Origin of the sequence: Escherichia sp. AM3, assembly GCF_032029835.1 — a bacterium.
In the GTDB taxonomy this organism is placed as follows: Bacteria; Pseudomonadota; Gammaproteobacteria; order Enterobacterales; family Enterobacteriaceae; genus Escherichia; species Escherichia coli.
In genome coordinates, this window is sequence record NZ_JAVUPQ010000007.1 from 1 (window position 1) to 113,575 (window position 113,575).

Consider the following 113,575-nt stretch of genomic DNA (forward strand, 5'->3'; position numbering starts at 1 on the left):
CTGATAGAAACAGAAGCCACTGGAGCACCTCAAAAACACCATCATACACTAAATCAGTAAGTTGGCAGCATCACCTGGCACTATTATGCTTGTTAATTGTTATTTATTTACTCCAGGAAATTGTAGGCGTATATATTAAAAAATAAAATATTACACTTTAGGAAGTAATTATGAGGTAAATCTCAATATATTTATTGGGAAAATAAATACATTAAAGGAAGGTATGCCGATTTTGAATGACACCCTTTTCCCATCTCAGAAAAAGGGCACTATCTTACTTCACCCGCGCCATATAATACGCATCGACATATTCACCATTACGCAATGCGTACTTCTTACCAGTCCCTTCAATTTCAAAGCCGTATTTTTTATAGACCTTAATTGCCGGGGCGTTATCGACAAACACGGTTAGTTCAATGCGATCTACCCGCAACCAGTTGTCGCACATTTCAATCATCTCTCGCATAAGGGCGCTGGCGACGCCGCGATTCTTCCAATGGGAGTCGACACAGATACCAAAATCGGCAACATGACTGCGGCGTGGGCGCTGTTGCACGTCAATGGTGAGATGGCCCACGACGTCTCCATCAATACAGGCGACGAGTTGCTTGATGCCGGGACGATCGGCGAGTCGCTCCTGCCACATATAATCGGAAGGATGAGGCACTTGTAGCGTGTTGTAATACACCTCCGGCTGGGCGTGAATCTGCCTGATGGCCTCGTAATCGCGCGTTTCAGCATGGCGTATCACTATCTCACTCATTCCTTTGTCCTCTTTGGGGTAAATGTCCCTTTCAACATCATTGACTTTCGAATGCGAGTCAAATGCATTTTTTTGCAAAAAGTGTTGGACAAGTGCGAATGAGAATGATTATTATTGTCTCGCGATCAGGAAGACCCTCGCGGAGAACCTGAAAGCACGACATTGCTCACATTGCTTCCAGTATTACTTAGCCAGCCGGGTGCTGGCTTTTTTTTTGATCTTTCGTTCTCAATTTATCCACGGGAGTGCTTGTGTTCGTTATGCGCACTCCAGTAGGAACCACGTCCGCTTTGCGCTAAGGTGTAAATAACCACCTTAAAAAGGACGAAATCATGGTCATCAACTGCGCCTTTATTGGCTTCGGCAAAAGCACCACCCGTTACCATCTGCCGTATGTACTTAACCGCAAGGATAGCTGGCATGTCGCGCATATTTTTCGTCGCCATGCGAAGCCGGAAGAACAGGCTCCCATTTATTCCCATATCCATTTCACCAGCGATCTCGACGAAGTACTAAACGATCCCGATGTTAAGCTGGTTGTTGTCTGCACCCACGCGGACAGCCATTTCGAGTACGCGAAACGCGCGCTGGAAGCCGGGAAAAATGTGCTGGTCGAAAAACCGTTCACCCCGACGCTTGCCCAGGCGAAGGAGCTGTTTGCGTTGGCGAAAAGCAAAGGGCTGACCGTCACGCCGTATCAGAATCGTCGCTTTGACTCCTGCTTCCTGACAGCGAAAAAAGCGATTGAAAGTGGCAAGTTGGGAGAGATTGTTGAAGTGGAAAGCCATTTTGACTATTACCGCCCGGTCGCAGAAACCAAACCTGGGTTGCCGCAGGATGGCGCGTTCTATGGCCTTGGTGTGCATACGATGGACCAGATTATTTCTCTGTTCGGTCGCCCGGATCACGTCGCTTATGACATCCGCAGCCTGCGCAATAAAGCCAATCCTGACGATACTTTCGAAGCGCAACTGTTTTATGGCGATCTAAAAGCCATCGTCAAAACCAGCCATCTGGTGAAAATCGATTATCCGAAATTTATCGTTCACGGTAAGAAAGGTTCGTTTATTAAATATGGTATCGACCAGCAGGAAACCAGCCTGAAGGCTAATATTATGCCGGGCGAACCGGGATTCTCAGCGGATGATTCGGTCGGTGTGCTGGAGTATGTCAATGACGAGGGCGTGACGGTCAGAGAAGAGATTAAGCCGGAGATGGGCGATTACGGGCGCGTTTATGATGCGTTGTATCAAACCATCACCCACGGTGCGCCAAATTACGTCAAGGAATCTGAAGTTCTTACGAATCTGGAAATCCTTGAACGCGGATTCGAGCAAGCCTCTCCCTCCACAGTGACTCTCGCGAAGTAAGTTTGATGGCCCCTCGAATAGTTCAATTTTTTTGAACAGAGGGGTCAATTTTCACCCTCTATCATCCCAGGCAGATCGGGTCCACACTAAGCCCATCGAAATCATTCAGGGGGCGAATACAAATGATCTACTTACGCAAAGCAAATGAACGTGGTCATGCAAATCATGGCTGGCTGGACTCCTGGCATACTTTCTCTTTTGCCAACTATTACGATCCGAACTTTATGGGCTTCTCCGCGCTGCGCGTGATTAACGACGACGTGATTGAAGCAGGGCAGGGCTTCGGCACTCACCCACATAAAGATATGGAAATTTTGACCTACGTGCTGGAAGGTACTGTTGAGCACCAGGACAGCATGGGCAATAAAGAGCAGGTTCCGGCGGGTGAGTTCCAGATTATGAGTGCTGGTACGGGTATTCGTCACTCAGAGTACAACCCAAGCAGCACCGAGCGTCTGCATCTGTATCAGATCTGGATCATGCCTGAAGAAAACGGTATTACGCCGCGTTATGAACAGCGTCGCTTCGATGCCGTACAGGGCAAACAGCTGGTGCTCTCGCCGGATGCGCGAGATGGTTCATTGAAAGTGCATCAGGATATGGAACTGTACCGCTGGGCGTTGCTGAAAGATGAGCAGTCGGTGCATCAGATTGCCGCTGAACGCCGCGTCTGGATCCAGGTGGTGAAAGGCAATGTCACCATTAACGGCGTGAAAGCCTCGACCAGCGATGGTCTGGCAATCTGGGATGAGCAGGCAATCTCCATCCATGCGGATAGCGACAGCGAAGTGTTACTGTTCGATCTGCCGCCGGTTTAAAACTCAACGGCATCTTTGAAGCCTGCCTTTTTGCAGGCTTCCTCGCTCGCTCCGGTCGCGTGCTGATGTACGCTTCCGGGGTTTTGCCGCGTCGTTAGCACAATGCGATGCAATTGATTTAGTGTATATCTAATAATTGTAAACAAGCACTGTTTTCCCCGGGAAGGTTCTGATGTGTCCGTGTTAAACTAAGAGAATCTATCTCTTTTGTACCTTCAGGACGATGAAAAAGAAAAGACCCGTACTTCAGGATGTGGCTGACCGTGTAGGCGTGACCAAAATGACGGTCAGCCGTTTTTTACGCAACCCGGAGCAGGTTTCCGTCGCTCTACGCGGCAAGATTGCCGCGGCTCTTGATGAACTGGGCTATATTCCCAATCGTGCGCCCGATATCCTCTCTAACGCCACCAGCCGGGCGATTGGCGTCCTGTTACCTTCTCTCACCAACCAGGTTTTCGCGGAAGTATTACGCGGAATCGAAAGCGTCACCGACGCGCACGGTTATCAGACCATGCTGGCGCACTACGGTTATAAACCGGAAATGGAGCAAGAACGCCTCGAATCCATGCTCTCCTGGAATATCGACGGCCTGATCCTCACCGAACGTACCCACACGCCGCGCACCTTAAAGATGATTGAAGTGGCGGGTATTCCCGTGGTGGAACTGATGGACAGCAAGTCGCCATGCCTTGATATCGCCGTCGGTTTTGATAACTTTGAAGCAGCACGCCAGATGACCACTGCCATTATTGCTCGCGGGCATCGCCACATTGCCTATCTCGGCGCACGTCTCGACGAACGTACTATCATCAAACAGAAGGGATACGAACAGGCGATGCTGGATGCAGGCCTGGTGCCATATAGCGTGATGGTTGAGCAATCTTCTTCTTACTCTTCCGGTATTGAACTGATTCGCCAGGCGCGGCGGGAATATCCGCAGCTGGATGGCGTGTTCTGTACGAATGATGACCTGGCGGTCGGCGCGGCGTTTGAATGTCAGCGTCTGGGGTTAAAAGTTCCTGACGATATGGCGATTGCCGGTTTCCACGGTCATGACATTGGTCAGGTGATGGAGCCACGACTTGCGAGCGTGCTGACGCCGCGTGAGCGGATGGGCAGTATTGGCGCTGAACGCCTGCTGGCGCGTATTCGTGGCGAATCTGTGACACCGAAAATGTTAGATTTAGGTTTCACCTTGTCACCGGGCGGATCTATTTAAGCCCACAAATTTGAAGTAGCTCACACTTATACACTTAAGGCATGGATGGATATTGCTTCTGATATTGTCCGGCTGGACAATGTTACCGATAACAGTTACCCGTAACATTTTTAATTCTTGTATTGTGGGGGCACCACTTTGAGCACGACTAACCATGATCACCACATTTACGTCTTGATGGGCGTATCGGGCAGCGGCAAATCTGCGGTCGCCAGTGAAGTGGCGCATCAACTTCATGCCGCGTTTCTTGATGGCGATTTCCTCCATCCACGGCGCAATATCGAAAAAATGGCGTCTGGCGAACCACTGAATGACGACGATCGCAAACCGTGGTTGCAGGCGCTGAACGACGCCGCGTTTGCTATGCAGCGCACTAATAAAGTGTCGCTGATCGTCTGTTCTGCATTGAAAAAACACTATCGCGACTTGCTGCGTGAAGGTAATCCGAATCTCTCTTTCATCTATTTGAAAGGCGATTTTGATGTGATTGAAAGCCGCCTGAAAGCGCGCAAAGGCCATTTCTTTAAAACCCAAATGTTGGTGACGCAGTTTGAAACGCTGCAGGAGCCGGGTGCGGACGAAACCGATGTACTGGTGGTGGATATCGATCAACCGCTGGAAGGTGTTGTGGCAAGCACCATTGAGGTTATTAAAAAAGGCAAATAAGTAGTGACTACATTAACGCTTGTTTTAACAGCAGTAGGGTCTGTTTTACTGCTGCTGTTTTTAGTCATGAAGGCGCGTATGCACGCTTTCCTGGCTTTAATGGTGGTGTCCATGGGGGCTGGCCTTTTTTCCGGTATGCCGCTCGATAAAATCGCAGCGACGATGGAAAAAGGGATGGGAGGCACCCTCGGCTTCCTGGCGGTGGTTGTCGCCCTGGGAGCTATGTTTGGCAAGATCTTACATGAAACCGGCGCAGTCGATCAGATTGCCGTCAAAATGCTCAAATCCTTCGGTCACAGCCGCGCGCATTATGCCATCGGCCTTGCGGGGCTGGTCTGTGCGCTACCGCTGTTCTTTGAAGTGGCGATTGTTCTGCTGATTAGCGTTGCTTTCTCAATGGCGCGCCACACCGGTACGAACCTGGTGAAGCTGGTAATCCCATTATTCGCAGGCGTGGCGGCAGCGGCGGCGTTCCTGGTGCCAGGGCCAGCGCCAATGCTGCTGGCATCGCAGATGAACGCCGATTTTGGCTGGATGATCCTGATTGGCCTGTGTGCGGCAATTCCGGGAATGATTATTGCCGGGCCGCTGTGGGGTAATTTCATCAGCCGTTACGTGGAGTTGCATATTCCTGACGACATCAGCGAACCGCATCTCGGCGAAGGCAAAATGCCGTCCTTCGGATTCAGCCTGTCGCTGATCCTGTTGCCGCTGGTGCTGGTGGGGCTGAAAACCATTGCCGCGCGTTTTGTGCCAGAAGGCTCTACCGCTTACGAATGGTTCGAGTTTATTGGTCATCCGTTTACCGCGATTCTGGTTGCTTGTCTGGTGGCGATTTATGGCCTGGCGATGCGTCAGGGCATGCCAAAAGACAAAGTGATGGAGATTTGCGGTCACGCGCTGCAACCGGCGGGGATCATTCTGCTGGTGATTGGTGCGGGCGGCGTGTTCAAACAGGTGCTGGTTGACTCTGGCGTAGGTCCGGCACTGGGCGAAGCGTTAACCGGCATGGGCCTGCCGATTGCTATCACCTGCTTCGTGCTGGCCGCTGCAGTGCGCATCATTCAGGGGTCTGCCACCGTAGCCTGTTTAACGGCGGTGGGACTGGTGATGCCAGTCATTGAACAACTGAACTACTCTGGTGCGCAAATGGCGGCACTGTCGATTTGTATCGCTGGTGGTTCGATTGTTGTCAGCCACGTTAACGACGCTGGTTTCTGGTTGTTCGGTAAATTTACCGGCGCGACCGAAGCCGAAACGCTGAAAACCTGGACCATGATGGAAACCATTCTCGGCACTGTCGGTGCCATCGTTGGGATGATTGCGTTCCAGCTGTTGAGTTAAGTTTGTTCGCCCGGTAGTTGTGACGCTACCGGGTTCTTTTCGAAAAACTCTCCTCGTTACCCCTTCATCCACATTCGAATGCCGTCGAGGAACATCTGGGTTGCCATCATCACCAGAATCAATCCCATCAGGCGTTCAAGTGCGTTCACCCCTTTCTCGCCCAGCAGACGTAAAAATAGCGAAGACTGTAGCAGGATGACAAAGGTGCCGCCCCAGGCCAGCAGCAGAGCAATCACCAGATGCCCCATCTGATTCGGGTACTGATGAGACAACAACATCAGCGTGGCGAGAATAGTCGGCCCGGCGACTAACGGAATTGCCAACGGCACGATAAATGGCTCTTCACCTGCAGGAAGCCCGCTGCTATTTCCTGAAGCGCTGGGGAAAATCATCTTAATGGCGATCAGAAACAGAATGATGCCGCCAGAAATGGAGACGGTTTCTGCTCGCAGGCTGAGAAATGCCAGAATTTTCTCACCCGCAAACAGGAACACCAGCATCACCAGGAGAGCAATAAGCAACTCTCGCACCATGATTGCCCGCCGTCTTTTCGGTTCAGTATGTTTCAGTACGGACATGAAAATAGGTAGGTTTCCGAGCGGATCCATAATCAGGATCAATAAAACTGCTGCAGAAATGATTTCATTCATAACTCAAATTCCCTGATAATTGCCGCGGACTTTCTGCGTGCTAACAAAGCAGGATAAGTCGCATTACTGATGGCTTCGCTATCATTGATTAATTTCACTTGCGACTTTGGCTGCTTTTTGTATGGTGAAAGATGTGCCAAGAGGAGACCGGCACATTTATACAGCACACATCTTTGCAGGAAAAAACGCTTATGAAAAATGTTGGTTTTATCGGCTGGCGCGGTATGGTCGGCTCCGTTCTCATGCAACGCATGGTTGAAGAGCGCGACTTCGACGCCATTCGCCCTGTCTTCTTTTCTACTTCTCAGCTTGGCCAGGCTGCGCCGTCTTTTGGCGGAACCACTGGCACACTTCAGGATGCCTTTGATCTGGAGGCGCTAAAGGCCCTCGATATCATTGTGACCTGTCAGGGCGGCGATTATACCAACGAAATCTATCCAAAGCTTCGTGAAAGCGGATGGCAAGGTTACTGGATTGACGCAGCATCGTCTCTGCGCATGAAAGATGACGCCATCATCATTCTTGACCCCGTCAATCAGGACGTCATTACCGACGGATTAAATAATGGCATCAGGACTTTTGTTGGCGGTAACTGTACCGTAAGCCTGATGTTGATGTCGTTGGGTGGTTTATTCGCCAATGATCTTGTTGATTGGGTGTCCGTTGCAACCTACCAGGCCGCTTCCGGCGGTGGTGCGCGACATATGCGTGAGTTATTAACCCAGATGGGCCATCTGTATGGCCATGTGGCAGATGAACTCGCGACCCCGTCCTCTGCTATTCTCGATATCGAACGCAAAGTCACAACCTTAACCCGTAGCGGTGAGCTGCCGGTGGATAACTTTGGCGTGCCGCTGGCGGGTAGCCTGATTCCGTGGATCGACAAACAGCTCGATAACGGTCAGAGCCGCGAAGAGTGGAAAGGGCAGGCGGAAACCAACAAGATCCTCAACACATCTTCCGTAATTCCGGTAGATGGTTTATGTGTGCGTGTCGGGGCATTGCGCTGCCACAGCCAGGCATTCACTATTAAATTGAAAAAAGATGTGTCTATTCCGACCGTGGAAGAACTGCTGGCTGCGCACAATCCGTGGGCGAAAGTCGTTCCGAACGATCGGGAAATCACTATGCGTGAGCTAACCCCAGCTGCCGTTACCGGCACGCTGACCACGCCGGTAGGCCGCCTGCGTAAGCTGAATATGGGACCAGAGTTCCTGTCAGCCTTTACAGTGGGCGACCAGCTGCTGTGGGGGGCCGCGGAGCCGCTGCGTCGGATGCTTCGTCAACTGGCGTAATCTTTATTCATTAAATCTGGGGCGCGATGCCGCCCCTGTTAGTGCGTAATACAGGAGTAAGCGCAGATGTTTCATGATTTACCGGGAGTTAAATAGAGCATTGGCTATTCTTTAAGGGTGGCTGAATACATGAGTATTCACAGCCTTACCTGAAGTGAGGACGACGCAGAGAGGATGCACAGAGTGCTGCGCCGTTCAGGTCAAAAAAATGTCACAACCAGAAGTCAAAAATCCAATTGGATGGGGTGACACAATAAAACAGGAAGACAAGCATGTCCGATCGTATCGATAGAGACGTGATTAACGCGCTAATTGCAGGCCATTTTGCGGATCCTTTTTCCGTACTGGGAATGCATAAAACCACCGCGGGACTGGAAGTCCGTGCCCTTTTACCCGACGCTACCGATGTGTGGGTGATTGAACCGAAAACCGGGCGCAAACTCGCAAAACTGGAGTGTCTCGACTCACGGGGATTCTTTAGCGGCGTCATTCCGCGACGTAAGAATTTTTTCCGCTATCAGTTGGCTGTTGTCTGGCATGGTCAGCAAAACCTGATTGATGATCCTTACCGTTTTGGTCCGCTAATCCAGGAAATGGATGCCTGGCTATTATCTGAAGGTACTCACCTGCGCCCGTATGAAACCTTAGGCGCGCATGCAGATACTATGGATGGCGTCACAGGTACGCGTTTCTCTGTCTGGGCTCCAAACGCCCGTCGGGTCTCGGTGGTTGGGCAATTCAACTACTGGGACGGTCGCCGTCACCCGATGCGCCTGCGTAAAGAGAGCGGCATCTGGGAACTGTTTATCCCTGGGGCGCATAACGGTCAGCTCTATAAATACGAGATGATTGATACCAATGGCAACTTGCGTCTGAAGTCCGACCCTTATGCCTTCGAAGCGCAAATGCGCCCGGAAACCGCGTCTCTTATTTGCGGGCTGCCGGAAAAGGTTGTACAGACTGAAGAGCGCAAAAAAGCGAATCAGTTTGATGCGCCAATCTCTATTTATGAAGTTCACCTGGGTTCCTGGCGTCGCCACACCGACAACAATTTCTGGTTGAGCTACCGCGAGCTGGCCGATCAACTGGTGCCTTATGCTAAATGGATGGGCTTTACCCACCTCGAACTACTGCCCATTAACGAGCATCCCTTCGATGGCAGTTGGGGTTATCAGCCAACCGGCCTGTATGCACCAACCCGCCGTTTTGGTACTCGCGACGACTTCCGTTATTTCATTGATGCCGCACACGCAGCTGGTCTGAACGTGATTCTCGACTGGGTGCCAGGCCACTTCCCGACCGATGACTTTGCGCTTGCCGAATTTGATGGCACGAACTTGTATGAACACAGCGATCCGCGTGAAGGCTATCATCAGGACTGGAACACGCTGATCTACAACTATGGTCGCCGTGAAGTCAGTAACTTCCTCGTCGGTAACGCGCTTTACTGGATTGAACGTTTTGGTATTGATGCGCTGCGCGTCGATGCGGTGGCGTCAATGATTTATCGCGACTACAGCCGTAAAGAGGGGGAGTGGATCCCGAACGAATTTGGCGGGCGCGAGAATCTTGAAGCGATTGAATTCTTGCGTAATACCAACCGTATTCTTGGTGAGCAGGTTTCCGGTGCGGTGACAATGGCTGAGGAGTCTACCGATTTCCCTGGCGTTTCTCGTCCGCAGGATATGGGCGGTCTGGGCTTCTGGTACAAGTGGAACCTCGGCTGGATGCATGACACCCTGGACTACATGAAGCTCGACCCGGTTTATCGTCAGTATCATCACGATAAACTGACCTTCGGGATTCTCTACAACTACACTGAAAACTTCGTCCTGCCGTTGTCGCATGATGAAGTGGTCCACGGTAAAAAATCGATTCTCGACCGCATGCCGGGCGACGCATGGCAGAAATTCGCGAACCTGCGCGCCTACTATGGCTGGATGTGGGCATTCCCGGGCAAGAAACTACTGTTCATGGGTAACGAATTTGCCCAGGGCCGCGAGTGGAACCATGACGCCAGCCTCGACTGGCATCTGTTGGAAGGCGGCGATAACTGGCACCACGGTGTCCAGCGTCTGGTGCGCGATCTGAACCTCACCTACCGCCACCATAAAGCAATGCATGAACTGGATTTTGACCCGTACGGCTTTGAATGGCTGGTGGTGGATGACAAAGAACGCTCGGTGCTGATCTTTGTGCGTCGCGATAAAGAGGGTAACGAAATCATCGTTGCCAGTAACTTTACGCCGGTACCGCGTCATGATTATCGCTTCGGCATTAATCAGCCGGGCAAATGGCGTGAAATCCTCAATACCGATTCCATGCACTATCACGGCAGTAATGCAGGCAATGGCGGCACGGTACACAGCGATGAGATTGCCAGCCACGGTCGTCAGCATTCACTAAGCCTGACGCTACCACCGCTGGCCACTATCTGGCTGGTTCGGGAGGCAGAATGACACAACTCGCCATTGGCAAACCCGCTCCCCTCGGCGCGCATTACGACGGTCAGGGCGTCAACTTCACACTTTTCTCCGTTCATGCCGAGCGGGTAGAACTGTGTGTCTTTGACGCCAATGGCCAGGAACATCGCTATGACTTGCCAGGGCACAGTGGCGACATTTGGCACGGTTATCTGCCGGATGCGCGCCCGGGTTTGCGTTATGGTTATCGCGTTCATGGCCCCTGGCAACCCGCCGAGGGGCATCGCTTTAACCCGGCGAAGTTGTTGATTGATCCTTGCGCGCGGCAAATTGACGGGGAGTTTAAAGATAACCCGCTGCTGCACGCCGGTCATAATGAACCTGACTATCGCGACAACGCCGCCATTGCGCCGAAATGCGTAGTGGTGGTTGATCACTATGACTGGGAAGATGATGCCCCGCCGCGCACGCCGTGGGGCAGCACCATCATTTATGAAGCCCATGTCAAAGGATTAACGTACTTGCACCCGGAGATCCCGGTCGAGATCCGTGGCACTTATAAAGCCCTCGGGCATCCGGTGATGATCAACTATTTGAAACAATTGGGCATTACCGCGCTGGAACTGCTGCCAGTGGCGCAGTTTGCCAGTGAACCACGTCTGCAACGCATGGGGCTAAGTAACTACTGGGGTTACAACCCGGTGGCGATGTTTGCGCTGCATCCGGCGTATGCCTGCTCGCCAGAAACGGCGCTGGATGAGTTTCGCGATGCAATCAAAGCACTGCATAAAGCGGGTATCGAAGTCATTCTTGATATCGTGCTCAACCATAGTGCGGAACTGGACCTCGACGGCCCGTTATTCTCGCTGCGTGGGATCGATAACCGTAGCTATTATTGGATAAGAGAAGACGGCGATTATCACAACTGGACCGGTTGCGGCAACACGCTCAATTTGAGTCATCCGGCGGTGGTGGATTATGCCAGCGCCTGCCTGCGTTATTGGGTAGAAACCTGCCACGTCGATGGTTTCCGCTTTGATCTGGCGGCAGTCATGGGCCGTACGCCAGAGTTCCGTCAGGATGCGCCGTTGTTTACCGCTATCCAGAACTGCCCGGTGCTCTCGCAGGTGAAGTTAATTGCTGAACCGTGGGATATCGCTCCTGGTGGTTATCAGGTGGGAAATTTCCCGCCGCTGTTTGCCGAGTGGAACGATCATTTCCGCGATGCTGCCCGTCGTTTCTGGCTGCATTATGATTTGCCTCTGGGGGCGTTTGCCGGGCGTTTTGCTGCCTCCAGCGATGTTTTTAAACGTAATGGTCGTCTGCCGAGTGCCGCGATTAATCTCGTCACCGCACATGACGGTTTTACGCTTCGCGACTGCGTTTGCTTCAACCATAAACACAATGAAGCAAACGGAGAAGAAAATCGCGACGGGACCAACAACAATTACAGTAACAATCATGGTAAAGAAGGGTTAGGCGGTACTCTTGATCTGGTTGAACGGCGGCGCGACAGCATTCATGCCCTGTTAACAACGTTGTTGCTCTCCCAGGGCACGCCGATGTTACTGGCCGGTGACGAACATGGTCACAGCCAGCATGGCAATAACAATGCCTACTGTCAGGATAACCAATTAACCTGGTTGGACTGGTCGCAGGCAAGCAGTGGTTTAACCGCATTTACCGCCGCGTTAATCCATCTGCGCAAGCGTATTCCCGCTTTGGTGGAGAATCGCTGGTGGGAAGAAGGCGACGGCAATGTCCGTTGGCTAAATCGATATGCTCAACCTTTAAGCACGGATGAGTGGCAAAACGGGCCGAAACAGCTGCAAATTCTGCTCTCGGATCGCTTTTTGATCGCAATTAACGCCACGCTTGAGGTAACAGAGATTGTTTTACCTGCTGGGGAGTGGCACGCCATTCCCCCATTCGCTGGAGAGGATAACCCAGTGATTACGGCTGTCTGGCAGGGACCTGCACACGGATTGTGTGTGTTCCAGAGATGATAAAAAAGGAGTTAGTCATGGTTAGTTTAGAGAAGAACGATCACTTAATGTTGGCGCGCCAGCTGCCATTGAAATCTGTTGCCCTGATACTGGCGGGAGGACGTGGTACCCGCCTGAAGGATTTAACCAATAAGCGAGCAAAACCGGCCGTACACTTCGGCGGTAAGTTCCGCATTATCGACTTTGCGCTGTCTAACTGCATCAACTCCGGGATCCGTCGTATGGGCGTGATCACCCAGTACCAGTCCCACACTCTGGTGCAGCACATTCAGCGCGGCTGGTCATTCTTTAATGAAGAAATGAACGAGTTTGTCGATCTGCTGCCAGCGCAGCAGAGAATGAAAGGGGAAAACTGGTATCGCGGCACCGCAGATGCGGTCACCCAAAACCTCGATATTATCCGCCGTTATAAAGCGGAATACGTGGTGATCCTGGCGGGCGACCATATCTACAAGCAAGATTACTCGCGTATGCTTATCGATCACGTCGAAAAAGGCGCACGTTGCACCGTTGCTTGTATGCCAGTACCGATTGAAGAAGCCTCCGCATTTGGCGTTATGGCGGTTGATGAGAACGATAAAATTATCGAATTCGTTGAAAAACCTGCTAACCCACCGTCAATGCCGAACGATCCGAGCAAATCTCTGGCGAGTATGGGTATCTACGTCTTTGACGCCGACTATCTGTATGAACTGCTGGAAGAAGACGATCGTGATGAGAACTCCAGCCACGACTTTGGCAAAGATTTGATTCCCAAGATCACCGAAGCCGGTCTGGCCTATGCGCACCCGTTCCCGCTCTCTTGCGTACAATCCGACCCGGATGCCGAGCCGTACTGGCGCGATGTGGGTACGCTGGAAGCTTACTGGAAAGCGAACCTCGATCTGGCCTCTGTGGTGCCGGAACTGGATATGTACGATCGCAATTGGCCAATTCGCACCTACAATGAATCATTACCGCCAGCGAAATTCGTGCAGGATCGCTCCGGTAGCCACGGGATGACCCTTAACTCACTGGTATCCGGCGGCTGTGTGATCTCCGGTTCGGTGGTGGTGCAGTCCGTTCTGTTCTCGCGCGTTCGCGTGAATTCATTCTGCAACATTGATTCCGCCGTATTGTTACCGGAAGTATGGGTAGGTCGCTCGTGCCGTCTGCGCCGCTGCGTCATCGATCGTGCTTGTGTTATTCCGGAAGGCATGGTGATTGGTGAAAACGCAGAGGAAGATGCACGTCGTTTCTATCGTTCAGAAGAAGGCATCGTGCTGGTAACGCGCGAAATGCTACGGAAGTTAGGGCATAAACAGGAGCGATAATGCAGGTTTTACATGTATGTTCAGAGATGTTCCCGCTGCTTAAAACCGGCGGTCTGGCTGATGTTATTGGGGCATTACCCGCAGCACAAATCGCAGACGGCGTTGACGCTCGCGTACTGTTGCCTGCATTTCCCGATATTCGCCGTGGCGTGACCGATGCGCAAGTAGTATCCCGTCGTGATACCTTCGCCGGACATATCACGCTGTTGTTCGGTCATTACAACGGGGTTGGCATATACCTGATTGACGCGCCGCATCTCTATGATCGTCCGGGAAGCCCGTATCACGATACCAACTTATTTGCCTATACCGACAACGTATTGCGTTTTGCGCTGCTGGGGTGGGTTGGGGCAGAAATGGCCAGCGGGCTTGACCCATTCTGGCGTCCTGATGTGGTGCATGCGCACGACTGGCATGCAGGCCTTGCGCCTGCGTATCTGGCGGCGCGCGGGCGTCCGGCGAAGTCGGTGTTTACTGTGCACAACTTGGCCTATCAAGGCATGTTTTATGCACATCACATGAATGACATCCAATTGCCATGGTCATTCTTTAATATTCATGGGCTGGAATTCAACGGACAAATCTCTTTCCTGAAGGCCGGTCTGTACTATGCCGATCACATTACGGCGGTCAGTCCAACCTACGCTCGCGAGATCACCGAACCGCAGTTTGCCTACGGTATGGAAGGTCTGTTGCAACAGCGTCACCGTGAAGGGCGTCTTTCCGGCGTACTGAACGGCGTGGACGAGAAAATCTGGAGTCCTGAGACGGACTTACTGTTGGCCTCGCGTTACACCCGCGATACGTTGGAAGATAAAGCGGAAAATAAGCGCCAGTTACAAATCGCAATGGGGCTTAAGGTTGACGATAAAGTGCCGCTTTTTGCAGTGGTGAGCCGTCTGACCAGCCAGAAAGGTCTCGACCTGGTGCTGGAAGCCTTACCGGGCCTTCTGGAGCAGGGCGGGCAGCTGGCGCTACTCGGCGCGGGCGATCCGGTGCTGCAGGAAGGTTTCCTTGCGGCGGCAGCGGAATACCCCGGTCAGGTGGGCGTTCAGATTGGCTATCACGAAGCATTTTCGCATCGCATTATGGGCGGCGCGGACGTCATTCTGGTGCCCAGCCGTTTTGAACCGTGCGGCTTAACGCAACTTTATGGATTGAAGTACGGTACGCTGCCGTTAGTGCGGCGCACCGGTGGGCTTGCTGATACGGTTTCTGACTGTTCTCTTGAGAACCTTGCAGATGGCGTCGCCAGTGGGTTTGTCTTTGAAGATAGTAATGCCTGGTCGCTGTTACGGGCTATTCGGCGTGCTTTTGTACTGTGGTCCCGTCCTTCACTGTGGCGGTTTGTGCAACGTCAGGCTATGGCAATGGATTTTAGCTGGCAGGTCGCGGCGAAGTCGTACCGTGAGCTTTACTATCGCTTGAAATAGTTTTCAGGAAACGCCTATATGAATGCTCCGTTTACATATTCATCGCCCACGCTTAGCGTAGAAGCTCTTAAGCACTCTATCGCTTACAAGCTGATGTTTACGATTGGAAAGGACCCGGTCGTCGCCAATAAACATGAATGGCTGAACGCAACGTTATTTGCTGTGCGCGATCGTCTCGTGGAGCGCTGGTTACGTTCAAACCGTGCCCAGTTGTCGCAAGAAACTCGTCAGGTTTACTACCTGTCGATGGAGTTTTTGATTGGCCGTACGCTCTCCAACGCCATGTTGTCGCTAGGAATTTACGAAGATGTACAGGGCGCACTGGAAGCGATGGGGTTAAATCTCGAAGAGCTGATTGATGAAGAAAATGATCCGGGCCTCGGTAACGGTGGCCTGGGACGTCTGGCGGCTTGCTTCCTTGATTCTCTGGCGACGTTAGGGTTGCCGGGGCGCGGTTACGGCATCCGCTATGACTACGGTATGTTCAAGCAGAACATCGTTAACGGTAGCCAGAAAGAGTCGCCAGACTACTGGCTGGAATACGGTAACCCGTGGGAATTCAAACGCCACAACACGCGCTATAAAGTCCGTTTTGGTGGTCGCATTCAGCAGGAAGGTAAAAAAACGCGCTGGATTGAAACCGAAGAGATTCTGGGAGTCGCTTACGATCAGATAACCCCTGGTTACGATACCGACGCGACCAACACGTTGCGTTTGTGGAGTGCGCAAGCCAGTAGCGAAATTAACCTCGGTAAATTCAACCAGGGTGACTACTTCGCGGCAGTGGAAGATAAAAACCACTCCGAGAACGTATCTCGCGTACTGTATCCGGATGACTCCACCTACTCCGGGCGTGAGCTGCGCCTGCGTCAGGAATACTTCCTGGTTTCCTCGACCATTCAGGACATTTTAAGCCGCCATTATCAGTTGCATAAAACCTACGATAACCTGGCGGATAAAATCGCGATTCATCTCAATGATACCCATCCGGTACTGTCGATTCCTGAGATGATGCGTCTGCTGATCGATGAGCACCAATTTAGCTGGGACGACGCGTTTGAGGTGTGTTGTCAGGTCTTCTCCTACACTAACCACACGCTGATGAGCGAGGCGCTGGAAACCTGGCCGGTTGATATGCTGGGTAAAATTCTGCCGCGTCACCTGCAGATCATCTTTGAAATCAACGACTATTTCCTGAAAACCTTGCAGGAACAGTATCCGAACGATACCGATCTGCTGGGACGGGCGTCGATCATTGATGAATCCAACGGTCGTCGTGTGCGTATGGCCTGGCTGGCGGTTGTTGTGAGCCACAAAGTTAACGGTGTATCGGAACTGCACTCTAATCTGATGGTGCAATCGTTGTTTGCCGACTTTGCGAAAATCTTCCCGGGTCGTTTCACCAACGTCACCAACGGTGTGACGCCGCGTCGCTGGCTAGCGGTAGCGAACCCATCGCTTTCAGCCGTGCTGGACGAACACCTGGGCCGTAACTGGCGCACCGACCTTAGCCTGCTTAATGAGCTGCAACAACACTGTGATTTCCCAATGGTTAATCACGCTGTGCATCAGGCGAAGCTGGAGAACAAAAAGCGTCTGGCAGAGTATATCGCCCAGCAGCTGAATGTGGTGGTGAATCCAAAGGCGTTGTTCGATGTACAAATCAAACGTATTCACGAATACAAACGTCAATTGATGAATGTGTTGCATGTGATTACCCGCTATAACCGCATCAAGGCCGACCCGGATGCGAAGTGGGTACCGCGCGTGAATATTTTTGGCGGTAAGGCGGCTTCGGCCTATTACATGGCGAAGCACATTATTCATTTGATCAATGACGTAGCGAAAGTGATCAACAACGATCCGCAGATTGGCGACAAGCTGAAAGTCGTGTTCATCCCGAACTACAGCGTTAGCCTGGCGCAGTTGATCATTCCGGCGGCCGATCTGTCTGAACAGATTTCGCTGGCGGGGACGGAAGCTTCCGGCACCAGTAACATGAAGTTTGCGCTTAACGGTGCGCTGACTATCGGTACGTTGGACGGTGCGAATGTCGAGATGCTGGATCATGTCGGTGCTGACAATATCTTTATTTTTGGTAACACAGCGGAAGAAGTGGAAGAACTGCGTCGTCAGGGCTACAAACCGCGTGAATACTACGAGAAAGATGAGGAGCTGCATCAGGTGCTGACGCAAATCGGCAGCGGTGTATTCAGTCCGGAAGATCCGGGTCGCTATCGCGATCTGGTTGATTCGCTGATCAACTTCGGCGATCACTACCAGGTACTGGCGGATTATCGCAGCTATGTCGATTGTCAGGATAAAGTCGATGAACTCTACGAGCTTCAGGAAGAGTGGACCGCAAAAGCGATGCTGAACATTGCCAATATGGGCTACTTCTCTTCTGACCGTACTATCAAAGAGTACGCCGATCATATCTGGCATATTGATCCGGTGAGATTGTAATTTCACTAATAAATAGAACGGGGCCAAAGGGTCCCGTTTTTTTCGCCATCATTTCGGAAAAGTGTCCAGAAGGGGCAAGGGGACTCGGGGAGTATAATTTCGCCATTCAGAAAGAATGGAAAGAATAATGCAAAACAGAAAATGGATTTTGACCTCGCTGGTAATGACTTTTTTCGGCATCCCCATTCTGGCGCAGTTTTTGGCGGCGGTTATTGCCATGCTGGGTGTCGGACTTGCCGGTATTATTGAAGTTTGTAATATCTTTATCACGCCAACAATTTACCTTCTGCTCAACGTCTTTATGCTGACGCTGGGGGCGATAATAATATTTTTCTCTGGTCGCGTGTGGGCCGGTGATAGCGCGCCAGAAAACAGAGAAATAGCCGTCTGGCGGCAATGCTTTTTTCTCTTACCCGCGCTATTAACCCTGGTTGGCTGGATAATCACGCTACATCTGGCAGATTATCAATTTCGCCAGATGGGAGCTGGTTGGTTGGCAAACCTTATGCTTCCCTGGTTGGGCGTTTTTTTAGTCTCATTAGTGGGTGGTGAGTACTGGTGGATGGTCATTATTCCCGTTGGGGCGCATATCAGTTTTTCGCTGGGATACGCCTGGCCGACCAGATATCCTTTATCCGGCACGTCCGGACTACGTTGCCGTAACTTACTCCTGTTTCTACTTCTCTTACTTGGTATTGTCGCCGGGTATCATGCCCATTTATATAAGCAGCAAAATCCTGGTGTCGGTGTACGCGAAAATATTGATATCTGGGCCTGGCGACCCGATAAACTCAATAATCGACTGACGCCGCTGCGTGGCAAACCGCAAATTCAGTTTAGGCAAAACTGGCCGCGAATCGATGGCGCCACGGCTGCGTACCCAATTTATGCTTCTGCATTTTATGCATTAAGTGTAATACCAGAGGATTTTCACGTTTGGGATTATCTGGAAAACTCTCGTACGCCAGAAGCATATAACAAAATCGTTAAGGGCGATGCTGATATTATTTTCGTGGCGCAACCTTCCGGTGGGCAAAAAAAACGTGCAAAGGAATCTGGTGTCACTTTGCTGTACACCCCCTTTGCCCGTGAAGCATTCGTTTTCATCGTCAATGCGGATAATCCGGTTAATTCCCTGACTGAACAACAGGTGCGTGACATTTTCAGTGGTGCAATTACCAATTGGCGTGCTGTTGGCGGTAACGATCAGGAGATCCAGACCTGGCAGCGCCCGGAAGACTCTGGCAGCCAGACAGTGATGCAATCACAGGTCATGAAAAATGTCCGCATGATCTCGCCGCAGGAAACGAAAGTGGCAAGCGTGATGGAGGGAATGATTAAAGTCGTTGCCGAATACCGTAATACAAACAACGCAATAGGCTATACCTTCCGCTATTACGCGACGCAAATGAATGCTGATAAAAATATAAAATTGCTAGCGATTAACGGTATTACACCGACGGCGGAAAACATTCGCAACGGCAAATATGCGTACATCGTCGATGCATTTATGGTGACGAGAGAAAATACAACGTCAGAAACACAAAAACTGGTCGAATGGTTTTTAACGCCGCAGGGGCAGAGTCTGGTAGAAGATGTGGGATATGTGCCGCTGTATCCAACAATGGAATAACGCTCGAGAGAAAGGAATCAGCGAGATGAATAAATTCACCGGTGTTTTACTATTAGGCACGGCGTTACTGGCGGGATGTGTCGACCGGGAAGGGTACTATAACAGCGTTAGGGAAGAAGAGAGCCATGGACTGACGTCTCTGCGGGGGCAACCTGCATTACGTTACAGCGATGATTGGTCAAGATGGCCGAGAGTGTACGGCGCTACAGCCTTATACCCGCTGTATGCCTCCGCGTATTATAAATTAGTACCCGAGCCAAAAGATAAGGATCGAACCTCGCTGGCCTGGCAGGCGTATGGTTTGCAGCAAACCCGAACAGCTGAAGCCTACGATAGTCTGATTAAAGGTTCCGCGACGGTTATTTTTGTTGCACAACCGTCGGAAGGACAGAAAAAACGTGCAGAAGAAGCGGGTGTTAAACTGAAATATACCGCTTTCGCCCGCGAAGCCTTTGTCTTTATCGTTGATATTAATAACCCGGTAAATTCTCTCTCTGAGCACCAGGTTAAAGATATTTTTAGCGGCAAAACTAGCCGCTGGAATAAAGTAGGTGGTAGTGACGAACATATAAAAGTCTGGCAGCGCCCTGAAGATTCTGGAAGCCAAACGATTATGAAGGGGTTGGTTATGCAAGACACCCCAATGCTGCCAGCTAAAAAATCCACTGTGATTGATCTTATGGGCGGTTTAATTACTGAAGTTGCCGACTATCAAAACACGCCATCTTCCATTGGGTACACCTTCCACTATTACGTCACTCGTATGAATGACAATATGCTCAAAATGCGCAAGCAGATTAAACTTTTGGCTATAAATGGCGTTGCGCCTACCGAGGAAAATATCCGCAACGGCACTTATCCATACATTGTGGATGCCTATATGGTGACGCGTGAAAATCCCACGCCGGAAACGCAGAAATTTGTTGACTGGTTTATAAGTCAGCAGGGGCAACAGTTGGTAGAGGATGTGGGGTATGTGCCGCTGTATGAAGCATCCCCCGAATCATCAGGACAATAATGATGAATATAATCAGACTTTATATTTATCCGTTATTTCTCGGCTTTGTTATTGTGCCGTTGTTGGTGTGGCCGATGGTGGTTGCGCTGGCTGCTTGTATTATCACGCTGAGTTTTCTGGGGGAAATGCTGTTCTCAATCCCGCTCATGATCAGGCGTATTTCACTTCTGCAATTACAACTTTGGTTATCGGCTGAATATGCGCTTTTCTTCTGTGTAATGTGTTGCGTTGGTTGGCAATTTACTCGTAGAACTCAATCTGAATTGAAAAGCAGGCTCCATTGTTGGTTGGTATTCGCACCGGTCTATTTATGGTTGATCCTCTGGAATATCATTTTTTACATCGCGCCAGCGAAAATTGCGTTGCTGGAAAGTATCCGCAATTTCTTTCTGCTTGTTGTCTGGCTACCCCTGAATTTTTCGCCATTTTGGCCTCAGCCGTGGACGGATTTTATCGGTCCAATAAGCGCACAGCTTGGTTTTGCGTTGGGATATTATTGCCAGTGGTGCAGCAAAAATAGATGCCAGATACGGAAGTTGAGTGAGTGGGGAACGTGCTTAAGTTTTGTTACGTTGGGTATGATGGCGTGGGCTTTGCGGTAATTCCCTGAATCAAAAAGTAGGTCAGATTGTTGACAACGTGGCGCTTTGTTCATGCCTGATGCGGCGCGAACGCCTTATCAGGCCTACAAAATCATGCAAATTCAATATATTGTATAAACAACGTAGGCCAGATAAGCGTAGCGCATCTGGCAGTTTTTTGGTTTGTCATCAGTCTCAGGTCAGATTGAAATCTGACCTGGCCACCTTACATTAAATCACGACGCCAGCGACAGCTTCTGCTGCGTATACTCCACCAGCCACTGACTCACACGAGATTGTTGATCCGCATTTAGCCACATGCCTTGTTTTGTGCGACGCCACAGGGCGTCGTCGGCGCGGCGGACCCATTCGTGATCCACCAGGTATTTCAGCTCCGCTTCGTAGAACTCATGACCGAAATCTTCCCCGAGATCGCTTACCGTTCCCGCATTGCCGAGCAGCAGCTCGCTGTTGCTGCCGTAAGTGCGAGCGTAATGACGCGCCAGCGATTCAGTCAGGAACGGATAGCGGCGGCGCAGGCGAGCGGCATAATCGTCGCGGTCGCCTTCAATGGCGCCACCCGGTAGCACACTCTCTTTCGTCCATGCCGGGCCAATACCCTGATAATACGGCGTTAGTTTTTCCAGCGCATGTTCCGCCAGTTTTCGGTAGGTGGTCAGCTTACCGCCGAATACCGACAGCAGCGGTGCTTTGCCATTTTCATCATGAATATCAAGGGTGTAATCACGGGTAATAGCCTGCGGCGAGTCGGACTCATCATCACACAGCGGACGCACACCGGAGTAGGTCCAGACGATATCGTCACGGCTTAACTGCTTTTTAAAGTGCGTGTTATACACATTCAGCAGGTAATTGATTTCACTCTCTTCAATCTTCACCGCTTTCGGATCGCCTTTGTACTCGACATCGGTAGTGCCGATGATGGAAAACTCGTCCATCCACGGGATCACGAACACAATACGTTTATCTTCGTTTTGCAGAATGTAGGCTTGCTTCTGGGTATGCACGCGCGGCACCACAATATGGCTGCCTTTGATCAGGCGAATGCCATAAGGCGAAGGCAGATGCATCCCGTCGTCGAAGAACTGTTTCACCCACGGGCCGGTGGCGTTAACCAAGCCGCGCGCTTGCCAGCTATATTTTTTGCCGGTATCGATATCTTCCGCTTCCACAATCCACAGGCCGTTTTCGCGGCGAGCAGAGGTGGCGCGAGTCCGAGTAAGCACTTCGCCGCCTTTACGCACCACCATCTGGGCGTTGGCGAGTACCAGACGGGCGTCGTCTACCCAACAGTCAGAATATTCGAATCCGCGCTTAATTTCCGGTTTTAACACTGAATTTGCGCCAAAACGCAAACCAGTTGATCCCGGCAAGCTGGTGCGTTTACCCAGATGATCGTACATAAACAGACCAATGCGAATCATCCACGCCGGGCGCAGATGCGGACGATGTGGCAGGCGAAAACGCATCGGGAAGGCGATATGCGGGGCCATTTTCAGCAGCACTTCACGTTCAGCCAGCGCCTCGCTGACCAGGCGGAATTCATAGTGCTCAAGGTAGCGCAGGCCACCGTGAATGAGTTTTGAACTGGCGGAAGAGGTCGCGCAAGCGAGATCCTGCGCCTCCAGCATCAGCACGGATAAACCGCGTCCAGCGGCGTCTGCCGCGATACCAGCACCATTGATGCCGCCCCCTATCACAATCAGATCTTTGGTTTCCATGCTGCCCTCATTCACTTTCGTTAAAGCTCATAAATGTTCGTTATCGAACATATTAGCAAAGAATCGCGCTTTAGGTAACATTGAAAAAACATTTTAGAGTGATATGTATAACATTATGGCGTTTATCTGCCGCTTCGACGTAAACTGTGCGGTAAATTTGCCCACTTGTTTGTAAAGAAAGAGAGACGCATGGATCAGTTCGAATGTATTAACGTTGCCGACGCGCACCAGAAGTTGCAGGAAAAAGAGGCGGTGCTGGTCGATATTCGCGATCCACAGAGTTTCGCAATGGGACATGCGGTGCAGGCTTTCCATTTAACCAACGACACGCTGGGCGCTTTTATGCGTGATAACGACTTTGACACTCCGGTGATGGTGATGTGTTATCACGGCAATAGCAGCAAAGGCGCGGCGCAGTATCTGCTGCAACAGGGCTACGATGTGGTCTATAGCATTGACGGCGGCTTTGAAGCCTGGCAACGTCAGTTTCCCGCAGAGGTGGCGTACGGCGCGTAACGCTTTATACTGTCCCCTTTTGTGTGGAATAAGCGACAGCAACGATGTTGATGATTACCTCTTTTGCTAACCCCCGCGTGGCGCAGGCGTTTGTTGATTACATGGCGACGCAGGGTGTTATCCTCACGATTCAACAACATAACCAAAGCGATGTCTGGCTGGCGGATGAGTCCCAGGCCGAGCGCGTACGGGCGGAGCTGGCGCGTTTTCTCGAAAACCCGGCAGATCCGCGTTATCTGGCGGCGAGCTGGCAGGCAGGCCATACCGGCAGTGGCCTGCATTATCGCCGTTATCCTTTCTTTGCCGCCTTGCGTGAACGCGCAGGTCCGGTAACCTGGGTGATGATGATCGCTTGCGTGGTGGTGTTTATTGCCATGCAAATTCTCGGCGATCAGGAAGTGATGTTATGGCTGGCCTGGCCATTCGATCCAACACTGAAATTTGAGTTCTGGCGTTACTTCACCCACGCGTTAATGCACTTCTCGCTGATGCATATCCTCTTTAACCTGCTCTGGTGGTGGTATCTCGGCGGTGCGGTGGAAAAACGCCTCGGTAGCGGTAAGCTAATTGTCATTACGCTTATCAGCGCCCTGTTAAGCGGCTATGTGCAGCAAAAATTCAGCGGGCCGTGGTTTGGCGGGCTTTCTGGCGTGGTGTATGCGCTGATGGGCTACGTCTGGCTACGTGGCGAACGCGATCCGCAAAGTGGCATTTACCTGCAACGTGGGTTAATTATCTTTGCGCTGATCTGGATTGTCGCCGGATGGTTTGATTTGTTTGGGATGTCGATGGCGAACGGAGCACACATCGCCGGGTTAGCCGTGGGTTTAGCGATGGCTTTTGTTGATTCGCTCAATGCGCGAAAACGAAAATAATTCCAGGGATTTATAAATGAAACAAACACAACGTCACAACGGTATTATCGAACTGGTTAAACAGCAGGGTTATGTCAGTACCGAAGAGCTGGTAGAGCATTTCTCCGTCAGCCCGCAGACTATTCGCCGCGACCTCAATGAGCTGGCGGAGCAAAACCTGATCCTGCGCCATCATGGCGGTGCGGCGCTGCCTTCCAGTTCGGTTAACACGCCGTGGCACGATCGCAAGGCCACCCAGACCGAAGAAAAAGAGCGCATCGCCCGCAAAGTGGCGGAGCAAATCCCCAATGGCTCGACGCTGTTTATCGATATCGGCACCACGCCGGAAGCGGTAGCGCACGCACTGCTCAATCACAGCAATTTGCGCATTGTCACCAACAATCTCAACGTTGCTAACACGTTGATGGTAAAAGAAGATTTTCGCATCATTCTCGCCGGTGGCGAATTACGCAGCCGCGATGGCGGGATCATTGGCGAAGCGACGCTCGATTTTATCTCCCAGTTCCGCCTTGATTTCGGCATTCTGGGGATAAGCGGCATCGATAGCGACGGCTCGCTGCTGGAGTTCGATTACCACGAAGTTCGCACCAAACGCGCCATTATTGAGAACTCGCGCCACGTTATGCTGGTTGTCGATCACTCGAAATTTGGCCGTAACGCGATGGTCAATATGGGCAGCATCAGCATGGTAGATGCCGTCTACACCGACGCCCAGCCGCCAGTAAGCGTGATGCAGGTGCTGACGGACCACCATATTCAACTGGAGCTGTGCTGATCCTGCAATGCTTCCCAGGTCAGACCAAAACGCGCCAGGTATTTGCGTAGCCGATCCGCGTCATTGACGCTGGCTTTGCCCTGGCGCGAAACATCAAAAAGCTGTCGTCCGGCAGCAGAAAGCGACTTTGCCTGGCGGCAGATAGCGATAACGTGTTCCAGTTGCATACGGTCGAAGAGATCGATGTTTTCTGCCTCTGCGCCCAGCAGTTGCGTAAGCGCGGAGGGACGGCTCTCCTGCCAGTTATAGCGCAGACGGTTTATCTCATCTTCAACCACGTCCAGAGTGATGCGTCCGCTAGTGGCAAAGGTTGCCATCCGCGTGACGCTGGCAGAAAGCTCGCGAAAGTTACCGCGCCATGTCGCCTGAGGAGATGTTGCAAAGGCCAGCCAGGCACGCCGCGCTTCGGTGTTAAAACGCACGCTGTCGCCGGTGAGTGAGGCGTGGCGCTCCACTTCATAATCCAGGTTAGGTTCAATATCTTCCTGGCGCTGGCGTAGCCCCGGCAGGGTGAAGGTCCAGAGATTGATCCGCGCGTACAGATCTTCGCGGAATTTGCCTTCGGCAACCAGCTGGCGCAAATCGCGCACCGTTCCGGCGATAAGCTGAAAATCACTGCTCACCTGGCGATCGCTGCCAAACGGGTAAAAGGTTTTCTCTTCAATGGCTTTTAGCAGCATTGCTTGTTCGTCTGCGCCCAGTTCGCCAATCTCATCAAGAAACAACATTCCGCCGTTGGCGCTGCGTAATAAACCTTCACGAGATTCCCGCGCCCCGGTAAACGCGCCTTTTACATGACCAAACAGCGTCGACATGGCGGTATCGCCGCGCAGGGTGGCGCAGTTCACTTCCACAAACGCGCCGCTAAACTGATGCCGCGCCTGTTTTAACTCGAAGATGCGTCGCGCCAGAAATGACTTGCCCGCGCCGGTTGGACCGTTAAGCAGAATCGGCGCGCGGGATTTGATCGCCACTTTTTCGATCTGCTCAATCATGCGGTTGAAGTGGGGGTTACGCGTGGCAATGCCGGACTTAAGAAAATCAAGCGTTTGCTGGCGTTCCTCGGCAAAGCGGCTGGCGATGGCGTTATAACGGCTTAAATCGAGATCGATAATCGTCACTTCACCTGCGCCGCGCGGCTGTTCTTTTTTGCGCGGAGGTGAAGATTGTATCAGCCGGGCGGGCAGGTAACGCGCTTCCGCCAGCAGAAACCAGCAAATCTGCGCGACGTGGGTGCCGGTGGTAATGTGAATTAAATAGTCTTCTTTTTCTGGCTGAAACTCGTAACCACGGGCGAAATCATGCAGGCAAGCGTAAACCTCTTCGAAATCCCACGGGTTATGCAGTTCAATCTCAACGCTCACCACTTCTGTTTCTGGCGAAACGCTGGCGATATCGCGTTTAAGCGTTTCAAATAGCGAGCGCGAGCGGGCGTCATGCAATAATTCCAGTCGATCGATGACCAACGATTCTTGCTGGCATAAACAGAGTGTCGGAAGCCATTTCGACCAGCGCTGACTGCCGCGCCCGGCATAATCCAGCACGGTACCGACAAAGCCAAAAGCCACTGTTTTACGCATCTTAGATATCCTTATAAAAGACGATATTTCATTATCGGTGAATTGGTTTTGTGGAAAATCTCCGTTTACGGACGTAAAGATTTAACCTATTTAAAAACAATGAATTAAAAAATTAATCTGCTTATTTAATTTTCTGGCACGACGGTTGCAATTATCACGACAGCAAACAACGAAAAGAGAAAAACAAAATGAATTACGAATTACTGACCACTGAAAATGCCCCGGTAAAAATGTGGACCAAAGGCGTGCCGGTAGAAGCCGATGCGCGTCAGCAACTTATTAATACGGCGAAGATGCCGTTTATTTTCAAACACATTGCGGTAATGCCTGATGTACACCTGGGTAAAGGTTCCACCATTGGTAGCGTGATCCCGACCAAAGGGGCGATTATTCCGGCGGCGGTGGGCGTGGATATTGGCTGTGGAATGAACGCGCTGCGTACCGCGTTAACGGCGGCAGACCTGCCTGAAAACCTGGCAGAGCTGCGTCAGGCGATTGAAACGGCCGTGCCGCACGGGCGTACCACTGGCCGTTGTAAACGTGATAAAGGCGCATGGGAAAACCCGCCTGTTAACGTCGATGCGAAATGGGCTGAGCTTGAAGCCGGTTATCAGTGGTTAACGCAAAAATATCCCCGTTTCCTGAATACCAATAACTATAAACACCTGGGAACGCTGGGAACCGGTAACCACTTTATTGAAATCTGCCTTGATGAGTCGGAGCAGGTGTGGATTATGCTGCACTCCGGTTCACGCGGAATTGGTAACGCCATCGGGACTTACTTTATCGATCTGGCACAAAAAGAGATGCAGGAAACGCTTGAGACGTTGCCGTCGCGTGATCTGGCGTACTTTATGGAAGGTACGGAATACTTTGATGATTACCTGAAAGCCGTGGCCTGGGCGCAGCTTTTTGCCAGCCTTAACCGCGATGCGATGATGGAAAACGTGGTAACGGCATTGCAGAGCATTACGCAGAAAACGGTCAGACAGCCACAAACGCTGGCGATGGAAGAGATCAACTGTCACCACAACTATGTGCAAAAAGAACAGCACTTTGGTGAAGAGATCTACGTGACGCGTAAAGGCGCGGTGTCTGCGCGTGCTGGTCAATATGGAATTATTCCCGGTTCGATGGGAGCGAAAAGCTTTATCGTCCGTGGGTTGGGAAATGAAGAGTCGTTCTGTTCGTGCAGCCACGGTGCCGGGCGGGTAATGAGCCGTACTAAAGCGAAAAAACTGTTCAGCGTGGAAGATCAAATTCGTGCCACCGCGCATGTGGAATGCCGTAAAGATGCCGAAGTGATCGACGAAATCCCGATGGCGTATAAAGATATTGATGCGGTGATGGCGGCACAAAGCGATCTGGTGGAAGTTATCTACACCCTGCGTCAGGTGGTGTGCGTAAAAGGATAAATGATGAAAAGGATGATTGCGCTGGATGGCGCACAGGGCGAAGGCGGCGGACAGATCCTGCGCTCGGCGCTGAGCCTGTCGATGATAACCGGCCAGCCATTTACCATCACTGGCATTCGAGCCGGACGGGCGAAACCGGGGCTGCTGCGCCAGCATCTGACCGCGGTAAAAGCGGCTGCGGAAATTTGTAGGGCAACGGTGGAAGGTGCGGAGCTGGGATCGCAGCGTCTGCTCTTCCGGCCTGGCACCGTGCGGGGCGGCGATTACCGCTTTGCTATCGGTAGCGCCGGAAGTTGTACGCTGGTGCTGCAAACTGTGCTGCCCGCGCTGTGGTTTGCCGATGGACCTTCGCGTGTTGAAGTGAGCGGCGGTACCGATAACCCGTCGGCGCCACCTGCGGATTTTATCCGCCGGGTGCTGGAGCCGCTGCTGGCGAAAATGGGAATTCATCAGCAAACCACGCTGTTACGCCACGGTTTTTACCCTGCCGGAGGCGGTGTGGTGGCAACGGAAGTCTCGCCCGTGGCATCGTTTAACACCTTGCAACTTGGCGAGCGCGGGAACATTGTGCAGATGCGTGGAGAAGTTCTATTAGCTGGTGTGCCGCGCCATGTTGCTGAGCGTGAAATCGCTACACTGGCGGGGAGTTTTTCCCTGCATGAACAGAATATTCATAACCTGCCGCGCGACCAGGGGCCGGGTAATACCGTCTCGCTTGAAGTCGAAAGTGAAAATATCACCGAACGCTTTTTTGTCGTCGGTGAAAAGCGCGTCAGTGCCGAGGTGGTTGCGGCACAGTTGGTGAAAGAGGTGAAACGCTACCTGGCAAGCACGGCGGCGGTGGGGGAATATCTTGCTGACCAACTGGTGCTACCGATGGCGCTGGCGGGCGCGGGGGAATTTACGGTCGCCCATCCCTCATGCCATCTGCTGACCAATATCGCGGTGGTGGAGCGTTTCTTGCCGGTGCGGTTTAGTTTGATAGAAACAGATGGCGTAACGCGGGTGAGCATTGAATGATGCAGAGATGTAAGCCGGATCTGGCGCGTTATCCGGCTAAACTTACACGCCGTACCCCATCATCTTCAGCAATTGCTGGGCGTGTTGTACCGCATCCTGGCGATGGGCCACGCCGAGTTTCTGATACAGATTGCGGATATGCGTTTTGATGGTGGTTGCCGCGACTTCCAGTTCTCCGGCAATTTGCTCATTGCTGTAACCAGAGTAGATCAGCCCCAGTACCTGCCATTCACGTTGCGTCAGCGGGCTGGTGCGGATCAGTTCAGGTACTTCAGGATGATTTAGCAGACGTTCAACGAAATTCTCATCGAAATGGGCGAATTTATGCCGATGATGTTGATTGATTTCTCGCAGAATACGCTGCGCGCGATGCTGTTCCAGTTCCGGCAGCGTATTAAGCTGAATCAGCTGACGCAGTTGTTGCGCCATCGCTTCGCCTTCGATGACAAAATGGCTGATAAATCCGGTGCGATTCGCCAGTTTTAATGCGTCCAGCAACACGCGCTGGGCGTCACTTTTACGTCCGGCCTGCCAGTACAGTTGATTAAGCAGCAACAGGTTACGGTTGAGATCGCTCATCAACCGCAGACTCCGGGCATTTTCATTGAGTTCTTCGAGAACAATTTCCGCAGGTTCAAACTCGCCCAGCAAGATTTGTGCACGGGCAATGTTGCGCCATTGACCTTGCAGGAAGTGGTTGTTCGCAAACTCCGGTTTAGCCGTATGACGCAACCAGTTGGCAGCGGCGGCTTTATCACCGGTCATTTGCCAGTAAATCACCCGGACTTTGTTGGCGTTAGAGATCCAGTCGCTGTGATATTTGCCATTCCCCAGCAGATTTTCCAGACGGTTCAGCTGGCTACGGGCGTTATCTAAATCACCACGGGCCAGCGAGCATTGAATCAACATTGCCAGGCACTGAAGCTGTTGCTGTGGCTGATAAGACGACAAGACTTCAATCCCGCTACGCGCCGACGCTTCGGCTTCATCCAGCCGCGCCCAGGCCCATAACAGTTGTGCTCGGATGCGCACCAGAAACTCATGCATTGGCAGCTGTTCCAGATGCTGCTCGTTGATCAGCTGGAATGCTTTTTCCTGCGTTTCCCACGCGGTTTGCAGGAACCCTTGGGCAAACAGAATTTCACTTTGCTGGATTAAACTCCACAAAGCGTAGTGCCAGACATCGTGCTGGCGTGCCATCTGTTCGGTTTGCTGCATTAGCGCCAGTGAGCGGGTCAATTCGCCTTTGCAGTGCAGCACTTCACCCAGCACCGAGGTTGCCACAATGCGGCTATAGAACCAGCCCGGCGGCAGCTCTTCCAGTGCCAGTTTTGCCAGCCGTTCCGCTTCATCCGGATTACCATCGTTAATCGCCACCTGGGCGCGCAGAGCGTTAAATTCTGCGTGCATGGTGTCTTCTCTGATGTACTTGATTTCATGTTCAGCACGGGCTAGCAGGGTGTTAACTTCGCCGTAGCGATGTTGGCTTTGCATCAGCCACGCCTGCAATAACACCAACTGCGGATTTTCCAGCAAGCTGTCCCACGGCAGGGCCTTAAGCGACTCTTCCAGCAGCGACAGTTCGCTATGGTTGAACAGACTCCAGGCGTGATTAAGCAGAATATCGCGCAGCATCAGCGCATCGCCTGCCGCCAGCGCATGATGAATCGCTTCGCTGGGAAATCCCTGGGCCATCCAGCTTTCTGCGGCGGCACGGTGGATTTCCGGCAGCTCCGCCGCCAGTTCCCACTGGCAGCGCTGGCGCAGGAAGTTACCAAACAGCGGGTGATAGCAGAACCACTCGCCGGTATCATCCATCCGCTGTAAAAACAGCCCCTGACGCTCAATCTCTTCGAGGCGCATTTGCCCGTTTTCTTCGCCGGTCACACGGGTGATGAGTGCATCGTTCATTGAGCGCAAAATGGCGCTTTTCAACAGAAAATGGCGCGTTGCGAGATCGACGTTATCCAAAACCTCATCGACCAGATAATCCGAAAGATGGCTGGCATTGATTCCCGCCAGGCGGCGTGCCGACTTATGGGCTGAGTGGGTATTCTGCCGGGCGGAGAGGGCGATTAGCTGTAGTGCCGTCGCCCAACCGGAAACGTCATCGCAAATCCGACTGCTTTCTGCGGCTTCAATCGGCGATGACAGACGGCAATCAAAAAACTGCTTCGCTTCCTGATGGGTAAATGCCAGTTGCTGACTGCCAATTTCCAGCAGTTGATCACGAACACGCAGATTGGCAATGCCCAGTTGCGGAAGGTTGCGTGACAACACCACCAGGGTGAGATTTTCTGGTTGATGGCGAATAAAGAAGCGCATTGACTCGTGGATCACTGGATTAGTGATCAGATGATAGTCATCGATGACCAGATAAAGTGGGCTATGCCATTCCGCCAGCTCAATGAAAAGCTGGGCGAAGAGTGACGTCAGGCTGGCATATTGCCGTTTTTGCGCCATCGTCTCACATATCGCACAGTGACCGTTGGTTGCCTGCTGCACGGCGGCAATGAGATAGCTGGCGAAACGCTCTTGCTGGTTATCACCTTCATCCAGCGAGTACCAGCCGATATCGTTTTTGCCTGCCGCCCACTGGGAAATGAGGGTGGTCTTTCCGTAGCCCGCAGGACTCGTGATCAGCGCCAGCCGGAAGTTGTTCGCGCCGGAAAGTTTAGCCAGCAGGCGCTCACGAACCACGGTATGGTCGAGTCGAACCGGACGACTGAGTTTTGACGGAATCAGCATAGTTAATCACTTCACTGTGGAAAATGAGGAAATATTATTTTTTTTGCGCTTCGTAATTAATGGTTATAAGGTCGGCCAGAAACCTTTCTAATGCAAGCGATGACGTTTTTTTATGTGTCTGAATTTGCACTGTGTCACAATTCCAAATCTTTATTAACAACTCACCTAAAACGACGCTGATCCAGCGTGAATACTGGTTTCCCTTATGTTCATCAGATTCATTTAAGCAAGGGTTTCTTCTTCATTCCTGATGAAAGTGCCATCTAAAAAGATGATCTTAATAAATCTATTAAGAATGAGATGGAGCACACTGGATATTTTACTTATGAAACTGTTTCACTCCTTTACTTAATTTATAGAGTTACCTTCCGCTTTTTGAAAATACGCAACGGCCATTTTTTGCACTTAGATACAGATTTTCTGCGCTGTATTGCATTGATTTGCTGCTAATCCTGTGGTTTGCACTAGCTTTAAGTGGTTGAGATCACATTTCCTTGCTCATCCCCGCAACTCCTCCCTGCCTAATCCCCCGCAGGATGAGGAAGGTCAACATCGAGCCTGGCAAACTAGCGATAACGTTGTGTTGAAAATCTAAGAAAAGTGGAACTCCTATGTCACAACCTATTTTTAACGATAAGCAATTTCAGGAAGCGCTTTCACGTCAGTGGCAGCGTTATGGCTTAAATTCTGCGGCTGAAATGACTCCTCGCCAGTGGTGGCTGGCAGTGAGTGAAGCACTGGCCGAAATGCTGCGTGCTCAGCCATTCGCCAAACCGGTGGCGAATCAGCGACATGTTAACTACATCTCAATGGAGTTTTTGATTGGTCGTCTGACGGGCAACAACCTGTTGAATCTCGGCTGGTATCAGGATGTACAGGATTCGTTGAAGGCTTATGACATCAATCTGACTGACCTGCTGGAAGAAGAGATCGACCCGGCGCTGGGTAACGGTGGTCTGGGACGTCTGGCGGCGTGCTTCCTCGACTCAATGGCAACTGTCGGTCAGTCTGCGACGGGTTACGGTCTGAACTATCAATATGGTTTGTTCCGCCAGTCTTTTGTCGATGGCAAACAGGTTGAAGCGCCGGATGACTGGCATCGCAGTAACTACCCGTGGTTCCGCCACAACGAAGCACTGGATGTGCAGGTAGGGATTGGCGGTAAAGTGACGAAAGACGGACGCTGGGAGCCGGAGTTTACCATTACCGGTCAAGCGTGGGATCTCCCCGTTGTCGGCTATCGTAATGGCGTGGCGCAGCCGCTGCGTCTGTGGCAGGCGACGCACGCGCATCCGTTTGATCTGACTAAATTTAACGACGGTGATTTCCTGCGTGCCGAACAGCAGGGCATCAATGCGGAAAAACTGACCAAAGTTCTCTATCCAAACGACAACCATACTGCCGGTAAAAAGCTGCGCTTGATGCAGCAGTACTTCCAGTGTGCCTGTTCGGTAGCGGATATTTTGCGTCGCCATCATCTGGCGGGGCGTAAACTGCACGAACTGGCGGATTACGAAGTTATTCAGCTGAACGATACCCACCCAACTATCGCGATTCCAGAACTGCTGCGCGTGCTGATCGATGAGCACCAGATGAGCTGGGATGACGCCTGGGCCATTACCAGCAAAACTTTCGCTTACACCAACCATACCCTGATGCCAGAAGCGCTGGAACGCTGGGATGTGAAACTGGTGAAAGGCTTACTGCCGCGCCACATGCAGATTATTAACGAAATTAATACTCGCTTTAAAACGCTGGTGGAGAAAACCTGGCCGGGCGATGAAAAAGTGTGGGCCAAACTGGCGGTGGTGCACGACAAACAAGTGCATATGGCGAACCTGTGTGTGGTTGGCGGTTTCGCGGTGAACGGTGTTGCGGCGCTGCACTCGGATCTGGTGGTGAAAGATCTGTTCCCGGAATATCACCAGCTATGGCCGAACAAATTCCATAACGTCACCAACGGTATTACCCCACGTCGCTGGATCAAACAGTGCAACCCGGCACTGGCGGCTCTGTTGGATAAATCACTGAAAAAAGAGTGGGCTAACGATCTCGATCAGCTGATCAATCTGGAAAAATTCGCTGATGATGCGAAATTCCGTCAGCAATATCGCGAGATCAAGCAGGCGAATAAAGTCCGTCTGGCGGAGTTTGTGAAAGTTCGTACCGGTATTGAGATCAATCCACAGGCGATTTTCGATATTCAGATCAAACGTCTGCATGAGTACAAACGCCAGCACCTGAATCTGCTGCATATTCTGGCGTTGTACAAAGAAATTCGTGAAAACCCGCAGGCTGATCGCGTACCGCGCGTCTTCCTCTTCGGCGCGAAAGCAGCACCGGGCTACTACCTGGCGAAGAATATTATCTTTGCGATCAACAAAGTGGCTGACGTGATCAACAACGATCCGCTGGTTGGCGATAAGTTGAAGGTGGTGTTCCTGCCGGATTATTGCGTTTCGGCGGCGGAAAAACTGATCCCGGCGGCGGATATCTCCGAACAAATTTCGACTGCAGGTAAAGAAGCTTCCGGTACCGGCAATATGAAACTGGCGCTCAATGGTGCGCTTACTGTCGGTACGCTGGATGGTGCGAACGTTGAAATCGCCGAGAAAGTCGGTGAAGAAAATATCTTTATTTTTGGTCATACCGTGGAACAAGTGAAGGCAATTCTGGCCAAAGGCTACGACCCGGTGAAATGGCGGAAGAAAGATAAGGTGCTGGACGCAGTATTGAAAGAGCTGGAAAGCGGTAAATACAGCGACGGCGATAAGCATGCCTTCGACCAGATGCTGCACAGTATCGGCAAACAAGGCGGCGATCCGTATCTGGTGATGGCGGATTTCGCAGCCTATGTTGAGGCACAAAAGCAGGTGGATGTGCTGTACCGCGACCAGGAGGCCTGGACTCGCGCGGCGATCCTCAATACCGCCCGCTGCGGTATGTTTAGCTCGGATCGCTCTATTCGCGATTATCAGGCTCGTATCTGGCAGGCAAAACGCTAAGGAAGCTCGATGGAAAGCAAACGTCTGGATAATGCCGCGCTGGCGGCGGGGATTAGCCCCAATTACATCAATGCCCACGGTAAACCGCAGTCGATTAGCGCCGAAACCAAACGGCGTTTGCTTGACGCGATGCATCAACGTACCGCCACGAAAGTGGCGGTAACGCCAGTCCCGAATGTCATGGTTTATACCAGCGGCAAAAAAATGCCGATGGTGGTGGAGGGCAGCGGCGAATATAGCTGGCTGCTGACCACCGAAGAAGGAACACAGTACAAAGGCCATGTAACGGGGGGCAAAGCGTTCAATCTACCGACGAAGCTGCCGGAAGGTTATCACACGCTGACACTCACCCAGGACGACCAGCGCGCGCATTGCCGGGTGATTGTCGCCCCGAAGCGCTGTTACGAACCGCAGGCGTTGCTGAATAAACAAAAGCTGTGGGGTGCCTGCGTCCAGCTTTATACGCTGCGATCGGAAAAAAACTGGGGTATTGGGGATTTTGGCGATCTCAAAGCGATGCTGGTGGATGTGGCAAAACGTGGCGGGTCGTTCATCGGCCTGAACCCGATTCATGCGCTCTATCCGGCAAATCCGGAGAGTGCCAGCCCATACAGCCCGTCTTCTCGCCGTTGGCTGAATGTGATTTATATCGACGTTAACGCCGTTGAAGATTTCCATCTTAGCGAAGAGGCTCAGGCCTGGTGGCAGTTGCCGACCACGCAACAGACGCTGCAACAGGCGCGCGATGCCGACTGGGTCGATTACTCCACGGTTACCGCCCTAAAAATGACAGCATTACGAATGGCGTGGAAAGGTTTCGCGCAACGTGATGATGAGCAGATGGCCGCGTTTCGCCAGTTTGTTGCAGATCAAGGCGACAGCCTGTTCTGGCAGGCAGCCTTTGATGCGCTACATGCCCAGCAAGTGAAAGAGGACGAAATGCGCTGGGGCTGGCCTGCATGGCCAGAGATGTATCAGAACGTGGATTCACCAGAAGTGCGTCAGTTCTGCGAAGAACATCGTGATGACGTTGATTTTTATCTCTGGTTGCAGTGGCTGGCTTACAGCCAGTTTGCCGCCTGCTGGGAGATAAGCCAGGGCTATGAAATGCCGATTGGCTTGTATCGTGATCTGGCGGTTGGCGTAGCGGAAGGTGGGGCGGAAACCTGGTGTGACCGTGAACTGTATTGCCTGAAAGCGTCGGTTGGCGCGCCGCCGGATATCCTCGGCCCGTTGGGGCAGAACTGGGGATTACCGCCAATGGACCCGCATATTATTACCGCGCGTGCCTATGAACCGTTTATCGAGCTGTTGCGTGCCAATATGCAAAACTGCGGCGCATTACGAATTGACCATGTGATGTCGATGCTGCGTTTGTGGTGGATACCGTATGGCGAGACGGCAGATCAGGGCGCGTATGTTCACTATCCGGTGGATGATCTGCTTTCGATTCTGGCACTCGAAAGTAAACGTCATCGCTGTATGGTGATTGGTGAAGATCTCGGTACCGTACCGGTAGAGATTGTCGGTAAGCTGCGCAGCAGCGGTGTGTACTCCTACAAAGTGCTCTATTTCGAAAACGACCACGAGAAGACGTTCCGTGCACCGAAAGCGTATCCGGAGCAGTCGATGGCGGTTGCGGCGACACATGACCTGCCTACGCTACGCGGCTACTGGGAGAGCGGGGATCTAACGCTGGGCAAAACCCTGGGGCTGTATCCGGATGAAGTGGTACTGCGCGGTCTGTATCAGGATCGCGAACTGGCGAAGCAAGGGCTGCTGGATGCACTGCATAAATATGGTTGTCTGCCAAAACGTGCCGGGCATAAGGCATCGTTGATGTCGATGACGCCGACGCTTAATCGTGGTTTGCAGCGCTACATTGCCGACAGTAACAGTGCTCTGTTAGGACTACAGCCGGAAGACTGGCTGGATATGGCCGAACCGGTGAATATTCCTGGCACCAGTTACCAGTATAAAAACTGGCGGCGCAAGCTCTCCGCAACGCTTGAGACGATGTTTGCCGATGATGGCGTGAACAAGTTGCTGAAGGATTTGGACAGACGGCGCAGAGCTGCAGCGAAGAAGAAGTAGAGTGCGGTTGATGCCGGATGCGATGCATCCGGCAGTCAGTGTTATCAAATCACCATATTCAGCAGCAGACAGCCTACCAGACCGCACACCGAGATAATGGTTTCCAGCATCGACCAGGATTTGATGGTCTCGCCGATAGTCAGGTTAAAGTACTCTTTGAACAGCCAGAAGCCCGGATCGTTCACATGAGAGAAAATCACACTACCGGAACCAACCGCAATAACCATCAGCTCCGGGCTAACACCCGTCGTTGCAATCAGCGGTGCCGCGATACCACCCGCAGTGATTGCCGCAACGGTTGCGGAACCCAGCGCGATACGCAGTACGGCAGCAATCGACCAGGCCATCAGCAGCGGAGAAATGTTGGTTTCGTGCATCATGGAAGCAATGTATTTGTCCACGCCGCTGTCTACCAGCACCTGCTTGAACGCACCGCCACCACCGATGATCAACAGCATCATCGCAATGATTTTGATGGAAGAAACCAGCGTGTCGTTAATCTGATCCATTGAACGACCACGGTTTAGACCAAAGGTGAACATCGCAATCAGCACGGCAATCAGCGTTGCCATTACCGGGTCACCGAGGAACTCCGCTACCGGCAGGAAAGCGTGACCTTTCGGCAGGATCATTTCGGCAATCGCACGCATCGCCATCAGTACTACCGGCACCAGAGAGGTCCAGACGCTGACGCCAAAGCTCGGCATCTCTTCTTCGCTGAAGGTTTTCGCGCTGTACAGACCTTCCGGAATTGGCTTATCGATACCTTTCAACACGCGAGCGTAAACCGGACCGGCGAGAATCACGGTCGGGATTGCCAGAATAGTACCGTACAGCAGGGTTTTACCCATATCGGCATTGAAAATGGTGGCAATCGCAGTCGGACCCGGATGCGGTGGCAGGAAGCCGTGGGTCACAGACAGTGCAGCTGCCATTGGTACACCAACATACAGCAGTGGAATATTCGCAGAAGCCGCGATGGTAAACACCAGCGGCAGCATCAGCACAAAGCCCACTTCATAGAACAGGGCAAAACCAACGGTAAAACCGGTCAGTACCACCGCCCACTGGATGTGTTTTTTACCAAATTTGGCAATCAGCGTGGTGGCGATACGTTGTGCGCCACCGCAGTCTGCCAGCATTTTGCCCAGCATTGCGCCAAAACCCATGATCAGGGCAAGGCTACCGAGCGTCCCGCCGACACCGGCTTTGATGGAGCCAATAACTTTATCCAGCGGCATTCCTTGCATTAATCCAACAGCAAGCGCCACGAGGACGAGAGCGATGAAGCCGTTCATTTTGAAGCGGATCATCAGGAGCAACAACAAGATTACACCGATAGCAACAATGACTAATGGCATGATTTACCTGGCCTTTCATTTGTTATGGGTAACGTCAATTTTCTGACGACAAACTCTAATTATCCCAATCGGGAACAGAGATATTGCGGCACCACGACTGATACCCACTAAAACTAATTATTGTAGTCAGATGTCAGGAGTATGTTTGGTACCCATGTGAATGATACGGGTAACATCTGGCGTTTGAGAATCACCAGAGCGGGGTAAATTTAAATTATGAGAGGTTGGTCATATTATCGCGGGGAAACGAAGGGAGGGATTTGCCAAAGCAATGCTGCGCCAACGTCTGGCACATGTTCAATGTAGGCCCGAAATGACGCTTTAGCGTCGCATCGGGCAATCTACAAAAGAGGGGATAACTTAGTAGTAGGAGTGTTCGCCGCGCTGGTGTTCGGTGAGATCGCGCACACCTTTCAGCTCCGGGAATTCGTTTAGCAGCTGCTTCTCGATCCCTTCTTTCAGCGTCACATCCACCATGGAACAACCGTTACAGCCGCCGCCAAATTGCAGAATGGCGTAACCGTCTTCGGTGATTTCCATCAGCGAAACGCGACCACCGTGACCAGCAAGCTGTGGGTTGATCTGCGACTGCAGCATATACTCCACGCGCTCCATCAGCGGTGCATCGTCTGCCACTTTACGCATTTTGGCGTTAGGCGCTTTCAGCGTTAACTGAGAACCCAACTGGTCGGTAACAAAGTCGATCTCTGCATCTTCCAGGTATGGTGCGCTTAACTCATCAACATACGCGGTCAGCAGGTCAAATTTCAGGGCAGTGTCGGTGGCTTCCACGGCATCCGGCGGACAATAAGAAACACCACATTCAGCGTTAGGCGTGCCAGGGTTAATCACAAATACGCGGATTTGTGTCCCTTCTTCCTGATTTGCCAGCAGTTTGGCAAAGTGCGCTTGTGCAGCATCGGAAATACGGATCATAGTAATGGCCTAATAGTTGACTATTTTAGTTGGTTATAATACGCCCATCATCGAGGCTCTACAAGGTTCGACAAAGGCACCAGACCTGGACAGTCGCCGCACCATTGCGTAAAAGCAACTGCGCAATCTCTGCGACGGTACTTCCGGTGGTAACGACATCATCCACAATCACCATATGGCGACCTTGCACGGGCAATTCAAGACGAAAGGCATTTTTCAGGTTGCGCTTGCGCAGCCGGGCACTGAGAAAATGCTGGGTCGCAGTGGCCCGTGTACGTGTGACGGCTTCGCTATCCCATTGGCAGTGCAACCAGCGTGATAACGGCTGACACAGCAAATCGCTCTGATTAAATCCCCGACGCCAGTGACGCCGCTGCCATAACGGAACGCTGATGATGCGATCCGGCAATTGCAACCCGGTGGTGCGACGAGCGTGCAAGACTTCCAATAGTAACAGACGTGACAGGGCGCTGGCGATTTCACTGCGCCGGGAAAATTTAAGCTGGTGGATGAGCAGACTTAACGGCGGCGCATAGTCGGCAACTGTGACCAGTCTTTGCCAGGGCGGCGGTTTTTGCAGGCAGCGACCGCAGGGAAGATGGGAGTGTGTGGCGGGTAATCCACATTGTGGGCATAACGTTTTATCTGTGCGGGTGGCGCGTGAACAGACCGAACAAATCCCCCAATGACCTAACGCCAGTGGCATTCGGCATAGCCAGCATAATCCCGGTACTGTTAGCATATGTTCATCCTTGTAAGTCAAAAGAGAACAATAGCGGATGAATAACATCTGGTGGCAGACCAAAGGTCAGGGGAATGTTCATCTTGTGCTGCTGCACGGATGGGGACTGAATGCCGAAGTGTGGCGTTGCATTGACGAGGAACTTAGCTCGCATTTTACGCTGCACCTTGTTGACCTGCCCGGCTTCGGGCGTAGCCGGGGATTTGGTGCGCTGTCACTTGCTGATATGGCCGAAGCCGTGCTGCAACAGGCACCTGATAAAGCCATTTGGTTAGGCTGGAGTCTGGGCGGGCTGGTGGCAAGCCAGATTGCGTTAACCCATCCCGAGCGTGTTCAGGCGCTGGTCACCGTGGCGTCGTCACCTTGTTTTAGTGCTCGTGACGAGTGGCCGGGGATAAAACCGGACGTGCTGGCGGGATTTCAGCAGCAACTCAGTGATGATTTTCAGCGTACAGTGGAGCGGTTCCTGGCGTTACAAACCATGGGGACTGAAACGGCGCGCCAGGATGCGCGGGCGTTGAAGAAAACCGTTCTGGCGTTACCGATGCCGGAGGTTGACGTGCTTAATGGCGGGCTGGAAATCCTGAAAACGGTCGATCTCCGTCAGCCGCTGCAAAACGTGTCCATGCCGTTTTTGCGATTGTATGGCTATCTCGACGGTCTGGTGCCGCGCAAAGTGGTGCCGATGCTGGATAAACTTTGGCCTCACAGCGAATCATATATCTTCGCCAAAGCGGCCCATGCGCCGTTTATTTCGCATCCGGTCGAGTTTTGTCACCTGCTGGTGGCGTTGAAGCAGAGGGTGTAGGCAACTTTTGAAATGGCGAGACAGAAATTTACTGGCTCGCCGCAGCCAACTCTTCTTCTGACACCCCGGTAAAGCGCATGATGTCTGTAAGAGGGACTCCGGATTCAAGCATTATTTTGGCTATATGCAGGGCTTTGGATTGTTCCCCCTCCTGCCGCAATCTTTCCGCAATAGTCATTAAACTCTCCTTGTGTTTCGGTGAACGTTCGGCAACGCCGTCGATAAAATCGTTAAAACGTACAGCGTCGCCAGTTTGCAGTATGTAATTAAACAGCCCTTTGATTTGTCTGTCATTAGCGTATCCACTACTTAATAAGCAGGCCATTTGCTCTACCAGCCCCATCAGATCGCGTTGACGAATATGTTTTTGAATTAACTCCAGCAGCGCCATACGTCGGTGCTGCATGATTTCATCATCAGGCATGACGGTGACATCAATCAGCGGAAATGCGGAGGCATAAAGTTGCCTTGCCAGTTTGGGATCGGCGAAACAATCCAGCCAACACAGCGAATAGGGATAGGGGCTTTCAATACCGTGGTAAAACAACAATGGCACCACCATCGGCAACGTTTTGTATCCAGCATCAAGGTGATTTTGCATTGCGGCAATAGCGTAACGCATCATGCGAAATGCGATCAGTTTGTTTGAGGTGCTTTGATGTTCAATCAGACAATAGATGTATCCTGGTCCTTGTTCCGTTTTCACCGACCACAGCACATCGGAATAGCTTTCACGCAGATCGTCATCAATAAAGCTGCTCGACTCCAGCTTGAGGGTTTTCATATCACAGAGCGCGTGAATGGGTGCCGGTAAATGAAACGCAAGAAAATCGCGTGCCGTCTCCGGTTGGCGTAAAAAGAGTTTGAACAGCGCATCATGTGGGGTGGAACTCTGCTTTTTACTCATGGCGTTCCTTCACCTGTTGTTTGAATGCCGCGACTCTACGCGCCACTCCACATCTGTGCATTAGCCAGTTTTCATCCCTGCGAGACGCTTTCAGAGGAACTTACGTCGCGCTGCAAGAATTGCATTTTTATGGAAAGCCGCACGCAAAAAAGCCCGGATGCAAACGCATACCGGGCTTTTCAAAACAGGCGATGGAGTATGGTTAACGCAGCGCCCACCACTCGCGCAGACAGGCTTTGCCTTCCGGGCAGCTTTTACAACTGCCAGAGAGGCAGCCGTCAGGTTCTTCCTGAATCCGCACGGCTTTGCCCATGCTTTCCAGCTGTTGCAGCATGGCGTTAATCATTGGCTGCGGAGTGTTCAATGTCTGGCTTATCTGGGTCGCTTCCATACGGCCCCGTAACGCCAGCAAATCACGTACCTGAATAAGTGAAGCCATTAATGGCAATCACCGGTGGTGCTGGCTGCGCAGCAACTGCTTACCGACTTGCGGGTTGCCAGCAGTTCGATATCCACCCGGCTACGCGCGCGGCGCAGCAGACCGATAACTACGATGTTAAACAGGATTACCGCCAGAATGCACACCAGGCTGTAAGTTGGGTGCTGACTGTAGCTGGCGACCTGATAGAACAATGTTGCCAGTGAGTAAGCGATATTCAGCCCCCACAGGATGGAGAAGCCCATCCAGCCACGGCTTGATTCACGGGCGATGGCTCCCATCACCGAGATACATGGTACATACAGCAGGACGAAAATCAGATAGCTGTATGCGGCAGCTGCGCTACCGAATTTCTGATCCATCACGCCCATCGCCCCGGTACCCATTTCGCCGTCGCCTTTGCTCGCTTCAATGGGATTCATCAGTACGCTAAGGCTGAAGGTGTCTTTCAGGCTCTGCCAGGTTTCATCTACCGCGCTGAACAGCTCTTCACCGAGGTTAAATTCTGCCGGATTGAACTCTTCGTCCTGAATATTTTCTGCGGTGTAGAGGGTGTTGAGCGTGCCCACCACCACTTCTTTCGCCATTGCACCTGTAAACAGGCCAACCGTTGCCTGCCAGTTATCTTCATGCACGCCAATCGGCTTGAAGACTGGGGTGATCACCCGGCTGACGGAAGCCAGCGCCGAGTCGTTGATGTTATCGACGATTTTTCCGCTCAGCGAGAAGCTGTTGAAGGCGCTCAGGAAAATGCTGACGATGATAATCACTTTACCAGCACGCAGAACGAAGCCTTTCAGACGCTGCCAGGTCTGGATAATCAGGCTTTTAACGTGTGGTACATGGTAGACCGGCAGCTCCATGACAAACGGCGTCGCTTCACCGCGCATGATGGTGTACTTGAGCATCAGGCCAGTCAGCACCGCCATCACGATACCCAGCATATACAGCGAGAAAACCGCCAGGGCACCGTTCTGCCCGAAGAAGGCAGCCGCGAATACTGCGAAGATAGCCAGACGCGCGCCGCAGGACATAAACGGTGCCATCATGATGGTCATCAGACGTTCACGCGGTGCATCAAGCGTACGTGCGCCCATTACCGACGGTACGTTACAACCGAAACCGACGATCAGCGGCACAAAGGATTTCCCAGGCAAGCCCAGCGCCTGCATCAGGCGGTCCATCACAAACGCCGCACGCGCCATATAGCCGGAGTCCTCAAGGAAGGAGAGGAACAGGTACATCATGCCAATCTGCGGCACCAGTGGCAGCACGGTGTTAATACCGCCACCCAGGCCCTGGGCGAGGAAGATAGTCAGCCAGTCCGGGAAGTGGAGCGTGTAGCCAATCCATTGAATACCATGCACAAATAGCGCCACGGAGCCGACATCAAACAGCGGCTGTAACGCCCCGCCGATGTTGATAGCCAGCAGGAACATCAGGTACATCACAAAGAGGAAAATCGGCAGACCGAGGAAACGGTTGAGCACGATTTTATCTACCGCAGTGGTGAAACGGCTGGGTTCTGCCGTCAGGGTGTTGCTTACCACATCACAGATGGCAGCAATGCACTGGTAACGCGCATCGGCAATGTGCAGCGCCGGATCGTCCATCTCATTACGCAGACGGGCGAGGGCGGCATCAAGATGCTGCGACGCTTCACCGGCGTAGGCGCGGCTGTAGATATCGCCTTCCAGCATTTGCAGGCCCAGCCAGCGACGTTGTTTCAGCGGGATGTCGGAAGGCATCACTTTTGCCAGTGAATCTGCTTCGTTGAGTAGCGGCTGTGCGTAATGTACCAGTTCCACATTCTCGTTAGCTTTATAGCGATCAATCGCCAGCTTGAGCGCTTCAATACCGCGACCACGGGTTGAAACCAGCGGGATCACCGGACAGCCCAGACGCGCCGACAGAGCATCAATTTCAATACGAATATTTTGCTTCTCGGCAATGTCGAGCATGTTCAGTGCCACAATGCAGGGAATGCCGAGTTCCAGCAGTTGTAGCGTCAGGTACAGGTTACGCTCAAGGTTAGACGCATCCACCACGTTAATCAGCAGGTCGGCGTCGCCACTCAAAATGTAGTGACAGGCGATTTGCTCATCGAGCGAGGTCTGCGATGAGATGGTGGTCAGAGAATAGGTGCCGGGCAGGTCCACCAGCGTGACCTGATGATCGGTGGTGGAGAATTGCCCTTCTTTACGTTCGACGGTAACGCCAGCCCAGTTACCTACACGCTGACGTGCGCCAGTGAGCTGGTTAAATAAGGTTGTCTTGCCAGAATTTGGATTACCAATTAAGCCTATGGTTAATTTTTTCATTGTTGTTATCACCGTATTAACAGGAAACCGCTTCCACTTCTAATAAGGCCAGATCTTTTTTGCGTAATACCAGGCTCACACGACGGGTTTCGATATGAATGGGGTCGCCGAGTGGAGCGACGCGCACCACATTAAAAGAGGAGCCAGGTAACATGCCAAGAGAAAGCAGTTTTTGGCGATATGCCGGGCTGATTTCACGGGAAAAGCCAGTGATTTTCCACGCAGTATCTGGAGTGTATTGCATAGGTGCCTACTTGTTTCTCATTAACTGGATAACTACCTCATGGGGCGTTTGACAGCGACATGAGACCAGATGATTTGCCAACAAAGGAGAGATTAAATAATCAACAACACAATGATAATGAGAATGGTTTCTATCAGCAATACTTAAAATGTGTGCGAATGTTGGTTTGAATAATAATCTGACTCAATGTTGATGTGGCTCAAGGTTATATCGCAGCGAAAATATAATTCGAATAGTGAATTACCCGGACTGGCTAATGTTTAATTAAGGTTTCAGTTGTTAATGAAGTGATAAATATTGCCGGAATATATTATGAGTTTGGTTGTGGAATAAAAAGGCCGGAGATATTCTCCGGCACTTTTATGTCAGGCAAGGCGTTCGTTGCCAGATGCGGCGTGAACGCCTTATCGCGCAGGTTTAGGGGCCAGTCCGGGCGTTTAACGTTTTTTGCCCATTGCCGCCGCCAGCGCATCCATCATCGCGCTATTACCGGCAGGCTGCGCTTCACGACCGCGTGGTTTGGCTGCCGGGCGGTTGTTTTGCGGGCGTTCATTACCGCCGCCGCGACGGGCGTTGGTTTCGCCAGGCTGCTCGTCCAGACGCATAGTCAGGGCGATACGTTTACGCTGAAGATCCACTTCCAGCACTTTCACCTTCACAATGTCGCCCGCTTTCACCACGGTATGCGGATCTTCCACAAACTTGTTCGACAATGAAGAGATGTGAACCAGGCCGTCCTGATGCACGCCGATATCGACAAACGCGCCAAAGTTGGTGACGTTGGTCACCGCACCTTCGAGGATCATACCCGGTTGCAGGTCGTTCATTGTCTCGACGCCATCGGCAAACTGAGCGGTTTTAAATTCCGGACGCGGATCGCGACCCGGTTTTTCCAGCTCTTTGATGATGTCAGTTACTGTCGGCACACCGAATTTTTCATCAGTAAAGTCAGACGCTTTCAGGTTACGCAGTTCGCTGCTGTTACCCATCAGATCTTTCAGTGCCTGCTGTGTTGCTGCCAGAATGCGTTCCACCACCGGATAGGCTTCCGGGTGGACGGTAGAAGCATCCAGCGGGTTATCACCGTGGTTAATGCGCAAGAAGCCCGCGCACTGCTCGAAGGCTTTCGGCCCCAGACGGCTGACTTTCAGCAGTTGCTGACGGTTCTGGAACTGGCCGTTCTCATCGCGCCAGGCCACGATGTTTTGCGCCATCATGCGCGTCAGGCCCGCCACGCGGGTTAACAGCGGAACAGAAGCAGTGTTGAGATCGACGCCAACGGCGTTTACGCAGTCTTCTACTACTGCGTCCAGTTTGCGGGCCAGTTGCGTCTGGCTGACGTCATGCTGATACTGACCTACGCCGATAGATTTCGGATCGATTTTCACCAGCTCCGCCAGCGGATCCTGCAAACGGCGGGCGATAGACACCGCGCCACGCAGCGAAACGTCGAGATCCGGGAACTCCTGCGCTGCCAGCTCGGAAGCTGAGTAAACCGACGCGCCAGCTTCGCTGACGATCACTTTCTGTGCGGTCACTTTCGGGAACTGCTTCTGCACGTCGAGATAGAAACGTTCAGTTTCGCGGGAAGCTGTACCGTTGCCGATCGCCACCAGTTCAACGTTATGTTTTTCACACAAGGCAGCAACGGTCATCGCTGCTTTTGCGGCTTGTCCGGTGTGCGGGTAAATGGTATCGGTCGCTACCAGTTTGCCAGTGGCATCGACCACCGCCACTTTTACCCCAGTACGCAGACCCGGATCGAGGCCCATCGTTGCACGCAGTCCGGCAGGGGCCGCCATCAGCAGATCGTGCAGGTTACGGGCAAAGACGTTGATTGCTTCATCTTCCGCGCGTTCGCGCACGGTACCCATCAGTTCGGTTTCCAGATGCATCAGCACCTTGATGCGCCAGGTCCAGCTCACTACGCCTTTGCGCCAGCTATCCGCCGGGGCATTGTTCAGGCGTAGGCCAAGGTGATCCATGATGATTTGCTCGCAATAGCTCTCTTTGGGCGGCTCATCGAACTGCGGATCGGCATTCAGCGAAAGCTGGAGTACGCCTTCGTTACGCCCACGGAACATCGCCAGCGCGCGGTGAGAAGGCACCGTGGACAACGGTTCGTGATGATCGAAATAGTCGCGGAATTTCGCCCCTTCCTCTTCTTTACCGCTCACCACCGTAGAAACCAAATGCGCGTTCTTCCACAGATAATCACGCACTTTCGCCAGCAGCGCGGCATCTTCGGCAAACCGTTCCATCAGGATATAGCGCGCGCCATCCAGCGCGGCTTTGGTATCTGCCACGCCTTTATCGGCATCAACATATTGTGCAGCGGCGACTTCTGGCGTGTGTGACGGATCGCTCCACAGCAGGTCAGCCAACGGCTCAAGCCCTGCTTCAATGGCGATTTGCCCGCGGGTGCGGCGTTTAGGTTTGTAGGGCAGGTAGAGGTCTTCGAGTTCGGTTTTGCTTAGGGTGGCGTTGATGGCCTTCGCCAGATCATCGGTGAGTTTGCCTTGCTCGGAAATGGACTTGAGGATCGCCTGACGTCTCTCTTCCAGCTCGCGCAGATAGCTCAGACGCGTTTCCAGATTACGCAGCTGCGTGTCATCCAGACCGCCGGTGATTTCCTTACGATAACGTGCGATAAACGGCACGGTATTCCCTTCGTCAAGCAGGCGAACGGCAGCGTCAACCTGTTCCGGGCGCGCCTGAATTTCACCCGCAATAATGCGGCAGAACGAATCATTCATCATGGTTTGAGTTCATCTTTTCGGATCAAAAATCAGGGGATAGTTATACGGACTGGCTGGCAAAAATGCCAGCCATCGGCAGGAGGTTAAGACTCTTCCTTACGGTTTCACGTACTCGATAGCATTAACATACCAGCTCGCTTCCCCGGCAGGGGTATTCACCACCGCCAGATCGCCGACTTCTTTTTTCAGCAATGCGCGGGCCATCGGGGAATCGATAGAGATGTAATCTTTACGGCCAAAAATTTCATCGTAGCCGACAATACGGAAACGGTGAGTCACGCCATCGTCGTTTTCAATCTCCACCCACGCGCCAAAAAAGACTTTGCCTTCCTGCTGAGGGGAGTAATCGACGATTTTGAGATTTTCCAGGCATTTAGTGAGATAGCGCACGCGACGGTCGATTTCACGCAGACGCTTTTTATTATACTGATAGTCAGCATTTTCGCTGCGGTCGCCCAGACTTGCGGCCCAGGTCACCTTTTTTGTGACCTCCGGGCGTTCTTCACGCCAGAGATAATTAAGCTCTTGTTTGAGTTTTTCATACCCTTCCCGGGTAACCAGGGGCGTTTTCATCTCGTTGATTCCCTTTGTCTGTTTGATAATGCGCACATTGGGTATAACGTGATCATATCAACAGAATCAATAATGTTTCGCCGAATAAATTGTATACTTAAGCTGCTGTTTAATATGCTTTGTAACAATTTAGGCTGAAATTCATACCAGATTTAGCTGGTGACGAACGTGAGCTTTTTTAAGAATACACGCTTACAAATTGTTGCGAACCTTTGGGAGTACAAACAATGCAAGAGAACTACAAGATTCTGGTGGTCGATGACGACATGCGCCTGCGTGCGCTGCTGGAACGTTATCTCACCGAACAAGGCTTCCAGGTTCGAAGCGTCGCTAATGCAGAACAGATGGATCGCCTGCTGACTCGTGAATCTTTCCATCTTATGGTACTGGATTTAATGTTACCTGGTGAAGATGGCTTGTCGATTTGCCGACGTCTTCGTAGTCAGAGCAACCCGATGCCGATCATTATGGTGACGGCGAAAGGGGAAGAAGTGGACCGTATCGTAGGCCTGGAGATTGGCGCTGACGACTACATTCCAAAACCGTTTAACCCGCGTGAACTGCTGGCCCGTATCCGTGCGGTGCTGCGTCGTCAGGCGAACGAACTGCCAGGCGCACCGTCACAGGAAGAGGCGGTAATTGCTTTCGGTAAGTTCAAACTTAACCTCGGTACGCGCGAAATGTTCCGCGAAGACGAGCCGATGCCGCTCACCAGCGGTGAGTTTGCGGTACTGAAGGCACTGGTCAGCCATCCGCGTGAGCCGCTCTCCCGCGATAAGCTGATGAACCTTGCCCGTGGTCGTGAATATTCCGCAATGGAACGCTCCATCGACGTGCAGATTTCGCGTCTGCGCCGCATGGTGGAAGAAGATCCAGCGCATCCGCGTTACATTCAGACCGTCTGGGGTCTGGGCTACGTCTTTGTACCGGACGGCTCTAAAGCATGAGGCGATTGCGCTTCTCGCCACGAAGTTCATTTGCCCGTACGTTATTGCTCATCGTCACCTTGCTGTTCGCCAGCCTGGTGACGACTTATCTGGTGGTGCTGAACTTCGCGATTTTGCCGAGCCTCCAGCAGTTTAATAAAGTCCTCGCGTACGAAGTGCGTATGTTGATGACCGACAAACTGCAACTGGAGGACGGCACGCAGTTGGTTGTGCCTCCCGCTTTCCGTCGGGAGATCTACCGTGAGCTGGGGATCTCTCTCTACTCCAACGAGGCTGCCGAAGAGGCAGGTCTGCGTTGGGCGCAACACTATGAATTCTTAAGCCATCAGATGGCGCAGCAACTGGGCGGCCCGACGGAAGTGCGCGTTGAGGTCAACAAAAGTTCGCCTGTCGTCTGGCTGAAAACCTGGCTGTCGCCCAATATCTGGGTACGCGTGCCGCTGACCGAAATTCATCAGGGCGATTTCTCTCCGCTGTTCCGCTATACGCTGGCGATTATGCTATTGGCGATAGGCGGGGCGTGGCTGTTTATTCGTATCCAGAACCGACCGTTGGTCGATCTCGAACACGCAGCCTTGCAGGTTGGTAAAGGGATTATTCCGCCGCCGCTGCGTGAGTATGGCGCGTCCGAGGTGCGTTCCGTTACCCGTGCCTTTAACCATATGGCGGCTGGTGTTAAGCAACTGGCGGATGACCGCACGCTGCTGATGGCGGGGGTAAGTCACGACTTGCGCACGCCGCTGACGCGTATTCGCCTGGCGACTGAGATGATGAGCGAGCAGGATGGCTATCTGGCAGAATCGATCAATAAAGATATCGAAGAGTGCAACGCCATCATTGAGCAGTTTATCGACTACCTGCGCACCGGGCAGGAGATGCCGATGGAAATGGCGGATCTTAATGCAGTACTCGGTGAGGTGATTGCTGCCGAAAGTGGCTATGAGCGGGAAATTGAAACCGCGCTTTACCCCGGCAGCATTGAAGTGAAAATGCACCCGCTGTCGATCAAACGCGCGGTGGCGAATATGGTGGTCAACGCCGCCCGTTATGGCAATGGCTGGATCAAAGTCAGCAGCGGAACGGAGCCGAATCGCGCCTGGTTCCAGGTGGAAGATGACGGTCCGGGAATTGCGCCGGAACAACGTAAGCACCTGTTCCAGCCGTTTGTCCGCGGCGACAGTGCGCGCACCATTAGCGGCACGGGATTAGGGCTGGCAATTGTGCAGCGTATCGTGGATAACCATAACGGGATGCTGGAGCTTGGCACCAGCGAGCGGGGCGGGCTTTCCATTCGCGCCTGGCTGCCAGTGCCGGTAACGCGGGCGCAGGGCACGACAAAAGAAGGGTAAATAAACGGGAGGCGAAGGTGCCTCCCGTTTTGCTTTCTATAAGATACTGGATAGATATTCTCCAGCTTCAAATCATTACAGTTTCGGACCAGCCGCTACCAGCGCGGCACCCGCAGGGGTGTCGGTGTATTTATCGAAGTTGTCGATAAACAGTTTCGCCAGGGTTTCGGCTTTTTCCTGCCACTGTTCCGGAGAAGCGTAGGTGTTACGCGGATCGAGAATCTTCGTGTCTACGCCCGGCAGTTCGGTTGGGATCGCCAGGTTAAACATCGGCAGAGTGAAGGTTTCTGCATTATCCAGCGAACCGTTGAGGATGGCGTCGATAATGGCGCGAGTATCTTTAATCGAGATACGTTTGCCAGTGCCGTTCCAGCCAGTGTTAACCAGATAAGCCTGCGCGCCCGCCGCCTGCATACGTTTCACCAGCACTTCTGCGTACTGAGTCGGGTGCAGCGACAGGAATGCCGCGCCGAAGCAAGCGGAGAAGGTTGGCGTCGGTTCGGTGATGCCACGCTCAGTACCGGCCAGTTTGGCGGTGAAGCCAGAGAGGAAGTGATACTGGGTTTGATCGGCAGTCAGGCGAGAAACCGGCGGCAACACGCCGAAAGCATCAGCAGTCAGGAAGATAACCTTAGTCGCGTGGCCCGCTTTGGAAACCGGCTTAACAATGTTATCGATGTGATAGATCGGATAAGAAACGCGGGTGTTCTCGGTTTTTGAACCATCATCAAAGTCGATAGTGCCATCTTCACGCACGGTGACGTTTTCCAGCAACGCATCACGACGGATAGCGTTGTAGATTTCAGGTTCCGCTTCTTTCGACAGCTTGATAGTTTTTGCGTAGCAGCCGCCTTCGAAGTTAAACACGCCGTCATCGTCCCAGCCGTGTTCGTCATCGCCAATCAGGCGACGTTTCGGGTCGGTGGAAAGGGTGGTTTTACCGGTGCCGGAAAGGCCGAAGAACACCGCAACATCGCCTTTCTCACCAACGTTGGCGGAGCAGTGCATAGAAGCGATACCTTTCAGCGGCAGCAGGTAGTTCATCATCGAGAACATCCCTTTCTTCATTTCGCCGCCGTACCAGGTGCCGCCAATCAGCTGCATGCGCTCGGTCAGGTTAAACGCCACGAAGTTTTCGGAGTTGAGACCCTGTTCTTTCCACTGCGGGTTAGTGCACTTCGCGCCGTTCATAACGATAAAGTCTGGTTTGAAACCTGCCAGTTCTTCATCGCTCGGGCGAATAAACATGTTTTTGACAAAATGCGCCTGCCAGGCCACTTCGGTGATGAAACGGACGGAAAGACGAGTATCCGGGTTCGCACCACAGAAAGCGTCGACAACGAACAGACGTTTGCCGGAAAGCTGCCTGGTCACCAGGCCTTTCAGATGCTGCCAGGTTTCCGGAGAGAGAGGTTTGTTGTCGTTCTTACCTTTGCCTTTGTCTGCCCACCAGAAAGTATCGCGAGTGGTATCGTCACGGACGATATACTTATCTTTTGGTGAACGACCGGTGAAGATCCCGGTATCGACGGCAACGGCACCCAGATTAGTTAACACCCCGCGCTCATAACCTGTCAGGCTCGGATCGAGCTCTTCCTGATACAGCAGGTCGTAGCTTGGGTTGTAAACGATATCATGTACGTCACTGATACCATAAGCCTCGAGTTCTTGCGGGGTCAAACCATTGTTAACGCGCATTTCACTGCTCCTTAGCCAATATGTATTGCCTGAATAGTAAAGTCTTTTTGGGGGTGTTAACCGCGACAAGGCTCATAGATTTACGTATCTGGAGAAATTCATATTTGACAAAAAACTCCGTGATTCCTGTCACGAAACGGTTGCTATTATCGCAGAAATAGCATTTTAGGTGTGGAAAATGTTCTCAAAAGGTTAAATCTTGGTTTATATGGCGGGAATATTGTGAGTGGAATCGCATTCCTGAATGAAATTGATGCAAATTCAACCGGTAAAGTATCGATTCACCACGCTAACTTTTTTTGATTATTTTCTGAAAAAAGCAAAATACTACTGCCCGGATGCGATAATTAACCCACCTTTTGATTCTGGATAACCAACATGGATAACGTTGAACTTTCACCCGCAACACGCTGGGGGATGATTGCTACCGGATTACTTCAGGGTCTGGTTTGCTACCTGCTGATCGCCTGGCTTTCCGGAAAAAATCACAGTTGGATTGTTTATGGCGTGCCTGCGACCGTCGCGTTTTCATCCGTTTTACTCTTCTCCGTGATCTCTTTTAAACAGAAGCGCCTTTGGGGATGGCTGGCGCTAGTGTTTATTGCCACGCTGGGGATGAGCGGCTGGCTGAAGTGGCAAACTGATGGCATGAACCCCTGGAGAGCTGAAAAGGCGCTTTGGGATTTTGGTTGCTATCTGCTGTTGATGGCAATGTTGTTGCTACCGTGGATACAACAAAGCCTTCGCATCCGCAATGACAGTAGCCGCTATCGCTATTTTTACCAGTCAGTATGGCATAACGTACTTATATTACTGGTGATTTTTCTCGCCAATGGCTTGACGTGGCTGGTGCTTTTACTGTGGAGTGAGTTGTTTAAACTTGTTGGCATCACGTTTTTCAATACGCTCTTTTTTGCAACCGACTGGTTTATTTATCTCACGTTAGGTCTGGTTACCGCGCTGGCGGTGATCCTCGCGCGAACACAGTCACGTTTAATCGACTCTATTCAAAAGTTGTTCACGTTAATCGCCACGGGGTTGCTGCCGTTAGTATCATTGCTAACCCTGATGTTTATCATCACCCTGCCGTTTACGGGCCTGAGCGCGATTTCTCGCCACATCTCCGCCGCCGGGTTGCTGTTGACGCTGGCCTTTTTGCAATTGATCTTAATGGCTATTGTCCGCGATCCGCAAAAAGCGTCACTTCCCTGGACAGGGCCGTTGCGTTGCCTGATTAAAACCGCTTTGCTGGTTGCTCCGCTGTATGTGTTCGTCGCCGCCTGGGCGTTATGGCTGCGGGTCGCTCAGTACGGCTGGACTGTCGACCGCTTGCAGGGCGTGCTGGCGGTGCTGGTGTTACTGGTGTGGTCGCTGGGGTATTTTGTCAGCATCGTCTGGCGTAAAGGGCAAAATCCCGTTGTTCTTCAGGGCAAAGTGAACCTTGCGGTTTCGTTATTGGTGTTGGTGATACTGGTGCTTCTTAATTCGCCGGTGCTGGACAGTATGCGCATTAGCGTGAACAGCCATATGGCGCGTTATCAGAGCGGCAAAAACACGTCAGACCAGGTAACTATCTACATGCTCGAGCAGAGCGGTCGCTATGGACGTGCTGCGCTTGAGTCGCTGAAAAGCGATGCCGGGTTTATGAAAGACCCGAAACGCGCGCGGGATCTGCTGATGGCGTTAGATGGAGAGCAACATCTTCAGCAACAGGTATCGGAAAAAGTATTAGCCGATAATGTGTTAATTGCCCCTGGTTCTGTTAAACCTGATGCGACATTCTGGTCGGCCTTAATCCAGGATCGCTATAACGTGATGACCTGTATTGAAAAAGACGCCTGCGTCCTGGTCGAGCAAGATCTGAATAGTGATGGTCAGGCGGAGCGGATCCTGTTTGCTTTTAATGATGACAGAGTCATTGTCTATGGCTTTGACTCAGACAGAAAAGAATGGGACGCGCTTGATATGAGTTTACTTCCGAACGAAATAACGAAAGAAAAATTACTCACAGCTGCGAAGGATGGAAAACTGGGGACGAAGCCTAAAGCGTGGCGCGATCTTGTAGTGGATGGTGAAAGGCTGAATGTGAATCTGAATGAGTGACAAAGCGCATCAGGTGTATTAGTCGTAAAATCCGGCAGAGCCCTCTCTGCCGGACATACTCATTAATGAACTTGCGGATCTGCCGGAGACGCGTTGTTGCGGATTTCAGCAATATCCATCGCATTGAACAGATAGTGGTTACCGCAGTAATCACAATGCATGTCAATTTCGCCATCTTCCGCCAGGATGCTATCAACTTCTTCATCAGGCAGCGTTTTCAGCGCATCGGCGCAACGTTCACGCGAGCAGGTGCATTTGAACTCCACATCCTGCGGATCGTAAACCGTCACCTCTTCTTCGTGATACAAACGCCACAACACTTCGTTTGCCGGTAAGGTCAGCAGTTCTTCGGTTTTGATGGTTTCGGTTAGCGTCGCCAGGTGGTCAAAGTCGTCCTGCTGGGCATTTTGCGCAGGCATTACCTGCAACAACATACCGCCTGCAGCCGGTTTGCCGTCTACGTCGCCGGTGCGAATAAACAGGCGCGTCGGCAGCTGTTCAGAACGCATAAAGTAATCTTCCAGGCAGGCCGCCAGGGTATCACCTTCCAGACCAACTACGCCCTGATAGCGTTCGCCTTCGCTCGGGGTAATGGTGATCACCACGTAACCATTGCCGACCAGCGTTTTCAGGTCGGCATTTTCTGGAATTTCGCCCTGCACGCGCGCCACACCGCGCATCTGCTGGTTATTGTTACCGTTAATAACCGCCAGATTCATCGGACCGTCGCCCTGCAGCTGTACGGTGATATCACCATCAAACTTCAGCGTAGCGGTTAACAGGCTGGTCGCAACCAGCAGTTCTGCCAGCACGTTTTTAACGGGCTGCGGATAATCGTGGTTCTCAAGGATCTGTTGCAGGGTTTCCGAAACGGTTACCAGTTCGCCGCGCACGGCAAAGTTTTCAAACAGATAGCGATGTAATTGGTCATGTTGCGGCATAATCATCTCTCTTGCAGGTGACAGTTATTCACTGTCGCCGTGTTTAAATCGTAACAGGTCGCGGCGCTCTTTTTTGTCCGGGCGTCGGTCCGGGTGCGGCATGGTTAAGGCATTAAGTTTACGTGCCAGCGCCATTTTTTCGCGTTTCTCTACACTTTCCGCAGTCTCTTCATACAGCAAGGCTGCCTCGCTGGCGGGGCGACGCTGTTCAGTAATCGCCTTTACAATCACCGTGCGTTCGTCATTTCCCTGGCGCAGAGTGAGCGTGGCATTCAGCTCGACGATTTTGCTCGGCTTGCTGCGCTGCCCGTTGTAATGCACCTTACCGCCTTCAATCATTTCACGGGCCAGCGCGCGGGTTTTATAAAAACGGGCAGCCCATAGCCATTTATCCAGTCGAACCTCAACAGCAGGTTTTTCTTTCATGGCGTCTCCTTCACATTAGCGAGGGGATCAGGCGGCGGTAGTCATTCAGTGACGGATGGCGTTGATACTGTTTCTCGGCAATCCCGGAATCAGGATTAGTCACGCCGAGGCAGTAACGAATACCAAATTGCGCGGCAGCATCGAGAATCGCTTCGCTGTCATCAATAAACAGCGTTCTTTCAGCTTTCAGACCCGTAGCTTCGGCCACTGCATGCCATAACCGCTGATCCTCTTTCGGATAACCAAATGTGTGGGTGGAAAGTAATAAATCAAGGTGTGCGTCCAGACCCGTATGCTCAAGTTTTACCGACAGGTTGTGCGGATGCGCATTGGTGAGCAAAATTCGCTGCTTACCGCTGGCTTTCAGTGCCTCAAGAAACGGAATGGTATCTTCACGCAGTACGGCACGCGGTCCCATCTCGGTGGTCATCGCACAGATATCCAGACCCAGTTGCTCACTCCAGTAATCAAGACAGTACCAGTTTAGCGTATGCTGTACGTCGTGATATTGCTGGCGCATATATTCCATCGCTTCCTGTGGCGTAACCCCGTTTTTCGCGCCCCATGTTTCAGGCACCAGCTTTTGCCAGAAATAGTTATCGAAGGCGAGGTCGAGCAACGTGCCGTCCATATCCAGCAGAACGGTATCTACGTCCTGCCAGGCAATGTTGATATGCATGAGGGAAATCTCCAGAGTGAAGCAATTTGCGCGACAGGGTAGCATAACCTGCCGCGCAAACGTGTTATTCGATAAGGCTTTCTGAAGGGGTGATCAGTTGCGGGTTCAGGCAGCTTTCATAATAGGCCTGAATCTCCATCATGCGAGTGCGATGACGCTGGTAACGACGCCAGGCCTGTACGCCATTGTAAATGGCGCTACCCAGCATCGTCAGTAGCAGCAATGTGGTGCTGAGATAGCGCCACAGGCCGGAACGATCCGGGATCGGATGAAGGCCAATATGCTGCGTACCATTGGCGTCAGTGAAGATTTTTGTGACGATACCCTCGGCGTTAAACGGCGTATGCATCAGCATTTGTGCCAGTTTCTGGAAAGCGTTCCACTGTTCTTGCGGCGGGTAGTCGTAAAGTGATGCCGAAGGCCAGGGCTGATCAACAAAATCGCTGCCTTCGTCGCTGACAATCAGGAATCCGCCGGGGGCCGGACTGTTTAGTGATTGTGCCGCTCGCGCCGTTTCATGCGTGATAAACGGCGCGGTGGAGGTTGCCACCAGGTTATCCAGCGATTCCGCACTCACCGGGCGTAATAACACATTCACGCCATCGAGCTTCCCGGTGTTGGCGCGTTTTACCAGCGCGTCCCAGTCTTTACTGTTGCCGAGATTGACCAGCGCATTTTTCAGTCGCACACAGTCATCTTTGGCAGAACATAAATCCGCTGTCTTCAGTACAATGTCGCCAAAATCATCAAGCAATACCATGCCGGATTTTTGAATCGCTGAACGTAATGAGGCACTGACGCGAGATTCATCTTCCGGTTTAGGGTGCAGCTGGCGATTAACTGCTTCGGTCAATGCCGTCGCTTTGTTGACCAGTTCAGATTCTGGTAATGGTAATGAGCGGGCGTCGTTCCAGATGATCTGCGAGCAGTCAAACGGTAAAAAAGGTGAATTGGTTTTCGCGCTCCAGGTTCCGGAAGTGCGAATATTACACATTCCCGTACCGCTAATACGCAATGTATCGCCTACCCGCACGCCAGCGTCAGCCAGTTGTTTTACGCTGGTGGCTTCAATGGTCTGCGCGCCTTTCATCCATGAGAGAGTGAATTTCAGCGGCATATCCAGCGGGATCCAGAATAACAGCATAAACAGCACCAGCAGCGAGCCCGCAGCGATAATCGTACTGCGCAGCCAGTGCTGTAACGGAAAGTTTTTTACTTCATCATGCAGCGAAAGATATCGTCCCTGACGCACTACATGGCGGTCGAGATAGATATCGATATCGGTTTGTTGACCGAGATCCTGAGCAATGTATGGCTGCCAGTGTGCGGGATAGACCAGGTCGATAATACCGAGTGAAATATTGTTGATCTGTTCCTGATCGTTTTCGCCAAACAATCCCCAACGACGGGGGGTACCGCGCAGACAATGAATTTCCCGCAGGGAGGATTTTGCCGGGGGCGCGAATAGCCCCCACAGACCTGCGCCCAGCAGCAGTAACGCGCCGCCTGCCAGCCACGGAACAAATACATCCGGGGTAATCAGGCAGAAAAAGAACATCAGGAAGGAGGCGACGATCAGCAACGCTTCACGCAGCCCGCGCGGACGACTCAGCGCATATTCTTCATGCGTTTCTTTGCGAATATTGAGTAGCTCGATTTGCTCACTCTCTTCCCCGCGAATCGACGCCTGCGTTGACGGAACAGGTTGCAAGGCATAGCCGCGAGTTTCCTGCATGTACTCCTGCAGCGTATGACCGTTGAGTGAAATAACCAGCGGCAGCGAATCGGTATGAATCAGTTCAACGGTATTCTCATCGTTGATGTACTGTTCCCAGAAAGGGGGCAGGTGGACTTCTACCGAATCGAGGTAGTAACGCCATTTATTCGGATCGTCGGTAGAGATGCCGTAACGCGTGATAGCGTGTGTCAGCATCATGACGTTGTTGCTTTCGGCATTCAGCGCCAGAGAGATCGGTGCCGCGCTGGCTCCCGTTGGGCCAGGCACCTGTAATACCTGCGTCAGGCTCTCAAGATAATTTTCAACGGCGCTACGTTCTTCAGGTGTGAGTTTACGCGTTTGCGCATCCGCGAAGGCGTTGGTCCAGGGCAGCTGACGCCGTCTGGATCGCACTTTTATCAGCCATCCCGCAAGTAGTGAGCAGGCCAGCAAAGCAGCTAAAAAAATCACAATGGTGCTCATGCTTTCCCCATCTTACTTAGTTTGTCAGGCGTGGTCAGTCGCACCGGACACAATACATGATTCTGCGGTTGGCTATCGGCAAGCGTGGAGTTTAACTTGAGCATCATTAAGCACATCACAGTAACCGCTGATCATAGCAAACCCTCTGAAGGCGGAATATCAGCAAATTCCTGGAGTTATTTCAACCTATTGACTTTTAATTTGATTTGAGGACGATTATTTATTAAGTTACATAAATGTAAATAACATGCAATTCACATTGCCGAAAGCGTGTCCGATATCGCACAATAACCGCTGATTTCACAGCATAGATCCCACGATGAGCAAATCATTACAAAAACCCACCATTCTGAATGTTGAAACTGTAGCCCGTTCCCGACTGTTTACCGTCGAGAGCGTGGATCTGGAGTTCAGCAATGGCGTGCGGCGTGTTTATGAACGAATGCGTCCAACCAACCGGGAAGCAGTGATGATTGTGCCGATTGTGGACGATCACCTGATCCTGATCCGCGAATACGCAGTGGGAACTGAATCCTACGAATTAGGTTTTTCGAAAGGATTAATTGATCCGGGTGAAAGCGTCTACGAAGCCGCTAACCGCGAGCTAAAAGAAGAGGTTGGATTTGGTGCGAACGATCTGACTTTTTTGAAGAAGCTCAGCATGGCACCGTCTTATTTTTCCAGCAAAATGAATATCGTGGTAGCGCAAGATCTCTACCCGGAATCACTGGAAGGCGATGAGCCAGAGCCGCTACCACAGGTGCGCTGGCCGCTGGCGCATATGATGGATTTGCTGGAAGACCCTGACTTCAACGAAGCGCGTAATGTCAGCGCGCTGTTCCTCGTGCGCGAATGGTTGAAAGGGCAGGGGCGAGTGTAAATGCGTAAAGTTCGCCTGATGCATAATGCTTATCAGGCTTACGAAGTTTCTGCAATATATTGATTTTTCTAGATGTTGCTAGACGGGTAAAGTGTTCACGCCGTATCCGGTATAAACAAAGTGCACTTTGTCAGCAAACTGAAAAAGGCGCCGAAGCGCCTTTTTAATCAGAACAATTCCTGTGCTTCGCCATTATCGATAATGGTCGTACCCACCTCGTGCACCGCTTGTTGTGTCGGCTGCGTACCTTCGATGAAATACTCTTCGCGGCTGTTGCCACCATTAGCTAACTGCCCGGTGCTGCGATCGATATTCACCGTCACAATACCCGGTGGCGGCGTTAGCGGCTGCTCCGGCACACCTTCAAGAACGGCTTTCATATAAGCGTCCCATGCAGGCTGGGCACTCTTGGCACCGCCTTCGTAACCTGAGATCTGATCTTTAATCGCTCCGGAAGCCGTTGTATGACCGAGATTACGACGGTGATCATCAAAGCCAATCCAGACCGAGGTCACAACACCCGGACCGTAACCCGAGAACCACGCATCTTTCGAACTGTTAGTGGTACCGGTTTTCCCGCCGATATCGCGACGCTGCAAATCACGACCTGCACGCCAGCCGGTACCCTGCCAGCCTGGCTCACCAAAGATATTGGTGTTCAAAGCACTCTTAATCAGGAATGCCAGCGGAGTGTTGATGACGTGCGGTGCGTACTCCTGCGCGCCAGTCTTCGCCACTAACGCCTGATTAGCCTGCTCCAGCTGCGGCATTGGTACAGAAACATTCTGCTGCTCGCGGGAGATAGCGACATCTTCAACATCGTTATTTTCCAGCACGTTCGATTTCTGCGTATCACCGTAAATCACCGGAATATCACATTCCGGGCAAGCTACTTTCGGTTTCGCTTCGAAAATCACGCCGCCCTGATCGTTTTCAATTTTGCTGATAAACCACGGGTCCACCAGGAAGCCGCCGTTCGCCATGACCGCGTAGCCACGCGCCACCTGCATTGGGGTAAAGGACGCTGAACCCAGCGCCAGCGATTCGGTGTGGACAATGTTTTGCGCCGGGAAGCCGAAGCGTTGCAGATATTCTGCAGCGTAGTCGACGCCCATCGCCCGCATTGCGCGTACCATCACCACGTTTTTCGACTGACCCAGCCCCTGACGTAAGCGAATTGGACCGGCATACTGCGGTGGTGAGTTCTTCGGCTGCCAGTCAGAACCGGCACCTGCATCCCAGCGGGAAATTGGCACATCGTTCAACATACTTGCCAGCGTCAGACCTTTATCCATCGCCGCGGTGTAGAGGAACGGTTTGATGTTGGAACCCACCTGACGCAGTGCCTGGGTGGCGCGGTTAAACTTGCTCTGATTGAAATCAAAGCCACCGACCAGCGCCATAACGGCACCATTTTGCGGATTGATCGACACCAGCGCCGAGTTCACTTCCGGCACTTGTGCCAGCCACCATGCATCGCCGACCTGACGAACCCAGATTTGCTGTCCCGTTTGCAGAACATCGGTCACTTTACGCGGCGTCGGTCCCTGCTGAGTATCCGAACGGTAAGGACGCGCCCAGCGAACGCCGTCCATACTCAATGCGACAGTCGACCCGTCCGCCAGCATTGCCGTCGCTTCCTGAGGATTGGCGCTGGTGACTGCGGCAGGCAGCAGCGGACCATAGGTCGGCAGCGCCTTCAGCGTATCGGTAATCTTGTTGTTATCCCACGCCGACTCGCCCACTTTCCACAGCACATTTGCCGGGCCGCGATAGCCGTGGCGCATGTCGTAGTCCAGCACGTTATTACGTACCGCCTGCTGCGCGGCCTGCTGCACCTTGCGGGTGATGGTGGTGTAAATGCGATAACCGTCTTCATAGGCACTTTCGCCATAACGGTTATACATCTCCTGGCGCACCATTTCGCTCAGGTACGGCGCAGAGAAAGCAATCTCCGGCGCGTGATAGTTAGCGTTAATCGCCTCAGTGCGTGTCTGATCGAACTGTTGTTGGGTGATATACCCTTCATCCTGCATCCGCGACAGCACGACGTTACGCCGCGCGACGGCACGATCCATCGAGTAGAGCGGGTTGAAGGTGGAAGGCGCTTTCGGCAGCCCGGCTATCACCGCCATTTCGTTCAGCGTCAGTTGGTCGACCGTTTTTCCGAAATAGACTTGTGCCGCAGCACCGACACCATAGGCGCGGTAACCAAGGTAAATCTTGTTCAGATAAAGCTCGAGGATCTCGTCTTTCGTCAGCAGCTGTTCAATGCGAATCGCGAGGAAGACTTCCTTAATCTTACGCATCAGCGTGCGTTCTGGACTGAGGAAGAAGTTTCTCGCCAGCTGCTGGGTAATGGTACTTGCCCCTTGTGACGCGTGACCGGAGAACAGCGCCACGCTTGCTGCACGGAAGATCCCCACCGGGTCAACGCCGTGATGCTCGTAGAAGCGGCTGTCTTCTGTCGCGATAAAGGCTTTCACCATCTCCGGTGGGATTTGATCCAACGTAACCGGAATACGACGTTTCTCACCGTATTGAGCAATCAGCTCGCCATCGGCGCTGTAAATCTGCATCGGAATTTGCAGGCGAACATCTTTTAATGTCGCCACATCCGGCAGTTGTGGCTCGATGTAGCGGTATAGGCCATAAATCGAGCCTGCTCCCAGCAGAATGCAACAGACTGCAAGGATCAAAAAATACTTTACGAACTTCACTGGAAATTTCCCATTTAGTTTCATTTGGGCAGTTTATAAACAAACGCGCGGTAGTATAAAGGCAAGCCAGACGCATTGATATACCCGTCAGAGTGACGGGTGATAAGGAGATCATCACAATGGCATTTAAGATCTGGCAAATTGGTTTGCATTTACAACAGCAAGAAGCGTTAGCGGTTGCGATCGTGCGGGACGCAAAAGAATGCTTTTTGCAACGCTGGTGGCGGTTGCCGTTGGCGCACGACATTATCAAAGATGGGCGGATTGTTGATGCGCAGCGGCTGGCTAAAACGTTGTTGCCGTGGAGTCGCGAACTGCCGCAGCGCCATCACATCATGTTGGCGTTTCCCTCCAGTCGCACATTACAGCGGTCATTTCCGCGCCCGTCGATGTCCCTCGGTGAGCGGGAGCAAATGGCCTGGCTGTCTGGGACGATGGCCCGCGAGCTGGATATGGATCCGGACTCCCTGCGCTTCGATTACAGCGAAGACTCACTCAGCCCCGCTTATAACGTGACTGCCGCGCAAAGCAAAGAGCTGGCAACGCTACTTACTCTGGCAGAAAGGTTGCGTGTTCATGTGAGCGCGATCACCCCGGATGCCAGTGCATTACAGCAATTCCTGCCTTTTTTACCTTCTCATCAGCAATGTCTGGCCTGGCGTGATAACGAACAGTGGCTGTGGGCGACGCGCTATAGCTGGGGGCGCAAACTGGCGGTAGGGATGACTAGCGCGAAGGAGCTGGCGGCAGCGTTATCCGTTGATCCCGACAGCGTCGCGATATGTGGCGAAGGCGGATTTGATCCCTGGGAGGCCGTTTCTGTTCGTCAGCCGCCGCTACCGCCGCCTGGTGGAGACTTTGCCATCGCGCTGGGGCTGGCGCTTGGGAAGGCGTACTGATGAACCCGCCAATTAATTTTTTGCCCTGGCGACAGCAACGCCGGACCGCTTTTCTGCGTTTCTGGTTGCTGATGTTCGTTGCGCCTCTGCTGCTGGCCGTCGGGATAACGCTAATACTGCGTCTGACAGGCAGCGCCGAAGCGCGCATAGACGCCGTTTTGCTTCAGGGGGAACAACAACTCGCCCACAGCTTACAGATAACGAAACCACGTTTGCTGGAGCAACAGCAGTTACGCGAACAGCGTTTGCAACGGCAGCGCCAGCGACAATTTACCCGCGACTGGCAATCTGCGCTGGAAGCTCTGGCGGCGCTTTTACCCGAGCACGCCTGGCTGACAACGATAAGCTGGCAGCAGGGAACGCTGGAGATCAAGGGGCTTACAACAAGCATTACCGCGTTAAACGCACTGGAAACGTCACTCCGCCAGGATGCTTCTTTTCATCTCAATCAGCGGGGGGCCACGCAGCAGGATGCGCAGGGACGCTGGCAATTTGAGTATCAGTTAACAAGGAAGGTTAGCGATGAACATGTTCTTTGACTGGTGGTTCGCCACATCACCCCGTCTCCGCCAGCTTTGCTGGGCAGTCTGGTTGCTGATGTTAGTTACGCTCATTTTTCTGTCATCGACACACCAGGAAGAGAGCGACGCATTAATTCGACTACGGGCAAGTCATCACCAGCAGTGGGCCGCACTGTATCGCCTGGTAGACACCACTCCCTTCAGCGAGGAAAAAACGCTGCCCTTTTCGCCACTGGATTTTCAGTTATCCGGCGCGCAACTGGTTTCCTGGCATCCATCCGCGCAGGGAGGCGAGTTGGCGTTGAAAACGCTGTGGGAAGCAGTGCCGTCGGCATTTACACGGCTGGCAGAGCGCAACGTCAGCGTGAGCCGTTTTTCGTTAAGCGTGGAAGGTGATGATCTTTTGTTCACGCTACAACTGGAGACGCCGCATGAGGGTTAAACGCTGGTTGTTGGCAGGTGTTGCATTGTGCCTTTTAACCGGTATGCGTGACCCTTTTAAACCGCCGGAAGATCTATGCCGGATTAGCGAACTTAGCCAGTGGCGCTATCAGGGGATGGTAGGGCGAGGCGAGCACATCATCGGTGTAATAAAAGACGGGCAAAAGAAATGGCGACGGGTGCAGCAAAACGATGTGCTGGAAAACGGCTGGACAATTTTACAGCTGACGCCAGACGCACTAACGCTGGGAACCGGGACAAACTGCGAACCGCCACAATGGTTGTGGCAACGGCAAGGAGATACAAATGAAGCAATGGATAGCCGCACTACTGTTGATGCTGATACCCGGCGTACAAGCGGCAAAGCCGCAAAAAGTGACGCTGATAGTGGATGACGTTCCGGTAGCTCAGGTGTTGCAGGCGCTGGCTGAACAGGAGAAGTTGAACCTGGTCGTGTCGCCAGACGTCAGCGGTACGGTGTCGTTACATCTAACAGATGTTCCCTGGAAGCAGGCACTACAAACTGTAGTGAAAAGCGCCGGACTGATAACGCGCCAGGAGGGCAACATTCTCTCAGTGCATTCCATTGCCTGGCAGAATAACAATATCGCCCGCCAGGAGGCGGAGCAGGCGCGGGCGCAGGCAAATCTGCCGCTGGAAAATCGCAGTATAACCCTGCAATACGCCGACGCGGGAGAACTGGCGAAAGCGGGGGAGAAGCTACTGAGTGCCAAAGGGAGTATGACCGTCGATAAACGCACCAATCGCCTTTTGCTACGAGATAACAAAACGGCGTTAAGCGCACTTGAACAGTGGGTAGCGCAAATGGATCTGCCGGTCGGGCAGGTTGAGCTGTCGGCGCATATTGTCACCATTAATGAAAAAAGTTTGCGTGAGTTAGGCGTGAAATGGACGCTGGCCGATGCGCAACACGCTGGTGGCGTTGGGCAAGTCACCACGCTTGGTAGCGACCTCTCCGTAGCGACGGCGACAACGCATGTCGGTTTTAACATTGGGCGCATCAACGGACGTTTGCTGGATCTTGAGCTTTCTGCGCTCGAACAAAAACAGCAGCTGGATATTATCGCTAGTCCGCGTCTGCTGGCCTCACATCTTCAGCCTGCCAGCATTAAACAGGGGAGCGAAATTCCATATCAGGTTTCCAGCGGGGAAAGTGGCGCGACGTCGGTGGAATTTAAAGAGGCCGTCCTGGGGATGGAGGTCACGCCCACGGTGTTACAAAAAGGTCGCATCCGGCTGAAATTACACATCAGCCAGAACGTTCCGGGGCAGGTGCTACAGCAGGCTGATGGCGAAGTGCTGGCGATTGATAAGCAGGAGATCGAAACGCAGGTCGAGGTCAAAAGCGGAGAAACGTTGGCGCTGGGCGGCATTTTTACCCGTAAAAATAAATCGGGTCAGGATAGCGTACCGTTGCTTGGCGACATTCCCTTGTTCGGGCAATTATTTCGTCATGACGGAAAAGAAGATGAACGACGCGAGTTAGTGGTGTTTATCACGCCACGACTGGTTTCCAGTGAGTAAACAGCCGTAAAAGCGGTAATGTTTTTACGCTGAACGTGTTTCATCTATTTGACGCGCGCAGGTATTTAGCATACAAGGAGTACCGATTTGAGAGTTGGTGCTCTTCGCTGCCTGCGTTCCATGATGATGATTTATCATTCAGGCGGCATTTTGCTGTCTTTTTTACGCTAATCTTACCCGGTGATTTATCGCCAGAGCGGTGGTAGCAAGGCAGCGCGCTTGCAGCGACCAGATATGCAGAGGGATGGGTGATTTATTCAGTTGCCAAACCCGCTGGAGTATTGAGATAATTTTCAGTCTGACTCTCGCAATATCTTATGAGGTTTCAGTTCATGTCCTGCGGCGCTCTCTGAGCGAAGCGGGTTTATCATTAACGAATAGTCTTAGTAGTACCGAAAAAATGGCAGAGAAACGCAATATCTTTCTGGTTGGGCCTATGGGTGCCGGAAAAAGCACTATTGGGCGCCAGTTAGCTCAACAACTCAATATGGAATTTTACGATTCCGATCAAGAGATTGAGAAACGAACCGGAGCTGATGTGGGCTGGGTTTTCGATTTAGAAGGCGAAGAAGGCTTCCGCGATCGCGAAGAAAAGGTCATCAATGAGTTGACCGAGAAACAGGGTATTGTGCTGGCTACTGGCGGCGGCTCTGTGAAATCCCGTGAAACGCGTAACCGTCTTTCCGCTCGTGGCGTTGTCGTTTATCTTGAAACGACCATCGAAAAGCAACTTGCACGCACGCAGCGTGATAAAAAACGCCCGTTGCTGCACGTTGAAACACCGCCACGTGAAGTTCTGGAAGCGTTGGCCAATGAACGCAATCCGCTGTATGAAGAGATTGCCGACGTGACCATTCGTACTGATGATCAAAGCGCTAAAGTGGTCGCTAACCAGATTATTCACATGCTGGAAAGCAACTAATTCTGGCTTTATATACACTCGTCTGCGGGTACAGTAATTAAGGTGGATGTCGCGTTATGGAGAGGATTGTCGTTACTCTCGGGGAACGTAGTTACCCAATTACCATCGCATCTGGTTTGTTTAATGAACCAGCTTCATTCTTACCGCTGAAATCGGGCGAGCAGGTCATGTTGGTCACCAACGAAACCCTGGCTCCTCTGTATCTCGATAAGGTCCGCGGCGTACTTGAACAGGCGGGTGTTAACGTCGATAGCGTTATCCTCCCTGACGGCGAGCAGTATAAAAGCCTGGCTGTACTCGATACCGTCTTTACGGCGTTGTTACAAAAGCCGCATGGTCGCGATACTACGCTGGTGGCGCTTGGCGGCGGCGTAGTGGGCGATCTGACCGGCTTAGCGGCGGCGAGTTATCAGCGCGGTGTTCGTTTCATTCAAGTCCCGACGACGTTACTGTCGCAGGTCGATTCCTCCGTTGGCGGCAAAACTGCGGTCAACCATCCCCTCGGTAAAAACATGATTGGCGCGTTCTACCAGCCTGCTTCAGTGGTGGTGGATCTCGACTGTCTGAAAACGCTTCCCCCGCGTGAGTTAGCGTCGGGGCTGGCAGAAGTCATCAAATACGGCATTATTCTTGACGGTGCGTTTTTTAACTGGCTGGAAGAGAATCTGGATGCGTTGTTGCGTCTGGACGGTCCGGCAATGGCGTACTGTATTCGCCGTTGTTGTGAACTGAAGGCAGAAGTTGTCGCCGCCGACGAGCGCGAAACCGGGTTACGTGCTTTACTGAATCTGGGACACACCTTTGGTCATGCCATTGAAGCTGAAATGGGGTATGGCAATTGGTTACATGGTGAAGCGGTCGCTGCGGGTATGGTGATGGCGGCGCGGACGTCGGAACGTCTCGGGCAGTTTAGTTCTGCCGAAACGCAGCGTATTATAACCCTGCTCACGCGGGCTGGGTTACCGGTCAATGGGCCGCGCGAAATGTCCGCGCAGGCGTATTTACCGCATATGCTGCGTGACAAGAAAGTCCTTGCGGGAGAGATACGCTTAATTCTTCCGTTGGCAATTGGTAAGAGTGAAGTTCGCAGCGGCGTTTCGCACGAGCTTGTTCTTAACGCCATTGCCGATTGTCAATCAGCGTAACAACAAGAAAGGTCAGGCCGCTTATCAAGCGGTCTATTAGCTTCAGGTTAATTGCAACGTGGTAAGCATTAACCTTTTAGTGGGGTGTTAAATGGATGAATTCAAACCAGAAGACGAGCTGAAACCCGATCCCAGCGATCGTCGTACTGGTCGTTCTCGTCAATCTTCTGAACGTTCTGAGCGTACTGAACGTGGCGAACCGCAGATCAATTTTGATGATATTGAACTTGATGACACTGACGATCGCCGTCCGACTCGTGCGCAAAAAGAGCGCAATGAGGAACCGGAAATCGAAGAAGAAATTGACGAATCCGAAGATGAAACCGTGGATGAAGAGCGCGTAGAGCGTCGTCCGCGTAAGCGCAAAAAAGCAGCCAGTAAACCCGCTTCTCGTCAGTATATGATGATGGGCGTCGGCATTCTGGTTCTACTGCTGTTGATCATCGGTATCGGTTCTGCGCTAAAAGCCCCCTCGACCACTTCCAGCGATCAAACCGCGTCTGGCGAGAAGAGTATTGATCTTGCTGGCAATGCGACCGATCAGGCGAATGGCGTGCAGCCAGCGCCGGGAACCACGTCTGCGGAAAATACTCAGCAGGATGTTTCTCTGCCACCGATCTCTTCTACGCCGACTCAAGGGCAAACCCCGGTCGCAACGGATGGTCAACAACGTGTTGAAGTGCAGGGTGACCTGAACAATGCGCTGACCCAGCCACAAAATCAGCAACAGTTGAACAATGTGGCGGTCAATTCTACATTGCCGACTGAACCCGCGACTGTCGCGCCAGTACGCAATGGCAATGCATCGCGTGACACGGCGAAAACGCAAACTGCTGAACGTCCGGCCACTACGCGTCCAGCTCGTCAGCAGGCGGTGATTGAACCGAAAAAACCGCAAGCAACCGTGAAAACGGAACCGAAGCCGGTAGCACAGACGCCGAAGCGTACTGAACCAGCTGCCCCTGTGGCGAGCACGAAGGCACCGGCTGCGACTTCTACGCCAGCCGCAACGCCAGCACCAAAAGAGACGGCGACTACGGCTCCAGTACAGACGGCATCCCCGGCGCAAACCACGGCAACACCAGCCGCTGGAGGGAAGACCGCAGGTAATGTTGGTTCGTTGAAATCGGCACCGTCCAGCCATTACACTCTGCAGCTGAGCAGTTCCTCTAACTACGACAACCTGAACGGTTGGGCGAAGAAAGAGAATCTGAAAAACTACGTTGTCTATGAAACGACGCGTAATGGTCAGCCGTGGTATGTCCTGGTTTCTGGCGTGTACGCTTCGAAAGAAGAGGCGAAAAAAGCGGTATCTACATTGCCAGCAGATGTTCAGGCCAAAAACCCGTGGGCGAAACCGCTGCGTCAGGTACAGGCCGATCTGAAGTAATCAAGGTTATCTCCCGCAATGGTTTATCGTTGCGGGAGTTGCCTGAAGCGCTGGATGCTGTCGGAGCTTTCTCCACAGCCGGAGAAGGTGTAATTAGTTAGTCAGCATGAAGAAAAATCGCGCTTTTTTGAAGTGGGCAGGGGGCAAGTATCCCCTGCTTGATGATATTAAACGGCATTTGCCCAAGGGCGAATGTCTGGTTGAGCCTTTTGTAGGTGCCGGGTCGGTGTTTCTCAACACCGACTTTTCTCGTTATATCCTTGCCGATATCAATAGCGACCTGATCAGTCTCTATAACATTGTGAAGATGCGTACTGATGAGTACGTACAGGCCGCTCGCGAGCTGTTTGTTCCCGAAACAAATTGCGCCGAGGTTTACTATCAGTTCCGCGAAGAGTTCAACAAAAGCCAGGATCCGTTCCGTCGGGCGGTACTGTTTTTATATTTGAACCGCTACGGTTACAACGGCCTGTGTCGTTACAATCTGCGCGGTGAGTTTAACGTGCCGTTCGGCCGCTACAAAAAACCCTATTTCCCGGAAGCAGAGTTGTATCACTTCGCTGAAAAAGCGCAGAATGCCTTTTTCTATTGTGAGTCTTACGCCGATAGCATGGCGCGCGCAGATGATGCATCCGTCGTCTATTGCGATCCGCCTTATGCACCGCTGTCTGCGACCGCCAACTTTACGGCGTATCACACAAACAGTTTTACGCTTGAACAACAAGCGCATCTGGCGGAGATCGCCGAAGGTCTGGTTGAGCGCCATATTCCTGTGCTGATCTCCAATCACGATACGATGTTAACGCGTGAGTGGTATCAGCGCGCAAAATTGCATGTCGTCAAAGTTCGACGCAGTATAAGCAGCAACGGCGGCACACGTAAAAAGGTGGACGAACTGCTGGCTTTGTACAAACCAGGAGTCGTTTCACCCGCGAAAAAATAATTCTCAAGGAGAAGCGGATGAAACAGTATTTGATTGCCCCCTCAATTCTGTCGGCTGATTTTGCCCGCCTGGGTGAAGATACCGCAAAAGCCCTGGCAGCTGGCGCTGATGTCGTGCATTTTGACGTCATGGATAACCACTATGTTCCCAATCTGACGATTGGGCCAATGGTGCTGAAATCCTTGCGTAACTATGGCATTACCGCCCCTATCGACGTACACCTGATGGTGAAACCTGTCGATCGCATTGTTCCTGATTTCGCTGCCGCTGGTGCCAGCATCATTACCTTTCATCCAGAAGCCTCCGAGCATGTTGACCGCACGCTGCAACTGATTAAAGAAAATGGCTGTAAAGCGGGTCTGGTATTTAACCCGGCGACACCTCTGAGCTATCTGGATTACGTGATGGATAAGCTGGATGTGATCCTGCTGATGTCCGTCAATCCTGGTTTCGGCGGTCAGTCTTTCATTCCTCAAACACTGGATAAACTGCGCGAAGTACGTCGTCGTATCGACGAGTCTGGCTTTGACATTCGTCTGGAAGTGGACGGTGGCGTGAAGGTGAACAACATTGGCGAAATCGCTGCGGCGGGCGCGGATATGTTCGTCGCCGGTTCGGCAATCTTCGACCAGCCAGACTATAAAAAAGTCATTGATGAAATGCGCAGTGAACTGGCAAAGGTAAGTCATGAGTAAGTTTGAAGATATTCGCGGCGTCGCTTTTGATCTCGACGGTACGCTGGTGGACAGTGCTCCCGGTCTTGCTGCTGCGGTAGATATGGCGCTGTATGCGTTGGAGTTACCCGTCGCAGGTGAAGAACGCGTTATTACCTGGATTGGTAACGGCGCAGATGTTCTGATGGAGCGCGCATTGACCTGGGCGCGTCAGGAACGTGCGACTCTGCGTAAAACAATGGGTAAACCGCCCGTTGATGACGACATTCCGGCAGAAGAACAGGTACGTATTCTGCGTAAACTGTTCGATCGCTATTATGGCGAGGTTGCCGAAGAGGGGACGTTTTTGTTCCCGCACGTTGCCGATACGTTGGGCGCGTTGCAGGCTAAAGGCCTGCCGCTAGGCCTGGTCACCAACAAACCGACGCCGTTCGTCGCGCCGCTGCTCGAAGCCTTAGATATTGCCAAATACTTTAGCGTGGTTATCGGCGGCGATGATGTGCAAAACAAAAAACCTCATCCGGACCCGCTGTTACTGGTGGCTGAGCGGATGGGAATTGCCCCACAACAGATGCTGTTTGTCGGCGACTCACGCAATGATATTCAGGCGGCAAAAGCGGCAGGTTGCCCATCCGTTGGCTTAACCTACGGATATAACTACGGCGAGGCTATCGATCTCAGCCAGCCTGATGTAATTTATCAGTCTATAAATGACCTTCTGCCCGCATTAGGGCTTCCGCATAGCGAAAATCAGGAATCGAAAAATGACTAAGCCCATCGTTTTTAGTGGCGCACAGCCCTCAGGTGAATTGACCATTGGTAACTACATGGGTGCGCTGCGTCAGTGGGTAAACATGCAGGATGACTACCATTGCATTTACTGTATCGTTGACCAACACGCGATCACCGTGCGCCAGGATGCACAGAAGCTGCGTAAAGCGACGCTGGATACGCTGGCCTTGTATCTGGCATGTGGTATCGATCCTGAGAAAAGCACCATTTTTGTTCAGTCCCACGTACCGGAACATGCGCAGTTAGGCTGGGCACTGAACTGCTATACCTACTTCGGCGAGCTGAGCCGCATGACGCAGTTTAAAGATAAATCTGCGCGTTATGCCGAGAACATCAACGCTGGTCTGTTTGACTATCCGGTGCTGATGGCGGCGGACATCCTGCTGTATCAAACTAATCTGGTACCGGTGGGTGAAGACCAGAAACAGCACCTCGAACTGAGCCGCGATATTGCCCAGCGTTTCAACGCGCTGTATGGCGAGATCTTTAAGGTGCCGGAGCCGTTTATTCCGAAATCTGGCGCGCGCGTAATGTCGCTGCTGGAGCCGACCAAGAAGATGTCCAAGTCTGACGATAACCGCAATAACGTTATTGGCCTGCTGGAAGATCCGAAATCGGTAGTGAAGAAAATCAAACGCGCGGTCACTGACTCCGACGAGCCGCCGGTAGTTCGCTACGATGTGCAGAACAAAGCGGGCGTTTCCAACCTGCTGGATATCCTTTCTGCGGTAACGGGCCAGAGCATCCCGGAACTGGAAAAACAGTTCGAAGGCAAGATGTATGGTCATCTGAAAGGCGAAGTGGCTGATGCCGTTTCCGGTATGCTGACTGAATTGCAGGAACGCTATCACCGTTTCCGCAACGATGAAGCCTTCCTGCAACAAGTGATGAAAGATGGCGCGGAAAAAGCCAGCGCGCACGCTTCCCGTACGCTAAAAGCGGTATACGAAGCGATTGGTTTTGTGGCGAAGCCGTAATTCACTATTGCTGGCAAATTGCGCTTTGTTCATGCCGGATGCGGCGTGAACGCCTTATCCGGCCTACAAAGTAATGCACATATTGCAAGGAAATGTAGGCCTGATAAGCGTAGCGCATCAGGCAATTTTGCTTTTATCATCACTCTGAAACCGGGGAAACCCGGTTTTTTTATCCTCATTTGCAATAATCCGAAAAAATGTGAAGTGCCTCGCCGTTTCCACATCTCGCTGTTGCGCCTTATCTTCAAATTCCTGAAGATATAAATATTCAATTTACTGAAAATTTATTATGCGTCGAACGTTTATCAAAAAAGAAGGCGTCGTCATCACGACGCTGGCCCGTTATTTGTTGGGTGAAAAATGCGGTAATAGGTTGAAAACCATAGATGAGCTGGCAACTGAATGCCGTTCATCCGTTGGCCTGACGCAGGCCGCGTTGAAAACGCTGGAATCAAGCGGAGCGATACGGATTGAACGCCGTGGGCGTAATGGCAGTTATCTGGTCGAGATGGATAACAAAGCATTACTGACTCATGTGGATATCAACAACGTGGTGTGTGCGATGCCCTTGCCCTATACCCGTTTGTACGAAGGCCTGGCGAGCGGATTGAAAGCTCAGTTTGATGGCATTCCTTTTTACTATGCGCATATGCGCGGCGCGGATATTCGCGTGGAGTGTCTGCTTAATGGCGTGTATGACATGGCGGTGGTTTCCCGACTGGCGGCGGAAAGTTATCTCACGCAAAAAGGGTTATGCCTCGCGCTGGAGTTGGGGCCGCACACCTACGTTGGCGAACACCAGTTGATTTGCCGTAAAGGCGAGTCCGCAAATGTGAAGCGCGTGGGGCTGGATAACCGTTCGGCGGATCAGAAAATCATGACCGATGTCTTTTTTGGCGATAGTGATGTGGAACGAGTCGATCTCTCTTATCACGAGAGTTTACAACGCATTGTTAAAGGCGATGTTGATGCGGTTATCTGGAACGTGGTGGCGGAAAACGAACTGACCATGCTGGGATTAGAGGCGACGCCGCTCACAGACGATCCGCGATTTTTACAGGCCACCGAAGCCGTGGTCCTGACGCGAGTCGATGATTACCCAATGCAACAACTGCTGCGTGCCGTTGTAGATAAACACGCCCTGCTTGCCCATCAACAACGGGTGGTGAGTGGGGAACAGGAACCGAGTTATTAAACGAAAGGCATCTGATATGGAAACCAGACTCAACCTGCTTTGCGATGCAGGCGTTATTGATAAGGACATCTGCAAAGGCATGATGCAGGTCGTCAACGTACTGGAAACAGAGTGCCATCTGCCGGTGCGCAGTGAGCAAGGAACGATGGCGATGACACATATGGCGAGTGCACTGATGCGCAGTCGCCGTGGTGAAGAAATTGAGCCACTGGATAACGAGTTGCTGGCAGAGCTGGCGCAATCCAGCCACTGGCAAGCCGTTGTGCAATTGCATCAGGTGTTGTTGAAGGAATTCGCACTGGAAGTTAACCCGTGTGAAGAAGGCTATTTGCTGGCCAACCTTTATGGATTATGGATGGCTGCTAACGAAGAGGTTTGAAGCTCCCGACAAATCCACGTCGCACAACCTAAATATTCAAAAAAATGAATATTTAATTCAAGGAACAGAAACGAGGCAACAAGATGTTTGTAGAAGCATTGAAACGCCAGAACCCGGCGCTGATTTCCGCCGCACTAAGCCTGTGGCAGCAGGGCAAGATCGCCCCGGACAGCTGGGTGATCGACGTGGATCAGATACTGGAAAACGGTAAGCGGCTGATTGAGACGGCGCGGCTTTACGGCATTGAACTGTATCTGATGACCAAGCAGTTTGGTCGTAATCCGTGGCTGGCGGAAAAATTGCTGGCATTAGGCTACAGCGGCATTGTGGCGGTGGATTACAAAGAGGCGCGAGTCATGCGCCGCGCTGGTTTGCCTGTGGCGCATCAGGGGCATCTGGTACAAATCCCTTGTCATCAGGTTGCTGACGCCGTTGAACAGGGCACCGACGTCATCACCGTGTTTACTCTCGACAAAGCGCGGGAAGTTTCTGCGGCGGCGGTGAAGGCCGGGCGAATCCAGTCTGTGCTGCTTAAAGTTTATAGCGACGATGATTTTCTTTATCCGGGCCAGGAGAGCGGTTTTGCCCTCAAGGTGTTGCCGGAGATTGTCGCCGAAATCCAGAATCTGCCAGGGCTGCATTTAGCCGGACTTACCCATTTCCCTTGCCTGCTTTGGGATAAGGCTGTCGGAAAAGTTTTGCCGACACCGAATCTTCACACGCTGATACAGGCACGGGATCAACTGGCGAAATCTGGTATTGCACTTGAGCAACTGAACGCGCCTTCAGCGACCAGCTGCACTTCGCTGCCATTACTGGCGCAATACGGTGTGACTCATGCCGAACCCGGTCATGCGCTGACGGGCACTATTCCGGCAAACCAGCAGGGCGATCAGCCTGAACGTATCGCGATGCTCTGGTTAAGTGAAATCTCCCATCATTTCCGTGGCGACAGCTACTGCTACGGCGGCGGTTACTATCGTCGTGGTCATGCGCAACATGCGCTGGTGTTTACGCCAGAAAATCAAAAGATTACTGAAACCAATCTCAAAACTGTGGATGACAGCAGTATCGACTACACCCTGCCGCTGGCAGGCGAGTATCCGGTGAGCAGTGCAGTGGTGCTCTGTTTCCGCACGCAGATTTTTGTCACCCGTAGCGATGTGGTGCTGGTGTCCGGTATTCACCGTGGCGAACCGAAAATCGTTGGTCGTTATGACAGTCTTGGAAACTCTCTGGGGGCGTAATGGCGCGATTTGTGGTGTTAGTGATTGATAGCTTTGGCGTAGGGGCAATGAAAGATGTCACGCTGGTGCGTCCGCAAGATGCGGGAGCGAATACCTGTGGTCACATCCTGAGCCAGTTGCCGCATTTGCAGCTATCAACGCTGGAGAAGCTGGGGCTAATCAACGCATTGGGTTATGCGCCAGGCGATATGCAGCCGTCAGATTCCGCAACCTGGGGCGTGGCAGAGCTGCAACATGAAGGTGGCGATACCTTTATGGGGCATCAGGAAATTTTAGGCACGCGCCCGTTACCGCCGCTGCGGATGCCTTTTTGCGATGTGATTGACCGTGTTGAGCAGGCATTAGTATCCGCCGGTTGGCAGGTGGAGCGCCGTGGCGATGAACTGCAATTTCTGTGGGTCAATCAGGCGGTTGCGATTGGCGATAATCTCGAGGCGGATTTAGGCCAGGTCTATAACATTACCGCCAATCTCTCTGTGATCTCTTTTGACGACGCAATCAAAATTGGTCGTATCGTGCGTGAGCAGGTACAGGTCGGTCGGGTCATTACATTTGGTGGCCTGTTAACCGACAGTCAACGCATTCTCGATGCCGCAGAAAGCAAAGAAGGGCGCTTTATTGGTATCAATGCGCCGCGTTCTGGCGCTTATGACAACGGTTTCCAGGTCGTGCATATGGGCTATGGCGTCGATGAAAAAGTGCAGGTGCCACAAAAACTGTATGAAGCAGGCGTGCCAACCGTGCTGGTGGGTAAGGTGGCAGATATCGTCAACAATCCTTATGGCGTGAGCTGGCAAAATCTGGTGGATAGCCAGCGGATTATGGATATCACCCTCAACGAATTTAACACCCATCCGACGGCGTTTATTTGCACCAACATTCAGGAAACCGACCTCGCTGGTCATGCAGAAGACGTCGCACGTTATGCCGAACGTTTGCAGGTCGTTGACCGTAACCTTGCCCGGCTTGTTGAGGCGATGCAGCCAGATGATTGCCTGGTCGTGATGGCGGATCACGGCAACGATCCGACCATTGGTCACAGCCACCATACCCGCGAAGTGGTGCCAGTGCTGGTTTATCAGCAAGGGATGATCGCTACGCAGCTCGGTGTGCGCACCACGCTTTCTGATGTGGGGGCTACCGTGTGTGAATTTTTCCGCGCGCCACCGCCACAAAATGGTCGCTCTTTTCTTTCCTCCCTCCGGTTTGCAGGAGACACCCTATGAGTTTTGATCCGACGGGTTACACCCTCGCCCATGAGCATCTGCATATTGATCTCTCCGGCTTTAAAAACAACGTGGACTGCCGCCTTGATCAGTATGCGTTCATTTGCCAGGAGATGAACGACCTGATGACCCGGGGCGTGCGTAATGTGATTGAGATGACCAACCGTTACATGGGGCGCAATGCGCAATTTATGCTTGATGTAATGCGCGAGACGGGGATCAACGTGGTGGCCTGTACCGGTTATTACCAGGACGCGTTTTTCCCGGAACATGTGGCGACCCGCAGCGTGCAGGAACTGGCGCAGGAGATGGTCGATGAAATTGAACAGGGTATCGATGGCACGGAGCTGAAAGCCGGGATCATCGCGGAGATCGGCACCAGCGAAGGAAAGATTACGCCGCTGGAAGAGAAGGTATTTATTGCCGCTGCGCTGGCGCATAACCAGACCGGACGCCCGATCTCCACGCATACGTCGTTCAGCACGATGGGGCTGGAGCAACTGGCGTTGCTACAAGCCCACGGGGTTGATCTTTCGCGCGTCACCGTTGGTCACTGCGATCTGAAAGACAACCTCGACAACATTTTGAAGATGATCGATCTCGGCGCGTACGTGCAGTTCGACACCATTGGTAAGAACAGTTACTACCCGGACGAAAAGCGTATTGCGATGCTTCATGCGCTACGTGACCGTGGGTTGCTGAACCGCGTCATGCTGTCGATGGATATTACGCGCCGCTCCCATTTAAAAGCCAATGGTGGTTATGGCTATGACTATTTATTGACCACCTTTATTCCGCAATTGCGCCAGTCAGGATTCAGTCAGGCCGATGTGGATGTGATGTTACGTGAAACTCCCTCTCAATTTTTCCAATAAGGACAGACTCATGAAAAAGATTGGCGTTGCAGGCTTACAGCGTGAGCAGATTAAAAAAACCATTGAAGCGACGGCTCCTGGCAGTTTTGAAGTTTTCATTCACAACGACATGGAAGCGGCAATGAAAGTGAAATCCGGGCAACTGGATTACTACATCGGTGCGTGTAATACCGGTGCGGGCGCGGCATTGTCGATTGCCATCGCGGTGATTGGCTATAACAAAAGTTGCACCATTGCCAAACCAGGCATTAAAGCGAAAGACGAGCATATCGCCAAAATGATCGCTGAAGGAAAAGTGGCGTTTGGCCTTTCCGTTGAGCACGTCGAACACGCGATTCCGATGCTGATTAACCATCTGAAATAAAAGGCACGACTATGGATCTGTATATTCAGATTATCGTGGTGGCGTGCCTGACGGGTATGACATCGCTTCTGGCGCATCGCTCGGCGGCTGTTTTTCATGACGGCATCCGCCCGACGCCCGATCCTGCCGCAACTGATTGAAGGCTATATGAACCGTCGCGAGGCGGGGAGTATCGCTTTTGGTCTGAGCATTGGTTTTGTGGCCTCGGTGGGGATCTCTTTTACCCTGAAAACCGGGCTGCTAAACGCATGGTTACTCTTTCTTCCTACCGATATCCTCGGCGTACTGGCGATAAACAGCCTGATGGCGTTTGGTCTTGGCGCTATCTGGGGCGTGTTGATCCTTACTTGCCTGTTGCCAGTAAACCAGCTGCTGACCGCGCTGCCGGTGGATGTATTAGGTAGCCTCGGGGAATTAAGCTCGCCGGTGGTTTCTGCTTTTGCACTCTTCCCGTTGGTGGCGATTTTCTACCAGTTTGGCTGGAAGCAAAGTCTGGTCGCCGCCGTGGTTGTTCTGATGACCCGTGTGGTAGTCGTGCGCTATTTCCCACATCTTAACCCTGAATCCATCGAAATCTTTATTGGCATGGTGATGCTGCTGGGAATCGCGATAACTCACGACCTGCGTCATCGTGATGAAAATGACATCGATGCCAGCGGGCTTTCGGTGTTTGAAGAGCGCACGTCGCGGATTATCAAAAACTTACCCTATATCGCCATCGTGGGAGCATTGATTGCCGCCGTTGCCAGTATGAAGATTTTCGCCGGCAGTGAAGTGTCGATCTTCACTCTGGAGAAAGCGTACTCCGCAGGCGTAACGCCGGAACAATCGCAAACGCTGATCAACCAGGCTGCTCTGGCGGAGTTTATGCGCGGACTGGGTTTTGTGCCGTTGATTGCCACCACCGCGTTAGCCACCGGCGTATATGCAGTTGCGGGCTTTACCTTTGTTTATGCGGTGGGCTATCTCTCGCCGAATCCGATGGTTGCGGCGGTATTAGGCGCAGTGGTTATTTCGGCAGAAGTCCTGTTACTTCGTTCGATCGGCAAATGGCTGGGGCGCTATCCGTCGGTGCGTAATGCGTCGGATAACATCCGTAACGCCATGAATATGCTGATGGAAGTGGCGCTGCTGGTCGGTTCGATTTTCGCAGCAATTAAAATGGCGGGTTATACCGGATTCTCTATCGCGGTTGCCATTTACTTCCTCAACGAATCCCTGGGCCGTCCGGTACAGAAAATGGCGGCACCGGTCGTGGCCGTAATGATCACCGGTATTCTGCTGAATGTTCTTTACTGGCTTGGCCTGTTCGTTCCGGCTTAAGGAAGGCACCTATGAAGACGTTTCCTCTGCAAAGCCTGACGATTATTGAGGCGCAGCAAAAGCAGTTTGCGCTGGTGGATAGCATTTGTCGCCATTTCCCCGGCAGCGAGTTTCTTACTGGCGGTGATTTAGGCTTAACGCCAGGACTGAATCAACCGCGCGTTACCCAGCGTGTGGAACAGGTGCTGGCTGATGCATTTCACGCACAGGCTGCGGCGCTGGTGCAGGGCGCGGGGACTGGCGCGATTCGCGCCGGGCTGGCGGCTTTGCTCAAACCGGGGCAGCGTCTTCTGGTGCATGACGCGCCTGTTTACCCGACGACACGGGTTATTATTGAGCAGATGGGGCTGACGCTTATTACTGTTGATTTCAATGACCTGTCGGCACTGAAGCAGGTCGTCGACGAGCAACAACCGGATGCGGCGCTGGTGCAGCATACGCGCCAGCAGCCGCAGGACAGCTACGTGCTGGCAGATGTGCTGGCAACGTTGCGCGCGGCAGGTGTTCCAGCGTTAACCGATGACAACTATGCGGTGATGAAGGTGGCGCGAATCGGCTGTGAATGCGGCGCGAATGTCTCGACATTTTCCTGCTTCAAGCTATTTGGGCCAGAGGGTGTTGGTGCAGTGGTCGGCGATGCTGATGTTATCAACCGTATTCGCGCCACGCTTTACTCAGGCGGTAGCCAGATCCAGGGCGCTCAGGCGCTGGAAGTCTTGCGTGGTCTGGTGTTTGCGCCAGTGATGCACGCGGTGCAGGCGGGGGTATCTGAACGGTTGCTGGCTTTGCTCAACGGTGGTGCAGTGCCGGAAGTGAAAAGCGCCGTCATTGCTAATGCGCAGTCGAAGGTATTGATTGTGGAGTTTCATCAGCCGATTGCCGCCAGGGTGCTGGAAGAAGCGCAGAAACGCGGTGCCTTACCTTACCCGGTCGGTGCAGAGTCGAAATATGAAATCCCGCCACTTTTTTATCGACTTTCCGGGACGTTTCGCCAGGCGAATCCACAGCTCGAACATTGCGCGATTCGCATTAACCCGAATCGCAGCGGTGAAGAGACGGTGCTGCGGATTTTGCGTGAGAGTATTGCCAGTATTTAATGCTGGATAGCACCGTCAAGCTAAATTCCGTACTGAACGGTCCCCTCGCCCCTTTGGGGAGAGGGTTAGGGTGAGGGGAACGTACGGGATGTAAAATTCAACGCGCCAGCATCGCCGGATGCGATGCTGGCGCATCTTATCCGGCCTACGGTTAATGTCTTTTATTATCAATAGTTAAGGTGATGCGATTGGCGCGGCAGAAGAGTTCGGAGACGTGCACCGGTTTGTCATTCTGATCAAAGGCGATTTTGCTGATGCGAAACAACGGTTCGCCCAGTTCGCATTTCAGCCATTTTGCCTGTGGGCGGGTGGCGGCAAAGATATCGATGGTCTTTTTGTCGCTGACCACTCGCGTGTCAAAACGCTCCTGAAATAACTGATAGGTGGAGCTTCCTTCGACGTAAATCTCATCAAAGTCAGGATAACGCGACAGCGGGATCCATGAACTATCAATAAACAGCGGCTCTTTATCGAGATACATCACCCGGCAGAGATGGAACACTTCGCTGTTTCCGGGGATGTTCAGCTTTTCGCAAAACGGCGCGGCGCTGACCCGTTCCTGTTCGATCACTTTCTCTTTCGTCGCCTTGCCTTGTGAGACGCCAAAATCGGTAAAACCACTGACAGTAAGCAGGGCGTTTTCAACTTTCTGGCTTTGTACAAAGGTGCCTTTTCCCTGCCAGCGGATCAGTACGCCGTCTGCCACTAAGTCGCTGATGGCTTTGCGAATGGTAATGCGGCTGACGTTATATTGTGTACAAAGCTCGTTTTCGGTAGGGATCTGTTGCCCGGCCTGGTAAACCCCCTGCGCGATATCATCCAGCAGTCGCTGGCGGACGGTAGCGTAGAGGAGTTGATGAGAGTAGCGGTCCGTAGCTGACATAATCGACCCTGAAATAAAGAATGAATTACTCGGATTATAGGGTCGTTTTCCGGCAAGTAACAGCACGTTGGCGTGAAGATGCTCACGCCAACGTTATACCTACCAGGCACCGTGGTACTGAATGGTTTTCGCCGCGCACGCCGTTCCCTGCGCTATCGCCTGCGGTAATGTCATCCCCGCAGACCAGCCGCAAAGGAATCCGGCAATGAACGAATCTCCGGCACCCATGGTGTCGATAACCGTCACCGGTTCAGGAGCCTGACGCCAGAACTGCGCGCCATCCCAGGCAATGCTGCCGTTTTCACCCAGCGTGACAATCACTGTTCCTGCGCCACGGGCAACAATCGCTTTCATCTTCAGACGCAGCGTTTCGTCTTCTTGCGGTGCGGAGGCAAAGGCAAAATCGAGATGCGGCACCAGTGTCTGCCAGAGCGGGCTGTCCCACTTGTCGGAGAAGTCGAAAGCGGTAAGTTTGCCCGCAGCGTGCAGCTGTGGGAATGCGTCTTCCGCATGTCCCCAGATTGCGGCGTGCACAATGTCATACTGCGCCAGCCAGGCGTAATCCTCTTCACTCAGGGCAAAGTCGGCCATCACGCCTTCGGTGTAGTCGCCAAAAACGCGATCATTGTCGTGCAGTTCCACCTGAGTTTGTGCGGTAACGCCGTGTTTCGTATGGACATGGCTGATATCGACGCCCATGCGGGCGAGATCCTGCTTCAGCTTTGTGCCGTAGTCATCGTCACCCACCCAGGTAATGCATCCCGGCTGTATGCCGTAGCGAGTGCAGTACACCGCCACATTGACCGCATTACCGCCAGAAAACGCTTTATTCAGTTGCGGGTAGATATCGACGCAGTTATCGCCGATTGTCGCCAGGGTTTTCATCTCTCATCCTCCGGCAGCAGCGCGCGAAAGCGTTCCAGCGCCTGGCGGGCATAGAGTCTGGGCTCGTTCATATACATCGTCACCAGCTCCACCGTACAGTAACCCTCATAGCCCCGCTCAATAATATCGCGCATCAGTTCCCGCAGCGGCATTTTGCCTTCTCCAGGAATGTAATGCGTGTCGCTGGCCCCGTCGCTGTCGACAATATGCAGATGACGTAATTTATCGTCCAGTTTGTCGAAATAACTCATCACCGGTTCCGCCTGGACATACGGCGCGCAAATGTCGACCATGCTGAACAGGCGCGGCGAAGGCACCAGCGCCAGCGCATGAAGCACATCATTAGCATTACACACGACGTTCGATTCATACGGCGTTAACGGTTCGAGGATTAGATCCATGCCGATGTTTTCCGCGTACTCACACAGTTCGCTTAGGTTCTCTGCCAGCCGTCCCCAGATAACATTAGGTGGCGTGAGATAGCCCGCATGGGCCGCGGAAATCAGCGTATAACCCGCGTTCATCTCTTTTGCCATATCCATCGCCAGCTTGATCATGTCGAGGCTTTCGCGACGCATATGTTCATCGCCCAGCATCATGTTATACGGATAGCCGTTGGTTTCTGGCGTATAGCCGATAATCGGCATCTGATACCTCTGCGCCAGCGCCTTGATTTGTTTGATGCCGCCCGCTTTTAAGTCCGGCGCGAACGCGTGCGGGCGACCGCCCCAAATTTCGATGCCGTCGTAACCCAGCTCGCTTGCATCACGAAATGCGTGTTCAATAGGCAGCCGCTGGTGGCCGCAGGTAAACATACCTGTTTTCATCGGGTAACTCCTTGCGTAAATCCGGCCCGTTGCCGGGCCGGGAGAGGGATTAATATTCCACCAGACCACCGTAATAGCGGCGTTCATCCGGGTTGTGATCTTTGTAAATAGACAGGTAGTAGCAGAGCCACTCCATTGGCACGAACATCAGGAACGGTGCCAGCCACGGGTGCAGCCCTTGCGAAATTTCGGCGTAATCGATGACGATCACGTTGTCAGTACGCTGTTTAACAAAGTTAATGGCGCGTTCGGTGGTGTGGCGACTTTCATCATTGCCGAGCAGGAACAGGAACGGAACGCCCGGTTCGACAATCTCCAGCGGGCCATGGCGGAACTCTCCGCTCTCAATCACGCAGCCGTGCGTCCAGGTAAATTCCATCAGCGTTACAATGCCTTCTTTGTAACCCAGCGGACGCAGCGGACCCGCAGCAACGGTATAAATCATCGGCCACTGGCTGGCCAGTTCACCAAGCTGGCGGCCTTTTTCTTCCCAGGTGCGTACCAGATGACCGAGCGCATTCGGCAACTGCTTGAGATCGTTTTTGATCTTGCCGATTTCCGCGTTCGGCGCGAGGCGGGTGATCATCTCCAGCACCACGCTGTAGCAGAGCAGCAGGTGAATTTCCCAGATACAGTCGGCCTGATAATCAATGCTAAATTCCGCCGCCGAGGTAATCGGGCTGTCCGCGCGTTTGGTGAACGCCGCAGTGAGTGCGCCGCAGGCCCGGCCCAGCTCCAGCGCTTTGATTACCTCTTCCGTTTTACCGTAGTCAGAAACGCCAATCACCGCGCAACGATCGTCGAGGCGATACGGGGTGTTATCGCAGAACTCCCAGCCGGAAATGGCGTAGACCTGAAGATCGGAAAAGCGATCCGCCAGATGTTTCGCCGTTTGCGCCGCGTTGAGTGGCGAGCCGCAGGCAACGAAATAAATACGATCAATGTCGCGCTTCACCATCTCTTCCACGATGGCGTGCACCAGCGGAACGTCATGGCTGAGAACTTTTTCCACTTCCTGAACCATATTTTCGGTGACCAGAAAGTCCACGGTGCTTTTATCAATATCCAACATTTTATTTTCTCCAGATAACATTACGACAAAGCGTTGAGCTGGCGGCTACGCTTCGCCCAGAAGGCGTAAGCAGGCAGACCAGTAGCAATAACGATGACGGCGCAGATAAGGCCGGGAATCGGTGCCCAGACAAAGGTTGAGGCGACCAGAATGAGGCTTGACGCAATGGCGAGGGTGGTCATCAGCCCGAAAGCCGGAGTACGCCACAGCGGTTTGTAATCGTCGCGTTTACGACACCAGATGATGGAGCCGAAGGTGAGGGTATTTTTGAAACACATCACCAGGGTGAAATAACCCAGCAGGCTGGTGAGATCGGAAACGAAGATGAAGAAGATCCCCAGCGCCCCTTGCAGGATGATGGAGACATCCGGCGTGTTGTATTTCGGATGCACATGGCCGAAGCATTTAAAGAACAGGTTGTCTTTCGCCATCGCGTATTCCAGCCGCGGCTGGTACATCACGCAGCTGGAAAGCGAACCAAGAATGACGATCATCGCCGTGATGGCAACAAAGATCCCAGCGGTGCTGCCGAGTGCGGGGATCCAGGTCAGGGCGTCGGAAATCGGCGTTTCAGAATTGGCGAGTTTGTCGAAGGGTATCAGGCCGGAAATCACCAGCGCCAGCAGGGTGTAGAGCACCAGAACCAGCAGACAGGAACCAATCAGCGCTCGTGGCATGGTTTTTCCGGGGTTTTTAATTTCGCCGGTCATATAACAGATAGAGGCCATGCCGGTATACGACCAACTGGTGGCAGAGATCCCCGCCAGCAGCGCCATAAAGCTGCCCGTTGCGCCAATCGCAGTGGTGGTAGGGGCGGCAAAATTCTCCGCTTTAAACCAGAAGATCCCAAGGCCAATGACGATAGTGAACGGGATAATTTTGGCGATGGTAATTAGCGTCTGAAACGCTGCGCCGCCTTCAACGGAGCGCAGGTGTAGCAACATAAAGGCGATAATTAATCCGGCGGCGATAAATTTACCGAGCAACGGATCGATAGGCGTTAAAAAGCCAAGATTGCTGACAATCGCCAGCGCCATAATCGACAATGACGGCGCATCGTTGGCCCAGAAGCTGGCCCAGCCGGAGAGGAAAGCCAGCGGTCGGCTTCCGGCATTTTTCAGATAAACATAATCTGCGCCATTTTCCGGATAAGCGGTGGATAGTTCCGCATAGACGCACATTTGCGGGATCACAATTAACCCGCCAATGACAAACGCGAGCACCGTAAGCCACGGCGTGCCCGCTGCTTTTGCCACTTCACCCACAGATACAAAAATACCGGAGCCGACGGTTGTCCCGACGGCGATTGCAAGAACGGCCCAAAATCCGAGCTTGCGTTGGAGTTCCTGGCTTCCCATAGCGATACCTTTTTCTTGTCCAATACGTTGTAGGGGAGAGTTTGCAGCCATTTAAAAGGTAACATGACAATTCATGATGAATATAACAACATATGATGTTATGTAATGTGGAGGAAGATCACAAAATTTCGCACAGGATCGCGCTGTGGCTAATGGATGTAGTTATCAAATTGAATTTAAAGTGAAAATATTTTTACGGGCGGGGGCAAGAAGGACATAGAAACAAATACGCCCTCGGAAAATCCAGAGGGCGTCGGGCAATTAAACCGGTGTTAGCCGATTTCTGTCAGAGACTTACTGTGCAGTAGGACCGCAACCGCCAATGATTTTAGAAATAGAAATTGCCGGGTGCAGCAGGTAGTCGTAAGAGCAGTTCTTATCACGGTTTTCAATATGACCAGTACATGCAGTTAACGTAGCCAGTACTGCACCTACCAGTGCAACTTTAATAAATTTGTTCATTTACATTCCCTATGTATTATATATTAATTAATATTCATTGATTATATGAATATAAGCAGACTGCTCGTTAAGAACGATACAGGAATATTTAATTGGCGTCAGTGAGCGAATGACTTAATTTTGTAAGTCGCTGTAACGGTGAATATAACCCATTAGCAGATAATATTTATTAAGGGATTATGTTTTATTTGCTGAATATATAAAAAGAGTCATTAAGAAGGCCAGAATTCTCTGGCCCGGGTTAAATTAATGGTTGGAGAACCAGTTCAGTTTATCGCGCAGGCCAACAACCCGACCAATAATAATTAGCGATGGACTGTTCATTTGCTGCGCCAGTTCTCCCAGCTGTGTGAGCGTACCGTCAATCACGCGCTGCGTGACTGCCGTACCGTTTTCGACAATTGCCACCGGCATTTCGCCTGGCATTCCGTGTTCAATCAGCTTTTGCTGAATAGTCGCGGCCTGATTCAACCCCATATAGAACACCAGCGTCTGTTTTTCTGCCGCCAGGTTTTCCCAGTCCAGCTCGCCACCGGTTTTTAAGTGTCCGGTAATTAAGCGTACGCTCTGGGCATAATCGCGATGCGTGAGTGGAATACCCGAATAGGCAGAGCAACCAGAAGCTGCGGTAATACCCGGAACCACCGAGAACGGAATACCCGCGTTGCACAGTGTTTCCAGCTCTTCGCCACCACGGCCAAAAATAAACGGATCGCCACCTTTCAGCCGCACCACGCGTTTGCCTTTTTGCGCTTCCCGCAGCAGGATCTGGTTAATCTCTTCCTGGGGTACGCAGTGGTATCCCGCGCGTTTGCCGACGAAAACACGGTCCGCATCGCGGCGTACCAGATTCATAATATCGTCAGAAACCAGACGGTCGTAGACCACCACATCTGCCTGCTGAATTTGTTGCAGTCCTTTCAGTGTCAGCAGCCCGGCATCGCCCGGACCTGCACCAACCAGCACCACTTCACCGCGATGGTCGAGCGGTTCGTTGATTAACTGTTCGGTGGTTTCAGTAATGGCTTTCTGATCGTTGTTTGCCAGCGACTGCGCCAGGCGGTCGTTAACGAACAATTTCTCCCAGAAACGGCGACGCTCACCCATCGTGGCGAACTGTTGTTTCACTCGCCCGCGTAATTGCCCGGCGTATTTCGCTACCTGGCCCAGATGTAACGGCAGCAGTGATTCAAGTTTTTCGCGCAACAGGCGTGCCAGAACCGGAGAGGTGCCGCCAGAGGAGACCGCTACCATGAGCGGTGAGCGGTCAATAATCGACGGCATAATAAAGCTGGCGGCTTTCGGCGCATCGACCACGTTACAGAAGATGCGACGAGCTTCAGCGGCTTCGCTGACGCGCTGGTTAAGCGCGTCATCATCCGTCGCTGCAATCGCCAGCCAGCAGGTGTCGAGAAGGCTTTCATCAAATGGCTCTTCGACGAGGGTTAACATGCCTGCATCTGCCCATGCGGTGAACTGTGGAATAAACGCTAATGCATTCACCGTTAAGCGAGCGCCTGCGTCTAACAGCAACCTTGCTTTGCGTTCCGCGACATCACCACCGCCGACAATCAGACAGTCGCGATCGCGTAATTGGCAAAATATAGGCAAATGATCCACGTAAAAACCCCTTAGTAATTAACCGGCAGCCGTTTCAGTTTGATTAAATTTGTCCGCAACCGGACGATTCGCTTTCGGCGTAGCATACCAATAACCCAATCCCATGAATACGGCACCTGATAAAGTATTACCCAGCGTCACCCACAGCAGGTTATGACCAATACCCGCCAGCGTGTAGGCTTCGCTGTGGTTGCCGAACCAGGAGAGCGCGAACAGCGTCATGTTAGCGATGGAGTGCTCATAACCGGATGCAATAAACGCCAGCAGACACCACCAGATAGCGATAAATTTCGCCGCCCCTTCAGTGCGCAGCGCCATCCAGATAGCCAGGCAAACCAGCCAGTTACACAATGCACCTTTGAAGAACAGTACCATTGCCGGTGCAGTGGTTTTAGCCAGCGCGACGGAGTGAACGATGCTGGTATCTACCGGCAGCAGGCTACCGCCACCCCAGCTATAGAGCATGGCAACGAAGACGGAACCGACCAGATTACCCAGCCAGGTTTGCGGCAGGATTGCCCACATTTGCCCGTGGCTGATGCTGCCCGCTTTTACCCCAAAGGTGAGGAACATGGTGTGTCCGGTGAACAGTTCAGAACCGGCGATAATCACCAGCGTTAAGGCGATACCAAAGGTCGCGCCCATCACCAGCGGACGTACGGACGGGTCGAGCAAATTACCGAGCGTGAAAATCAAGATGATCCCAAGACCCACATACGCGCCCGCCATGGCGGAGCTGACCCAAAATCCGAGCGGGTTATTTGCCGACAGGCGTGCAATGCGCGCAGCGTTAGCCGCAGACTTATTAATAGTGTCTGTAAACATTTGATTATCCTTTAAAAAATAAAAACAAAAAAATAAAACAAAAAGTTTAAAAAATGTCCTGCAATATACCGAAGGTCATTACAGGACCATGCAAAAAGGGGAGGCATTGCGCCTCCCGTTAAAACATTAACCGCGCAGCTGCACCACGCCGTCTTTCACTCGTGCTTCGTAATGTTTGACGGAAAACTGTTCGTCTTCCATGCACAAGCCATCACTTAAGCGAAAACGCTGTTTTTTCAGCGGGCTGGCGACCCACAGCTCGCCCTGGTGTTCCGCAATCAGCCCGCGTGATAGCACGCTGGACTCGAAGAACGGATCGATGTTGCTGATCGCAAACACCTGGTCGCTGTGATACGGGCGGAAAATCGCTACCTGCTCGTCACCTAACAGCGCGCAGACGCCGGTTTCAGGCAGGATGTCATCGATTTTGCAGATGTCTTTCCACTGGCTCATGCGTTGTCCTCCACCAGAGTTACCGGGATACGTTCATACGGCGTTGCCGGACGGTGCTGTTCGCGCTCTGGCACCATCTGCACGTTCGGGTCACGCTTGTCGCTGTTGATGAAGTGTTTGAAGCGAGTCTGCGCAGACGGCGTATTGACCGTTTCAGTCCACTCACACACTACCGCTTCACGCAGGCGCGCCATCTCTTCTTCCAGATGAGCGTTCAGCCCCAGTTTGTCGTCAATGATCACCGCTTTCAGATAATCGATGCCGCCTTCGAGGTTTTCTAACCACGGCGCGGTACGCGTCAGTTTGTCGGCGGTACGGATGTAGAACATCATGAAGCGGTCGAGATATTTGATCAGCGTTTCGCGATCGATATCCGCTGCCAGCAGATCCGCATGACGCGGTTTCATGCCGCCGTTACCGCAAACATACAAGTTCCAGCCTTTTTCAGTGGCGATAATACCCACGTCTTTACCCTGAGCTTCTGAACATTCACGGGTACAGCCGGAGACACCGAACTTCATTTTGTGCGGCGTACGGATGCCTTTGTAGCGGTTTTCCAGTTCCACGCCGAGGCCGACGCTGTCGCCAACGCCGTAGCGGCACCAGGTGCTACCCACGCAGGTTTTCGCCATACGCAGTGCTTTCGCATAGGCATGACCGGTTTCGAAGCCGGCTTCAATCAGCTGACGCCAGATCTCCGGCAGATCGTCTTTCTGTGCGCCAAACATCGCCAGGCGCTGGGAACCGGTGATTTTGGTGTAGAGATTAAATTCACGCGCGATACGACCCACTGCCATCAGCCCTTCCGGGGTGATTTCACCGCCCGGAGAGCGCGGGATCACCGAGTAGGTGCCGTCTTTCTGGATGTTAGCGAGGAAGTTGTCGTTAGAATCCTGCAGCGGAGTATGTTCCGGCTTCAGAATGTATTCGTTCCAGCAGGAGGCCAGCAGCGAACCGACGGTCGGTTTACAAACTTCACAACCGTAGCCTTTGCCGTGTTTCGCCAGCAGTTCTTCGAAGGTTTTAATGCCTTCAACGCGGATCAAATGGAACAGTTCCTGACGCGAATAAGCAAAGTGTTCGCACAGGTTGTTGTTAACTTCGATGCCCTGTTTCGCCAGTTCCGCGTTCAGTACCTGAGTGACCAGCGGGATACAGCCACCGCAGCCAGTACCCGCTTTGGTTTCGGCTTTCAGCGCCGCAACGGTGTGGCAGCCTTTGTTGATGGCAGCAATCAGATCACCTTTGGTGACGTCGAAGCAGGAGCAGATTTGCGCGCTGTCCGGCAGTTTATCAACACCGATAGACGGCTTACCGCTACCCGAGTGCGCCGGCAGAATCAGAGAATCCGGGTTTTCCGGCAGCTCGATAGCGTTCAGCACCAGTTGCAGCAGGTTGCCGTAGTCGCTGGTATCGCCCACCAGTACCGCACCGAGCAGGGTTTTGTTGTCTTCGCTGACAATCAGGCGTTTGTAGATCTCTTTGCTTTCGTCGAGGTAAACATAGCTACGTGCGCCAGGCGTGCGACCGTGCGCATCACCAATACCGCCTACGTCTACGCCCAGCAGTTTCAGCTTGGCGCTAAGGTCAGCACCTTCAAAGGCGTTTTCGCTACTGAGAATATGGTCAACGGCGACCTGCGCCATTTTGTAGCCTGGTGCTACCAGACCAAATACACGGTTGTTCCAGCTTGCGCATTCACCGATGGCGTAGATATCCGGATCGGAAGTCTGGCAGGAATCATTAATGACAATACCCCCACGCGGAGCAACGTCCAGACCACACTGGGTTGCCAGCTTATCGCGCGGACGGATACCGGTAGAGAAGACGATAAAGTCGACTTCCAATTCGCTGCCGTCGGCAAAACGCATGGTTTTACGCGCTTCGACACCTTCCTGCACAATCTCAAGGGTGTTTTTGCTGGTGTGAACGCGCACGCCCATACTTTCGATTTTGCGACGCAGCTGCTCGCCACCCATCTGATCAAGCTGTTCCGCCATCAGCATAGGGGCAAATTCGATAACGTGGGTTTCAATACCTAAGTTTTTCAGCGCGCCAGCGGCTTCCAGACCTAACAGGCCGCCACCAACAACGGCACCGCGTTTGCTGCGACGGGCGCAGGATTCAATGGCGTTGAGGTCTTCAATAGTGCGATAGACAAAGCAGTCCTGAGTATCAGAACCTTTGATTGGCGGGATCCACGGGTAGGAACCGGTCGCCATGATCAGCTTGTCATAAAAAACGGTGCGCCCGGCGCTGGAGTGAATCACCTTCTCCTGACGGTTGATGGTGATAGCGCGTTCGCCGACCAGAACTTTGATGCCGTGTTTCTCGTAGAAGCCTTCGCGCACCAGCGACAGCTCTTCGGCGGTGTGGTGAGAGAAGTAAGACGAGAGGTGTACGCGGTCATAAGCGATGCGCGGTTCTTCACAGAAAACGGTAATATCAAAGTTGGCCGCATCAGATTTATCAAGAAGATCTTCGATAAAGCGATGGCCGACCATACCGTTACCGATAATTGCGAGTCTGACTTTGCTCATTTTTGCCTCGATTTCTTTTCTATTACCGCCTACCTTAACGATTCAGCAACCCCGCTTATTGATGTAAATCAAATTCACCTTTATATACTCCTTAAGGGGTATATTGCTGATTTGTATAAATTTTCTTAAGTCACGGAATTGTCTGACATTTCATGTTTGTGCAAAAAATAGACAAAATGAACGGGTTTATAGAAATAGATGCACGTAGCGGGGGTAAGAGAGGAAAAGGCCGGACGACGATAGTGCCGTCCGGCATGAGCAATTAATGAGAGGTCAGGGTGTTATGCTGACGGTGACGGCTGACGAAACCTAACAGGAAGCACATCACAAAGACGACAGCGTACAGACCGTTTGCTGTAAGCAGTGCCGCCTGCGGACCGCTATGTTCAACAATCGGGCCGGTAACCACAAAGGTCAACATAGTACCGATGGTTCCGCAGGTCAGGACAAAGTTAACCAGTTTTGGCGACGGTACTTTGGTCTGCTGTGAACCCAGGGTGATGATGGTGGTATAGATCGCGCTGGAGAAGAAGCCCAGAGCGAGAATTGACCACGCCATATGTGCTGGTGTTCCGGTGTTAAAGACGTACATCAGAATCGCAGCCAGACCAGCCAGTACGGTCAGAATGCGTTGCAAATCAAAGAAGCGAAGAATAAAGCTGAACGCCCACATGCCGACCATGTATGACATCCAGAAGTTACTCACCAGCGTGCCCGCGTCGTTCAGGCTCATGCCCAGGCCTTTGGCATACTCAGGCACCCAGGAGATAAAACCTAACTGACCGAGGATGTAGCACAGCGCCGCAACAGAGAGAAACAGTACGCCGATCCCCCACTTTTCTTTCTCTACCGGAGCATCCGTTTTTGGCGCATGTTTGCCCAGTGCCGGGAACTCACAGCCGAAGGTCAGAATAAAAATAGCGACATACACCAGCCCGATGCAGGCATAAACCCAGTACCACTCAATGCTGCGCGCCAGTAGAAACGCGGCGATCATTGGGAAAATCATCCCAGCCATACTGAAGAAGGAGTCAGTAAATAACAGGCGGGAACCGCGCTGACGCCCTTCATACATTTGTGTTATCAGGAATGTACCAATCGACATAGTAATGCCGCTGACCACCCCGAGAATGAACATCGCCGTCGAGAACAGCGCCAGGCTGTGGCTGAACATCAAACCGGCAACCGCCAGCACCATCAGGAGAAAGCCAAAACGTAACTGCGTTTTCAACGGGACGATTTCCATCAGCCAGGCGTTGAGGAAGATAGAGATTAAAATGCCGGCGTTGAGGAAGGTGAAGGTGTTACTCATACTGGAAACAGGCAGATTGAAATAATCGGCGATATTTCCCATCACCATCCCGGTGACAATAACCAACGCACCAGTCAGTGCGTAGGAGAGAAAGCTAATCCATGTGAGCTTGATGCGATTGCTGTTAGTCATGATTGGCCTGCGTTCAAAAATAAAATGGCATAGCGGGATATGCCGCGAGCGGGCGATTTTAGGTGATTTTGTGATCTGTTTAAATGTTTTATTGCAATCGGTTGCTAAATTGCATTTTAAGAGGTGATTTTGATCACGGAATAAAAAGTGATCGTCAGGTTACATATATTTCAGATACGTAAAATTAGGTAAAGGGATGGCCTTGTTCTTGAAGGCTATTTAGAATCTCTTCACTTGCTTTTTTTCTGCTCTGTTTGTTAAGGAAATCTCATGTTCAAATCGACCCTGGCGGCGATGGCTGCTGTTTTCGCTCTTTCTGCTCTTTCTCCCGCAGCAATGGCAGCGAAAGGGGACCCGCACGTATTGTTGACAACCTCAGCTGGTAACATCGAACTGGAGCTGGATAAACAAAAAGCGCCAGTGTCTGTGCAAAACTTTGTCGATTATGTGAACAGCGGTTTTTATAACAACACTACCTTTCACCGCGTCATTCCTGGCTTTATGATTCAGGGCGGCGGTTTCACCGAGCAGATGCAGCAGAAAAAACCAAACCCGCCAATCAAAAATGAAGCCGATAACGGCCTGCGCAACACGCGTGGCACCATCGCGATGGCGCGTACCGCTGACAAAGACAGCGCCACCAGCCAGTTCTTTATCAACGTTGCCGATAACGCCTTCCTTGACCATGGTCAGCGTGATTTCGGTTACGCGGTATTTGGTAAAGTGGTGAAAGGCATGGACGTTGCCGATAAGATTTCCCAGGTGCCGACTCATGACGTTGGTCCGTACCAGAATGTGCCGTCAAAACCGGTAGTTATCCTTTCCGCTAAAGTCCTGCCGTAATGATTTTTCGCGCGGGCAATCTTGCCCGCGCTTCTGCTCTCCCGGCGTAACCCGGATTTGCCGCTTATACTTGTGGCAAATGGACACGTTCAGGGAGGCATCAAGTGAAGAAACTCACCGATAAGCAAAAGTCCCGTCTCTGGGAGCTTCAGCGTAATCGTAATTTCCAGGCCAGTCGCCGTCTTGAAGGCGTCGAGATGCCTTTAGTCACTCTTACTGCCGCAGAGGCTTTAGCGCGCCTTGAAGAGCTGAGGAGGCACTATGAGCGATAAATTCGGCGAAGGGCGCGATCCGTATCTTTATCCTGGCCTTGATATCATGCGTAACCGGCTGAACATCCACCAGCAGCAGCGGCTGGAACAGGCCGCTTACGAAATGACGGCGCTGCGTGCTGCGACCATTGAGCTTGGTCCGCTGGTGCGCGGTTTACCGCATTTGCGCACTATCCATCGCCAGCTGTATCAGGATATTTTCGACTGGGCGGGGCAACTGCGTGAAGTTGATATTTATCAGGGCGATACGCCGTTCTGCCACTTTGCTTATATCGAAAAAGAGGGCAATGCCCTGATGCAGGATCTGGAGGAAGAAGGTTATCTGGTTGGCCTGGAGAAAGCGAAGTTCGTCGAGCGGCTGGCGCATTACTATTGTGAAATCAACGTGCTGCATCCCTTCCGTGTGGGAAGCGGACTGGCACAGCGGATCTTCTTCGAGCAACTGGCGATTCATGCCGGATATCAACTGAGCTGGCAGGGTATCGAAAAAGAAGCCTGGAATCAGGCAAATCAGAGTGGGGCAATGGGGGATCTCACCGCGCTGCAGATGATATTTAGCAAAGTGGTAAGCGAAGCCGGGGAATCTGAGTAAAATAGCGTGGTTCTTTCGTACCGGAGCCGCCATGATCCTGCTTATAGATAACTACGATTCTTTTACCTGGAACCTCTACCAGTACTTTTGTGAACTGGGGGCGGATGTGCTGGTTAAGCGCAACGATGCGTTGACGCTGGCGGATATCGACGCCCTTAAACCACAAAAAATTGTCATCTCACCTGGCCCCTGTACGCCAGATGAAGCCGGGATCTCCCTTGACGTTATTCGCCACTATGCCGGGCGCTTGCCGATTCTTGGCGTCTGCCTCGGTCATCAGGCAATGGCGCAGGCATTTGGCGGTAAAGTTGTGCGCGCCGCAAAGGTCATGCACGGCAAAACCTCGCCGATTACACATAACGGTGAGGGCGTATTTCGGGGGCTGGCAAATCCACTTACCGTGACACGCTACCATTCGCTGGTGGTGGAACCTGACTCATTACCAGCGTGCTTTGACGTGACGGCCTGGAGCGAAACCCGCGAGATTATGGGGATTCGCCATCGCCAGTGGGATCTGGAAGGTGTGCAGTTCCATCCAGAAAGTATTCTTAGCGAACAAGGACATCAACTGCTGGCTAATTTCCTGCATCGCTGATTTCTGATTGCCATTCAGTGATTTTTTATGCATATTTTGTGATTATAATTTCAAATTTATTTATGCGTAACAGGGTGATCATGAGATGGCAATTGAACAAACAGCAATTACACGCGCGACTTTCGATGAAGTGATCCTGCCGATTTATGCACCGGCAGAGTTTATTCCGGTAAAAGGTCAGGGCAGCCGAATCTGGGATCAGCAAGGCAAGGAGTATGTCGATTTCGCGGGTGGCATTGCAGTTACGGCGTTGGGCCATTGCCATCCTGCGCTGGTGAACGCGTTAAAAACCCAGGGCGAAACTCTGTGGCATATCAGTAACGTTTTCACCAATGAACCGGCGCTGCGTCTTGGGCATAAACTGATTGAGGCGACGTTTGCCGAACGCGTGGTGTTTATGAACTCCGGCACGGAAGCTAACGAAACCGCCTTTAAACTGGCACGCCATTACGCCTGTGTGCGTCATAGCCCGTTCAAAACCAAAATTATTGCCTTCCATAACGCTTTTCATGGTCGCTCGCTGTTTACCGTTTCGGTGGGTGGGCAGCCAAAATATTCCGACGGCTTTGGGTCAAAACCGGCAGACATCATCCACGTTCCCTTTAACGATCTCCACGCAGTGAAAGCGGTGATGGATGATCACACCTGTGCAGTGGTGGTTGAGCCGATCCAGGGCGAGGGCGGTGTGACGGCAGCGACGCCAGAGTTTTTGCAGGGCTTGCGTGAGTTGTGCGATCAACATCAGGCATTATTGGTGTTTGATGAAGTACAGTGCGGGATGGGGCGGACTGGCGATTTGTTTGCTTACATGCACTACGGCGTGACGCCGGATATTCTGACTTCTGCGAAAGCGTTAGGCGGCGGCTTCCCGATTAGCGCCATGCTGACCACGGCGGAAATTGCTTCTGCGTTTCATCCTGGTTCTCACGGTTCCACCTACGGCGGTAATCCTCTGGCCTGTGCAGTAGCGGGCGCGGCGTTTGATATCATTAATACCCCTGAAGTGCTGGAAGGCATTCAGGCGAAACGCCAGCGTTTTGTTGACCATTTGCAGAAGATCGATCAGCAGTACGATGTGTTTAGCGATATTCGCGGTATGGGGCTGTTAATTGGCGCGGAGCTGAAACCACAGTACAAAGGTCAGGCGCGTGATTTCCTGTATGCGGGCGCAGAGGCTGGCGTAATGGTGCTGAATGCCGGACCGGATGTGATGCGTTTTGCACCGTCGCTGGTGGTGGAAGATGCGGATATCGATGAAGGGATGCAACGTTTCGCCCACGCGGTGGCGAAGGTGGTTGGGGCGTAAATAAGACGCATCAGGCAAAAGATGTCGGATGCGGCGTGAATGCCTTATCCGATGGTTTAGCCTGCATTACGCCTTCGAATCCCGCAACTTGCGACTCAGCCAAATCCCGTGATGCGGTCGCTGACGCCATGCCATCGACGAAATGGTGTGCATGGTGTTCAGATGACCAATAACCCGCTGTAAATGCTGCTCCAGCGTACCTGCCGCGCCTTCGTGCGGCTGCATCTCCGGCGCATCCATGATATTGGCATCGCCAGAACTACCCGGTTCGTCATACTCCAGTCGCTGCTGACAACGCTGAATGGCGATTTCACAAGACTGTAAATACTCTTGTGCCAGTTCAGGTGGCAATGCCCGGTGTTCCCGCGCCAGCGTGGTCATGGCATTAATATGTTCAACAATAAACTGACTGTGCGTTACCCACAGTTTCATATCTGCCAGATAATGGCTGTTGAACGCTGGTTCCTGCATCGCCTGATTCAATGAGTTATACAGAGTGTTATGTGCCTGATTTACCCGCATTCGCTGCCAGGCCAGTGGCGTAGGTTGCGGATCCTCGCTCAGAATCAAGCGAATCGCTTCCTGATAGGCTTCTAAAGCGTCATGGGCGTTTTTACGCAATAACCCGCTCTGCCACTGCGGCCACAGCCAGACGGTACCACCGAAAGCAATTAAACAACCAATAATGGTATCGATAAGACGCGGAAGGATGTACTGCTCACCGTTCAGCCACAACAGTTGCAGGGTATACACTGCGGTAATAGTAAAACCGACCGTCGCCCAGCCGTAGTTTTTGCGCAATATCAGGTAGCTGGCAAGGGTGGTAATCAGCATCAAGGTCAGGGTGTAACCTTCGGGAATTTTAAAGTGCAGCGCCACGCCCGCAATGATTAACCCGACCACGGTTCCCACGGAGCGATTCACAATCCTCAGACGGGTTGCACCATAGCCATTTTGCGTCACCAGCAATACCGTCATCAGGATCCAGTACGACTTCGGCAGATGCAGCGCGGTGCCCATCAGGCTGGCAACGCTTAACATTACACTGAGTCGTCCGGCATTGCGTAGCGCCGGAGACTTTAGTGACAGATAACTTTTCAGCGCCGGAAGTAACGGCATTCGCCGCTGTTTATCGGCCAGTAAGTCACGCGCATAGAGCGGTTTTTGGGTGCGCAGCACGCGGGCGATGCGGCTGAAGTGCCAATAGCAGAATTGCCCAACCGGATTATCCGGATGCTGGCGGGCGATTTTTTCCAGTGCGCCAATTTGCTTTTCCATCGTAAAACGCGTCGGCAGGCGATGGTAAAGAATGTCATCAGCCAGCACGCGCAGGCGAGCGGCGACGGTTTGCGCATTCCAGCGGATAACTTCTTCCGCATGGCTACGCTCGACCAGCTTTTGCACCTCTTCCGGCTGATGCAAACTGACCGAAATATGTTCCTGTAAATCCAGCGCCTCCTGGAAAATACGCAGCATCCGCTTGTAGTCAGTATTATTTTGCGCGGAAAGCATATGCATTTGCTGATAGCACTGGGTAATTAGATCGACCGCTTTTTGCTGGCGCACCAGCAGCGGCGGCAGCGCTTTTTCAGGGTCGGTGTGCTGGGTAAGCAGGCTGTATTTGGCTTCACAATAATCTGCCAGTTCACGGTACAGCAGACTTAGTGACTCGCGCAGCGGTTGTTCGCGCCAGATCCAGAACCAAAACCAGTTAAACAATCCGTACCAGAGAGTGCCCAACGCATAGATGAGCAACGGTTCCCAGACCGGCATGTATCCCGCCAAACTGAGGGTAAAAATGGCGGCGAGCAGCGATGCAGGAAGCAATTTTGCGTGCAATGGCCCCAGCTCAGCAGTGACGCCAAGTACCAGCGTTAATCCGGTCAGCAAAAAGGGCAGGGGAACATCTTTTGCCAGTAGCAGCTGTGTCAGTAAGCTACAGGTGGCAAACAGCGACGCACCAATGATTAAGCGTTTGAAAAAACGTTTATGAGGCGTATCAAGGCCCGCAATATTGCAACAGGCAGGAACGAGGGAGAAGAGCAGACCGAATCGTAATTCGCCAAGCATTAACCCAACGGCCACGGGCAAACATAGCACCAGCGTTTGTCGAAGTGCATAGTTGATATCGGGGTGATAAATCAGTCTGCGCCACATCGGGGGAAACAAAATGGCGCGCTACCAGGTAACGCGCCTCTCCGACGGGATTAACGAGTGCCGTAAACGACGATGGTTTTACCGTGTGCGGAGATCAGGTTCTGATCTTCAAGCATCTTCAGAATGCGTCCCACGGTTTCACGAGAACAGCCGACAATCTGACCGATTTCCTGACGGGTAATTTTGATTTGCATACCGTCCGGGTGAGTCATAGCGTCTGGTTGTTTTGCCAGATTCAGCAGAGTCTGTGCAATGCGGCCCGTCACGTCGAGGAACGCCAGGTTGCCCACTTTCTCTGAAGTGACTTGCAGACGACGCGCCATCTGTGCAGACAGACGCATCAGAATGTCCGGGTTTACCTGAATCAATTGGCGAAATTTTTTGTACGAAATTTCAGCCACTTCACAGGCGGTTTTCGCACGTACCCATGCGCTACGTTCCTGGCCCTCTTCAAACAGGCCCAGTTCGCCAATAAAATCACCCTGATTCAGATAGGAGAGGATCATTTCTTTACCCTCTTCGTCTTTGATCAGCACTGCCACAGAGCCTTTAACGATGTAGTACAGCGTTTCCGCTTTTTCACCCTGGTGAATAAGCGTGCTCTTGGATGGGTACTTATGAATGTGGCAATGAGACAAGAACCATTCGAGAGTCGGGTCTGTTTGCGGTTTGCCAAGCACCATGCGCGGTTATCCTCTGTTATAAGCTTTCTCCAGAGCCAGATAACGCCGCTGTCTCTGGATTGCCGAAATATGCTTCCCGCTACCTGGGAAGGGGCTATCAACTGTACTGCACGGTAATGTGACGTCCTTTGCATACATGCAGTACATCAATGTATTACTGTAGCATCCTGACTGTTTTAGCATAGCTTTCGCTTTGTGTCTCCTGGTGTCTCGCTTCAGCATGACCCAGGTCGCCTTCCGTTGCGCGATTTGGTTAGTACGCGTACTCTGTCAGGAAAATTGACGCAGTGGAGTAGCAAAAATGCAAGCGCGAGTGAAGTGGGTCGAAGGGTTAACTTTTCTGGGCGAATCTGCCTCTGGTCACCAGATTTTAATGGACGGCAACTCAGGCGATAAAGCACCAAGTCCGATGGAAATGGTGTTGATGGCGGCGGGTGGTTGCAGTGCCATCGATGTGGTTTCGATCCTGCAAAAAGGGCGTCAGGATGTGGTCGATTGTGAAGTAAAATTGACCTCTGAACGCCGCGAAGAGGCACCACGCCTGTTTACGCACATTAATCTGCATTTTATCGTCACCGGTCGCGACCTGAAAGACGCAGCGGTTGCGCGTGCGGTTGATCTCTCTGCCGAGAAATATTGTTCAGTGGCGTTGATGCTGGAAAAAGCGGTGAATATTACTCACTCGTATGAAGTGGTTGGCGCGTGATTTAACTATCCCGTTGTGAAGCCGGATAGTATTTTATCCGGCGTAATAGCAGAGTTACTCGATTTTCTTTCCTTCCATCAATCGTTGCACCAGCGGCAGCATAATTAATTCCATTGCCAGACCCATTTTGCCGCCGGGCACCACTAACGTATTGATGTGGGAAATGAATGAGCCTTGCAACATCGCCAGCAGCCAGGGGAAATCGATCCCTTCCAGATTACGAAAATGGATCACCACAAAGCTTTCATCCAGCGACGGGATACCTTTTGCCGCGAACGGGTTTGAAGTGTCGACGGTGGGAACGCGCTGGAAGTTAAGATGGGTGCGGGAAAACTGCGGTGTGATGTAGTTGATATAGTCTTCCATTGAACGCACTACTGAGTCCATCACTGCTTCTCGTGAGTGCCCGCGCTCGCTGGTGTCGCGGATCAGTTTTTGAATCCACTCAAGGTTAACGATAGGCACCACGCCGACCAGTAAGTCCACATGCTGCGCAACGTTATGCTGTGGCGTGACTACGCCGCCGTGTAAACCTTCATAAAACAGTACATCTGTGGGTTCTGGTAAAGGTTGCCAGGGGGTGAATGTTCCCGGTACCTGATTCCACGGTACGGCTTCATCGTAGGTATGCAGATATTTGCGAGATTTCCCTTTGCCGCTCTGACCGTATTCAATGAAGGTTTGTTCCAGCAGGCCGAAGTCGTTCGCTTCGGGGCCGAAGTAGCTGATATGCCGCCCGGCGTCGCGCGCTTTGCGGATCGCCATGTCCATTTCCGGGCGGGTGTAACGGTGAAAACTGTCGCCTTCCACCTCAGCTGCATGCAGATTTAACTGCGCGAATATTTTACGAAACGCGAGGCTGGTGGTGGTGGTCCCCGCGCCGCTGGATCCTGTTACCGCAATGACCGGATGTTTGGCAGACATAGTAACTCCATGACTTAGCTATCATTATTATCTCGTCCGCCGACGGTTGCAGGTTATTCGCGAAACTGACTGCGCGGCATAATATTGACCGTTTCGTGCAGCTCCGACCATACCAGCACCGCTTCTCCGCACTGTAGCTGGCGTTTGACGTCGGCGACTTTCTGTTCAAGTGTACGCTCATGTTCACCATAATCGGTGCCTTCACGTAACACAAAGCTTTCAATTAAATTTTCCAGCGTTTCGGGGGAGAGGTCTTGCCACGGAATCAACATGATTTCGCCTCCAGATACGTTGTTAACCAGTCAGGAATGCGTGACTCCAGCCACATTTGCGGATGAAGTAATGTACCGCCAATAAAGCCAACATGACCGCCATGTTCAGTCAGTTGATACTCCACCTGCGGGGGGAGACTTTCCGGTTTCGGGATCACCTGATGATCCATAAACGGATCGTCTTTGGCGTGAATAATCAGCGTCGGTTTGGCGATCCGGTTCAGCATCGGCATGGCGCTACACTGACGATAATAGTCGATAGCGTCGGCGTAGCCGTGAATTCTGGCGGTGATTAGATCGTCAAATTCACGGATGCGACGTACCGATTTTAACTGCGCGAGATTAATCGGCAGCGTTCCGGGGTAGGCTGCCAGCTTGCGCGCGGCATTGGCTTTTAACAGGTTCAGCAAGTAACGCTGATAAACGCGGGAAAAGCCCTTTTCCATATGATAGCTACAGGCTTCCAGCATAAACGGCGCAGAGACAATCACCGCCGCATCAACCGGGAGATCATTGCCTTCCTTTGCCAGCAAACAGGCCAGCATATTACCGCCGAGCGAATAGCCGACGGCAGCCGTTGGCGCATGACCAAATTCGCGTTGCAGCCAGCGTAAAAACCAACTGGCGTCTTCGGTTTCGCCCGAATGGTAAATGCGGTGCATACGGTTTGGTTCACCGCTGCATCCGCGAAAATGCATCACCACGCCCAGCCAGCCGCGCTTTTGCGCCGCCTCAACCAGACCGTGGGCGTAAGGGCTATTGAGACTGCCTTCCAGCCCGTGAAATACCACTAAACGCGGTTTATGCCGCGCCTGTGCTGGGGCTTCACTCCACGCGAGATCGACAAAATCGCCGTCGGGCAACTCCAGCCGCTGCCAGTACGGGGTGAATTTCACCTTGCGACGAAACAGACGCGGCAGCATGGTTTGCAGATGACAATTGCTAAAGCCGCGCATAGGGGTGAATTCAGCACTGCTGCTGAATTCATTGGCATCGGTCGTCGTTATCTGCGCCATCAGTTGCTTTGGCCTTCCAGCAACATCTGCTCAAGCTGCTCCTGGGCTTCCAGCCACGCCATTTCGCACTCTTCCAGGCCGGATTTGGCGCTGGCTTGCTGTTGCAGGCAGGCGGTCAACTCCGCTTTACGGCTCTGGTCATACAGTTCGCTGTCGCCGAGTTTCTCTTCCGCCTGCGCCAGTTGCGCGTTCAGCTTCTCCATCTCTTTTTCCAGACGGGCAATCTCTTTACGCAGTGGCTGGGTTTGCGCACGCAGCTCCGCTTCCCGGCGCTTCTGATCTTTACGTGCCTGGGCGCTGTTCGCGTTCTCTTTTGGCGCTTCGTCGGCCTGGTTTTCCTGCTTTTGTACGTCGCTCAACCACTGTTGATAATCTTCCAGATCGCCGTCGAACGGTTCGACTTTACGATCGTGAACCAGGTAGAGATCGTCAGTGGTGGAACGCAGCAAATGACGGTCGTGCGAAACGACAACCAGCGCGCCTTCAAACTCGATTAATGCTTCGGTGAGTGCCTGACGCATGTCGAGGTCAAGGTGGTTAGTCGGTTCGTCGAGCAGCAGCAGATTCGGACGCTGCCAGACGATTAATGCCAGCACCAGGCGGGCTTTTTCCCCACCTGAGAAGCGGCGCGTTTCTTCGGTTACTTTATCGCCCTGGAAACCAAAGCCGCCGAGGTAGTCACGCAGTTTTTGTTCCAGCTCCTGCGGCGCTAAACGTGCCAGATGTTGAATAGGTGATTCGTCGGCGCGCAGGTATTCAAGTTGATGCTGGGCGAAGTAGCCGAGCTTGATCCCTTTCGCCAGACCAATTTCACCGCTGACTGGCGCAAGTTCACCGGCTAACAGTTTGATTAATGTCGATTTACCCGCGCCGTTGCGGCCTAACAGACCAATGCGCGAGCCGGGCACCAGGTTCAGTTTAATCGAGTCGAGAATAATGCGATCGCCATAGCCCGCGCTGACTTTTTCCATCTTCAGTAACGGATTTGGCAGGCTTTCCGGCGCGCGGAAGCTAAAGCGGAACGGGTTGTCGACGTGCGCGGGGGCAATCAGCTCCATACGCTCGAGCATCTTAATGCGGCTCTGGGCCTGCTTCGCTTTGGTGGCTTTGGCACGGAAACGGTCGATATAACTTTGCAGATGCGCTACGCGTTCCTGCTGGCTTTCATACATCGCTTGTCGCTGCGCCAGACGGGTGGCGCGCTGTACTTCAAACGAACTGTAGTTGCCGGTGTACTCGAACATGCTTTGTTGTTCGATATGAATAATTTTATCAACGATCGGATCGAGGAAGTCGCGGTCGTGAGAGATCAGGATCAGCGTGCCCTGATAGCTCTTCAACCATTTTTCCAGCCAGATAACGGCATCGAGATCGAGGTGGTTAGTCGGTTCGTCGAGCAGCAGCAAGTCTGAACGGCAAATCAGCGCCTGGGCAAGGTTAAGACGCATACGCCAGCCACCGGAGAAATCACTTACCGGGCGCTCCAGTTGTTCATTGCTGAAACCGAGGCCGTGCAGCAGGCTGGCAGCACGGGAGCGAATACTCCATGCGTCAATAGCATCCAGCTTGCCATGAATGGTCGCAATGGCGTGCCCGTCGTTACGTTCGTTGGCGTCGTGTAGCTGCGCTTCTAGTTGACGATATTCACGGTCGCCGTCAATGACATATTCCAGCGCCGCTTGCGGTAACGCCGGCGTTTCCTGATTCACCCACGCCAGTTGCCAGCTTCCCGGAAAGGTGTAGCTGCCGCCGTCGGCGCTGATTTCATTTTTCAGCAATGCCAGCAGGGTAGATTTACCACAGCCGTTTTTACCCACCAGGCCGACTTTCTGCCCAGGGTTGATGGTGGCGGTGGCATTATCCAGCAGGACGCGCACGCCGCGACGAATTTGTAACGAGGAGAAAACAATCATAAGGTGCCGTATGTTCAGACTATGTTAACTTATCATTATGATAATGTAATGTATGGGCGAGCTGCCGCACCGGGCGCAATGGTAGCCCAAAACAGCGACTATACACAAAAACCATACCGGGAGGGGGATGATGTCTCAGCCAGCGAAAGTTTTGCTGCTGTATGCCCATCCGGAATCTCAGGACTCGGTGGCAAACCGGGTACTGCTTAAACCGGCCACGCAGCTCAGCAATGTTACCGTGCACGACCTTTACGCGCACTATCCCGATTTTTTTATTGATATCCCCCGTGAGCAGGCATTACTGCGCGAGCACGAGGTGATTGTCTTTCAGCATCCTCTTTATACCTATAGCTGCCCGGCGCTACTGAAAGAGTGGCTGGACCGGGTATTAAGTCGTGGTTTTGCCAGCGGGCCGGGAGGAAACCAACTGGCGGGAAAGTACTGGCGTAGCGTGATTACCACCGGCGAGCCGGAAAGTGCTTACCGTTATGACGCGCTGAATCGCTACCCGATGAGCGATGTGCTGCGCCCCTTTGAACTGGCGGCGGGCATGTGCCGGATGCATTGGTTAAGTCCCATCATTATTTACTGGGCGAGACGGCAAAGCGCACAGGAGCTGGCGAGCCACGCCAGAGCCTACGGTGACTGGCTGGCAAATCCGCTGTCTCCAGGAGGCCGCTGATGGAAGGTTCCGATTTTTTACTCGCAGGAGTGCTGTTTCTCTTCGCGGCGGTGGCTGCGGTGCCGCTGGCATCGCGGCTGGGTATTGGCGCTGTGTTGGGATATTTGCTGGCAGGGATTGCAATTGGCCCGTGGGGGCTGGGGTTTATTAGCGACGTCGATGAGATCCTCCACTTTTCGGAACTCGGCGTGGTATTCCTGATGTTTATCATCGGCCTTGAGTTGAATCCCTCCAAACTTTGGCAACTGCGGCGTTCGATTTTTGGCGTAGGCGCGGCACAGGTGCTGTTAAGCGCGGCGTTGCTGGCGGGATTATTGATGCTGACGGATTTCGCCTGGCAGGCGGCGGTGGTCGGTGGCATTGGCCTTGCGATGTCTTCAACTGCAATGGCGTTGCAATTGATGCGTGAGAAAGGGATGAATCGCAGCGAATCCGGCCAGTTAGGTTTCTCGGTACTGCTGTTTCAGGATCTGGCGGTGATCCCGGCACTGGCGTTAGTGCCGTTGTTGGCGGGGTCGGCAGACGAACATTTCGACTGGATGAAGATCGGCATGAAGGTGCTGGCGTTTGTCGGCATGCTGATTGGTGGGCGCTATTTACTGCGTCCGGTATTCCGCTTTATTGCAGCTTCTGGCGTGCGGGAAGTGTTCACCGCCGCGACGCTGCTGCTGGTGTTGGGTTCCGCATTGTTTATGGATGCGCTGGGGCTGTCGATGGCGCTCGGTACATTTATTGCGGGCGTGCTGCTGGCGGAAAGTGAATATCGCCATGAACTGGAAACGGCTATCGATCCCTTTAAAGGCTTGCTGCTCGGTTTGTTCTTTATCTCTGTCGGCATGTCGCTCAATCTCGGGGTGCTTTATACCCATCTGTTGTGGGTAGTGATAAGCGTGGTTGTGCTGGTGGCGGTGAAAATTCTCGTGTTGTATCTGCTGGCGCGATTGTATGGCGTGCGTAGCTCAGAGCGGATGCAGTTTGCTGGCGTGTTGAGTCAGGGCGGCGAGTTTGCCTTTGTCCTCTTTTCTACCGCTTCTTCGCAACGCTTATTCCAGGGCGACCAGATGGCGCTGTTGCTGGTGACGGTGACGCTTTCCATGATGACCACGCCGTTGCTGATGAAGCTGGTGGATAAATGGCTATCCCGCCAGTTTAACGGACCGGAAGAAGAAGACGAAAAACCGTGGGTCAACGATGATAAACCCCAGGTCATTGTCGTGGGCTTCGGGCGTTTTGGTCAGGTGATTGGTCGTTTGCTGATGGCAAATAAAATGCGCATTACCGTGCTGGAGCGGGATATCAGCGCCGTTAACCTGATGCGTAAATACGGCTACAAAGTTTATTACGGCGACGCCACGCAGGTCGATCTTTTACGTTCTGCGGGTGCAGAGGCCGCTGAGTCTATCGTGATCACCTGTAACGAACCGGAAGACACCATGAAGCTGGTGGAAATATGCCAGCAGCACTTTCCGCATTTGCATATTCTTGCGCGAGCGCGCGGACGTGTGGAAGCGCATGAGTTATTACAGGCAGGGGTGACGCAGTTTTCCCGTGAAACATTCTCCAGTGCGTTAGAGCTGGGGCGCAAGACGCTGGTCACGCTTGGCATGCATCCGCATCAGGCGCAGCGGGCGCAACTGCATTTTCGCCGCCTGGATATGCGGATGCTGCGAGAGCTCATCCCAATGCATGCCGATACTGTACAAATTTCTCGCGCCAGGGAAGCCCGACGCGAACTGGAAGAGATTTTCCAGCGTGAAATGCAACAAGAACGACGCCAGCTGGACGGCTGGGATGAATTTGAGTAGAGGGTAAAGATGGCAATCCGAAAACGTTTTATTGCGGGCGCAAAATGCCCGGCCTGTCAGGCACAGGATTCAATGGCGATGTGGCGCGAAAATAATATTGATATTGTTGAATGCGTTAAGTGCGGACATCAGATGCGAGAAGCAGACAAAGAAGCCCGCGATCACGTTCGCAAAGATGAGCAAGTGATCGGGATTTTTCATCCGGACTAGCGATATGCGCCGAGTTTTTTTAAGCTAGTGAGTACACGGCTGCAGAATTCCGCTACAATCTGCGCCACTATTCTTCCCATGCTCAGGAGATATCATGAAAGTAGCAAAAGACCTGGTGGTCAGCCTGGCCTATCAGGTACGTACAGAAGACGGTGTGTTGGTTGATGAGTCTCCGGTGAGTGCGCCGCTGGACTACCTGCATGGTCACGGTTCCCTGATCTCTGGCCTGGAAACGGCGCTGGAAGGTCATGAAGTTGGCGACAAATTTGATGTCGCTGTTGGCGCGAACGACGCTTACGGTCAGTACGACGAAAACCTGGTGCAACGTGTTCCTAAAGACGTATTTATGGGCGTTGATGAACTGCAGGTAGGTATGCGTTTCCTGGCTGAAACCGACCAGGGTCCGGTACCGGTTGAAATCACTGCGGTTGAAGACGATCACGTAGTGGTTGATGGTAACCACATGCTGGCCGGTCAGAACCTGAAATTCAACGTTGAGGTTGTGGCGATTCGTGAAGCGACCGAAGAAGAACTGGCTCATGGTCACGTTCACGGCGCGCACGATCATCACCACGATCACGACCACGACGGTTGCTGCGGCGGTCATGGCCACGATCACGGTCATGAACACGGTGGCGAAGGCTGCTGTGGCGGTAAAGGCAACGGCGGTTGCGGTTGCCACTAATACCGAAAAAGTGACAAAAAAGCGGGGAATCCCCGCTTTTTTTACGCCTCAATAATGTGGCGGTGGCGTTTCTTCAGCCTGCGACGCGATGTTCGACGGCTGGCTGGCTTTTAACTTCTCGGTCAGCAGACGCAGATGATCGCGCAGTTTCGCCATCTCCATTTCATGAGCGGTCACCGTGACGTTCAGTTCTTCAATGGTGATTTCCTGAAAAGCCAGTCGGCTCTCCAGCTCTGCCAGGCGTGCTTCCAATGATAAATCCTGCATGATTCACCTCTTTTGTCGAATGGTCGCCGCGGATTCTACTTAACTTTGCTGCCCGAGACAGCACTCATTTCGCGGTCATCGAAACTAATTTAAACAAAAAGAGTCTGAAAATAGATGATAATAGGGCGTGTCTGTATGTAGATTTGTTCGACAACGCTTTATAGTACCCTTCTGATAATAGTTAACCCTGGGGTGAGATGCCCCGATCCTGGAGATATGGATGAAATCACTGTTTAAAGTAACGCTGCTGGCGACCACAATGGCCGTTGCCCTGCATGCACCAATCACTTTTGCTGCTGAAGCTGCAAAACCTGCTACAACTGCTGACAGCAAAGCAGCGTTCAAAAATGACGATCAGAAATCAGCTTATGCACTGGGTGCCTCGCTGGGTCGTTACATGGAAAACTCTCTAAAAGAACAAGAAAAACTGGGCATCAAACTGGATAAAGATCAGCTGATCGCTGGTGTTCAGGATGCATTTGCTGATAAGAGCAAACTCTCCGACCAAGAGATCGAACAGACTCTGCAAGCATTCGAAGCTCGCGTGAAGTCTTCTGCTCAGGCGAAGATGGAAAAAGACGCGGCTGATAACGAAGCAAAAGGTAAAGAGTACCGCGAGAAATTTGCCAAAGAGAAAGGTGTGAAAACCTCTTCAACTGGTCTGGTTTATCAGGTAGTAGAAGCCGGTAAAGGCGAAGCACCGAAAGACAGCGATACTGTTGTAGTGAACTACAAAGGTACGCTGATCGACGGTAAAGAGTTCGACAACTCTTACACCCGTGGTGAACCGCTTTCTTTCCGTCTGGACGGTGTTATCCCGGGTTGGACAGAAGGTCTGAAGAACATCAAGAAAGGCGGTAAGATCAAACTGGTTATTCCACCAGAACTGGCTTACGGCAAAGCGGGTGTTCCGGGGATCCCACCGAATTCTACCCTGGTGTTTGACGTAGAGCTGCTGGATGTGAAACCAGCGCCGAAGGCTGATGCAAAGCCGGAAGCTGATGCGAAAGCCGCAGATTCTGCTAAAAAATAAGCATTAAGAATCGCCGCCTGACCAGGCGGCGGTTTTTTTATTACAGGCCGGATATAATTAGTGCTGGAAAGCGGAACCTCCGCTGTATTAATTTAGTTACCCGCATCATTAATGAGCCTGCCCTGAAAAGTTAACGACAGGCTCCTGAAAAGGAGTGTTTTTTTTCATGTCCAGGTCGCTTTTAACCAACGAAACCAGTGAGTTGGATTTACTGGATCAACGTCCTTTCGACCAGACCGATTTTGATATTCTGAAATCCTACGAAGCGGTGGTGGACGGGTTAGCGATGCTTATTGGCTCCCACTGTGAAATCGTTTTGCACTCTTTGCAGGATCTAAAATGTTCAGCCATTCGCATTGCTAACGGTGAACATACCGGCCGGAAGATTGGTTCGCCAATTACTGACCTGGCGCTACGTATGCTGCACGATATGACGGGAGCGGATAGCAGCGTTTCTAAATGCTACTTTACTCGCGCCAAAAGCGGCGTATTAATGAAGTCCCTGACTATCGCGATTCGTAACCGCGAACAGCGTGTAATTGGTCTGCTGTGCATCAATATGAATCTTGATGTTCCCTTCTCGCAGATTATGAGCACTTTTGTGCCGCCAGAAACCCCGGATGTCGGTTCAAGCGTCAACTTTGCCTCTTCTGTTGAAGATCTGGTTACCCAAACGCTGGAGTTCACCATCGAAGAAGTGAATGCCGATCGCAATGTTTCTAATAACGCCAAAAATCGTCAGATTGTGCTGAATCTCTACGAGAAAGGGATCTTCGATATTAAAGACGCGATCAACCAGGTTGCTGACCGCCTGAACATCTCCAAACACACTGTCTATCTCTACATCCGCCAGTTCAAAAGCGGTGATTTCCAGGGGCAAGATAAGTAATGCGTTTTGCCATCGTGGTGACCGGGCCAGCATACGGTACGCAACAGGCGAGTAGTGCTTTTCAGTTTGCGCAGGCGCTGATAGTAGAAGGTCATGAGTTAAGCAGCGTCTTTTTCTATCGGGAAGGGGTCTATAACGCTAACCAATTGACCTCACCGGCAAGTGACGAATTTGACCTTGTGCGCGGCTGGCAACAGTTGAATGCGCAACATGGTGTGGCGCTGAATATCTGCGTAGCGGCAGCGTTACGCCGCGGTATCGTCGATGAAACTGAAGCAGGAAGGCTGGGGCTGGCTTCGTCAAACCTTCAGCCGGGATTTACCTTAAGCGGACTTGGCGCGCTGGCGGAAGCCTCGCTGACCTGTGACAGGGTGGTACAGTTCTGATGAAACGAATTGCGTTTGTTTTTTCTACTGCACCTCATGGTACAGCTGCTGGTCGGGAAGGTTTAGATGCTTTACTGGCAACTTCCGCATTAACTGACGATCTGGCCGTCTTCTTTATTGCTGATGGCGTTTTTCAGCTGCTGTCAGGACAAAAGCCCGATGCAGTGCTGGCGCGTGATTACATTGCCACTTTTAAATTGTTGGGTCTGTACGACATTGAACAGTGCTGGGTTTGTGCGGCTTCACTGCGCGAACGCGGGTTAGATCCGCAGACACCCTTTGTTGTCGAAGCCACGCCGCTCGAAGCAGATGCCTTACGCCGCGAACTCGCCAACTACGATGTTATTTTGAGGTTTTGAGGCGTTTATGCTGCACACGTTACATCGTTCACCCTGGCTGACGGATTTTGCTGCGCTGCTGCGTCTGCTCAGTGAAGGAGACGAACTGCTATTATTGCAAGATGGCGTAACTGCCGCAGTTGACGGTAACCGCTACCTTGAAAGTCTGCGTAATGCCCCCATTAAGGTCTATGCCCTGAACGAAGACCTTATTGCCCGCGGTTTGACTGGTCAAATTTCGAACGACATCATTCCCATTGACTATAATGATTTCGTCAGACTTACGGTTAAGCACTCCAGCCAGATGGCCTGGTGATGGCGGGATCGTTGTATATTTCTTGACACCTTTTCGGCATCGCCCTAAAATTCGGCGTCCTCATATTGTGTGAGGACGTTTTATTACGTGTTTACGAAGCAAAAGCTAAAACCAGGAGCTATTTAATGGCAACAGTTAACCAGCTGGTACGCAAACCACGTGCTCGCAAAGTTGCGAAAAGCAACGTGCCTGCGCTGGAAGCATGCCCGCAAAAACGTGGCGTATGTACTCGTGTATATACTACCACTCCTAAAAAACCGAACTCCGCGCTGCGTAAAGTATGCCGTGTTCGTCTGACTAACGGTTTCGAAGTGACTTCCTACATCGGTGGTGAAGGTCACAACCTGCAGGAGCACTCCGTGATCCTGATCCGTGGCGGTCGTGTTAAAGACCTCCCGGGTGTTCGTTACCACACCGTACGTGGTGCGCTTGACTGCTCCGGCGTTAAAGACCGTAAGCAGGCTCGTTCCAAGTATGGCGTGAAGCGTCCTAAGGCTTAATGGTTCTCCGTTAAGTAAGGCCAAACGTTTTAACTTAAATGTCAAACTAAACTCGTAGAGTTTTGGACAATCCTGAATTAACAACGGAGTATTTCCATGCCACGTCGTCGCGTCATTGGTCAGCGTAAAATTCTGCCGGATCCGAAGTTCGGATCAGAACTGCTGGCTAAATTTGTAAATATCCTGATGGTAGATGGTAAAAAATCTACTGCTGAATCTATCGTATACAGCGCGCTGGAGACCCTGGCTCAGCGCTCTGGTAAATCTGAACTGGAAGCATTCGAAGTAGCTCTCGAAAACGTGCGCCCGACTGTAGAAGTTAAGTCTCGCCGCGTTGGTGGTTCTACTTATCAGGTACCAGTTGAAGTCCGTCCGGTTCGTCGTAATGCTCTGGCAATGCGTTGGATCGTTGAAGCTGCTCGTAAACGCGGTGATAAATCCATGGCTCTGCGCCTGGCGAACGAACTTTCTGATGCTGCAGAAAACAAAGGTACTGCAGTTAAGAAACGTGAAGACGTTCACCGTATGGCCGAAGCCAACAAGGCGTTCGCACACTACCGTTGGTAATCCCTTCGGAGTTTTAGTCACCAGGCGGGCGCTTCCAGTAAGCAGCCCGCTTTGGGCTACTTAAATTGAACGCCTAAAAGATAAACGAGGAAACAAATGGCTCGTACAACACCCATCGCACGCTACCGTAACATCGGTATCAGTGCGCACATCGACGCCGGTAAAACCACTACTACCGAACGTATTCTGTTCTACACCGGTGTAAACCATAAAATCGGTGAAGTTCATGACGGCGCTGCAACCATGGACTGGATGGAGCAGGAGCAGGAACGTGGTATTACCATCACTTCCGCTGCGACTACTGCATTCTGGTCTGGTATGGCTAAGCAGTATGAGCCGCATCGCATCAACATCATCGACACCCCGGGGCACGTTGACTTCACAATCGAAGTAGAACGTTCCATGCGTGTTCTCGATGGTGCGGTAATGGTTTACTGCGCAGTTGGTGGTGTTCAGCCGCAGTCTGAAACCGTATGGCGTCAGGCAAACAAATATAAAGTTCCGCGCATTGCGTTCGTTAACAAAATGGACCGCATGGGTGCGAACTTCCTGAAAGTTGTTAACCAGATCAAAACCCGTCTGGGCGCGAACCCGGTTCCGCTGCAGCTGGCGATTGGTGCTGAAGAACATTTCACCGGTGTTGTTGACCTGGTGAAAATGAAAGCTATCAACTGGAACGACGCTGACCAGGGCGTAACCTTCGAATACGAAGATATCCCGGCAGACATGGTTGAACTGGCTAACGAATGGCACCAGAACCTGATCGAATCCGCAGCTGAAGCTTCTGAAGAGCTGATGGAAAAATACCTGGGTGGTGAAGAACTGACTGAAGCAGAAATCAAAGGTGCTCTGCGTCAGCGCGTTCTGAACAACGAAATCATCCTGGTAACCTGTGGTTCTGCGTTCAAGAACAAAGGTGTTCAGGCGATGCTGGATGCGGTAATCGATTACCTGCCATCCCCGGTTGACGTACCTGCGATCAACGGTATCCTGGACGACGGTAAAGACACTCCGGCTGAACGTCACGCAAGTGATGACGAGCCGTTCTCTGCACTGGCGTTCAAAATCGCTACCGACCCGTTTGTTGGTAACCTGACCTTCTTCCGTGTTTACTCCGGTGTGGTTAACTCTGGTGATACCGTACTGAACTCCGTGAAAGCTGCACGTGAGCGTTTCGGTCGTATCGTTCAGATGCACGCTAACAAACGTGAAGAGATCAAAGAAGTTCGCGCGGGCGACATCGCTGCTGCTATCGGTCTGAAAGACGTAACCACTGGTGACACCCTGTGTGACCCGGATGCGCCGATCATTCTGGAACGTATGGAATTCCCTGAGCCGGTAATCTCCATCGCAGTTGAACCGAAAACCAAAGCTGACCAGGAAAAAATGGGTCTGGCTCTGGGCCGTCTGGCTAAAGAAGACCCGTCTTTCCGTGTATGGACTGACGAAGAATCTAACCAGACCATCATTGCGGGTATGGGCGAACTGCACCTCGACATCATCGTTGACCGTATGAAGCGTGAATTCAACGTTGAAGCGAACGTAGGTAAACCGCAGGTTGCTTACCGTGAAACTATCCGCCAGAAAGTTACCGATGTTGAAGGTAAACACGCGAAACAGTCTGGTGGTCGTGGTCAGTATGGTCATGTTGTTATCGACATGTACCCGCTGGAGCCGGGTTCAAACCCGAAAGGCTACGAGTTCATCAACGACATTAAAGGTGGTGTAATCCCTGGCGAATACATCCCGGCCGTTGATAAAGGTATCCAGGAACAGCTGAAAGCAGGTCCGCTGGCAGGCTACCCGGTAGTAGACATGGGTATTCGTCTGCACTTCGGTTCTTACCATGACGTTGACTCCTCTGAACTGGCGTTTAAACTGGCTGCTTCTATCGCCTTTAAAGAAGGCTTTAAGAAAGCGAAACCAGTTCTGCTTGAGCCGATCATGAAGGTTGAAGTAGAAACTCCGGAAGAGAACACCGGTGACGTTATCGGTGACTTGAGCCGTCGTCGTGGTATGCTCAAAGGTCAGGAATCTGAAGTTACTGGCGTTAAGATCCACGCTGAAGTACCGCTGTCTGAAATGTTCGGATACGCAACTCAGCTGCGTTCTCTGACCAAAGGTCGTGCATCATACACTATGGAATTCCTGAAGTATGATGAAGCGCCGAGTAACGTTGCTCAGGCCGTAATTGAAGCCCGTGGTAAATAAACCTAAGGGTTAATACCAAAGTCCCGTGCTCTCTCCTGAAGGGGAGAGCACTATAGTAAGGAATATAGCCGTGTCTAAAGAAAAATTTGAACGTACAAAACCGCACGTTAACGTTGGTACTATCGGCCACGTTGACCACGGTAAAACTACTCTGACCGCTGCAATCACCACCGTACTGGCTAAAACCTACGGCGGTGCTGCTCGTGCATTCGACCAGATCGATAACGCGCCGGAAGAAAAAGCTCGTGGTATCACCATCAACACTTCTCACGTTGAATACGA

The 113,575-nt window shown here is 52.3% G+C and carries 102 protein-coding genes and 1 pseudogene; 65 read left to right on the plus strand and 38 right to left on the minus strand.

Going from position 1 to position 113,575, the window contains the following annotated elements; genetic code table 11:
* Positions 1–274: 274 nt before the first annotated feature.
* Positions 275–763: an N-acetyltransferase gene (gene yhhY / locus RTW80_RS05045; RefSeq protein ID WP_001300398.1), complete on the minus strand. Its 489-nt coding sequence runs from the start codon at positions 761–763 to the stop codon at positions 275–277.
* A gap of 332 nt (positions 764–1,095) precedes the next feature.
* Between yhhY and RTW80_RS05050 the strand changes: the two genes are divergently transcribed.
* The 5 genes from RTW80_RS05050 (at position 1,096) to gntU (ending at position 6,180) form a co-directional block, all read left to right on the plus strand.
* Positions 1,096–2,133: an oxidoreductase gene (locus RTW80_RS05050; RefSeq protein WP_000236306.1), complete on the plus strand. Its 1,038-nt coding sequence runs from the start codon at positions 1,096–1,098 to the stop codon at positions 2,131–2,133.
* Between the two features lie 122 nt (positions 2,134–2,255).
* The gene (gene yhhW, locus RTW80_RS05055) at positions 2,256–2,951 is read left to right on the plus strand and encodes a quercetin 2,3-dioxygenase (protein ID WP_000639811.1); all 696 of its coding nucleotides are present in this window, start codon (positions 2,256–2,258) and stop codon (positions 2,949–2,951) included.
* Positions 2,952–3,174: 223 nt separating this feature from the next.
* Entirely contained in the window at positions 3,175–4,170 is a 996-nt protein-coding gene (gene gntR / locus RTW80_RS05060; RefSeq protein WP_000730252.1) for a gluconate operon transcriptional repressor GntR, read from the plus strand.
* Between the two features lie 138 nt (positions 4,171–4,308).
* Positions 4,309–4,836 carry a gluconokinase gene (gntK, locus tag RTW80_RS05065; protein ID WP_000108330.1) on the plus strand — a complete coding sequence of 176 codons (528 nt, stop codon included), beginning with the start codon at positions 4,309–4,311 and terminating at the stop codon, positions 4,834–4,836.
* A 3-nt stretch (positions 4,837–4,839) separates the two neighbouring features.
* Entirely contained in the window at positions 4,840–6,180 is a 1,341-nt protein-coding gene (gene gntU / locus RTW80_RS05070; protein ID WP_000210111.1) for a gluconate transporter, read from the plus strand.
* A 56-nt stretch (positions 6,181–6,236) separates the two neighbouring features.
* Here the strand turns inward: gntU and yhgN are convergent, their stop codons facing one another.
* Positions 6,237–6,830, minus strand: a complete 594-nt coding sequence (gene yhgN / locus RTW80_RS05075) for an NAAT family transporter YhgN (protein WP_001002544.1) — start codon at positions 6,828–6,830, stop codon at positions 6,237–6,239.
* Between the two features lie 191 nt (positions 6,831–7,021).
* On the opposite strand from yhgN, the gene asd reads away from it, so the two are divergent.
* The 9 genes from asd (at position 7,022) to RTW80_RS05125 (ending at position 21,019) form a co-directional block, all read left to right on the plus strand.
* On the plus strand, positions 7,022–8,125 hold the full coding sequence (gene asd / locus RTW80_RS05080; protein WP_000799956.1) for an aspartate-semialdehyde dehydrogenase: 1,104 nt from the start codon (positions 7,022–7,024) through the stop codon (positions 8,123–8,125).
* Positions 8,126–8,397: 272 nt separating this feature from the next.
* Entirely contained in the window at positions 8,398–10,584 is a 2,187-nt protein-coding gene (glgB, locus tag RTW80_RS05090; RefSeq protein ID WP_032247280.1) for a 1,4-alpha-glucan branching enzyme, read from the plus strand.
* A complete protein-coding gene (gene glgX / locus RTW80_RS05095; protein WP_000192559.1) occupies positions 10,581–12,554 on the plus strand; it encodes a glycogen debranching protein GlgX in 1,974 nt (657 codons plus the stop codon). The genes glgB and glgX overlap by 4 nt, the downstream gene beginning before the upstream one ends.
* A 17-nt stretch (positions 12,555–12,571) precedes the next feature.
* On the plus strand, positions 12,572–13,867 hold the full coding sequence (gene glgC, locus RTW80_RS05100; RefSeq protein WP_000253975.1) for a glucose-1-phosphate adenylyltransferase: 1,296 nt from the start codon (positions 12,572–12,574) through the stop codon (positions 13,865–13,867).
* Positions 13,867–15,300, plus strand: a complete 1,434-nt coding sequence (gene glgA, locus RTW80_RS05105; protein WP_001197646.1) for a glycogen synthase GlgA — start codon at positions 13,867–13,869, stop codon at positions 15,298–15,300. Before glgC ends, glgA begins: the two co-directional genes overlap by 1 nt.
* A gap of 18 nt (positions 15,301–15,318) precedes the next feature.
* Positions 15,319–17,766 (plus strand): glycogen phosphorylase, encoded by a 2,448-nt coding sequence (gene glgP, locus RTW80_RS05110; RefSeq protein ID WP_312718581.1) that lies wholly within the window; start codon positions 15,319–15,321, stop codon positions 17,764–17,766.
* Between the two features lie 124 nt (positions 17,767–17,890).
* A complete protein-coding gene (locus RTW80_RS05115) occupies positions 17,891–19,399 on the plus strand; it encodes a PstS family phosphate ABC transporter substrate-binding protein (protein WP_123000332.1) in 1,509 nt (502 codons plus the stop codon).
* Positions 19,400–19,424: 25 nt separating this feature from the next.
* A complete protein-coding gene (locus RTW80_RS05120) occupies positions 19,425–20,417 on the plus strand; it encodes a PstS family phosphate ABC transporter substrate-binding protein (protein WP_001032214.1) in 993 nt (330 codons plus the stop codon).
* Positions 20,417–21,019 carry a hypothetical protein gene (locus tag RTW80_RS05125; protein ID WP_000981056.1) on the plus strand — a complete coding sequence of 201 codons (603 nt, stop codon included), beginning with the start codon at positions 20,417–20,419 and terminating at the stop codon, positions 21,017–21,019. Before RTW80_RS05120 ends, RTW80_RS05125 begins: the two co-directional genes overlap by 1 nt.
* Positions 21,020–21,234: 215 nt before the next feature.
* Here RTW80_RS05125 and glpD read toward each other — a convergent pair whose 3' ends face one another.
* Complete coding sequence (glpD, locus tag RTW80_RS05130) at positions 21,235–22,740, minus strand: glycerol-3-phosphate dehydrogenase (RefSeq protein WP_000448135.1); 1,506 nt, start codon at positions 22,738–22,740, stop codon at positions 21,235–21,237.
* Between the two features lie 189 nt (positions 22,741–22,929).
* On the opposite strand from glpD, the gene glpE reads away from it, so the two are divergent.
* Genes glpE through RTW80_RS05145 form a run of 3 tightly spaced genes read left to right on the plus strand, consistent with a single transcriptional unit; the run spans position 22,930 to position 24,906 of the window.
* Positions 22,930–23,256 carry a thiosulfate sulfurtransferase GlpE gene (gene glpE / locus RTW80_RS05135; RefSeq protein WP_000371928.1) on the plus strand — a complete coding sequence of 109 codons (327 nt, stop codon included), beginning with the start codon at positions 22,930–22,932 and terminating at the stop codon, positions 23,254–23,256.
* A 44-nt stretch (positions 23,257–23,300) separates the two neighbouring features.
* Entirely contained in the window at positions 23,301–24,131 is an 831-nt protein-coding gene (gene glpG / locus RTW80_RS05140; RefSeq protein ID WP_000928723.1) for a rhomboid family intramembrane serine protease GlpG, read from the plus strand.
* A 16-nt stretch (positions 24,132–24,147) separates the two neighbouring features.
* Positions 24,148–24,906: a DeoR/GlpR family transcriptional regulator gene (locus RTW80_RS05145; RefSeq protein ID WP_000815100.1), complete on the plus strand. Its 759-nt coding sequence runs from the start codon at positions 24,148–24,150 to the stop codon at positions 24,904–24,906.
* On the opposite strand, the gene rtcR is transcribed toward RTW80_RS05145, so the two are convergent.
* A complete protein-coding gene (rtcR, locus tag RTW80_RS05150) occupies positions 24,888–26,486 on the minus strand; it encodes a DNA-binding transcriptional regulator RtcR (RefSeq protein WP_001232881.1) in 1,599 nt (532 codons plus the stop codon). The genes RTW80_RS05145 and rtcR overlap by 19 nt on opposite strands.
* Before the next feature lie 188 nt (positions 26,487–26,674).
* Between rtcR and rtcB the strand changes: the two genes are divergently transcribed.
* Positions 26,675–27,901 (plus strand): RNA-splicing ligase RtcB, encoded by a 1,227-nt coding sequence (gene rtcB, locus RTW80_RS05155; protein ID WP_001105482.1) that lies wholly within the window; start codon positions 26,675–26,677, stop codon positions 27,899–27,901.
* Between the two features lie 3 nt (positions 27,902–27,904).
* On the plus strand, positions 27,905–28,921 hold the full coding sequence (gene rtcA, locus RTW80_RS05160) for an RNA 3'-terminal phosphate cyclase (RefSeq protein ID WP_001300557.1): 1,017 nt from the start codon (positions 27,905–27,907) through the stop codon (positions 28,919–28,921).
* Between the two features lie 42 nt (positions 28,922–28,963).
* Here rtcA and malT read toward each other — a convergent pair whose 3' ends face one another.
* Positions 28,964–31,669 carry an HTH-type transcriptional regulator MalT gene (gene malT, locus RTW80_RS05165; protein ID WP_032247282.1) on the minus strand — a complete coding sequence of 902 codons (2,706 nt, stop codon included), beginning with the start codon at positions 31,667–31,669 and terminating at the stop codon, positions 28,964–28,966.
* Positions 31,670–32,280: 611 nt separating this feature from the next.
* Between malT and malP the strand changes: the two genes are divergently transcribed.
* Together malP and malQ are read left to right on the plus strand one after the other, a co-directional pair.
* Positions 32,281–34,674, plus strand: coding sequence for a maltodextrin phosphorylase (malP, locus tag RTW80_RS05170; RefSeq protein WP_000081903.1), 2,394 nt, complete (start codon positions 32,281–32,283; stop codon positions 34,672–34,674).
* A 9-nt stretch (positions 34,675–34,683) separates the two neighbouring features.
* A complete protein-coding gene (malQ, locus tag RTW80_RS05175; protein ID WP_000444340.1) occupies positions 34,684–36,768 on the plus strand; it encodes a 4-alpha-glucanotransferase in 2,085 nt (694 codons plus the stop codon).
* Positions 36,769–36,812: 44 nt separating this feature from the next.
* On the opposite strand, the gene gntT is transcribed toward malQ, so the two are convergent.
* The 3 genes from gntT to gntX all read right to left on the minus strand — a co-directional run bounded on the left by gntT (position 36,813) and on the right by gntX (position 39,807).
* Positions 36,813–38,129: a gluconate transporter gene (gntT, locus tag RTW80_RS05180; RefSeq protein WP_001131758.1), complete on the minus strand. Its 1,317-nt coding sequence runs from the start codon at positions 38,127–38,129 to the stop codon at positions 36,813–36,815.
* A 360-nt stretch (positions 38,130–38,489) separates the two neighbouring features.
* Entirely contained in the window at positions 38,490–39,065 is a 576-nt protein-coding gene (gene nfuA / locus RTW80_RS05185) for a Fe-S biogenesis protein NfuA (protein ID WP_000619389.1), read from the minus strand.
* Positions 39,066–39,123: 58 nt separating this feature from the next.
* On the minus strand, positions 39,124–39,807 hold the full coding sequence (gene gntX, locus RTW80_RS05190; protein WP_001297265.1) for a DNA utilization protein GntX: 684 nt from the start codon (positions 39,805–39,807) through the stop codon (positions 39,124–39,126).
* A 37-nt stretch (positions 39,808–39,844) separates the two neighbouring features.
* Between gntX and bioH the strand changes: the two genes are divergently transcribed.
* On the plus strand, positions 39,845–40,615 hold the full coding sequence (gene bioH / locus RTW80_RS05195; protein ID WP_001060071.1) for a pimeloyl-ACP methyl ester esterase BioH: 771 nt from the start codon (positions 39,845–39,847) through the stop codon (positions 40,613–40,615).
* A 28-nt stretch (positions 40,616–40,643) separates the two neighbouring features.
* Here bioH and rpnA read toward each other — a convergent pair whose 3' ends face one another.
* From rpnA to greB, 6 genes are all read right to left on the minus strand, one after another.
* A complete protein-coding gene (gene rpnA, locus RTW80_RS05200) occupies positions 40,644–41,522 on the minus strand; it encodes a recombination-promoting nuclease RpnA (protein WP_000039090.1) in 879 nt (292 codons plus the stop codon).
* Positions 41,523–41,724: 202 nt separating this feature from the next.
* The gene (feoC, locus tag RTW80_RS05205; RefSeq protein ID WP_001295699.1) at positions 41,725–41,961 is read right to left on the minus strand and encodes a [Fe-S]-dependent transcriptional repressor FeoC; all 237 of its coding nucleotides are present in this window, start codon (positions 41,959–41,961) and stop codon (positions 41,725–41,727) included.
* Positions 41,961–44,282, minus strand: coding sequence for a Fe(2+) transporter permease subunit FeoB (feoB, locus tag RTW80_RS05210; RefSeq protein WP_000737014.1), 2,322 nt, complete (start codon positions 44,280–44,282; stop codon positions 41,961–41,963). Before feoB ends, feoC begins: the two co-directional genes overlap by 1 nt.
* Before the next feature lie 16 nt (positions 44,283–44,298).
* Positions 44,299–44,526 carry a ferrous iron transporter A gene (gene feoA / locus RTW80_RS05215; RefSeq protein WP_001200455.1) on the minus strand — a complete coding sequence of 76 codons (228 nt, stop codon included), beginning with the start codon at positions 44,524–44,526 and terminating at the stop codon, positions 44,299–44,301.
* A gap of 437 nt (positions 44,527–44,963) precedes the next feature.
* Positions 44,964–47,285, minus strand: a complete 2,322-nt coding sequence (locus tag RTW80_RS05220) for a Tex family protein (RefSeq protein ID WP_000980706.1) — start codon at positions 47,283–47,285, stop codon at positions 44,964–44,966.
* Positions 47,286–47,381: 96 nt separating this feature from the next.
* Positions 47,382–47,858 carry a transcription elongation factor GreB gene (greB, locus tag RTW80_RS05225; RefSeq protein ID WP_000856737.1) on the minus strand — a complete coding sequence of 159 codons (477 nt, stop codon included), beginning with the start codon at positions 47,856–47,858 and terminating at the stop codon, positions 47,382–47,384.
* A gap of 227 nt (positions 47,859–48,085) precedes the next feature.
* On the opposite strand from greB, the gene ompR reads away from it, so the two are divergent.
* Both ompR and envZ read left to right on the plus strand, forming a co-directional pair.
* Complete coding sequence (ompR, locus tag RTW80_RS05230; protein WP_001157751.1) at positions 48,086–48,805, plus strand: two-component system response regulator OmpR; 720 nt, start codon at positions 48,086–48,088, stop codon at positions 48,803–48,805.
* Positions 48,802–50,154, plus strand: coding sequence for a two-component system sensor histidine kinase EnvZ (gene envZ, locus RTW80_RS05235; protein ID WP_001253696.1), 1,353 nt, complete (start codon positions 48,802–48,804; stop codon positions 50,152–50,154). The genes ompR and envZ overlap by 4 nt, the downstream gene beginning before the upstream one ends.
* A gap of 75 nt (positions 50,155–50,229) precedes the next feature.
* On the opposite strand, the gene pckA is transcribed toward envZ, so the two are convergent.
* Entirely contained in the window at positions 50,230–51,852 is a 1,623-nt protein-coding gene (gene pckA / locus RTW80_RS05240) for a phosphoenolpyruvate carboxykinase (ATP) (RefSeq protein WP_001265681.1), read from the minus strand.
* 378 nt (positions 51,853–52,230) lie between these two features.
* On the opposite strand from pckA, the gene RTW80_RS05245 reads away from it, so the two are divergent.
* Positions 52,231–53,955: a DUF4153 domain-containing protein gene (locus RTW80_RS05245; RefSeq protein ID WP_000370879.1), complete on the plus strand. Its 1,725-nt coding sequence runs from the start codon at positions 52,231–52,233 to the stop codon at positions 53,953–53,955.
* Positions 53,956–54,017: 62 nt separating this feature from the next.
* Here the strand turns inward: RTW80_RS05245 and hslO are convergent, their stop codons facing one another.
* From hslO to igaA, 4 genes are all read right to left on the minus strand, one after another.
* On the minus strand, positions 54,018–54,896 hold the full coding sequence (gene hslO, locus RTW80_RS05250; RefSeq protein ID WP_001135574.1) for an Hsp33 family molecular chaperone HslO: 879 nt from the start codon (positions 54,894–54,896) through the stop codon (positions 54,018–54,020).
* Positions 54,897–54,920: 24 nt separating this feature from the next.
* Positions 54,921–55,322, minus strand: coding sequence for a ribosome-associated heat shock protein Hsp15 (gene hslR / locus RTW80_RS05255; RefSeq protein ID WP_000660483.1), 402 nt, complete (start codon positions 55,320–55,322; stop codon positions 54,921–54,923).
* Between the two features lie 10 nt (positions 55,323–55,332).
* Entirely contained in the window at positions 55,333–56,001 is a 669-nt protein-coding gene (gene yrfG / locus RTW80_RS05260) for a GMP/IMP nucleotidase (protein WP_001300440.1), read from the minus strand.
* 64 nt (positions 56,002–56,065) lie between these two features.
* On the minus strand, positions 56,066–58,201 hold the full coding sequence (igaA, locus tag RTW80_RS05265; RefSeq protein ID WP_000104525.1) for an intracellular growth attenuator protein IgaA: 2,136 nt from the start codon (positions 58,199–58,201) through the stop codon (positions 56,066–56,068).
* A 319-nt stretch (positions 58,202–58,520) separates the two neighbouring features.
* On the opposite strand from igaA, the gene nudE reads away from it, so the two are divergent.
* Entirely contained in the window at positions 58,521–59,081 is a 561-nt protein-coding gene (gene nudE / locus RTW80_RS05270) for an ADP compounds hydrolase NudE (protein WP_000045744.1), read from the plus strand.
* Positions 59,082–59,248: 167 nt separating this feature from the next.
* On the opposite strand, the gene mrcA is transcribed toward nudE, so the two are convergent.
* Positions 59,249–61,801 carry a peptidoglycan glycosyltransferase/peptidoglycan DD-transpeptidase MrcA gene (mrcA, locus tag RTW80_RS05275; RefSeq protein WP_032247284.1) on the minus strand — a complete coding sequence of 851 codons (2,553 nt, stop codon included), beginning with the start codon at positions 61,799–61,801 and terminating at the stop codon, positions 59,249–59,251.
* Between the two features lie 119 nt (positions 61,802–61,920).
* Here mrcA and hofM point away from each other — a divergent pair, with 119 nt between their 5' ends.
* From hofM to RTW80_RS05375, 20 genes and pseudogenes are all read left to right on the plus strand, one after another.
* Positions 61,921–62,700 carry a DNA utilization protein HofM gene (gene hofM, locus RTW80_RS05280; protein WP_032247285.1) on the plus strand — a complete coding sequence of 260 codons (780 nt, stop codon included), beginning with the start codon at positions 61,921–61,923 and terminating at the stop codon, positions 62,698–62,700.
* A complete protein-coding gene (gene hofN, locus RTW80_RS05285) occupies positions 62,700–63,239 on the plus strand; it encodes a DNA utilization protein HofN (RefSeq protein ID WP_001069320.1) in 540 nt (179 codons plus the stop codon). Before hofM ends, hofN begins: the two co-directional genes overlap by 1 nt.
* Entirely contained in the window at positions 63,223–63,663 is a 441-nt protein-coding gene (gene hofO, locus RTW80_RS05290; RefSeq protein WP_001055768.1) for a DNA utilization protein HofO, read from the plus strand. Before hofN ends, hofO begins: the two co-directional genes overlap by 17 nt.
* Positions 63,653–64,057 (plus strand): DNA utilization protein HofP, encoded by a 405-nt coding sequence (gene hofP, locus RTW80_RS05295; RefSeq protein ID WP_063119241.1) that lies wholly within the window; start codon positions 63,653–63,655, stop codon positions 64,055–64,057. Before hofO ends, hofP begins: the two co-directional genes overlap by 11 nt.
* The gene (hofQ, locus tag RTW80_RS05300; RefSeq protein ID WP_074152913.1) at positions 63,969–65,207 is read left to right on the plus strand and encodes a DNA uptake porin HofQ; all 1,239 of its coding nucleotides are present in this window, start codon (positions 63,969–63,971) and stop codon (positions 65,205–65,207) included. Before hofP ends, hofQ begins: the two co-directional genes overlap by 89 nt.
* A 400-nt stretch (positions 65,208–65,607) precedes the next feature.
* On the plus strand, positions 65,608–66,129 hold the full coding sequence (gene aroK / locus RTW80_RS05305) for a shikimate kinase AroK (RefSeq protein WP_000818618.1): 522 nt from the start codon (positions 65,608–65,610) through the stop codon (positions 66,127–66,129).
* 56 nt (positions 66,130–66,185) lie between these two features.
* Positions 66,186–67,274, plus strand: a complete 1,089-nt coding sequence (aroB, locus tag RTW80_RS05310; RefSeq protein WP_063119243.1) for a 3-dehydroquinate synthase — start codon at positions 66,186–66,188, stop codon at positions 67,272–67,274.
* Positions 67,275–67,365: 91 nt separating this feature from the next.
* Entirely contained in the window at positions 67,366–68,664 is a 1,299-nt protein-coding gene (gene damX, locus RTW80_RS05315) for a cell division protein DamX (RefSeq protein WP_024249927.1), read from the plus strand.
* A gap of 106 nt (positions 68,665–68,770) precedes the next feature.
* Positions 68,771–69,607 (plus strand): adenine-specific DNA-methyltransferase, encoded by an 837-nt coding sequence (dam, locus tag RTW80_RS05320; protein ID WP_000742143.1) that lies wholly within the window; start codon positions 68,771–68,773, stop codon positions 69,605–69,607.
* Between the two features lie 17 nt (positions 69,608–69,624).
* On the plus strand, positions 69,625–70,302 hold the full coding sequence (rpe, locus tag RTW80_RS05325) for a ribulose-phosphate 3-epimerase (protein ID WP_000816280.1): 678 nt from the start codon (positions 69,625–69,627) through the stop codon (positions 70,300–70,302).
* Complete coding sequence (gene gph, locus RTW80_RS05330) at positions 70,295–71,053, plus strand: phosphoglycolate phosphatase (RefSeq protein ID WP_000032691.1); 759 nt, start codon at positions 70,295–70,297, stop codon at positions 71,051–71,053. Before rpe ends, gph begins: the two co-directional genes overlap by 8 nt.
* Entirely contained in the window at positions 71,046–72,050 is a 1,005-nt protein-coding gene (gene trpS / locus RTW80_RS05335; RefSeq protein ID WP_000165552.1) for a tryptophan--tRNA ligase, read from the plus strand. Before gph ends, trpS begins: the two co-directional genes overlap by 8 nt.
* Positions 72,051–72,339: 289 nt before the next feature.
* Entirely contained in the window at positions 72,340–73,245 is a 906-nt protein-coding gene (yhfZ, locus tag RTW80_RS05340) for a GntR family transcriptional regulator YhfZ (protein WP_001254831.1), read from the plus strand.
* Positions 73,246–73,261: 16 nt separating this feature from the next.
* Positions 73,262–73,624: a hypothetical protein gene (locus tag RTW80_RS05345; protein WP_001490560.1), complete on the plus strand. Its 363-nt coding sequence runs from the start codon at positions 73,262–73,264 to the stop codon at positions 73,622–73,624.
* A gap of 83 nt (positions 73,625–73,707) precedes the next feature.
* Entirely contained in the window at positions 73,708–74,871 is a 1,164-nt protein-coding gene (locus RTW80_RS05350) for a YhfX family PLP-dependent enzyme (RefSeq protein ID WP_032247287.1), read from the plus strand.
* Positions 74,871–76,097 carry a phosphopentomutase gene (locus RTW80_RS05355; RefSeq protein ID WP_312718608.1) on the plus strand — a complete coding sequence of 409 codons (1,227 nt, stop codon included), beginning with the start codon at positions 74,871–74,873 and terminating at the stop codon, positions 76,095–76,097. Before RTW80_RS05350 ends, RTW80_RS05355 begins: the two co-directional genes overlap by 1 nt.
* The gene (locus tag RTW80_RS05360) at positions 76,094–76,972 is read left to right on the plus strand and encodes a phosphotriesterase-related protein (protein WP_000007011.1); all 879 of its coding nucleotides are present in this window, start codon (positions 76,094–76,096) and stop codon (positions 76,970–76,972) included. Before RTW80_RS05355 ends, RTW80_RS05360 begins: the two co-directional genes overlap by 4 nt.
* A gap of 10 nt (positions 76,973–76,982) precedes the next feature.
* Positions 76,983–77,336, plus strand: coding sequence for a DUF2620 domain-containing protein (locus RTW80_RS05365; protein WP_001297518.1), 354 nt, complete (start codon positions 76,983–76,985; stop codon positions 77,334–77,336).
* Positions 77,337–77,347: 11 nt separating this feature from the next.
* A pseudogene (locus tag RTW80_RS05370) lies at positions 77,348–78,659 on the plus strand (YhfT family protein).
* An 11-nt stretch (positions 78,660–78,670) separates the two neighbouring features.
* Positions 78,671–79,756, plus strand: coding sequence for an aminotransferase class I/II-fold pyridoxal phosphate-dependent enzyme (locus tag RTW80_RS05375; protein WP_000847143.1), 1,086 nt, complete (start codon positions 78,671–78,673; stop codon positions 79,754–79,756).
* A 151-nt stretch (positions 79,757–79,907) separates the two neighbouring features.
* Here the strand turns inward: RTW80_RS05375 and frlR are convergent, their stop codons facing one another.
* The 11 genes from frlR to tsgA all read right to left on the minus strand — a co-directional run bounded on the left by frlR (position 79,908) and on the right by tsgA (position 92,125).
* Entirely contained in the window at positions 79,908–80,639 is a 732-nt protein-coding gene (frlR, locus tag RTW80_RS05380) for a DNA-binding transcriptional regulator FrlR (protein ID WP_001276847.1), read from the minus strand.
* Between the two features lie 99 nt (positions 80,640–80,738).
* Positions 80,739–81,524 carry a fructoselysine 6-kinase gene (gene frlD, locus RTW80_RS05385; protein WP_000853353.1) on the minus strand — a complete coding sequence of 262 codons (786 nt, stop codon included), beginning with the start codon at positions 81,522–81,524 and terminating at the stop codon, positions 80,739–80,741.
* On the minus strand, positions 81,521–82,351 hold the full coding sequence (gene frlC, locus RTW80_RS05390; protein ID WP_063119244.1) for a fructoselysine 3-epimerase: 831 nt from the start codon (positions 82,349–82,351) through the stop codon (positions 81,521–81,523). Before frlC ends, frlD begins: the two co-directional genes overlap by 4 nt.
* Positions 82,352–82,400: 49 nt before the next feature.
* Positions 82,401–83,423, minus strand: a complete 1,023-nt coding sequence (gene frlB, locus RTW80_RS05395; protein ID WP_001295163.1) for a fructoselysine 6-phosphate deglycase — start codon at positions 83,421–83,423, stop codon at positions 82,401–82,403.
* Between the two features lie 20 nt (positions 83,424–83,443).
* Entirely contained in the window at positions 83,444–84,781 is a 1,338-nt protein-coding gene (gene frlA / locus RTW80_RS05400; protein ID WP_033548645.1) for a fructoselysine/psicoselysine transporter, read from the minus strand.
* A gap of 294 nt (positions 84,782–85,075) precedes the next feature.
* The gene (locus RTW80_RS05405; RefSeq protein WP_001031834.1) at positions 85,076–85,243 is read right to left on the minus strand and encodes a YhfL family protein; all 168 of its coding nucleotides are present in this window, start codon (positions 85,241–85,243) and stop codon (positions 85,076–85,078) included.
* Between the two features lie 246 nt (positions 85,244–85,489).
* Positions 85,490–86,863: a siroheme synthase CysG gene (gene cysG / locus RTW80_RS05410; RefSeq protein WP_063119147.1), complete on the minus strand. Its 1,374-nt coding sequence runs from the start codon at positions 86,861–86,863 to the stop codon at positions 85,490–85,492.
* A gap of 18 nt (positions 86,864–86,881) precedes the next feature.
* Entirely contained in the window at positions 86,882–87,688 is an 807-nt protein-coding gene (nirC, locus tag RTW80_RS05415; protein ID WP_000493584.1) for a nitrite transporter NirC, read from the minus strand.
* 126 nt (positions 87,689–87,814) lie between these two features.
* Positions 87,815–88,141 (minus strand): nitrite reductase small subunit NirD, encoded by a 327-nt coding sequence (gene nirD, locus RTW80_RS05420; RefSeq protein ID WP_000084764.1) that lies wholly within the window; start codon positions 88,139–88,141, stop codon positions 87,815–87,817.
* Positions 88,138–90,681, minus strand: coding sequence for an NADPH-nitrite reductase large subunit (nirB, locus tag RTW80_RS05425; RefSeq protein ID WP_000049227.1), 2,544 nt, complete (start codon positions 90,679–90,681; stop codon positions 88,138–88,140). The genes nirD and nirB overlap by 4 nt, the downstream gene beginning before the upstream one ends.
* A gap of 262 nt (positions 90,682–90,943) precedes the next feature.
* Complete coding sequence (gene tsgA / locus RTW80_RS05430; RefSeq protein ID WP_000185258.1) at positions 90,944–92,125, minus strand: MFS transporter TsgA; 1,182 nt, start codon at positions 92,123–92,125, stop codon at positions 90,944–90,946.
* Between the two features lie 270 nt (positions 92,126–92,395).
* On the opposite strand from tsgA, the gene ppiA reads away from it, so the two are divergent.
* From ppiA to argD, 5 genes are all read left to right on the plus strand, one after another.
* Positions 92,396–92,968 (plus strand): peptidylprolyl isomerase A, encoded by a 573-nt coding sequence (gene ppiA, locus RTW80_RS05435; protein WP_000477225.1) that lies wholly within the window; start codon positions 92,396–92,398, stop codon positions 92,966–92,968.
* A 104-nt stretch (positions 92,969–93,072) separates the two neighbouring features.
* Entirely contained in the window at positions 93,073–93,240 is a 168-nt protein-coding gene (locus RTW80_RS05440) for a YhfG family protein (RefSeq protein ID WP_000736860.1), read from the plus strand.
* Complete coding sequence (locus tag RTW80_RS05445; protein WP_001280624.1) at positions 93,230–93,832, plus strand: putative adenosine monophosphate-protein transferase Fic; 603 nt, start codon at positions 93,230–93,232, stop codon at positions 93,830–93,832. Before RTW80_RS05440 ends, RTW80_RS05445 begins: the two co-directional genes overlap by 11 nt.
* A 31-nt stretch (positions 93,833–93,863) precedes the next feature.
* On the plus strand, positions 93,864–94,427 hold the full coding sequence (gene pabA / locus RTW80_RS05450; protein WP_000601847.1) for an aminodeoxychorismate synthase component 2: 564 nt from the start codon (positions 93,864–93,866) through the stop codon (positions 94,425–94,427).
* An 85-nt stretch (positions 94,428–94,512) separates the two neighbouring features.
* The gene (argD, locus tag RTW80_RS05455; protein ID WP_024249933.1) at positions 94,513–95,733 is read left to right on the plus strand and encodes a bifunctional acetylornithine/succinyldiaminopimelate transaminase; all 1,221 of its coding nucleotides are present in this window, start codon (positions 94,513–94,515) and stop codon (positions 95,731–95,733) included.
* Positions 95,734–95,799: 66 nt separating this feature from the next.
* Here argD and RTW80_RS05460 read toward each other — a convergent pair whose 3' ends face one another.
* Together RTW80_RS05460 and crp are read right to left on the minus strand one after the other, a co-directional pair.
* Positions 95,800–97,890: a YccS/YhfK family putative transporter gene (locus tag RTW80_RS05460; protein WP_001295162.1), complete on the minus strand. Its 2,091-nt coding sequence runs from the start codon at positions 97,888–97,890 to the stop codon at positions 95,800–95,802.
* A gap of 50 nt (positions 97,891–97,940) precedes the next feature.
* Positions 97,941–98,573, minus strand: a complete 633-nt coding sequence (gene crp, locus RTW80_RS05465) for a cAMP-activated global transcriptional regulator CRP (RefSeq protein ID WP_000242755.1) — start codon at positions 98,571–98,573, stop codon at positions 97,941–97,943.
* Between the two features lie 301 nt (positions 98,574–98,874).
* Between crp and RTW80_RS05470 the strand changes: the two genes are divergently transcribed.
* Positions 98,875–99,279, plus strand: coding sequence for an OsmC family protein (locus tag RTW80_RS05470; protein WP_001148910.1), 405 nt, complete (start codon positions 98,875–98,877; stop codon positions 99,277–99,279).
* Between the two features lie 54 nt (positions 99,280–99,333).
* Here the strand turns inward: RTW80_RS05470 and RTW80_RS05475 are convergent, their stop codons facing one another.
* Genes RTW80_RS05475 through RTW80_RS05490 form a run of 4 tightly spaced genes read right to left on the minus strand, consistent with a single transcriptional unit; the run spans position 99,334 to position 103,404 of the window.
* Positions 99,334–100,203, minus strand: coding sequence for a phosphoribulokinase (locus tag RTW80_RS05475; protein ID WP_001274680.1), 870 nt, complete (start codon positions 100,201–100,203; stop codon positions 99,334–99,336).
* Positions 100,204–100,256: 53 nt separating this feature from the next.
* On the minus strand, positions 100,257–100,475 hold the full coding sequence (locus RTW80_RS05480; protein WP_000907085.1) for a YheU family protein: 219 nt from the start codon (positions 100,473–100,475) through the stop codon (positions 100,257–100,259).
* Positions 100,469–101,491: a hydrolase gene (locus tag RTW80_RS05485; protein ID WP_000057379.1), complete on the minus strand. Its 1,023-nt coding sequence runs from the start codon at positions 101,489–101,491 to the stop codon at positions 100,469–100,471. The genes RTW80_RS05480 and RTW80_RS05485 overlap by 7 nt, the downstream gene beginning before the upstream one ends.
* Entirely contained in the window at positions 101,491–103,404 is a 1,914-nt protein-coding gene (locus RTW80_RS05490; protein WP_032247290.1) for an ABC transporter ATP-binding protein, read from the minus strand. The genes RTW80_RS05485 and RTW80_RS05490 overlap by 1 nt, the downstream gene beginning before the upstream one ends.
* 130 nt (positions 103,405–103,534) lie before the next feature.
* On the opposite strand from RTW80_RS05490, the gene kefG reads away from it, so the two are divergent.
* The 4 genes from kefG (at position 103,535) to slyD (ending at position 106,786) form a co-directional block, all read left to right on the plus strand.
* Positions 103,535–104,086 carry a glutathione-regulated potassium-efflux system ancillary protein KefG gene (gene kefG, locus RTW80_RS05495; RefSeq protein WP_001297514.1) on the plus strand — a complete coding sequence of 184 codons (552 nt, stop codon included), beginning with the start codon at positions 103,535–103,537 and terminating at the stop codon, positions 104,084–104,086.
* Positions 104,086–105,891 (plus strand): glutathione-regulated potassium-efflux system protein KefB, encoded by a 1,806-nt coding sequence (gene kefB, locus RTW80_RS05500; protein ID WP_000399122.1) that lies wholly within the window; start codon positions 104,086–104,088, stop codon positions 105,889–105,891. The genes kefG and kefB overlap by 1 nt, the downstream gene beginning before the upstream one ends.
* A gap of 9 nt (positions 105,892–105,900) precedes the next feature.
* On the plus strand, positions 105,901–106,101 hold the full coding sequence (locus RTW80_RS05505) for a YheV family putative zinc ribbon protein (RefSeq protein ID WP_001007730.1): 201 nt from the start codon (positions 105,901–105,903) through the stop codon (positions 106,099–106,101).
* 94 nt (positions 106,102–106,195) lie between these two features.
* Positions 106,196–106,786 (plus strand): peptidylprolyl isomerase, encoded by a 591-nt coding sequence (gene slyD, locus RTW80_RS05510; RefSeq protein WP_000861334.1) that lies wholly within the window; start codon positions 106,196–106,198, stop codon positions 106,784–106,786.
* Positions 106,787–106,834: 48 nt separating this feature from the next.
* Here the strand turns inward: slyD and RTW80_RS05515 are convergent, their stop codons facing one another.
* Entirely contained in the window at positions 106,835–107,053 is a 219-nt protein-coding gene (locus tag RTW80_RS05515; RefSeq protein ID WP_001153615.1) for a protein SlyX, read from the minus strand.
* Positions 107,054–107,273: 220 nt separating this feature from the next.
* On the opposite strand from RTW80_RS05515, the gene fkpA reads away from it, so the two are divergent.
* The 9 genes from fkpA to RTW80_RS05560 all read left to right on the plus strand — a co-directional run.
* A complete protein-coding gene (gene fkpA, locus RTW80_RS05520) occupies positions 107,274–108,086 on the plus strand; it encodes an FKBP-type peptidyl-prolyl cis-trans isomerase (RefSeq protein WP_000838261.1) in 813 nt (270 codons plus the stop codon).
* A gap of 166 nt (positions 108,087–108,252) precedes the next feature.
* On the plus strand, positions 108,253–108,975 hold the full coding sequence (locus tag RTW80_RS05525; RefSeq protein WP_000091466.1) for a transcriptional regulator: 723 nt from the start codon (positions 108,253–108,255) through the stop codon (positions 108,973–108,975).
* A complete protein-coding gene (gene tusD / locus RTW80_RS05530) occupies positions 108,975–109,361 on the plus strand; it encodes a sulfurtransferase complex subunit TusD (protein WP_001209710.1) in 387 nt (128 codons plus the stop codon). Before RTW80_RS05525 ends, tusD begins: the two co-directional genes overlap by 1 nt.
* Positions 109,361–109,720 carry a sulfurtransferase complex subunit TusC gene (tusC, locus tag RTW80_RS05535; RefSeq protein ID WP_000820720.1) on the plus strand — a complete coding sequence of 120 codons (360 nt, stop codon included), beginning with the start codon at positions 109,361–109,363 and terminating at the stop codon, positions 109,718–109,720. The genes tusD and tusC overlap by 1 nt, the downstream gene beginning before the upstream one ends.
* 7 nt (positions 109,721–109,727) lie before the next feature.
* Positions 109,728–110,015: a sulfurtransferase complex subunit TusB gene (tusB, locus tag RTW80_RS05540; RefSeq protein ID WP_063119144.1), complete on the plus strand. Its 288-nt coding sequence runs from the start codon at positions 109,728–109,730 to the stop codon at positions 110,013–110,015.
* Between the two features lie 125 nt (positions 110,016–110,140).
* Complete coding sequence (gene rpsL, locus RTW80_RS05545) at positions 110,141–110,515, plus strand: 30S ribosomal protein S12 (RefSeq protein ID WP_000246815.1); 375 nt, start codon at positions 110,141–110,143, stop codon at positions 110,513–110,515.
* Positions 110,516–110,611: 96 nt separating this feature from the next.
* On the plus strand, positions 110,612–111,082 hold the full coding sequence (rpsG, locus tag RTW80_RS05550; RefSeq protein WP_001138043.1) for a 30S ribosomal protein S7: 471 nt from the start codon (positions 110,612–110,614) through the stop codon (positions 111,080–111,082).
* A 96-nt stretch (positions 111,083–111,178) separates the two neighbouring features.
* Positions 111,179–113,293 carry an elongation factor G gene (fusA, locus tag RTW80_RS05555; RefSeq protein WP_000124700.1) on the plus strand — a complete coding sequence of 705 codons (2,115 nt, stop codon included), beginning with the start codon at positions 111,179–111,181 and terminating at the stop codon, positions 113,291–113,293.
* Between the two features lie 70 nt (positions 113,294–113,363).
* Positions 113,364–113,575: GTP-binding protein (locus tag RTW80_RS05560; protein WP_000031661.1), on the plus strand; the 212-nt coding region annotated here is incomplete at its 3' end.

Excerpts from the sequence above, each read along its gene's own strand:
- yhhY (WP_001300398.1), bottom strand. The coding sequence starts at position 763 with ATGAGTGAGATAGTGATACGCCATGCTGAAACGCGCGATTACGAGGCC.
- RTW80_RS05050 (WP_000236306.1), top strand. The coding sequence starts at position 1,096 with ATGGTCATCAACTGCGCCTTTATTGGCTTCGGCAAAAGCACCACCCGT.
- yhhW (WP_000639811.1), top strand. The coding sequence starts at position 2,256 with ATGATCTACTTACGCAAAGCAAATGAACGTGGTCATGCAAATCATGGC.
- gntR (WP_000730252.1), top strand. The coding sequence starts at position 3,175 with ATGAAAAAGAAAAGACCCGTACTTCAGGATGTGGCTGACCGTGTAGGC.
- yhgN (WP_001002544.1), bottom strand. The coding sequence starts at position 6,830 with ATGAATGAAATCATTTCTGCAGCAGTTTTATTGATCCTGATTATGGAT.
- asd (WP_000799956.1), top strand. The coding sequence starts at position 7,022 with ATGAAAAATGTTGGTTTTATCGGCTGGCGCGGTATGGTCGGCTCCGTT.
- glgB (WP_032247280.1), top strand. The coding sequence starts at position 8,398 with ATGTCCGATCGTATCGATAGAGACGTGATTAACGCGCTAATTGCAGGC.
- glgX (WP_000192559.1), top strand. The coding sequence starts at position 10,581 with ATGACACAACTCGCCATTGGCAAACCCGCTCCCCTCGGCGCGCATTAC.
- glgC (WP_000253975.1), top strand. The coding sequence starts at position 12,572 with ATGGTTAGTTTAGAGAAGAACGATCACTTAATGTTGGCGCGCCAGCTG.
- glgA (WP_001197646.1), top strand. The coding sequence starts at position 13,867 with ATGCAGGTTTTACATGTATGTTCAGAGATGTTCCCGCTGCTTAAAACC.
- glgP (WP_312718581.1), top strand. The coding sequence starts at position 15,319 with ATGAATGCTCCGTTTACATATTCATCGCCCACGCTTAGCGTAGAAGCT.
- RTW80_RS05120 (WP_001032214.1), top strand. The coding sequence starts at position 19,425 with ATGAATAAATTCACCGGTGTTTTACTATTAGGCACGGCGTTACTGGCG.
- RTW80_RS05125 (WP_000981056.1), top strand. The coding sequence starts at position 20,417 with ATGATGAATATAATCAGACTTTATATTTATCCGTTATTTCTCGGCTTT.
- glpD (WP_000448135.1), bottom strand. The coding sequence starts at position 22,740 with ATGGAAACCAAAGATCTGATTGTGATAGGGGGCGGCATCAATGGTGCT.
- glpE (WP_000371928.1), top strand. The coding sequence starts at position 22,930 with ATGGATCAGTTCGAATGTATTAACGTTGCCGACGCGCACCAGAAGTTG.
- glpG (WP_000928723.1), top strand. The coding sequence starts at position 23,301 with ATGTTGATGATTACCTCTTTTGCTAACCCCCGCGTGGCGCAGGCGTTT.
- RTW80_RS05145 (WP_000815100.1), top strand. The coding sequence starts at position 24,148 with ATGAAACAAACACAACGTCACAACGGTATTATCGAACTGGTTAAACAG.
- rtcR (WP_001232881.1), bottom strand. The coding sequence starts at position 26,486 with ATGCGTAAAACAGTGGCTTTTGGCTTTGTCGGTACCGTGCTGGATTAT.
- rtcB (WP_001105482.1), top strand. The coding sequence starts at position 26,675 with ATGAATTACGAATTACTGACCACTGAAAATGCCCCGGTAAAAATGTGG.
- rtcA (WP_001300557.1), top strand. The coding sequence starts at position 27,905 with ATGAAAAGGATGATTGCGCTGGATGGCGCACAGGGCGAAGGCGGCGGA.
- malT (WP_032247282.1), bottom strand. The coding sequence starts at position 31,669 with ATGCTGATTCCGTCAAAACTCAGTCGTCCGGTTCGACTCGACCATACC.
- malP (WP_000081903.1), top strand. The coding sequence starts at position 32,281 with ATGTCACAACCTATTTTTAACGATAAGCAATTTCAGGAAGCGCTTTCA.
- malQ (WP_000444340.1), top strand. The coding sequence starts at position 34,684 with ATGGAAAGCAAACGTCTGGATAATGCCGCGCTGGCGGCGGGGATTAGC.
- gntT (WP_001131758.1), bottom strand. The coding sequence starts at position 38,129 with ATGCCATTAGTCATTGTTGCTATCGGTGTAATCTTGTTGTTGCTCCTG.
- nfuA (WP_000619389.1), bottom strand. The coding sequence starts at position 39,065 with ATGATCCGTATTTCCGATGCTGCACAAGCGCACTTTGCCAAACTGCTG.
- gntX (WP_001297265.1), bottom strand. The coding sequence starts at position 39,807 with ATGCTAACAGTACCGGGATTATGCTGGCTATGCCGAATGCCACTGGCG.
- bioH (WP_001060071.1), top strand. The coding sequence starts at position 39,845 with ATGAATAACATCTGGTGGCAGACCAAAGGTCAGGGGAATGTTCATCTT.
- rpnA (WP_000039090.1), bottom strand. The coding sequence starts at position 41,522 with ATGAGTAAAAAGCAGAGTTCCACCCCACATGATGCGCTGTTCAAACTC.
- feoC (WP_001295699.1), bottom strand. The coding sequence starts at position 41,961 with ATGGCTTCACTTATTCAGGTACGTGATTTGCTGGCGTTACGGGGCCGT.
- feoB (WP_000737014.1), bottom strand. The coding sequence starts at position 44,282 with ATGAAAAAATTAACCATAGGCTTAATTGGTAATCCAAATTCTGGCAAG.
- feoA (WP_001200455.1), bottom strand. The coding sequence starts at position 44,526 with ATGCAATACACTCCAGATACTGCGTGGAAAATCACTGGCTTTTCCCGT.
- RTW80_RS05220 (WP_000980706.1), bottom strand. The coding sequence starts at position 47,285 with ATGATGAATGATTCGTTCTGCCGCATTATTGCGGGTGAAATTCAGGCG.
- greB (WP_000856737.1), bottom strand. The coding sequence starts at position 47,858 with ATGAAAACGCCCCTGGTTACCCGGGAAGGGTATGAAAAACTCAAACAA.
- ompR (WP_001157751.1), top strand. The coding sequence starts at position 48,086 with ATGCAAGAGAACTACAAGATTCTGGTGGTCGATGACGACATGCGCCTG.
- envZ (WP_001253696.1), top strand. The coding sequence starts at position 48,802 with ATGAGGCGATTGCGCTTCTCGCCACGAAGTTCATTTGCCCGTACGTTA.
- pckA (WP_001265681.1), bottom strand. The coding sequence starts at position 51,852 with ATGCGCGTTAACAATGGTTTGACCCCGCAAGAACTCGAGGCTTATGGT.
- RTW80_RS05245 (WP_000370879.1), top strand. The coding sequence starts at position 52,231 with ATGGATAACGTTGAACTTTCACCCGCAACACGCTGGGGGATGATTGCT.
- hslO (WP_001135574.1), bottom strand. The coding sequence starts at position 54,896 with ATGCCGCAACATGACCAATTACATCGCTATCTGTTTGAAAACTTTGCC.
- hslR (WP_000660483.1), bottom strand. The coding sequence starts at position 55,322 with ATGAAAGAAAAACCTGCTGTTGAGGTTCGACTGGATAAATGGCTATGG.
- yrfG (WP_001300440.1), bottom strand. The coding sequence starts at position 56,001 with ATGCATATCAACATTGCCTGGCAGGACGTAGATACCGTTCTGCTGGAT.
- igaA (WP_000104525.1), bottom strand. The coding sequence starts at position 58,201 with ATGAGCACCATTGTGATTTTTTTAGCTGCTTTGCTGGCCTGCTCACTA.
- nudE (WP_000045744.1), top strand. The coding sequence starts at position 58,521 with ATGAGCAAATCATTACAAAAACCCACCATTCTGAATGTTGAAACTGTA.
- hofM (WP_032247285.1), top strand. The coding sequence starts at position 61,921 with ATGGCATTTAAGATCTGGCAAATTGGTTTGCATTTACAACAGCAAGAA.
- hofN (WP_001069320.1), top strand. The coding sequence starts at position 62,700 with ATGAACCCGCCAATTAATTTTTTGCCCTGGCGACAGCAACGCCGGACC.
- hofO (WP_001055768.1), top strand. The coding sequence starts at position 63,223 with ATGAACATGTTCTTTGACTGGTGGTTCGCCACATCACCCCGTCTCCGC.
- hofP (WP_063119241.1), top strand. The coding sequence starts at position 63,653 with ATGAGGGTTAAACGCTGGTTGTTGGCAGGTGTTGCATTGTGCCTTTTA.
- hofQ (WP_074152913.1), top strand. The coding sequence starts at position 63,969 with ATGAAGCAATGGATAGCCGCACTACTGTTGATGCTGATACCCGGCGTA.
- aroK (WP_000818618.1), top strand. The coding sequence starts at position 65,608 with ATGGCAGAGAAACGCAATATCTTTCTGGTTGGGCCTATGGGTGCCGGA.
- aroB (WP_063119243.1), top strand. The coding sequence starts at position 66,186 with ATGGAGAGGATTGTCGTTACTCTCGGGGAACGTAGTTACCCAATTACC.
- damX (WP_024249927.1), top strand. The coding sequence starts at position 67,366 with ATGGATGAATTCAAACCAGAAGACGAGCTGAAACCCGATCCCAGCGAT.
- dam (WP_000742143.1), top strand. The coding sequence starts at position 68,771 with ATGAAGAAAAATCGCGCTTTTTTGAAGTGGGCAGGGGGCAAGTATCCC.
- rpe (WP_000816280.1), top strand. The coding sequence starts at position 69,625 with ATGAAACAGTATTTGATTGCCCCCTCAATTCTGTCGGCTGATTTTGCC.
- gph (WP_000032691.1), top strand. The coding sequence starts at position 70,295 with ATGAGTAAGTTTGAAGATATTCGCGGCGTCGCTTTTGATCTCGACGGT.
- trpS (WP_000165552.1), top strand. The coding sequence starts at position 71,046 with ATGACTAAGCCCATCGTTTTTAGTGGCGCACAGCCCTCAGGTGAATTG.
- yhfZ (WP_001254831.1), top strand. The coding sequence starts at position 72,340 with ATGCGTCGAACGTTTATCAAAAAAGAAGGCGTCGTCATCACGACGCTG.
- RTW80_RS05345 (WP_001490560.1), top strand. The coding sequence starts at position 73,262 with ATGGAAACCAGACTCAACCTGCTTTGCGATGCAGGCGTTATTGATAAG.
- RTW80_RS05350 (WP_032247287.1), top strand. The coding sequence starts at position 73,708 with ATGTTTGTAGAAGCATTGAAACGCCAGAACCCGGCGCTGATTTCCGCC.
- RTW80_RS05355 (WP_312718608.1), top strand. The coding sequence starts at position 74,871 with ATGGCGCGATTTGTGGTGTTAGTGATTGATAGCTTTGGCGTAGGGGCA.
- RTW80_RS05360 (WP_000007011.1), top strand. The coding sequence starts at position 76,094 with ATGAGTTTTGATCCGACGGGTTACACCCTCGCCCATGAGCATCTGCAT.
- RTW80_RS05365 (WP_001297518.1), top strand. The coding sequence starts at position 76,983 with ATGAAAAAGATTGGCGTTGCAGGCTTACAGCGTGAGCAGATTAAAAAA.
- RTW80_RS05375 (WP_000847143.1), top strand. The coding sequence starts at position 78,671 with ATGAAGACGTTTCCTCTGCAAAGCCTGACGATTATTGAGGCGCAGCAA.
- frlR (WP_001276847.1), bottom strand. The coding sequence starts at position 80,639 with ATGTCAGCTACGGACCGCTACTCTCATCAACTCCTCTACGCTACCGTC.
- frlD (WP_000853353.1), bottom strand. The coding sequence starts at position 81,524 with ATGAAAACCCTGGCGACAATCGGCGATAACTGCGTCGATATCTACCCG.
- frlC (WP_063119244.1), bottom strand. The coding sequence starts at position 82,351 with ATGAAAACAGGTATGTTTACCTGCGGCCACCAGCGGCTGCCTATTGAA.
- frlB (WP_001295163.1), bottom strand. The coding sequence starts at position 83,423 with ATGTTGGATATTGATAAAAGCACCGTGGACTTTCTGGTCACCGAAAAT.
- frlA (WP_033548645.1), bottom strand. The coding sequence starts at position 84,781 with ATGGGAAGCCAGGAACTCCAACGCAAGCTCGGATTTTGGGCCGTTCTT.
- RTW80_RS05405 (WP_001031834.1), bottom strand. The coding sequence starts at position 85,243 with ATGAACAAATTTATTAAAGTTGCACTGGTAGGTGCAGTACTGGCTACG.
- nirC (WP_000493584.1), bottom strand. The coding sequence starts at position 87,688 with ATGTTTACAGACACTATTAATAAGTCTGCGGCTAACGCTGCGCGCATT.
- nirD (WP_000084764.1), bottom strand. The coding sequence starts at position 88,141 with ATGAGCCAGTGGAAAGACATCTGCAAAATCGATGACATCCTGCCTGAA.
- nirB (WP_000049227.1), bottom strand. The coding sequence starts at position 90,681 with ATGAGCAAAGTCAGACTCGCAATTATCGGTAACGGTATGGTCGGCCAT.
- tsgA (WP_000185258.1), bottom strand. The coding sequence starts at position 92,125 with ATGACTAACAGCAATCGCATCAAGCTCACATGGATTAGCTTTCTCTCC.
- ppiA (WP_000477225.1), top strand. The coding sequence starts at position 92,396 with ATGTTCAAATCGACCCTGGCGGCGATGGCTGCTGTTTTCGCTCTTTCT.
- RTW80_RS05445 (WP_001280624.1), top strand. The coding sequence starts at position 93,230 with ATGAGCGATAAATTCGGCGAAGGGCGCGATCCGTATCTTTATCCTGGC.
- pabA (WP_000601847.1), top strand. The coding sequence starts at position 93,864 with ATGATCCTGCTTATAGATAACTACGATTCTTTTACCTGGAACCTCTAC.
- argD (WP_024249933.1), top strand. The coding sequence starts at position 94,513 with ATGGCAATTGAACAAACAGCAATTACACGCGCGACTTTCGATGAAGTG.
- RTW80_RS05460 (WP_001295162.1), bottom strand. The coding sequence starts at position 97,890 with ATGTGGCGCAGACTGATTTATCACCCCGATATCAACTATGCACTTCGA.
- crp (WP_000242755.1), bottom strand. The coding sequence starts at position 98,573 with ATGGTGCTTGGCAAACCGCAAACAGACCCGACTCTCGAATGGTTCTTG.
- RTW80_RS05470 (WP_001148910.1), top strand. The coding sequence starts at position 98,875 with ATGCAAGCGCGAGTGAAGTGGGTCGAAGGGTTAACTTTTCTGGGCGAA.
- RTW80_RS05475 (WP_001274680.1), bottom strand. The coding sequence starts at position 100,203 with ATGTCTGCCAAACATCCGGTCATTGCGGTAACAGGATCCAGCGGCGCG.
- RTW80_RS05480 (WP_000907085.1), bottom strand. The coding sequence starts at position 100,475 with ATGTTGATTCCGTGGCAAGACCTCTCCCCCGAAACGCTGGAAAATTTA.
- RTW80_RS05485 (WP_000057379.1), bottom strand. The coding sequence starts at position 101,491 with ATGGCGCAGATAACGACGACCGATGCCAATGAATTCAGCAGCAGTGCT.
- RTW80_RS05490 (WP_032247290.1), bottom strand. The coding sequence starts at position 103,404 with ATGATTGTTTTCTCCTCGTTACAAATTCGTCGCGGCGTGCGCGTCCTG.
- kefG (WP_001297514.1), top strand. The coding sequence starts at position 103,535 with ATGTCTCAGCCAGCGAAAGTTTTGCTGCTGTATGCCCATCCGGAATCT.
- kefB (WP_000399122.1), top strand. The coding sequence starts at position 104,086 with ATGGAAGGTTCCGATTTTTTACTCGCAGGAGTGCTGTTTCTCTTCGCG.
- RTW80_RS05505 (WP_001007730.1), top strand. The coding sequence starts at position 105,901 with ATGGCAATCCGAAAACGTTTTATTGCGGGCGCAAAATGCCCGGCCTGT.
- slyD (WP_000861334.1), top strand. The coding sequence starts at position 106,196 with ATGAAAGTAGCAAAAGACCTGGTGGTCAGCCTGGCCTATCAGGTACGT.
- RTW80_RS05515 (WP_001153615.1), bottom strand. The coding sequence starts at position 107,053 with ATGCAGGATTTATCATTGGAAGCACGCCTGGCAGAGCTGGAGAGCCGA.
- fkpA (WP_000838261.1), top strand. The coding sequence starts at position 107,274 with ATGAAATCACTGTTTAAAGTAACGCTGCTGGCGACCACAATGGCCGTT.
- RTW80_RS05525 (WP_000091466.1), top strand. The coding sequence starts at position 108,253 with ATGTCCAGGTCGCTTTTAACCAACGAAACCAGTGAGTTGGATTTACTG.
- tusD (WP_001209710.1), top strand. The coding sequence starts at position 108,975 with ATGCGTTTTGCCATCGTGGTGACCGGGCCAGCATACGGTACGCAACAG.
- tusC (WP_000820720.1), top strand. The coding sequence starts at position 109,361 with ATGAAACGAATTGCGTTTGTTTTTTCTACTGCACCTCATGGTACAGCT.
- tusB (WP_063119144.1), top strand. The coding sequence starts at position 109,728 with ATGCTGCACACGTTACATCGTTCACCCTGGCTGACGGATTTTGCTGCG.
- rpsL (WP_000246815.1), top strand. The coding sequence starts at position 110,141 with ATGGCAACAGTTAACCAGCTGGTACGCAAACCACGTGCTCGCAAAGTT.
- rpsG (WP_001138043.1), top strand. The coding sequence starts at position 110,612 with ATGCCACGTCGTCGCGTCATTGGTCAGCGTAAAATTCTGCCGGATCCG.
- fusA (WP_000124700.1), top strand. The coding sequence starts at position 111,179 with ATGGCTCGTACAACACCCATCGCACGCTACCGTAACATCGGTATCAGT.